98 protein-coding genes, 1 tRNA gene and 2 pseudogenes (2 of these 101 running past the window's edge) are annotated in these 115,343 nt (G+C 67.9%); 49 read left to right on the forward strand and 52 right to left on the reverse strand.

The window, feature by feature from the left end; translation table 11 throughout:
- Window positions 1–1,503: the 5' portion of a hypothetical protein gene (locus tag KA383_01135; GenBank protein ID MBP7744705.1), read on the reverse strand. 747 nt of this gene lie to the left of the window's left edge; 1,503 of the gene's 2,250 nt are visible here — the first part of the coding sequence; the start codon lies at window positions 1,501–1,503; its stop codon lies beyond the left edge, outside the window.
- A gap of 109 nt (window positions 1,504–1,612) precedes the next feature.
- Entirely contained in the window at window positions 1,613–3,889 is a 2,277-nt protein-coding gene (locus KA383_01140) for a response regulator (GenBank protein MBP7744706.1), read from the reverse strand.
- A gap of 328 nt (window positions 3,890–4,217) precedes the next feature.
- Between KA383_01140 and KA383_01145 the strand changes: the two genes are divergently transcribed.
- The 3 genes from KA383_01145 (at window position 4,218) to KA383_01155 (ending at window position 7,774) form a co-directional block, all read left to right on the forward strand.
- The gene (locus KA383_01145; GenBank protein ID MBP7744707.1) at window positions 4,218–5,387 is read left to right on the forward strand and encodes a response regulator; all 1,170 of its coding nucleotides are present in this window, start codon (window positions 4,218–4,220) and stop codon (window positions 5,385–5,387) included.
- Between the two features lie 459 nt (window positions 5,388–5,846).
- Window positions 5,847–6,395: a lipocalin family protein gene (locus KA383_01150; protein ID MBP7744708.1), complete on the forward strand. Its 549-nt coding sequence runs from the start codon at window positions 5,847–5,849 to the stop codon at window positions 6,393–6,395.
- Window positions 6,396–7,051: 656 nt separating this feature from the next.
- Window positions 7,052–7,774 carry a hypothetical protein gene (locus tag KA383_01155; protein ID MBP7744709.1) on the forward strand — a complete coding sequence of 241 codons (723 nt, stop codon included), beginning with the start codon at window positions 7,052–7,054 and terminating at the stop codon, window positions 7,772–7,774.
- 142 nt (window positions 7,775–7,916) lie between these two features.
- Here the strand turns inward: KA383_01155 and KA383_01160 are convergent, their stop codons facing one another.
- The 5 genes from KA383_01160 to KA383_01180 form a co-directional block, all read right to left on the reverse strand.
- Window positions 7,917–10,091 (reverse strand): hypothetical protein, encoded by a 2,175-nt coding sequence (locus KA383_01160; GenBank protein MBP7744710.1) that lies wholly within the window; start codon window positions 10,089–10,091, stop codon window positions 7,917–7,919.
- A gap of 343 nt (window positions 10,092–10,434) precedes the next feature.
- A complete protein-coding gene (locus KA383_01165) occupies window positions 10,435–10,812 on the reverse strand; it encodes a PilZ domain-containing protein (GenBank protein MBP7744711.1) in 378 nt (125 codons plus the stop codon).
- Window positions 10,813–11,140: 328 nt separating this feature from the next.
- Window positions 11,141–11,938 carry a 4-hydroxy-tetrahydrodipicolinate reductase gene (locus KA383_01170; protein ID MBP7744712.1) on the reverse strand — a complete coding sequence of 266 codons (798 nt, stop codon included), beginning with the start codon at window positions 11,936–11,938 and terminating at the stop codon, window positions 11,141–11,143.
- Entirely contained in the window at window positions 11,935–12,243 is a 309-nt protein-coding gene (locus KA383_01175) for a hypothetical protein (protein MBP7744713.1), read from the reverse strand. The genes KA383_01170 and KA383_01175 overlap by 4 nt, the downstream gene beginning before the upstream one ends.
- 45 nt (window positions 12,244–12,288) lie before the next feature.
- Window positions 12,289–13,095 carry a hypothetical protein gene (locus tag KA383_01180; protein ID MBP7744714.1) on the reverse strand — a complete coding sequence of 269 codons (807 nt, stop codon included), beginning with the start codon at window positions 13,093–13,095 and terminating at the stop codon, window positions 12,289–12,291.
- 211 nt (window positions 13,096–13,306) lie between these two features.
- On the opposite strand from KA383_01180, the gene KA383_01185 reads away from it, so the two are divergent.
- Window positions 13,307–14,764 (forward strand): fucose isomerase, encoded by a 1,458-nt coding sequence (locus KA383_01185; GenBank protein MBP7744715.1) that lies wholly within the window; start codon window positions 13,307–13,309, stop codon window positions 14,762–14,764.
- Between the two features lie 30 nt (window positions 14,765–14,794).
- Here the strand turns inward: KA383_01185 and argS are convergent, their stop codons facing one another.
- The 3 genes from argS to KA383_01200 form a co-directional block, all read right to left on the reverse strand.
- On the reverse strand, window positions 14,795–16,714 hold the full coding sequence (argS, locus tag KA383_01190; GenBank protein MBP7744716.1) for an arginine--tRNA ligase: 1,920 nt from the start codon (window positions 16,712–16,714) through the stop codon (window positions 14,795–14,797).
- Window positions 16,715–16,781: 67 nt separating this feature from the next.
- Entirely contained in the window at window positions 16,782–17,468 is a 687-nt protein-coding gene (locus KA383_01195; GenBank protein MBP7744717.1) for a hypothetical protein, read from the reverse strand.
- A 56-nt stretch (window positions 17,469–17,524) separates the two neighbouring features.
- Window positions 17,525–18,004, reverse strand: a complete 480-nt coding sequence (locus KA383_01200; protein MBP7744718.1) for a GNAT family N-acetyltransferase — start codon at window positions 18,002–18,004, stop codon at window positions 17,525–17,527.
- Between the two features lie 27 nt (window positions 18,005–18,031).
- Here KA383_01200 and murD point away from each other — a divergent pair, with 27 nt between their 5' ends.
- On the forward strand, window positions 18,032–19,441 hold the full coding sequence (murD, locus tag KA383_01205) for a UDP-N-acetylmuramoyl-L-alanine--D-glutamate ligase (protein MBP7744719.1): 1,410 nt from the start codon (window positions 18,032–18,034) through the stop codon (window positions 19,439–19,441).
- A 20-nt stretch (window positions 19,442–19,461) separates the two neighbouring features.
- The gene (mutY, locus tag KA383_01210) at window positions 19,462–20,523 is read left to right on the forward strand and encodes an A/G-specific adenine glycosylase (protein MBP7744720.1); all 1,062 of its coding nucleotides are present in this window, start codon (window positions 19,462–19,464) and stop codon (window positions 20,521–20,523) included.
- A gap of 9 nt (window positions 20,524–20,532) precedes the next feature.
- On the opposite strand, the gene KA383_01215 is transcribed toward mutY, so the two are convergent.
- Window positions 20,533–21,864 (reverse strand): redoxin domain-containing protein, encoded by a 1,332-nt coding sequence (locus KA383_01215; protein ID MBP7744721.1) that lies wholly within the window; start codon window positions 21,862–21,864, stop codon window positions 20,533–20,535.
- 199 nt (window positions 21,865–22,063) lie between these two features.
- Here KA383_01215 and KA383_01220 point away from each other — a divergent pair, with 199 nt between their 5' ends.
- Window positions 22,064–22,243 (forward strand): Rdx family protein, encoded by a 180-nt coding sequence (locus tag KA383_01220; protein MBP7744722.1) that lies wholly within the window; start codon window positions 22,064–22,066, stop codon window positions 22,241–22,243.
- 2 nt (window positions 22,244–22,245) lie between these two features.
- Here the strand turns inward: KA383_01220 and KA383_01225 are convergent, their stop codons facing one another.
- The gene (locus KA383_01225; GenBank protein MBP7744723.1) at window positions 22,246–23,385 is read right to left on the reverse strand and encodes a hypothetical protein; all 1,140 of its coding nucleotides are present in this window, start codon (window positions 23,383–23,385) and stop codon (window positions 22,246–22,248) included.
- Between the two features lie 161 nt (window positions 23,386–23,546).
- On the reverse strand, window positions 23,547–24,545 hold the full coding sequence (locus KA383_01230) for a zinc-dependent alcohol dehydrogenase family protein (protein ID MBP7744724.1): 999 nt from the start codon (window positions 24,543–24,545) through the stop codon (window positions 23,547–23,549).
- A 233-nt stretch (window positions 24,546–24,778) separates the two neighbouring features.
- Here KA383_01230 and KA383_01235 point away from each other — a divergent pair, with 233 nt between their 5' ends.
- The 3 genes from KA383_01235 (at window position 24,779) to KA383_01245 (ending at window position 26,779) form a co-directional block, all read left to right on the forward strand.
- On the forward strand, window positions 24,779–25,252 hold the full coding sequence (locus KA383_01235; GenBank protein ID MBP7744725.1) for a YbhB/YbcL family Raf kinase inhibitor-like protein: 474 nt from the start codon (window positions 24,779–24,781) through the stop codon (window positions 25,250–25,252).
- Window positions 25,253–25,288: 36 nt separating this feature from the next.
- Window positions 25,289–26,089 carry a bifunctional hydroxymethylpyrimidine kinase/phosphomethylpyrimidine kinase gene (gene thiD, locus KA383_01240; GenBank protein MBP7744726.1) on the forward strand — a complete coding sequence of 267 codons (801 nt, stop codon included), beginning with the start codon at window positions 25,289–25,291 and terminating at the stop codon, window positions 26,087–26,089.
- Between the two features lie 267 nt (window positions 26,090–26,356).
- Window positions 26,357–26,779: a hypothetical protein gene (locus KA383_01245; protein ID MBP7744727.1), complete on the forward strand. Its 423-nt coding sequence runs from the start codon at window positions 26,357–26,359 to the stop codon at window positions 26,777–26,779.
- A gap of 119 nt (window positions 26,780–26,898) precedes the next feature.
- Here the strand turns inward: KA383_01245 and KA383_01250 are convergent, their stop codons facing one another.
- The 6 genes and pseudogenes from KA383_01250 to KA383_01275 form a co-directional block, all read right to left on the reverse strand.
- Window positions 26,899–27,399, reverse strand: a complete 501-nt coding sequence (locus KA383_01250; GenBank protein MBP7744728.1) for a hypothetical protein — start codon at window positions 27,397–27,399, stop codon at window positions 26,899–26,901.
- Between the two features lie 234 nt (window positions 27,400–27,633).
- Window positions 27,634–29,841 (reverse strand): tetratricopeptide repeat protein, encoded by a 2,208-nt coding sequence (locus KA383_01255; protein MBP7744729.1) that lies wholly within the window; start codon window positions 29,839–29,841, stop codon window positions 27,634–27,636.
- 66 nt (window positions 29,842–29,907) lie between these two features.
- On the reverse strand, window positions 29,908–31,227 hold the full coding sequence (locus KA383_01260) for an MFS transporter (protein MBP7744730.1): 1,320 nt from the start codon (window positions 31,225–31,227) through the stop codon (window positions 29,908–29,910).
- Between the two features lie 237 nt (window positions 31,228–31,464).
- Window positions 31,465–33,069, reverse strand: coding sequence for an MFS transporter (locus KA383_01265; protein MBP7744731.1), 1,605 nt, complete (start codon window positions 33,067–33,069; stop codon window positions 31,465–31,467).
- A gap of 125 nt (window positions 33,070–33,194) precedes the next feature.
- Window positions 33,195–33,617: pseudogene (locus KA383_01270) on the reverse strand (L,D-transpeptidase).
- 68 nt (window positions 33,618–33,685) lie between these two features.
- Entirely contained in the window at window positions 33,686–35,209 is a 1,524-nt protein-coding gene (locus KA383_01275; protein MBP7744732.1) for an alpha/beta fold hydrolase, read from the reverse strand.
- A 123-nt stretch (window positions 35,210–35,332) separates the two neighbouring features.
- Between KA383_01275 and KA383_01280 the strand changes: the two genes are divergently transcribed.
- Together KA383_01280 and KA383_01285 are read left to right on the forward strand one after the other, a co-directional pair.
- Entirely contained in the window at window positions 35,333–35,914 is a 582-nt protein-coding gene (locus tag KA383_01280) for an RNA polymerase sigma factor (protein MBP7744733.1), read from the forward strand.
- Entirely contained in the window at window positions 35,911–37,137 is a 1,227-nt protein-coding gene (locus KA383_01285) for a DUF4349 domain-containing protein (GenBank protein ID MBP7744734.1), read from the forward strand. Before KA383_01280 ends, KA383_01285 begins: the two co-directional genes overlap by 4 nt.
- A gap of 5 nt (window positions 37,138–37,142) precedes the next feature.
- Here the strand turns inward: KA383_01285 and KA383_01290 are convergent, their stop codons facing one another.
- Together KA383_01290 and icd are read right to left on the reverse strand one after the other, a co-directional pair.
- Entirely contained in the window at window positions 37,143–38,651 is a 1,509-nt protein-coding gene (locus KA383_01290) for a sodium/proline symporter (protein MBP7744735.1), read from the reverse strand.
- Window positions 38,652–38,801: 150 nt separating this feature from the next.
- Window positions 38,802–40,079 carry an NADP-dependent isocitrate dehydrogenase gene (icd, locus tag KA383_01295; protein ID MBP7744736.1) on the reverse strand — a complete coding sequence of 426 codons (1,278 nt, stop codon included), beginning with the start codon at window positions 40,077–40,079 and terminating at the stop codon, window positions 38,802–38,804.
- A 352-nt stretch (window positions 40,080–40,431) separates the two neighbouring features.
- Between icd and rpoN the strand changes: the two genes are divergently transcribed.
- Window positions 40,432–41,916: an RNA polymerase factor sigma-54 gene (rpoN, locus tag KA383_01300; GenBank protein ID MBP7744737.1), complete on the forward strand. Its 1,485-nt coding sequence runs from the start codon at window positions 40,432–40,434 to the stop codon at window positions 41,914–41,916.
- A 15-nt stretch (window positions 41,917–41,931) separates the two neighbouring features.
- On the opposite strand, the gene KA383_01305 is transcribed toward rpoN, so the two are convergent.
- Window positions 41,932–43,509, reverse strand: coding sequence for a hypothetical protein (locus tag KA383_01305; GenBank protein ID MBP7744738.1), 1,578 nt, complete (start codon window positions 43,507–43,509; stop codon window positions 41,932–41,934).
- The gene (locus tag KA383_01310; GenBank protein MBP7744739.1) at window positions 43,499–45,418 is read right to left on the reverse strand and encodes an MFS transporter; all 1,920 of its coding nucleotides are present in this window, start codon (window positions 45,416–45,418) and stop codon (window positions 43,499–43,501) included. Before KA383_01310 ends, KA383_01305 begins: the two co-directional genes overlap by 11 nt.
- A gap of 152 nt (window positions 45,419–45,570) precedes the next feature.
- Here KA383_01310 and KA383_01315 point away from each other — a divergent pair, with 152 nt between their 5' ends.
- The 6 genes from KA383_01315 to KA383_01340 all read left to right on the forward strand — a co-directional run bounded on the left by KA383_01315 (window position 45,571) and on the right by KA383_01340 (window position 50,803).
- On the forward strand, window positions 45,571–46,104 hold the full coding sequence (locus KA383_01315) for a hypothetical protein (protein MBP7744740.1): 534 nt from the start codon (window positions 45,571–45,573) through the stop codon (window positions 46,102–46,104).
- Window positions 46,023–46,673: a TlyA family rRNA (cytidine-2'-O)-methyltransferase gene (locus KA383_01320; GenBank protein MBP7744741.1), complete on the forward strand. Its 651-nt coding sequence runs from the start codon at window positions 46,023–46,025 to the stop codon at window positions 46,671–46,673. The genes KA383_01315 and KA383_01320 overlap by 82 nt, the downstream gene beginning before the upstream one ends.
- Window positions 46,674–46,735: 62 nt before the next feature.
- Window positions 46,736–47,851 carry a lipopolysaccharide heptosyltransferase II gene (gene waaF, locus KA383_01325; protein MBP7744742.1) on the forward strand — a complete coding sequence of 372 codons (1,116 nt, stop codon included), beginning with the start codon at window positions 46,736–46,738 and terminating at the stop codon, window positions 47,849–47,851.
- Window positions 47,848–48,768, forward strand: coding sequence for a hypothetical protein (locus KA383_01330; protein MBP7744743.1), 921 nt, complete (start codon window positions 47,848–47,850; stop codon window positions 48,766–48,768). Before waaF ends, KA383_01330 begins: the two co-directional genes overlap by 4 nt.
- Entirely contained in the window at window positions 48,765–49,643 is an 879-nt protein-coding gene (locus tag KA383_01335) for a hypothetical protein (GenBank protein ID MBP7744744.1), read from the forward strand. Before KA383_01330 ends, KA383_01335 begins: the two co-directional genes overlap by 4 nt.
- Window positions 49,640–50,803 carry a glycosyltransferase family 4 protein gene (locus KA383_01340; protein ID MBP7744745.1) on the forward strand — a complete coding sequence of 388 codons (1,164 nt, stop codon included), beginning with the start codon at window positions 49,640–49,642 and terminating at the stop codon, window positions 50,801–50,803. The genes KA383_01335 and KA383_01340 overlap by 4 nt, the downstream gene beginning before the upstream one ends.
- Window positions 50,804–50,806: 3 nt before the next feature.
- Here KA383_01340 and KA383_01345 read toward each other — a convergent pair whose 3' ends face one another.
- The 4 genes from KA383_01345 to rnpA form a co-directional block, all read right to left on the reverse strand.
- Window positions 50,807–52,375, reverse strand: a complete 1,569-nt coding sequence (locus KA383_01345; GenBank protein MBP7744746.1) for a hypothetical protein — start codon at window positions 52,373–52,375, stop codon at window positions 50,807–50,809.
- Window positions 52,351–53,124 carry a glycosyltransferase family 2 protein gene (locus tag KA383_01350; GenBank protein MBP7744747.1) on the reverse strand — a complete coding sequence of 258 codons (774 nt, stop codon included), beginning with the start codon at window positions 53,122–53,124 and terminating at the stop codon, window positions 52,351–52,353. Before KA383_01350 ends, KA383_01345 begins: the two co-directional genes overlap by 25 nt.
- Window positions 53,125–53,202: 78 nt before the next feature.
- Window positions 53,203–54,348: a glycosyltransferase gene (locus tag KA383_01355; protein MBP7744748.1), complete on the reverse strand. Its 1,146-nt coding sequence runs from the start codon at window positions 54,346–54,348 to the stop codon at window positions 53,203–53,205.
- A gap of 31 nt (window positions 54,349–54,379) precedes the next feature.
- The gene (gene rnpA / locus KA383_01360) at window positions 54,380–54,769 is read right to left on the reverse strand and encodes a ribonuclease P protein component (GenBank protein MBP7744749.1); all 390 of its coding nucleotides are present in this window, start codon (window positions 54,767–54,769) and stop codon (window positions 54,380–54,382) included.
- 136 nt (window positions 54,770–54,905) lie between these two features.
- Here rnpA and KA383_01365 point away from each other — a divergent pair, with 136 nt between their 5' ends.
- The gene (locus KA383_01365) at window positions 54,906–55,175 is read left to right on the forward strand and encodes a hypothetical protein (protein MBP7744750.1); all 270 of its coding nucleotides are present in this window, start codon (window positions 54,906–54,908) and stop codon (window positions 55,173–55,175) included.
- Between the two features lie 29 nt (window positions 55,176–55,204).
- Here the strand turns inward: KA383_01365 and KA383_01370 are convergent, their stop codons facing one another.
- The 3 genes from KA383_01370 to KA383_01380 are packed head-to-tail and all read right to left on the reverse strand — an operon-like array spanning window position 55,205 to window position 59,158.
- Complete coding sequence (locus KA383_01370; GenBank protein MBP7744751.1) at window positions 55,205–55,954, reverse strand: ABC transporter ATP-binding protein; 750 nt, start codon at window positions 55,952–55,954, stop codon at window positions 55,205–55,207.
- On the reverse strand, window positions 55,947–57,596 hold the full coding sequence (locus KA383_01375; protein ID MBP7744752.1) for an ABC transporter permease: 1,650 nt from the start codon (window positions 57,594–57,596) through the stop codon (window positions 55,947–55,949). The genes KA383_01370 and KA383_01375 overlap by 8 nt, the downstream gene beginning before the upstream one ends.
- A gap of 50 nt (window positions 57,597–57,646) precedes the next feature.
- Complete coding sequence (locus KA383_01380; GenBank protein MBP7744753.1) at window positions 57,647–59,158, reverse strand: ATP-binding protein; 1,512 nt, start codon at window positions 59,156–59,158, stop codon at window positions 57,647–57,649.
- A 267-nt stretch (window positions 59,159–59,425) separates the two neighbouring features.
- Between KA383_01380 and KA383_01385 the strand changes: the two genes are divergently transcribed.
- The gene (locus KA383_01385) at window positions 59,426–59,647 is read left to right on the forward strand and encodes a type II toxin-antitoxin system HicB family antitoxin (protein MBP7744754.1); all 222 of its coding nucleotides are present in this window, start codon (window positions 59,426–59,428) and stop codon (window positions 59,645–59,647) included.
- Here KA383_01385 and KA383_01390 read toward each other — a convergent pair.
- A pseudogene (locus tag KA383_01390) lies at window positions 59,644–59,837 on the reverse strand (type II toxin-antitoxin system HicA family toxin). The gene KA383_01385 and the pseudogene KA383_01390 sit on opposite strands and share 4 nt — an antisense overlap.
- Before the next feature lie 76 nt (window positions 59,838–59,913).
- Entirely contained in the window at window positions 59,914–61,569 is a 1,656-nt protein-coding gene (lysS, locus tag KA383_01395) for a lysine--tRNA ligase (protein ID MBP7744755.1), read from the reverse strand.
- Between the two features lie 226 nt (window positions 61,570–61,795).
- Between lysS and KA383_01400 the strand changes: the two genes are divergently transcribed.
- Window positions 61,796–62,272, forward strand: a complete 477-nt coding sequence (locus KA383_01400) for a DUF1801 domain-containing protein (protein MBP7744756.1) — start codon at window positions 61,796–61,798, stop codon at window positions 62,270–62,272.
- A 239-nt stretch (window positions 62,273–62,511) separates the two neighbouring features.
- Here KA383_01400 and KA383_01405 read toward each other — a convergent pair whose 3' ends face one another.
- From KA383_01405 to KA383_01415, 3 genes are all read right to left on the reverse strand, one after another.
- Window positions 62,512–63,303 carry a hypothetical protein gene (locus KA383_01405; GenBank protein MBP7744757.1) on the reverse strand — a complete coding sequence of 264 codons (792 nt, stop codon included), beginning with the start codon at window positions 63,301–63,303 and terminating at the stop codon, window positions 62,512–62,514.
- 230 nt (window positions 63,304–63,533) lie between these two features.
- Window positions 63,534–63,746, reverse strand: a complete 213-nt coding sequence (locus tag KA383_01410; protein MBP7744758.1) for a hypothetical protein — start codon at window positions 63,744–63,746, stop codon at window positions 63,534–63,536.
- Window positions 63,747–63,816: 70 nt separating this feature from the next.
- The gene (locus tag KA383_01415; GenBank protein MBP7744759.1) at window positions 63,817–64,395 is read right to left on the reverse strand and encodes a hypothetical protein; all 579 of its coding nucleotides are present in this window, start codon (window positions 64,393–64,395) and stop codon (window positions 63,817–63,819) included.
- A 172-nt stretch (window positions 64,396–64,567) separates the two neighbouring features.
- On the opposite strand from KA383_01415, the gene KA383_01420 reads away from it, so the two are divergent.
- Together KA383_01420 and KA383_01425 are read left to right on the forward strand one after the other, a co-directional pair.
- A complete protein-coding gene (locus KA383_01420) occupies window positions 64,568–64,759 on the forward strand; it encodes a helix-turn-helix transcriptional regulator (GenBank protein ID MBP7744760.1) in 192 nt (63 codons plus the stop codon).
- Window positions 64,760–64,911: 152 nt separating this feature from the next.
- Window positions 64,912–65,394, forward strand: a complete 483-nt coding sequence (locus KA383_01425; protein MBP7744761.1) for a DUF1579 domain-containing protein — start codon at window positions 64,912–64,914, stop codon at window positions 65,392–65,394.
- Window positions 65,395–65,495: 101 nt separating this feature from the next.
- Here KA383_01425 and KA383_01430 read toward each other — a convergent pair whose 3' ends face one another.
- Window positions 65,496–65,879: a DUF1801 domain-containing protein gene (locus tag KA383_01430; GenBank protein MBP7744762.1), complete on the reverse strand. Its 384-nt coding sequence runs from the start codon at window positions 65,877–65,879 to the stop codon at window positions 65,496–65,498.
- Window positions 65,880–66,197: 318 nt separating this feature from the next.
- On the opposite strand from KA383_01430, the gene gcvT reads away from it, so the two are divergent.
- From gcvT to KA383_01510, 16 genes are all read left to right on the forward strand, one after another.
- Entirely contained in the window at window positions 66,198–67,286 is a 1,089-nt protein-coding gene (gene gcvT / locus KA383_01435) for a glycine cleavage system aminomethyltransferase GcvT (protein ID MBP7744763.1), read from the forward strand.
- 335 nt (window positions 67,287–67,621) lie between these two features.
- Window positions 67,622–68,620 (forward strand): UDP-N-acetylglucosamine 4,6-dehydratase (inverting), encoded by a 999-nt coding sequence (pseB, locus tag KA383_01440; GenBank protein MBP7744764.1) that lies wholly within the window; start codon window positions 67,622–67,624, stop codon window positions 68,618–68,620.
- Window positions 68,592–69,788: a UDP-4-amino-4,6-dideoxy-N-acetyl-beta-L-altrosamine transaminase gene (pseC, locus tag KA383_01445; GenBank protein MBP7744765.1), complete on the forward strand. Its 1,197-nt coding sequence runs from the start codon at window positions 68,592–68,594 to the stop codon at window positions 69,786–69,788. The genes pseB and pseC overlap by 29 nt, the downstream gene beginning before the upstream one ends.
- Window positions 69,778–70,461, forward strand: coding sequence for a class I SAM-dependent methyltransferase (locus tag KA383_01450; protein MBP7744766.1), 684 nt, complete (start codon window positions 69,778–69,780; stop codon window positions 70,459–70,461). Before pseC ends, KA383_01450 begins: the two co-directional genes overlap by 11 nt.
- Window positions 70,458–71,498: a Gfo/Idh/MocA family oxidoreductase gene (locus tag KA383_01455; GenBank protein MBP7744767.1), complete on the forward strand. Its 1,041-nt coding sequence runs from the start codon at window positions 70,458–70,460 to the stop codon at window positions 71,496–71,498. The genes KA383_01450 and KA383_01455 overlap by 4 nt, the downstream gene beginning before the upstream one ends.
- Complete coding sequence (locus KA383_01460) at window positions 71,495–72,265, forward strand: glycosyltransferase family protein (protein ID MBP7744768.1); 771 nt, start codon at window positions 71,495–71,497, stop codon at window positions 72,263–72,265. Before KA383_01455 ends, KA383_01460 begins: the two co-directional genes overlap by 4 nt.
- A complete protein-coding gene (locus KA383_01465; GenBank protein ID MBP7744769.1) occupies window positions 72,262–73,575 on the forward strand; it encodes an aminotransferase class III-fold pyridoxal phosphate-dependent enzyme in 1,314 nt (437 codons plus the stop codon). The genes KA383_01460 and KA383_01465 overlap by 4 nt, the downstream gene beginning before the upstream one ends.
- Before the next feature lie 22 nt (window positions 73,576–73,597).
- Window positions 73,598–74,785 carry a radical SAM protein gene (locus KA383_01470; GenBank protein ID MBP7744770.1) on the forward strand — a complete coding sequence of 396 codons (1,188 nt, stop codon included), beginning with the start codon at window positions 73,598–73,600 and terminating at the stop codon, window positions 74,783–74,785.
- Complete coding sequence (locus tag KA383_01475; GenBank protein MBP7744771.1) at window positions 74,782–75,744, forward strand: GNAT family N-acetyltransferase; 963 nt, start codon at window positions 74,782–74,784, stop codon at window positions 75,742–75,744. The genes KA383_01470 and KA383_01475 overlap by 4 nt, the downstream gene beginning before the upstream one ends.
- A 47-nt stretch (window positions 75,745–75,791) precedes the next feature.
- The gene (locus KA383_01480; GenBank protein MBP7744772.1) at window positions 75,792–76,454 is read left to right on the forward strand and encodes a class I SAM-dependent methyltransferase; all 663 of its coding nucleotides are present in this window, start codon (window positions 75,792–75,794) and stop codon (window positions 76,452–76,454) included.
- Window positions 76,451–77,509: a hypothetical protein gene (locus KA383_01485; GenBank protein ID MBP7744773.1), complete on the forward strand. Its 1,059-nt coding sequence runs from the start codon at window positions 76,451–76,453 to the stop codon at window positions 77,507–77,509. The genes KA383_01480 and KA383_01485 overlap by 4 nt, the downstream gene beginning before the upstream one ends.
- Window positions 77,506–78,387 carry an amidohydrolase gene (locus KA383_01490; protein ID MBP7744774.1) on the forward strand — a complete coding sequence of 294 codons (882 nt, stop codon included), beginning with the start codon at window positions 77,506–77,508 and terminating at the stop codon, window positions 78,385–78,387. The genes KA383_01485 and KA383_01490 overlap by 4 nt, the downstream gene beginning before the upstream one ends.
- Window positions 78,384–79,178 carry a WbqC family protein gene (locus KA383_01495; protein MBP7744775.1) on the forward strand — a complete coding sequence of 265 codons (795 nt, stop codon included), beginning with the start codon at window positions 78,384–78,386 and terminating at the stop codon, window positions 79,176–79,178. Before KA383_01490 ends, KA383_01495 begins: the two co-directional genes overlap by 4 nt.
- Window positions 79,175–80,227, forward strand: a complete 1,053-nt coding sequence (locus KA383_01500; protein ID MBP7744776.1) for an N-acetylneuraminate synthase family protein — start codon at window positions 79,175–79,177, stop codon at window positions 80,225–80,227. Before KA383_01495 ends, KA383_01500 begins: the two co-directional genes overlap by 4 nt.
- On the forward strand, window positions 80,224–80,916 hold the full coding sequence (locus KA383_01505) for a PIG-L family deacetylase (protein MBP7744777.1): 693 nt from the start codon (window positions 80,224–80,226) through the stop codon (window positions 80,914–80,916). Before KA383_01500 ends, KA383_01505 begins: the two co-directional genes overlap by 4 nt.
- A gap of 472 nt (window positions 80,917–81,388) precedes the next feature.
- Entirely contained in the window at window positions 81,389–81,880 is a 492-nt protein-coding gene (locus tag KA383_01510) for a hypothetical protein (protein ID MBP7744778.1), read from the forward strand.
- Between the two features lie 305 nt (window positions 81,881–82,185).
- On the opposite strand, the gene KA383_01515 is transcribed toward KA383_01510, so the two are convergent.
- From KA383_01515 to KA383_01540, 6 genes are all read right to left on the reverse strand, one after another.
- The gene (locus tag KA383_01515) at window positions 82,186–83,397 is read right to left on the reverse strand and encodes a sulfotransferase (protein ID MBP7744779.1); all 1,212 of its coding nucleotides are present in this window, start codon (window positions 83,395–83,397) and stop codon (window positions 82,186–82,188) included.
- Complete coding sequence (locus KA383_01520) at window positions 83,394–84,806, reverse strand: DUF4910 domain-containing protein (GenBank protein ID MBP7744780.1); 1,413 nt, start codon at window positions 84,804–84,806, stop codon at window positions 83,394–83,396. Before KA383_01520 ends, KA383_01515 begins: the two co-directional genes overlap by 4 nt.
- A gap of 113 nt (window positions 84,807–84,919) precedes the next feature.
- Window positions 84,920–86,539, reverse strand: coding sequence for a hypothetical protein (locus KA383_01525; GenBank protein MBP7744781.1), 1,620 nt, complete (start codon window positions 86,537–86,539; stop codon window positions 84,920–84,922).
- A 10-nt stretch (window positions 86,540–86,549) separates the two neighbouring features.
- Entirely contained in the window at window positions 86,550–87,581 is a 1,032-nt protein-coding gene (locus KA383_01530; GenBank protein MBP7744782.1) for a glycosyltransferase family 2 protein, read from the reverse strand.
- A 147-nt stretch (window positions 87,582–87,728) separates the two neighbouring features.
- Window positions 87,729–90,644, reverse strand: a complete 2,916-nt coding sequence (locus KA383_01535) for a right-handed parallel beta-helix repeat-containing protein (protein MBP7744783.1) — start codon at window positions 90,642–90,644, stop codon at window positions 87,729–87,731.
- A 442-nt stretch (window positions 90,645–91,086) separates the two neighbouring features.
- Window positions 91,087–92,133 (reverse strand): hypothetical protein, encoded by a 1,047-nt coding sequence (locus tag KA383_01540; protein MBP7744784.1) that lies wholly within the window; start codon window positions 92,131–92,133, stop codon window positions 91,087–91,089.
- A 331-nt stretch (window positions 92,134–92,464) separates the two neighbouring features.
- Here KA383_01540 and KA383_01545 point away from each other — a divergent pair, with 331 nt between their 5' ends.
- The 5 genes from KA383_01545 (at window position 92,465) to KA383_01565 (ending at window position 97,462) form a co-directional block, all read left to right on the forward strand.
- A complete protein-coding gene (locus KA383_01545; protein ID MBP7744785.1) occupies window positions 92,465–93,970 on the forward strand; it encodes an MFS transporter in 1,506 nt (501 codons plus the stop codon).
- 223 nt (window positions 93,971–94,193) lie between these two features.
- Window positions 94,194–94,264 (forward strand) — tRNA-Gln (locus KA383_01550).
- Between the two features lie 281 nt (window positions 94,265–94,545).
- Window positions 94,546–94,995 carry a hypothetical protein gene (locus tag KA383_01555; protein MBP7744786.1) on the forward strand — a complete coding sequence of 150 codons (450 nt, stop codon included), beginning with the start codon at window positions 94,546–94,548 and terminating at the stop codon, window positions 94,993–94,995.
- 314 nt (window positions 94,996–95,309) lie between these two features.
- The gene (locus KA383_01560; protein ID MBP7744787.1) at window positions 95,310–96,461 is read left to right on the forward strand and encodes a DNA topoisomerase IV subunit A; all 1,152 of its coding nucleotides are present in this window, start codon (window positions 95,310–95,312) and stop codon (window positions 96,459–96,461) included.
- Between the two features lie 356 nt (window positions 96,462–96,817).
- The gene (locus KA383_01565; GenBank protein MBP7744788.1) at window positions 96,818–97,462 is read left to right on the forward strand and encodes a fasciclin domain-containing protein; all 645 of its coding nucleotides are present in this window, start codon (window positions 96,818–96,820) and stop codon (window positions 97,460–97,462) included.
- A 208-nt stretch (window positions 97,463–97,670) separates the two neighbouring features.
- Here the strand turns inward: KA383_01565 and KA383_01570 are convergent, their stop codons facing one another.
- A complete protein-coding gene (locus KA383_01570) occupies window positions 97,671–98,375 on the reverse strand; it encodes an NAD(P)H-hydrate epimerase (protein MBP7744789.1) in 705 nt (234 codons plus the stop codon).
- 303 nt (window positions 98,376–98,678) lie between these two features.
- Window positions 98,679–99,608 carry a hypothetical protein gene (locus KA383_01575; GenBank protein MBP7744790.1) on the reverse strand — a complete coding sequence of 310 codons (930 nt, stop codon included), beginning with the start codon at window positions 99,606–99,608 and terminating at the stop codon, window positions 98,679–98,681.
- 75 nt (window positions 99,609–99,683) lie between these two features.
- Between KA383_01575 and KA383_01580 the strand changes: the two genes are divergently transcribed.
- On the forward strand, window positions 99,684–101,324 hold the full coding sequence (locus KA383_01580; GenBank protein MBP7744791.1) for a glycosyltransferase family 39 protein: 1,641 nt from the start codon (window positions 99,684–99,686) through the stop codon (window positions 101,322–101,324).
- On the opposite strand, the gene KA383_01585 is transcribed toward KA383_01580, so the two are convergent.
- Both KA383_01585 and KA383_01590 read right to left on the reverse strand, forming a co-directional pair.
- Window positions 101,297–101,890 carry a phosphatase PAP2 family protein gene (locus tag KA383_01585; GenBank protein ID MBP7744792.1) on the reverse strand — a complete coding sequence of 198 codons (594 nt, stop codon included), beginning with the start codon at window positions 101,888–101,890 and terminating at the stop codon, window positions 101,297–101,299. The genes KA383_01580 and KA383_01585 overlap by 28 nt on opposite strands.
- 76 nt (window positions 101,891–101,966) lie before the next feature.
- Window positions 101,967–102,623 carry a hypothetical protein gene (locus tag KA383_01590; GenBank protein MBP7744793.1) on the reverse strand — a complete coding sequence of 219 codons (657 nt, stop codon included), beginning with the start codon at window positions 102,621–102,623 and terminating at the stop codon, window positions 101,967–101,969.
- A gap of 51 nt (window positions 102,624–102,674) precedes the next feature.
- On the opposite strand from KA383_01590, the gene pruA reads away from it, so the two are divergent.
- Both pruA and KA383_01600 read left to right on the forward strand, forming a co-directional pair.
- Window positions 102,675–104,225 carry an L-glutamate gamma-semialdehyde dehydrogenase gene (pruA, locus tag KA383_01595; GenBank protein ID MBP7744794.1) on the forward strand — a complete coding sequence of 517 codons (1,551 nt, stop codon included), beginning with the start codon at window positions 102,675–102,677 and terminating at the stop codon, window positions 104,223–104,225.
- Between the two features lie 93 nt (window positions 104,226–104,318).
- Window positions 104,319–105,371 carry a DUF1570 domain-containing protein gene (locus KA383_01600; protein MBP7744795.1) on the forward strand — a complete coding sequence of 351 codons (1,053 nt, stop codon included), beginning with the start codon at window positions 104,319–104,321 and terminating at the stop codon, window positions 105,369–105,371.
- Between the two features lie 295 nt (window positions 105,372–105,666).
- Here KA383_01600 and tnpA read toward each other — a convergent pair whose 3' ends face one another.
- The 4 genes from tnpA to KA383_01620 form a co-directional block, all read right to left on the reverse strand.
- Window positions 105,667–106,119 (reverse strand): IS200/IS605 family transposase, encoded by a 453-nt coding sequence (gene tnpA, locus KA383_01605; GenBank protein ID MBP7744796.1) that lies wholly within the window; start codon window positions 106,117–106,119, stop codon window positions 105,667–105,669.
- Between the two features lie 121 nt (window positions 106,120–106,240).
- Window positions 106,241–106,786: a hypothetical protein gene (locus tag KA383_01610; protein MBP7744797.1), complete on the reverse strand. Its 546-nt coding sequence runs from the start codon at window positions 106,784–106,786 to the stop codon at window positions 106,241–106,243.
- 565 nt (window positions 106,787–107,351) lie between these two features.
- Entirely contained in the window at window positions 107,352–107,777 is a 426-nt protein-coding gene (locus tag KA383_01615; GenBank protein MBP7744798.1) for a hypothetical protein, read from the reverse strand.
- Window positions 107,777–108,835 (reverse strand): hypothetical protein, encoded by a 1,059-nt coding sequence (locus KA383_01620; protein ID MBP7744799.1) that lies wholly within the window; start codon window positions 108,833–108,835, stop codon window positions 107,777–107,779. Before KA383_01620 ends, KA383_01615 begins: the two co-directional genes overlap by 1 nt.
- Window positions 108,836–108,980: 145 nt before the next feature.
- Here KA383_01620 and KA383_01625 point away from each other — a divergent pair, with 145 nt between their 5' ends.
- Complete coding sequence (locus KA383_01625) at window positions 108,981–109,943, forward strand: dihydroorotate dehydrogenase (protein ID MBP7744800.1); 963 nt, start codon at window positions 108,981–108,983, stop codon at window positions 109,941–109,943.
- Here KA383_01625 and KA383_01630 read toward each other — a convergent pair.
- Together KA383_01630 and KA383_01635 are read right to left on the reverse strand one after the other, a co-directional pair.
- The gene (locus KA383_01630; protein ID MBP7744801.1) at window positions 109,940–111,211 is read right to left on the reverse strand and encodes a DUF819 family protein; all 1,272 of its coding nucleotides are present in this window, start codon (window positions 111,209–111,211) and stop codon (window positions 109,940–109,942) included. The two genes, KA383_01625 and KA383_01630, sit on opposite strands and share 4 nt — an antisense overlap.
- A 166-nt stretch (window positions 111,212–111,377) precedes the next feature.
- Window positions 111,378–115,343, reverse strand: partial view of a hypothetical protein gene (locus KA383_01635; protein ID MBP7744802.1) — the 3' portion only. It continues 480 nt past the right edge of the window; only the last 3,966 of its 4,446 coding nucleotides appear in the window; its start codon lies beyond the right edge, outside the window; it ends in the stop codon at window positions 111,378–111,380.

The raw sequence follows: 115,343 nt of genomic DNA on the forward strand, positions 1-115,343 counted from the left end.
GGCCGGGGCCAGCGTCACGCCGGCGTCGCCTACGACGCTGAAGTAGTACTCGGGGGTTGCGCCGCAATGGGTCCGCGGCAGCGCGCCGAGGAATGAGGCGCCGCCCAGATGCGTGAGCGGCACGACCGTGAAGGCCTCGTCCGCGTGATACCGGTAGTGCAAGAGGGCCGTGCCCACGTCCAGCACCTCGTCGGCCGAGGTGATCGTGACGGCGATCGGCGTGTCCGCGCCCACGACCAGTTGCGCGGGCAACCCATCCGGGAAGCGGAACTGCGTCGCGCGGACCATCGCCGAGTTCGTCAGGTGCAGCAGCGCCGGCAGCACCTCCTCGTTGTTCGGGATGATCTGGCTGGCCGGGAGGATGAAACCATACGTGCCCGTGTCGCGCAGCTCGAACGAAAACGAGAAGATGTCGCGCACCCCATACGTCCAGTCCGCGGAGCCGCCGCTCACCGGGTAAATCGTGCTATAGATCGGTCCGGCGGTGTAGGTGAGACCGTGCACGCTCTGAATGAGCTGCTGCATGGCGAGCCCGACGGCCTGGTACGCTGGCTGGTCCGGCGGCAACTCCGGCTTGTAGCCCCAAGGCCAGAGAATGAGCTGCGAGTAGCTGTGAATGTCGTTCATGGCGCGGACCTGCGGATGCGCGATGAAAAAGTCGCGCAGCGCCTGGGTTTCGGGCTCGGAGAACGGGGCTGGGCCACGATACGTTTGCGAGCTGGGCAAGCCACTGGAGCCGTTCAGCCCCCAGCCCATGCCGAAGTTGCGGTTGATGTCGACGCCGAAAACCCCGCCGCCGTTGTCGCGCCGGTTCTTCCGCCAGAGCCGGTCGTTTGTCCACGTGTAGACGTAGCCATCCGGGTTGCCCACCGGGATCAGGAACCACTCGACGTGGTCGACGACGTCGGTGATCGCCGGATCGAGGCCGTAATTCGCCAGCAGGTGCGTGGCCACGTACTGTGGCACAGTCGGCCCGATCCATTCGCGGGCGTGCAGGCCGGCGAAGTAGACGACGGCTGGGCTGGTCGGCGGCAGCGCTGGTCCCGCGATCCGCAGTCCCCAGATGGTCCGGCCCTCGAGGGACGTACCGACGTTGATCACCGCGGCGAGGTCTGGGTAGCTCGCCGCAAGCTGGTTCAGATACGTCACGATGTCGTCGTAGGCGTGGTAGGCGTCGAACCAGCCGCGTGGGGCCGCCGCCTGCTCGGTATCGATCAAGTGCTGCACGTCCTCGATCCAGACGTGGTACGGGACCCCAAGCCCCTCCAACTCCGCCAGCATCCCCGGCGGCAGCAGCACGTCGACGGGCCCGCGGCCCACGTGCTCGGTCCAGAGATCCGCCCCCCGCGCGAGCAGCGGCGCCAACGCCTGCTCATCCGTCCCCCAGACGCGCGCCACCTGGCAGCCGTCGTAGCGGCGCGGCGTCTCAGCGGCCGCGGCCAGGCCCCATGGCCACAACCAGATCGTCCCCACCATGAGTACAACTCGACTCGGGCTGCGCATGCTCTCGACCTCCAGAGGTGCAGGGGTCAGTCCGAGCCCCATTATAGCAGCCGGCCGCGCCGTCCCGGCGGCCTTCTGGCGGCAAAATCCCCGCGTCCCCCGCGTTCCGCTAATCGGCGGCTTCGCCTTCCATCGCCTGGCACACGCGCTTGAACTCGCACTCCAGCTCTTCCAGCAAGCGCCAGGATTCGTCAAGCACGCCCGCCCGGCCATGGTCTTCCAGGCGGGTACTCAACGCGACCATCTGCGCGGCGCCCAGGTTCTTCGCACAACCTTTCACCCCGTGCGCCGCGCGACACAGCCCGTCACCGTCCCGCTCGGCCGCCGCCACGCGCATCGCCGACAGCAAGGGCGGGATCTCCGCGCGAAACAGATCCAGCAGACTCTCGACCATCGCCCGGTAATCCGGCGTGTTTGGCGCGAACAGCTCGCGCCACGGCGCCCCCTCGAACAGGTCCGCCGAAGGCTCCGCCGACGCCGGCGGGGCCGACCGCCTCTCAGGAGACCGGCGTCGCAGCGCCTCCACGGCGCGGTGCAGGGCCTCGCGCAGGTCAGCCAGTGTCAGCGGCTTGGTCAGGTGATCGTCGAGCCCGGCCTCCGCGGACGCACGCCGATCCTCGGGCAGGGCACTCGCGGTGAGGGCAATCAGGTACGGCCGGTCTTCCGGAGCGTAGGTCGCGCAAATCTCCCGCGCCGCGGTGAGACCGTCCACCTGCGGCATTCGGATGTCCATCAGCACGACGTCGTAGGTGTGCCGCGCGAGGGCCGCCAGCACCTCGCGACCGTCCGTGGCGATGTCCGGGGAGTAGCCGAGCCGCGCGAGGATCGCGACCACGAGCTTGCGGCTCAGGGCGAAGTCCTCCGCGACCAGGATGCGCAACGGGTATTCGTCTGCCAGGCGGCGGCTGGCCGGCAATTCCCGCCGGCTCGATTGCAGCCGCACGGGAACGTTGGCGGCCGCAAGCCGCAGCGTGAAGTGAAACGTCGAGCCTTGGCCCACCACGCTCTCCGCGCCGATCGTGCCGCCCATCAGTTCGACGAGGCGCTTGCAGATCGCCAGCCCGAGGCCGGTGCCGCCGTACCGGCGGGCGGTGGATGGGTCGGCCTGCGCATAGGCAACGAACAGTGTCGCGAGCCGCTCCGGGGGGATGCCGATGCCGGTGTCGGTCACGGCGAAGCGCACGTCGTACGTGCCCTCGGCGCAGGGCTGCGCGGTGACCGAGACGACCACCCGCCCGCGCTCCGTGAACTTGACGGCGTTGCTGAGCAGATTGACCAGCACCTGGCGCAGGCGCAGCGCATCGCCTACCAGGGCCTGCGGGGTGCGCGGATCGATCTCACAGGTGAGCTCGAGCCCGGGCTGCGCCGCCCCTGGGAACAGGTCGAGGGCCGCGGCCAGACAGGCGCGCAAGTCGAACGGCGCGTGCTCCAGCTCGATGCGCCCGGCCTCGATCTTCGACAGGTCCAGCAGATCGTTGATGATCGACAGCAGCGCCTCACCACTGTCCCGGATGGTCGTGACAAAATCGCGCTGCTCGGACGTCAGCGGCGTGTCGAGCAGCAAGTCAGTCATGCCGATCACGCCGTTCATGGGCGTGCGGATCTCGTGGCTCATCGTCGCCAGGAACTCGCTCTTGGCCTGGTTGGCCGCCTTGGCCCGCGCGGAAGCCTCCGCGAGGGCCTGGTTGGCCGCGGTCAGCTCCGCCTGCTGCGCGCATAATTGCTCCTCGTGCGCGCGCAGCTCGAGGTTGGCGGCCCACAGCTCGTGGGCCTTGGTCTTGAGTTCCGCCTGGGCGCGCTCGCGCTCCGCGATCTCGCTGCGCAACGTCGCGTTCGTTTGTTCCAGGGCGCGGCGGGCCCGGCAGTTGACCAGCGCACCGGTGATCAGGCTGCCGATCAGGTCCAGCGTCAGCAAATCGATCACCGGGTCGGAGCCGCCTGGCGCGCCGGCCGCGAACAGCAACCCGCGCGACGCATCCGCCGCATCCGCGCAGCCAAGCGGAACCACCAGGAAAGGTTCGCTCAGGCCCAGGTCGCGGCGCGCCTGTGCCAGGCTCCAGCTGGGTGCATCGCGCGTCACGATCGTCGGCAGGTCGATGTCGCGCCACAGGTCCGCGAGGACGGGGTGCCCCACCGTCCACCGCGGCCGCGTGTCCGCCGTCAGCCCCAGCTCGGCCAGCAATCGTACCTGTCCCGCGCCGTCGTCGCCGAGCATGACCACCGTGCGGTAGTCCAGGATCGCTTCCACCAGCGTCACGCTGGACTGACACACCAACGGCAGCTCGCTGCCCGACAGCCGCGTGAAAGCGTCGCCACAGGACGCCGCCATCTCGAAAACGTGCAAGATGCGCGTCTGCCGCCCCAGGGATCTGCGCGTCTGTTTCACGTGTGGCACCTTCGTGGACTCCTCGCCCGACCGCGCGCCGTTCGGTCGCCCGATAACGGCATCGGGCGCGCGCCGTCCGGCCCGCGCATATCGTCGGCTGGATCGGCGGCGGGCAACGCTACCGCTGCGGTCGGCCGCGACTCGTCCGCTAAACCGGGTCGCTCGTCCCGCGGAAGTCGCCCCCACGCCCCGCCGCGTCGTCCGGCGCTGGATGCGCTCGCCCGAATACCCGATAGACACTGGCGGACGGACACCGGATACCGGGCCGGGCCGCGCCGCGCGGCTGCCATGGCCCAGGGCGCCGCCCCCACGGGACCCGCCAGATACGATGCGCAAGCTCAGACTCAACGACGCCGCGCTGCGAAAGCTGCTCGGAGAGCTGGATGCGCAGGACGCGCGGCCGGACGCTGGCCGCGACGCCGCCGGGGAGTTCCACTCGTACCGCATCCCGGGCCTGCGTGTCGACGTCGACCTGTCCCGCGACGAGTCCGACGCCCTTATCGTGCCCTCGCGCAAGCTCGGCTCCGCCGGCATCTACTTCCTGGCCAGCAACCTCCTGCACACCGACTGCGTCTGCCGCGTCCACCTCGTCACCGTCCGCAACAACTGGCAGACCGTCAGCGGCCGGGTGGCCGGCTGCCGGTACATCGCCGGCACCACGGGCGTGCACGAAATCTTCGTGCGGTTCGACCATCCGATTGACCCGGCGTCGTTCGCGCCCACGGCCACCCGCTCGCGGATTCTCGCGGTCGACGACAGCCGCGTCTCGCTCAAGCTCTACGAGCATCTCCTCCAGACCATGAACGTCGAGTTGACCTGCGCATGCAACGGCATCGAGGCGATCGAGAATGCACTGGCGAACACGTACGACCTGATCCTGATGGACCTGGAAATGCCCGAAATGGATGGCCTGTCCGCGGTCCAGACGCTGCGGAGCAGGGGCTACGTTCGCTCGATCGTCGCCGTATCCGCGATGTGCGAGCCGGAGGACCGGGCCCGGTGTCTCGCCGCCGGGTGCGACGACTTCCTGGCCAAACCGCTGACCCGCGAGACGCTATCCGCGGTGGTGGACCGCAATCGCGCTGAGCCGCTGGTCAGCGCCTTTCTCGATGATCCCGGCATGACCGACCTCATTGACGGCTTCGTGGCCGGGCTGGGCGAGACTGTCAACCGGCTGGAGGCCGCGTACGGCACGCAGAACTACAGCGAACTCGAACGCGAGGCCCGCCAGCTCAAGGGCGAGGCGGCCGGGATCGGCTTCGGTGCCATCACGGACGCCGCCATCGCGATCGAGCACGCGCTTAAACGCGGCGATGACGACACGGTCATTCGGGGCAAGCTCACCGAGCTGATCCGCCTGTGCATGTCGGCGCGGCCCGCGACAAGCCGCCGGGCGGAATCCCCGGCCGAGCAGCCGGCCGAGGCGGAGGCCGCGAAGCCCGAGCCACGTCCGACGACACGCGGTTCGAAGCGCGGCAGCCGCAGTAAGTCCACCTGACGGCACCCAGGGAGTCGGCCGTGGGGGATTTTCCGTCAGAAGCAGGCGCCAGGCGGACAGGACCTGGTGACGGCCCGCCGGTCTCACCTTGGCCAAACTGGAAAGGCCTGCGGGCGTCCGCCGGTCAGAGCGGGCTCGCCCCGCGCATCGTCCGGCGACTGGCCGGGCCCGGTGGAGCGCGCCGCCAGCCGCGGCCACCTCCGCCGTGGCCCCGGCCGGCTACATCGCTTCGTCGTCGCCTGCCCCCGGGGAAAGGCTCCAGGACCCGATTCCGCTCCGACTCCGTCCCGTTGGACCCTTTTTCGTCAGTACAGCGCGCGACTGGAAATGGCGGCGGATCACGCAATAATCCCTCGCACCGACGCCCGGCGTCGCAGCGCGGACGCAGCGGCGGCGACCAGTACTGGTATGGCGGCACCGGCACCGCACACCGGCCCGTCCGCTGATGGAGATGATGCGATGCGCAGCACCATGGCCCCCTTGATCCTCTGTGGTCTCGGACTCTGGCTCGGGGGATGTTCACTGGACTTCGCGGGGTTCTACCCGCCCCTGCCGACCGTGCCCGAGCTGGACCTCGCGCGCTACGCCGGCAAGTGGTACGAGATCGCCCGCTATCCGAACTGGTTCGAACGCGGCTGCGAGGGCGTGACCGCCGAGTACACGCCGCGCGACGACGGCTCGGTCGGCGTGCTCAACATCTGCCGCAACGCGGACGGCACCGAAGCCAGCCGGATCGAGGGCCGGGCGACGCGGCCGGACGCAGCGGAGCCGGGCAAGCTGAGCGTGTTCTTCGCCACCTCGCCGTTTGGCGCGCCGTACTGGGTGCTCGCGCTCGGCGACGACTACGAGTACGCCGTCGTGGGCGAGCCGAGCCGCGGCACGTTCTGGATTCTCAGCCGTACGCCGCAGATGGACCCGGCGGTCTACGCCGCACTGGTCGCGCAGATGCCTGACTGGGGGTACGACGCGGACCGGCTGGAGCTGGTCAATCAGCCCGAGGCGCCGTAAGCGCCGCGCGCGGATCGGCGTGCGGTTGAGCGCAGCTTGTGGCACTGCTCTCGAGCTGTGGCGTAGGCACAGCGGACGCACGTAGCTTTCGCCCGGAGTGCGCGCTGGTTGCCAGGGTCTTCGAGACCGTAGACGACGCGTCCATCCGTTCCCGGATTTCTACTTCCGCCGGTGCGGCACACGGCCCCGCTGTTCCGCCCAGAACCCCGCGCGGCAGCGACCGGGCCCCCGCAGCGTGCAAGACAACGCAATACGCTGCACAATCCCGTCAAGATTATAGGTGGCTGTCCCTCAATAAACCGTCAAGATTATAGGTGGCTGTCCCTCAATAAACAAGATTATCGGTGGCTGTCCCTAAATAAAAGTACCCGAACGCACGCACGCGTGGTTCAACCGTTTCCGGCGGCTCCTGATCGGCTGGGAGGGGAAGGTCGTCCACTGCGCCGCCCGGCTCTACTTGGCCTGCACGCATATCACCCCGCGGGCCGCACAGGTCATGGAATAAACCCCGAGAAAACCGTTTGGGGGACAGCCGGGGCGCGATAGAATGCCCCAGGATGGTCTGGCACGCTGCCGGGCCAAGTCAAATCGCCAATGTCGGTTGATGGGCTGAGGCGGCCCGTGGGCTGAGCCTCTGGAACCAATGGAGATATAAGATGCGAACATCAGCACTGCGGGGCGCAACCTTGGTGACGTGCCTGTCGTGGACAGCCTGGGCCTTCGCTGCGACAGTGACCGTTTACACGGACAAGGCCGAATGGTTGAACGCCTTGTCAGGGCAGTTCCTGACGGAGGACTTTTGTGACGACCAGCTCAACGACGGCGTCAGCTTCGTTTCCACCGAGTCCGGCCACATAAACCCCACGCAGGAGTGCTACCAGGATGTCTTGGCGTCCCAGAGCCAGAATGAACCCATGACCACCTGGTATTTCACCCCGGCAATCATCGCGTACGGTGGCAACTGGACGCTGGGCGGGCCGGGCGGCTCCGGGAACAGCTTGTTGGTCTATGTGGTCGATCCGCCTCTGTATCTGGGAGCCATCTCCAACAACTATGGCGGAGAATTCTGGGGGTTTGTCTGCGACACGCCCTTCACGGCGGTGCAGTTGGTCGGCGGCGGAGGCACGAATCAGCAGCACTACTGTCTGGACGACATGGTGTACTCCCTGTCCAGCCCGCCACTGCTGGTCGGCGATCTGAACTGCGATGGCGTGGTCAACTTCGGTGACATCAATCCGTTTGTCCTCGCTCTCGCCAGCCCGGACGCCTACGCGGCCACATACGCCGACTGCGAAATCCTCGCCGCCGACATCAACGGCGACGGCGTGGTCAACTTCGGCGATATCAACGCGTTTGTGCAACTGCTGACGGGCGCGTAGTCGCTGCGGGATCTCGTGTCGGCGGCCAGCCGGTCGGGTCGTGCGGCATCAACTTCCAGCCGCTATCCGGGGGAAAAGGGTCCAGCAACCTTTCTGTAAAGGTTGCTGGACCCTTCTTAGGGGTTGGACCCTTTTCCCGGGTCTACGGGCACACGATCGGCAGCGGCGCGGAGCTGAGCAGGGCCACGAACGGGTTGATGTCGTCGAAGCCGACTACGCCGTTGCCGTTGATGTCGGCGTTGTCCGGCGGGCAGTTCGGATACGCCGCCGCGTACGCCGCCGGACTGCTCAGCCGCAGCACGAACACGTTGATGTCGCGGAAGTCGATCAGCCCGTCGCAGTTCAGATCGCCGCGGCACACGACCGGCGGCGCGCTCGTGACGTACGGGCGCGGGAGCGCGGTGATCGCGTCGATGTCGTCCGGCAGCGGGTTGGCCGCCAGCTCAAAGCTGCTGCCGGTCAGGAACGAGCCATACAGCTTGTGCGGCGCGAGCCCGCCGGACTCGTCCACGCCGATCGTGAGGTAGTCATCCTCGGCGACGCTGAAGATGAGCGCCAGCGCGGGGCCGCACACGTCGCACGGCCGCAGCCAGACGAACTCGAACGCGTCGAGGTCCACGCCCGACGGCAACCCGAGGTGGACGCCCGGAATCACCACCGGGGACGGGAAGCCGCCGATGGAGGACGCCAGGTAAATCGTGCCCGGATCCAGCGGCCCGAAACCGACCCGGAGCCCCGTGGCCTCGTGATCGGCGGAGAAGTACCAGAGCGTGCCGTTGCCGGAGAGGTCAATGTCGAGCGCGTCCGTGTCGTCATCGCGGTCCTCGTCCGCGCCGGGATTCGGCGCCAGGCTCGGATGCAGCTCCGCCTCGTTGTACACCGGGTAGCTCACCGTCATACTCACCGGCGACCCCGGACCGCCACTGCCCAGCAGGACCACGCCGACGAGCTCATCGCGGCGGTTGGCGCGGCCCCACGTGTTCCCAGCCGGCGACGAGCGCGCCACGGGGATTTCACACAGCGCGCCCGCGTAGTGGCCGCTCCAGTCATCGTTGAACGACAACAGCAGGTACCGGCCGTCATGGATGGTGTCCGATGCAAACGCCGGAATCGGATCCGCGACCGGCACCAGCGGCGGAATGATGAACCGCAGATCGACGTCGAGCACATCCGTCCCGTCGAGGTCGAAGCGATCATCCAGCAGCGCCGGAATCTGCGCCGCCGGTACGCCCGCGCACGTCCACGCGCCCGTCGACGGCGGGACGGTGTCCGGGGTGGCCGGCCAGTAGTCGACACCGAAGATCAGCGCATCGTCGAACGGGCCGTCCGCGCCGCCCGCCGGCAGCGGCGGTCCCTGCACCGGGTACAGGTCGCCGGGATCGAAAACCTCGTTGCCTTCGGGGGTGTTATCACTGAGTTCCGCGTCCGAGCCGATGTCGAGCGAGAAGAGCGCCTGGGCGCCGGCCTGTTGCGCGGGGTTGGTCGTGCTCGGCGGCGGCGTGTTGATGCTGAGGTACAGCGTGCCCTGGAACGACGCCTCGGCCCAGTCAGACCAACCGTAGTTGTCCTCGACGCCGGGCCAGCCGGCGAATCCGCCCGCCTGGCCGCCGAGCGTGATGGTGAATATGTCGCCATCGAACGCCGTAATGACCAGCGGCGCGGCGCCGGGGGGCGGGTAATACGCCAGCGTCTTGATGCCGTTCGTGGTCAAGGACTGCCAACTCGGCGGCACGAGCTCCTGGCCATTGATCTGGAGCGAGAGTTGATCGACCCAGGCGATGTCCCCCGCGCCCTGCGCATCCATCAGCAGCATGCCCCACCAGTCCGCGGTGACGGTGACGGTCTGCCCCGCCGGGATCGTGTTGATCTTCAGATCGACGGTGGTGGCGACGTTGGCCGTCCCGTTCACAAAGTTGTGTGGGCCGCCGGAGCCGGGCGGGCACTCGCAGTGCATCTCGCCGCCGCCCATGAGCATCCAGTTGAGCTGCGCGGTCTGGGCCCCCACGCCGTCCAGCAGCGCCCAGACGAGCCCCTCGCCGTCGTGCGCGCAGTTGAGCAGTCGGCAATTCGTATAGAGGTAGCCGCCGAAATCGTTGCCCCAGAACCCGGGCCAGACCACGTTGCGCGTATCCTGCAGCGCACATGATGCGGGCGGCATGGTGCAGTACGGGACCGTGTCATAGCCGACGTTCGTGTTGGCGTTGAACGCCGGCGGCGGGCCGGCCAGGTCCCAGTACTCCTGCGCGCCGGCAGACAGCGCGAGTGGAAGCCAGGCGATGATGGTGACAAGCCGAGTGCGCTGCGTGCAGATCAACATGACGTGTCCTCCTGAGTGGGCACAGGTAACCGGCGGCCAGCCTCCGGGCCGGCGGCCGCGTGGGGCGCTTTCGCAGCCGCCGGCCCGTTGGCGCTGCGACCCTCACGGAAAGTGGCGGGCACTCCGGCCAGCTCGACGCCAGCCGATGCCGCAATGGGGGGGCGATCCGGAGTGGCAGCGCCACGCGAACCGGAAAGCCTCTGCCCCGCGCACCGTCGGCCCGATCCACGCTGCGCGGTTGACCGGGAGCACGGCGCGGTTGCCCGCACCACTCCCAATAGAGATCATAATAGTCCGATTTGACGCGAAATTGAAGATTTGTCGTTGGTGGCCGGGGGTTGAATCAGTTTGGCGCTGCTGACCGCAGGGCGGCGTGCCCCGTCGCCGACAGAGGCGGGGTGTCTGTGTCGAGATCCGGCGCTGTCGTGCGCTCGCAGGCGAACTCGACGCCGATCAGGCACATGCCGTCGTCATCGGGTGTCTGCCGCACCACGCGCGCGTCCCGCGCCACGTACCAGTGCTCGCCGGGGGCCAGCTCGACCTCGACGGTAATGCGCGGCCCGAGCCGGGTCGCCTTGCGCACGGGCATGCGCAACCCCACGCCACCCGGCGAGATGTCGCGCAGCTCGCAGTGTCCCGCTTGCGAGCCGGAGCAGAAGCGGGCTGGGCCGCACACCGGTACACGGATGAAGCGGCGACGTTCCCAGTAGCGCGTCAGCATCTGGCTCTCCGGCTTTCCCCAGCATTCCGAGAAGGCCGGCCCTGGCACGTCTGACGCCGTGCGCAGCGGCCGGCCCCATAAGTCCGTTACCGCGAGCGGGCTGCAGTTGCCCGCACCCTGTGCTGTGCCATTCGGCTGACGGCGCGGTCGCGCTCACTTGTGCCCGGTGCCGCCGGTCGCGTGCCGGGCTTATCAGCCAATCCGAAAACGACGCGCGCGGGGCGGCGCCCCGCCGCGCTATTTGCGGATGTAAGCCGGCTTACGGGACGTGCACATGCCACGTCCGAAGCTCACGTGGCCCATAAGTGCCCCCCGCCCAGAGATGACCTCAGGAAAACAGGACCGCCTGCATGTCGTACAAGCCCGGCGCGCGGCCCTGCACCCAGCGCGCCGCGCGCAGCGCGCCGGCCGCGAACGTGTCCCGCGCAAACGCGCGATGCCGGATGGTCAGCGCCTCGGCGTCACTCGTGAAATGCACCTCATGCTCACCCACGAGCGCGCCCATGCGGAGCGCGTGCACGCCGATCTGCCCCGGCGGCCGCGGACCGCAATCCCCCGCACGGCCATAGACCGCCACATCCGCGGAGCGCTGCCCGCGGCCGGCGGACAGCGCCTCCAGCAGCGCCCGGGCCGTGCCGCTGGGCGCGTCGATCTTGCGCCGATGATGCGCCTCCACGATCTCGATATCCCAGCTCGCATCGAGACGGCGCGCGAGGTCGCGGACGATCGCCAGCAGGACATTCACCCCCACACTCATGTTCGGGGCCCACACCAGCGGAATCCGCCGGCCGGCAGCTTGCAACCGCGCCTGCTGCGCGTCGTTCAACCCCGTCGTGCCGCTGACCAGCGGTACGCCGTGCTCCGCGCACCAGTCCGCCCAGGCCGCGCAGCCCAGCGGCGCCGTGAACTCGAGGACAACGTCGCATGGCAATGGCACTTGTGTGCCGATGGAAACGTGCAGCGGCTCCACTCCCACCGCCAGCCCGGCGTCCTGACCGATGCGCGGGTCCGTGGGCACGGACACCGCGCCGACGAGCTGGAGACCCGGGTCACTCGCGATCGCGCGCAACAGGGCGGCGCCCATCCGCCCGGTGCAACCGATGACCACCACGCGCAGCGCGCTCATCCGAGCGTCTCCAACAGTTCCTGCATCTTGCTGACGGCGTGCGTCTCACCCCGCGCGGCCGCCACCGCCACGCCGGCCTGCAGCACCGCCGCCGCCTCGTCCCGCCGGCCGAGCTTCAAGAGCGTGCGTGCCTTCTGCAGGTAGGCCGCCGAATACTGGGCGTCGATCACCAGCGTCCGATCGAAGGCCGCCAGCGCGTCCATCCACAGTTCCAACCCCATGCACTCGAGACCCACCCCGTAGTGCGTCAGCGGATCATCCGGCTGCGCTGCGGCGAGTTGCCGGAGTTTCTCGAGGCGTGACATGCGTCTGCACACCTGTGCTGCAGCGACTGCGACGTGCCCGCACGTCTAGAATTTGCGCGCCTTGGCCTGCGCGAAATCGTATCCGCCACCGCCGGCGCGGTACTCCTTCCCAAACTCCACGACCCGCCGGACGAGTTCCTGGGCGGCGCGCTCCGACGTGAAGGCCTCGGTCGCGACGAGCTCCAGGTCGCCGCCGCCCTTGCGCACCACGCACGCCACGCGCTTCGACATGAGGAACTGCTGTGCCGCCAGGGCCAGCTCCCGGTCCCGCGTGCGAAAATGCTGCACGACGACATAGTACGCGCCGGCGGTAAACGCGTAATCCTCCTGCGCCTCGGTCGGCTTCGGGGTGGGCGCGGGCCGGACCGGCGGCGGTGCCTTCGTGGCGTTTTCCTCCACCGACGGTCCGCTCGGCGTCGCGACTGGCCCGCTGGCGCGCCCCTGCCCTGGCGTCGGCGCCGCCATGGCTGTGCGCGCCGGTTCGACCGGGGGCGTCGGAACCGTCGCGGACGCCCCCATGATCTCGTCCAGCGCCGCCTGACCCTCGGCGGCGGGCCGGGCGCTGCGCCGGCCAGCCTGAAATACCGCCGCCAGCACGACCACCGCCCCCACCAGCACGACCGCCAGGTGTGGCCAGCCGAGCGTCAGCACCAGCCGGCCCCGTTCCGTCCGCGCGCGCTCGGACCGGGGCGCAGTCCCTCCAGACGGCTCGTTGCGCGGCGGCGCCGCAGCGCGCCCCGGCGCAGCCTCCGCCGGCGTGGCCGCGGGCCGCTGCGTCACACCGCGCCCGCGTGCCCGCTGTGAGCGCGAGAACACCTCAAACAGCACGGGCCGATTCTTGCGTGTCGCCACGACAGATCTCCGTTTCCGTCGCACGCCGGCCGGGTCCGCCGGCACGCGCTGATGTAATCACGATTGTAGGATACCACGTCCGGGGCACAATGGCTGTGCCCGGTGGAGTGGCCGCCCCCCGCTTGCGAATCGGCCGCCGACGGGCAACGATACGGCCGGCGCCCGGACTGCGGGCACGTTACACGGACACCAGCGGAACACGGAGCAGGCCATGAAAATCGGGATTGTCACGTTCACCGACGGCCGGGCGCGCGTCGCAAAGGCCACCGAGCGCGATTGCCGTACGTTTCAGGAGCGGCTGGTCACCCACTTCCGCCGCCGGCATGACGTCGTCGCGGCCAAGAAGATCGTCTGGAACTACGCCACCGCCCGCAGCGAGGCCCGCCGCATCGCCCTGACCTATCCCGATGTGGTCGTGTTCAACTTCTGCGTCTGGTCCTTCCCGGACCTGACCGCCCAGGTCGCAAACCTGATCCCCGAGGTGCCGATCCTGATGATCGGCAACATCCTGCCCTCGCACCCGGGCTGGGTCGCGTTTTTTGCTTCCGCCGGCACGCTCGACGAGATCGATCGCCCGTTCGGCCGCGTCCTCGGCGACATCCGCAGGCCCGACGTGCAGAAAGAAGTGGAACGGTTTCTGACCCTGCATGACCCCGACCAGCGTGCCCGCGGCGAGCGCGCTGCGGCCCTGCTCAACGGCCAGCGGTACGGCCAGTTCGACGGGCCGTCGATGGGCATGTACACGGGTCATGTCGATCCGTCGCAGTGGATGCAGCAGCTCGGCGTGCATGTCTATCACCGCGGCCAGCTTCATCTGTGGCAGATGGCACAGCGGATCGCGCCCGAGCGCGTCGAGGCGGGCCTGGCCTGGCTCGACAAATACTGCGGCGAGATTCACTGGGACAAGAAGAAACTCACGCCCGGCCTCGACGGCACGCTCGCCCGGCAGGTTCGCATGTACCTGGCCATGAAGGATTTCTGCAAGCAGGAAGGCATCGACTTCTGCGGACTCACCGGCCAGCTCGACCTGACCGAGTGGCCCGATCTGTGCATCGCCGACCTGCAGGAAGCCCTGCTCAACGACACCGCCGACTGGGAAGAGAGCAAGAAGCACCCGCTGATCTGCGCCACCGAGTGCGACAGCAATGGCGCGCTGACCATGCAGCTCATGCACCATCTGACTGGCACGCCGGCGCTGTTCGCCGACCTGCGCCACTACCACGCGCGCGAGGACCTCTACGACCTGGTCAACAGCGGCCAGCACGCCCCGTGGTTCGCGAAGCGCTCCGCGGATTTCCGCCGCAACTGGAACGAGGTGCACATTCGCCCGGCGTCGGAGTTCTACTTCCGCGGCGGCGGTGGCAGCGTGCAGTTCTACGCGGCGCCGGCGCCGCGAGTGACGTTCGGCCGGATCGTCCGTCGCAACGGGCGGTTCGTGATGCACATCTTCACCGGGTCCTTCGTGAAGGTGCCGCGTGCCAAGGAGGAGCGGCTCGCGAAGCAGACCACCTACGAATGGCCGCACGCGTTCGCGCGGTTTGACATGCCGCTGGCGCGTCTGCGGGACAATTACAGCAGCAATCACATTCACGCGGTCATGGGCGACCACGTCGCCGCCCTGGTCGCCGCGTGCGAGTTCCTGGGTATCGAGCCGATCGTCCTCTCCTGAAACTGGCGTCAGGAAGCGTTTCGGTCGGGATCACATCCGCTCGATGACCTCGATGCCCAGCAGGGCGAGGCCGAGCTTCAGCGTGCGCGCCGTGATATCGCAGAGCCGCATCCGGCTCAGTCGCGTGCTTTCGTCTTCCGCCGCCAGCACCGGGCACGATTCGTAAAACCGCATGAAATCCGCCGCCAGGTCGTACAAGTAAGTGCACAGCGTGTGTGGCGTCAGCTCGCTCGCTACGTTGTCGATCGCCTCGCGCAGCCGCGCCAGGCGCAGGGCCAGGGCGCGTTCGGCGGCGTGTGACACGATCAGCCGCACGCCGGCCGCATAGACATCCGCCGCCCCCAGCCGCTCGGCCGCCTTGCGGTAGATCGACCGAATCCGCGCGTACGCATACAGCATGTACGGTGCCGTGTTGCCCTGGAACGAGATCATCTTGTCCCAACTGAACACGTACGGCGAATTGCGATCATTGCGCAGATCGGCGTATTTGACCGACGCAATGCCGATGCGCCGCGCGATCTCCCGTTTCTCATCCTCGGTGAACGGCGCCGCCGGCGGCTCCTCCCCTCGATCCCTCGATCCCTCGCTCCCTTGGTCCCTTTCATCCAGCAGTGCGCGCGCCCGCCCCTCTGCCTCATCGAGCAGCTCGCTCAGCTTGATCGTCCCGCCGGTCCTTGTCTTCAGCGGCTTGCGGTCCTCGCCCAGCACGGACCCGAACGTGACGTGATCGACCTCCTGGTCCGTGATCCAGCCCGCGGCCCGCGCACACGCCAGGAACTGCTGGAAATGCAGCTTCTGGCGATCATCGGTGACGTAGATCACCCGCTGCGCCCCAACGCCCGACGGGAACCGCATCTCGGTCAGCCGGAAGCGGATCGCCGCCAGATCGGTCGTCGCGTAGAGAAACGCGCCGTCCGATTTCTGAATGATCATGCCGAGGGCGTCACCGTCCGCGTTTTTGAACAGAGGCGCGCCCTGCGCATCGTAGAGATACACGACGACGGCGCCGGCATCCTCGCGCACCACCGCACGCGATGCATTGCCGTCCCCCCTCCCAGGGGGGACCACAGGGGGGTTGTCGGGGAATCGCGCGCGCAACTCACCCACCAGCGGCGCAAGGCGCTCGTTGTAAAAGCTCTCGCCGCAGACATCTGCGGTCCGCAGCAGCACGCCGAGCCGGCCGTAGATGCCGTGCACCGCGTCCAGCGACACGTCGCGAATCTGCTCCCACACGTGCCGGGCCTGCGCATCGCCGGACTGCAATTCGCCGACCGCCCGCCGGGCTTCCGCGGCAAACGCCTCGTCGCGCTGAAACCGCTCGTTCGCGGCCTTGTAGTCCGCCTCGATCGCCTCCAGCACGTCTGTGTGCGTCTGCGGCGTCGGCAGCGCATGCTCGCGGTACCAGCGAATGAGCATGCCGAACTGCGTGCCCCAGTCGCCGATGTGGTTCTGCCGGATGACCTCGTGCCCTTCGAACGCGAGCACGCGGGCGAACACGTCGCCGATGATCGTGCTGCGGAGGTGCCCGACGTGCATCTGCTTGGCGATGTTCGGCTGCGAATACTCGACGACGACACGCTGGGGGCGCTCGACCGGCGCCAGGCCGACGCGGTCGGAGTCGGCCGGCGGCGGGATTTCGCCCAGGTACTCCGCGAGAAACGCATCCCGCAAGCGGATGTTGATGAACCCGGGGCCCGCGATTTCCAGTGGCTCCGCGATGTCGGCGAGCTGTGGCGTGACCGCGTCCACGATCCGCTGCGCCACGTCGCGCGGTTTGCTCCTGAGCGTCCGCGCGAGCGCCATCGCCGCATTGCATTGATAATCGCCGAACTTCGGATCGCCCGCCGGCCGCACGCCCGCATCGGTGGTTTCCGGCGACGTGCCGGCGACCTGCGCAATGGCAGCGGCGAACCGCGCGGTGAGTAGATTCTGAAGGCTGTCGTGTTTCATGGGGCTAAGCGTAGCGGGTCAAGGGTGGCGAGTGAAGCCGGCTATGCTGTGTCAGCCAGTCGCCCGGTCAACGGAACAGCCCACGACGCTCGCGGAGCAGGTCGCGCCGCACGCGATCCCGAGCGATGGTCACCGCGACTTCTCGCTGCAACGGGATGAGTCGCGCAGTGGCCAGGCGATACAGCCAGCGCACCCAGAAATAGACCGCCGGTCCGCCCAACATGAGCGCGACCAGGAGCCAGACCAGCTCGGACCCGGGGAAGGCCGAGATATACCGATCTCCCAACCGGATCAGTTGCACCACAAGTAACGGGACGCCACCGATCGTGCTCACCAGCACCGCGAGGCCGTAGACGTGGTACATCAGCAGCGCCGTGCCCCAGCCCGGCTTGCGCAGGCACGAATCGCGAAACCGGCGACAGCACTCGTACCAGACGGCTGTCGCCAAGAGCGTCGGCAACGCCTCGCACACGATGCCATTGAGCTCGAAATGTGTCGCCGTCCCCGCCCATACGAGCGACCAGAACACGACGTGCAACGGCACGCCGACGATCAACGCGGCCAGGCACGCCGCCGGGCTCGTCTCCATCCGGCGAAGCTGGGTCGCGATGATCGGGGCGGGAATCTCGACGTCGCCGATCGGGTTCAGATTGCCGCATTCCGGACAGCGCACCGGATCGCCGGTCAGTCCACGCAGGTTGTAGCCGCACGTCAGGCAGTACAGGTCGCGGTCCAGGCTCGGCGTGTCGGACATGCACTCACACCTGTGAATCTCGCGTGCCCGTTGGAGCGCCTCCCCGTCGAAGCGACTCAGCGGGGCTGCTCCCCGGCCCGGGTCCAATCGTTCTCGTACACGCAGTAGTCGGTCTGCCGCATCCCCAGGCTCTGGTACACCTGCTGCGCCGCCAGGTTGTGCCGGACGACGTACAGCCGCAGCCCGCAGACGTGCCCCGCCGCCCGCGCCGCCCGCTCGACGTGCTCGTGCAGCGCCCGGTATATCTGTCTCCGCCGGGCCGCCGGGTGCACGTAGACGCTCTGAATCCACCAGAACACGCCATCGCGCCAGTCGCTGTATTCCGTCGTGATCAGAAGTTGCCCCACGACACTCCCGTCGCGCTCGGCGAGGTAGTACACTCCCAGCGCCGGGTCGGCCAGCAGGCGACGGACGCCGCTGGCCACGATGGCCGGATCGAGACGCCGGCCCTCGGTCTCCTCCGCGAGCGCGCGGTTAAAGGCCGCGATGGTGTCGGCATCGGCGAGCTGTGCCCGGCGTACAATGATCGTGCTCATATAAGTAGAGTAGCTGCGAACTTCGACATGATCCAGAATTGGCAGAACAAACGTGTGACCGTCATGGGGCTCGGCGGGTTCGGCGGCGGTGTCGGCGTGACCCGCTGGCTGGCGGCCAATGGCGCCCGGATCACGCTCACTGACAAGTCGCCAGCGGAGAAGCTCCGGCCCGCCCTGGCGCAGCTCGCCGGCCTGGACCTCACGCTGCACCTCGGCGCGCACGATGTGCAGGATTTCAAGGCCACCGACCTCGTCGTCGTAAACCCCGCCGTGCCCGAGTCGTCCGAGTTTCTACACGCCGCCCGCGACGCCGGCGTGCCGATCACGACGGAGATCAACCTCTTCGTCGAACGCTGCCCGGCCCGCTGCGTCGGCATCACCGGGAGCGTGGGCAAGAGCACCGTGACCGCGATGATCGGGCATGTGCTCACGGAAGGCACGCAGGCACGCAGGCACGGAGGCACGCAGGGTAGGGTGTGGGTTGGTGGGAACATCGGGAAGTCACTGCTCGACGGGCTGGGGCAGATCAACGCCGATGATCTGGTCGTGCTGGAATTGTCCAGCTTCCAGCTTGAGCGCACGCCGCTGGTGCGCTGGAGCCCGCACGTGGCCGTCATCACGAACATCACGCCGAACCACCTGGATTGGCACGGCAGCTTCGCGGCGTACGTGGCGGCGAAGCTCAACCTTGTGCGCTTCCAAGACCCGCGACGCGACTTCGTCGTCATTCAGAACACGCCGGACCTGTGTAAGACATTTGACGAGCTTCATGGCGACTTGTCCGGGCTGTGGCGCTACGGGCTCGACGGCGACGTGCCGACGGCCGTACAGCAATCTACCCCTGCTGCCGATTGCGATGACCGTCGGCTCCGCTGGGACGGACTGCAGCTTGGCGTGCCGGGGCGGCACAACCGCGAGAACGCCGCGGCGGCGTTGACCGTTGCGCACGCACTTGGTGTGCCGGACGAAGTGGCTGTCGCGGCGCTGGCGACGTTCGAGGCCCTGCCGCACCGGCTGCAAAAGGTGGCCGAGCGCGACCGGGTCACGTACTACGACGATTCGAAGTCCACGACGCCGGAGGCTGCGCTCACCGCGCTGCGTGCGATTGAAGCACCATTGCTCGTGATCCTCGGCGGCTACGACAAGGGCAGCGATCTTACGCCGGTCGCGCGCGAGGCCGCCCGGCGCGCGAAGTTTGCCGCGTGCATCGGCAAGACCGGCCCCGGGCTGGTCGCCGCGATCCGCGCCGCCGGCGGACAGGCCGAGCTCTGCGCCGATCTGACCGCGGCGGTCGCGGCCTGCCGCCAGCGCGCCCAGGCCGGCGACGCCGTGCTGCTGTCGCCCGCCTGCGCATCGTGGGACCAGTTCGTCGACTACCGGGCGCGTGGGACGCAGTTTGCCGAGCTCGCCAGGGGGGCGGGCGGTCTCGCCAGATGAGCGCGCAGTCGGCGACCGCGATGGGCATCACCACGTCAGCGCGGGCCGCGGTCCGTCGAGCGCTGCTCGCGTGGTATCGCCGGACGGCCCGCGACCTGCCCTGGCGCCGCACGCGCGCCCCCTACTGCATCTGGCTCTCCGAAATCCTGCTACAACAGACGCGCGTCGAGACCGTCGAGCCGTATTACGAGCGCTTCATGGCTGCCTTGCCGACGGTCGCCGCGCTGGCCGCCGCGCCGCTCGAGCGTGTCCTGCGACTCTGGGCCGGCCTGGGCTACTACACGCGCGCCCGCAGCCTGCATCGCGCCGCACGGATCATCGTGGCCGAACACGGCGGCGCGTTCCCACGCACCGCCGCCGAGTGGCAGCGATTGCCCGGCATCGGACGCTACACCGCGGGCGCAGTCGCGAGCATCGCGTACGGCGAACCGGTCCCTGCCATCGACGGCAACGTGCGGCGCGTGCTCGCGCGCCTGTGCAACTACACGGCACCACTGAACACGCAAGCCGGCCAGGACGCGATCTGGGAGCGGGCGGAGTGGCTTCTACCCCGACAGGCCCCCGGCGATTTCAACCAAGCACTGATGGAGCTCGGGGCGCGCGTCTGCACACCGCGCCGGCCACGGTGTCCAGACTGCCCGGTGCAGCGCTGGTGCGCGGGCCTGTCCGCCGGTCAGCCGGAGCATCTTCCCGTCCGGCGAAACCGCCGGCGTGTGCCGGAGGTCGAGGCGGTCGCGGGTGTCCTGCGTCGGCGTGGCCAGATCCTGCTGGTGCGACGTCCGCCGGGGTTGTTGGGTGGCATGTGGACGTTGCCGACGGCGGAGCTGCGGGTTGGACAATCGCCGGTACGACGGTTGCGGGCGCTGTTGCATCCTGGGCTCATCGTCGGTGCACAGCGCGCGACCGTCGGGCATCAATTCACACACCGCCGGCTGCGCGTGCACGTCCACGCGTGCGAATGGCCGCGCGGCGTGGTGCATCCGCGCGGCAATCTCGATCGGCGCTGGGTACCCCCCGCCGAACTGGACGCTTACGTGCTGACCACGCTTGATCGCAAGCTGCTGCGGGCCGCGCTGGATTGAGGTCGCGGGCTACCCTTTGTCGCCGGCCGCCGCCTCGTCTTCCCCAGCGTCCTCGGCCGGCGGCGGCACCTCGTCCGGCTTCTCTTCAGGCAGTTTTTCCAGCCGCTCCTTGGCGAGTCGCGCGGCGGGGGCATCGCCGTGTGCATCCACGATGCGCTGGTAGAACTCCCGCGCCTTGCCGTACAGCTCGACCTTCGCAAACCGGTCGGCGATGTCCAGCCAGCGGTCTGCTTCCTGTTCGCTGCTGACTTTCTGGATGGTCTGCTGCACTTCCGCGTCGCCATCCAGACGCTCGAGGGCCGTGCTGGCCGCCCGCGCGGCCTCCGTGTCCGGGTACTCCTCGGTCACCGAACGGTACAGGCGCAGGGCCTCTAGGTAGCGCTTCGCGTTCTCATGCTCGGCGGCCTGGTCGTTCACCATTTCGCCCTTGGCGTTTTCCATCGCGGCGAGCACTTTCGGCTTGACTTTGCCGTCGCCCATCAGCCGCCCGCGCTCCTCATCCGCCTGGGAGCCCAGCTCGGTCCCGGCCATGCGCACACTCAGGTCCGCCAGAATCTTGCAGGCCTCGTCGAACTTATCCGCCCGGGCCGCGGCCCTCGCTTCCTCGAGCCATTGCCGCGCGGCCTCCTCGATCTTCTTCATCAGCTCGCCGGCGTCCTTCGCGGCGTTGCCCTCGGCCAGCTTGTTCACCCCCTGCGCCAGCGTATAGGCGCGGCCATACTGCTTCTCCTTCAGCGCCGCGCGCGCCCGCTCCAGCCGTTTCTTCAGGCTGGTGTTGTCGGCGCCGGCGGGGGGCGTCTTGCGCATCTGCGCTCGAATGTGCCCCTCCAGGTCGTCGTCCGGGTGGAAGCGGGTGGCCAGCCGCCCGGCCGTGTCGAGCAGGTACACCTTGGGGAACGAGGACACCTCGTACCGGTCCTCCGTATCCACGCCGTACCCGACCACGAACTTGATCTCCTTGCCCTTCACGACGTCCTCGGCCGCCTCCTTCTTCTGCGGCGTCATGCCAACCACCACCACGCCCAGCGGCTGGAACTTCTTGTGGATTTCGTTGACCTTGGCGATCGAGTCCGCGGATGAATCGTCCGTGCGGAAAAAGAACAGCACGACAATCCGGTCGCGGAAGCGGTCCAGCCGGGGCGTGCCCTCGATGTTGGTCCACCCGTCCGCGCTCAGCTCCGGCGCGCGCTCGCCGAGCGCAACGGTGACCGGACCCTCGGGGGCCTTCTCTTCTTCCTTGTCCTGCTCGCGGCGCTGCTCACCGCGCCGCCCCTGTGCCAGCGCCGCGCTGCTCACCAGCAACACCAGCATTAATCCGAATGCACGCCATGGACGTCGCATCGCCGCACTCCTTGGTCCCAGCCCAAGCGGTACCATGACCCTCCCGTAACAGTCTAGCGGCCCCCGCCCGCGCTGCCAACCGCGCCCGCCGGCGCGTTGCCCGGGCCGCCCCTCGCTCCTATGATCGAAAACCAACGGTGTCGCTTACCGGAGTCGCACGATGAAAATCAGCATCACCTACTGCTCGCAGTGAAACTACCTGCCCCGCGCCGCCGGTCTGGCGGCCGCCATCCAGCAAGCCCTTGGCATCGAGCCGCAGTTGATCGCGGGATCCGGCGGAATCTTTGACGTGAAGGTCGATGGCCGCCTCGTTTTCAGCAAGCATGAAACTGGACGTTTCCCGGACGACGCCGAAGTGCTCGCGGCCCTCGGCACCTGAGTCTATTCGTCCGCATTGCTGCCGTGCGCGAACGCCAGTCCGCTCGAGCCAACCTTGTACGCGGTACTCAAGGCCAACAGGATGAAAACGACATCCATGAAGCCGAAGAGCGCCCAGAACATCTCCCCCACGGCCTCCGCCGGGCCGTCGTCGGCGGCAATATCCTCACCGGCGGCGAGTTCGACGTCCGCGCGGTCCGGTGTCGGCTGCTCGGCTGCCGGTCCCTGGTCCCCGGCGGCCACCTGCGCGGCGGCTTCATCGTCGGCCCGGTAGCGCTCGATCGCGCGCTCCAGCTCGGCTTTCTTCATGGCCTCCACCCGCCGCTCGGCTGTCCGCCCGGCGCGCTCCCACTGCGCATCGGTGGCCTGCTCGGGGTCAACGCCCTGCTCCGTCAGCACCTCCGCTGCAACGTGGCGCATCACATACGCCTTCTTCAGTTCAGTGTTGCTGGTGTCCCCCGTGAGAATGGCAGCCAACACGACCACCGCGAGCAGTATCTTGGCGACGATGATCGCGAGCAGCGCCACCGTCGCCGCGACCACGCCCGGCAGCACACCACTCATGCGCGAGCCCAGCGCCATGCCAAACCCGGTGATCAGCCCGATGCCCCACGCAACGTAGCCCACTTCGTAGCCCGTCTTGTACGCGATGAAGCACCACAGCGCCGCCCCGATCGCGGCCCCCACCAGGCTCAGCACGCAGCCAAGCACGAACGTCCCCGCCCATTGGGCTGCCTTGCTTGCCACCGCGGCGGCGCCCGGGCCCAGCGCGGCCGCTTTCATGATGCGCCCCGTCTGGGCGTTGTACCCGCACGATGTACACAGCACGGCCCCGCCGACCAGCGTCGCGCCGCAATGTGGACACGGGCGCGGCATGCCGCCCCCCGCCGGCAGCCCCGCCGCCGGCCCGGTCGCGGCGGCCGCGTGCTCCTTCGCGGCCAGATCGTCCAGCCAGCCCGCGCTCTCATCCGTGGCGGGTGACGCCGTGGGCGCGCGGGCCGGCGCCGCCGCGGCGTGCGGCACGGTGAACTTCTGATGGCACTTCGGGCATTGGCCTGTGCGTCCCGCGGCCTGCGCCGCGACTTTCAGTTTCGCGCCGCACGCGCACCGCACGACGATTCGATCGACGCCCACATCCGCCATGACGCTCCTCCCGCATCACTGGCCGCTGATTCGTGTTTCACGCGCTACAACCCCTGGCAGCGGAACAAGAACGGATCCGCACCGCCATCATACCAGGCGGCATTCGCAGAAAAAAGTCGTTTTGTGTTTCACCGGGTGAAACATCCGGCACAGCGCCCGCGTCACATCACCAGCACGCCGGTGCCGTTGATCCGATCGGCCTTCAGGTCCTGCAACGCGCGGTTTGCGTCGTGGAGGTCATACCGCGTCACGTGCGGGCGAATGGGGATCTCGGCCGCTTCGGCCAGCAGCGCGCGGCCGTCCGCCCGCGTGTTCGCGGTGACCGAATGTACATTCCGCTCATAAAAGAGGTGCTTTTCGTAATCCAATTCGGGGATCGCCGACATGTGAATGCCAGCCAGCGCCAGCGTACCGCCCTTCTCCAGGTGCTCGAGCGCGGGCAGCACCAGCGCGCCGGCCGGGGCGAAGATGATCGCACTATCAACCCGCACGGGCATCTGGGTCGCATCGAGCCCGGCCCATTTCGCCCCGAGCGCTCGCGCCAGCTCCACGTGCCCCGCCGCCCGACTCACTACGTACACATCGCAGCCCCGCCGCCGCGCGATCTGCAGCACGACGTGTGCCGAGGAGCCAAACCCGTAGAGCGCCAGTGTCCCACCGGGCGGCACCTGGCTGCGCTCCAGTGCGCGGTACCCGATGATCCCGGCACACAGCAGCGGCGCCGCGTCAACGTCCGCAAACGCCGCCGGAATTTCGTACGCGAAGTCCTCCGGCACTACGGCGTACTCCGCGTATCCGCCGTCCGCGTGATAGCCCGTAAACGCCGACTGCTGACACAGGTTTTCGCGCCCCGCGCGGCAGAAGCGGCAACATCCGCACGTGCCGCGCAGCCACGCCACGCCGATCCGCTGGCCCACCCGCCACCGCGCGCAGCCGGGACCGAGCGCGTCCACCACGCCCACCACCTGGTGCCCGGGCACGATCGGCAGCGTGTGCCGCGGCAGATCGCCCTCGATCACGTGCAGGTCCGTCCGGCAAATCGCACAACAACGCACGCGCAGCCGGACTTCGCCGGCTCCCGGCGCCGGCACCGGTCGCTCGTCCGCCCGCAGCGGCGATGTCTCAATCGGACTGATTTCGTTTAGCACCATCGCCAGCATGACGTGCTCCGCGCAAACGGATTGCCGTGCCCCGCGCGCATAGAATACCATGCGCCGTGGCCGATCACACGGAGAACGGAGTCATGCCCAGGCACTCGCACGACCTACGCGGCGTTGGCCCGCAGATGCTCAGCGTGCTGGTCGTGGCCGGCACGTGGAGCGCATGCATCCGGTCGCCGGCGACGCCCACGGGCGCGCCCACCAGCGACCGCGAACAAACGGGAGCCGCCACCATGAAACTCATCATCGCCAGTACCGCCTTCGACGCCGGACAACGCATTCCCAAGCAATACACCGGCGAAGGACCGGATGTGTCGCCCGCGCTCACCTGGACCGGCGTGCCCCAGAACACCGCCGAACTCGCGCTGATCATGGATGACCCCGATGCGCCGACGCCGGAGCCATGGATCCACTGGGTGCTCGCCAAGATTCCGCCCACCGTGACCAGTCTGCGCGCGGGCATTCCGCGCGACGAGCAGCTCGACGACCCGGCGGGCGCGATTCAGGGTAAGAACTCGTGGAACACGGTCGGGTATCGCGGGCCGCTGCCGCCGCCCGGCCACGGCACGCACCACTACCATTTCAAGCTCTACGCGCTCGACCAGGCGTTGTCGCTTTCGCCCGGCCTGACGAAGAAGCAACTGCTCGACGCCATGCGCGGCCACATCGTGGCCGAGGGCGAGCTGATCGGCACGTACTCGCGCTAGTCGTCAACCGCCGGTCGAGGCCCTAAAGTACCCCGCATGATTTCCGTTGCCCTCACGATCGCCGGCTCCGACCCTTCCGGTGGCGCCGGCCTGCAGGCCGATCTCAAGACGTTTCATCAGCACGGCGTGTACGGCGAAAGCGTCGTCACGCTGCTGACCGTGCAGAACACGCGCGGCGTCAGCGAAGTGCAGACGCTCGAACCGCGCTTCGTGCTGGCGCAGCTCGACGCTGTCCTCAGCGACATTCCGCCCGTGGCCGCCAAGACCGGCGCGCTCGGCAGCGCCGCGCTGATCGAAGCCATCGGCGCCCGCGCCGCGGACTTCGGCTTTCCGCTCGTCGTTGATCCCGTGATGATCAGCAAGCACGGCGCGCCGCTGATGGAGCCCGAGGCCGCCGCCGTCCTCCGCCGCAAGCTGCTCCCGCACGCGCTGCTCGTGACGCCGAACATGCCCGAGGCCGCCGCCCTGGCGGAGATGGAAGTCGCCGACCTGCCGGCAATGGAGCGGGCCGCAGCGGCGATCGCCCTCTGCGGTGTCCCGAACGTGCTGGTCAAGGGCGGGCGACTGGAAGGGGTGACAGTGGACGTCTTATACGCAGAGGGTGACATCCACCGCTTCGCGGCGCCGCGCATCGACACATCGCACACGCACGGCACGGGCTGCGTATTCTCGGCGGCGATCACCGCCCGGCTGGCGCGCGGGGAGGACCTGCCGAGCGCGGTGCAGGCGGCGAAGGCGTTCGTGACGCACGCGATCCGCACCAGCCCAAAGCTCGGCGGCGGCCGCGGGCCGACGAATATGCTTGCGGAGGGAGCGGACGGAAGCCAGAAGGCCTGAGCCATGAGCCTTGAGCCATAGGCCATACGCCAAAGTTGCATGCAGGGCACCATGTGCCGGATTCGCAGCGCGGCACCGGACCACACCCATCTCCCTTCTAATCTCCACTTTTTACGCTCCACTCTCTCGACGCCCGGCCGGGCTTTAGCCGGCCAGTGTTTGCCACCGACTTCAGTCGGTGGGGTCAGTGGCACCCGCGACTCTCTCCCTTTATTCTTCAGGCGCATCAGCCGGGCTTCAGCGGGCTTTGCGCATGGAATGGCCCGCATGCCAACCCCCAAAAGCAAGCGCTGCCTCGGCTGCGGCTACATCCTCGATGGCCTACCTGAGCCGCGCTGCCCGGAGTGCGGGCGGTCCTTCGACCTCTCGGACGTTGCGACGTACTCGACTGTCGCGCCGCGTGCTGGACCGGGCTGGGCATGCTTTGTCGGGGCGCTGGTCGGCGTCACCCTCAACTGGACGCCGTTTCTTGGCACGATCGACCGCCGGGCGTTTCCTTTGCTAGGCCTGGCCGGGCTGGCGGTGCAGATTGCCGTTATTCTCACCTCCGTCGCCTTATTGCGAATCTGGACGCCAGCGCACGGGTCGCGTGCACCAGTAATCGCCGCGGCAGTCATGGCGACGCTAAGCCTCGTTGGCTGCTGCGGGATCACGACAGTGGCCATGCTCACATACCGATGGATTGACTGACGTCCAACGCAAGTAGCGCACAATCACGTCGCTGGCGTTCCGCGCGATTCGCGATCGCGGCCCCCAGCACCCGGCTTCAGCCAAGACCGGCTGCCATCCCCCCGGTTCGCCGGTTCCAGTCATCGGGGCCGACGCCACTCCAACTCCAGAGTTGCAGTCTGGCCCGCGACCAGATCCGCGTGTGACGCCGGGTACACGGTCTTGATTCTGGCCAGCGTGTACTGTCCGTTCTTGGACTTGACCCAAAACGCCAATCCCTCTTTGTCCTTGGTGAGCGGCAAGATTCCGCCCACGGATTCGCGATCTTCCGCGGGAGGCTTGAGCGTCATCAGCTCACTCCAGGACTTGTGACCGACCGGAAAGAGATAACCCGGACGATCATCATGACCGATGAGCGCACCTCGGGAGCAGTCGTTGCCGTCAAAATAATACACAAGGTCGACTGGGCCGGGATCTGCCAGCGGCGGCTTCAACTCGCCGGCTGCGAACGAGTAGAAGCCGAAGCATTTCTCCTCACGGGCCTGGCAGCGCAGCATCACGCGCTGGACGTCGGGCACCTCCGAACAGCCGACCCCCAGAAATACAGTGATGCCCGCAAGCGCCACGTACACATGCTTCATGGTCGTGCCCCTGGTGTTCGCCAGCCATCGTCGGCTTAGGATGTGCCAGGCATCGCCGCCCGACCAAACCCTCATACGAGACCCCGGCTGTGTGGTTCAACATGGCTCAGATGATTTTGCCTGGTCCCGCCACCGAGCCGCGACAACGCGGCCGTGCCACACTACTCGCGCTGCGCGGGCCCGGCACTGCCGCTTCGGGCTCTGACCGCCGTCGCGCTGACCGGCGGCCTGCCGCTATGGCGCCGAGGTCGGCTGCGTGTCGGCGGGCGGCGTGGCCCGCAGTTGTTGCACCTTGAGCAGCCCCCGCCGATTCGGATCGGACGCCGGATCGATCGCCAGTGCCTTCCGGAAAGTCTCCTCGGCCTCGTCGAGCCGCGCCTGCTTCACATACAAGACACCGAGGTCGTACAGCAGCTCGGGGCTTTGCGGTCGCAGCGCTACCGCGCGCTCCAAGCTCACACTCGCCGCCGACAGATCACCCAGTTGCGCCTGGATCACGCCCAGCCGGTGATGGACCTCCGGCTCCGATGGCAACGCCTGCGCCACCCGCAGGAACTCTTCCCGCGCCTCCGCCCAGCGCTGCATCTGCCCGAGCAGATCGGCGTACGCCATCCGCAGCCGCGCGTCGTCCGGCGCGAGCCACAGCGCCTTCTTAAACAACTCCAGCGCTTCCGCTGTCTGCCCAAGGCCCTGCTTCGCGTCGGCGAGCAGGCCCAGTAGCACGGGCTCCGCGGGGTGGCGCTGCAGTGCGCGGCTCAGCCGGCGTTCAGCTTCCGCCGGTTGCCGCTGCTGGAGCAGGAGCTTGCCGATGCGGCCGGGCAACGTGGCATCGTCGGGCAGCAGCGCCTCCGCAGCTTCGAACTCCACGCGGGCTTCGTCCAGCCGTTCCAGGCTCATCAGGAAATCGCCGAGCGTGACGTGCGCGGCCCCGTCGTGCGGCTTGGCTTTCAGGCCCAGCCGCCACATCTCGATGGCCTGCTCGTTCTGTCCCTGTTGCTGCAGCGCGCCGCCCGCGTTGAAGAACGCGCTCGACGGATCCTGCAGGTCGAAACCGATCCGCTGGTGAATCGGACCCGACGCGAAGCCGAGCACGAGCAGGACCGCGACTGCCAACGTCAGGTACGGCCGCCGCCGCCAGTCCGCCGCCTGCACCAGCGCCCACGCCGCCGCGACCACGATGACCGGCACGGCGGGAATCCGGAAGCGCGGCGAATACCAGAAGGCCGCCGTCACGATGAACGGCACGATGAACAGCAGCCACTCCGGGCCGTAGTGCATCGGTCGGCGCAACATGAGCAGCAGGCCGACCAGCGCCGCGCCCATGATCCAGGGCACGTGCACCGGCGCCAATCGCAGCCAGGGCGACAGCCCGTAGGTGATCTCGGAGTTCGGCTGGTAGATGTCGCCGTAGTTGCGACCGGCAAGGAAGTAGTACGCCTTGCGCGCCGCCAAGCCCACCGCATGCCACGGATCCGAGCGCCAGTACTCCAGTGTCTGCTCACGGAAGTAGCGGTCCACCGCAGCCCAGGTCGGGTCACGGCCGGTCGCCTCGCGGTACACGCGGGCGGCATCGGCGTGCATCTCGTCGCGGCGCGTGCTGATGCCCGGCAGCGGTGCGTACGTCCCATCGGCACCGGGGTGATTGCCCAGCCGCAGCGTGATCCCGCCCACCGCCTGCACCCAGAAGAGGTCGCGGCTGACCCACCAGTTGTGCAGTGTCGCAGGGGCGATGACAGCCACGCACGTTACTACGGCCAGCGCCGCGCGCCGCAGCCCGGCCAGGCGCTGCGGACTCTGCCAGATCAACCAGACGCCCGCGAGCGGCACCAGCAACGTGGCTGGCGCGTACGCGAGACACAGCAGTCCCAGGGCCGCGCCCGCGGCGACATGGCGTTGCCAGGTGGGCTTCGTCTGTACCGCCAGCAGCAACGCCCACGCGATCGTGACCAGTGCGAGTTGCAGCGAGCTCGCAAGCAGCCGCAGCGACAGCGACGCCGGGTCTTGCAGCAAAAGGAAAAACGCGGCCGCGAGCAAGCCCGCGCCGCTGCTGAACCGGCGACGGCCAATGCACGCCAGCAGGCAGGCGGTGCCGATGTCGGCGAGGATTTGCAGAATATACGCGGCGACCAGTGTGCCGCCGACCGCGCGCAACACTCCCAGCAGGTATGGATAAAGTGGCGCGGAGAAGAAGGGTTGCGTCTGCAGCCAGTGTCCGTTGGCTACGCGGGCCGCCCAGTCCCAGTAGACCGCTGCGTCGTTGAGCGGCGCGCCGGCCATCGGGTTATGCAGCATGTAGTCGGTGAGCATGATCCCCCGCGCGACGAGTGCCAGCACGCAAACGACAGTCAGGATCAGCCCGAAACGCCGGGCGGCCCAGGATGTCGGTGGCGCGGCACTGTCCGCCGGGCTGGGCGAGAGGCGCTGGCTGTCGTGCGCACGCATCGGCGGTTCTCGCTGACTGGCAAGCGCCGCGGGGCACGCAGACCCGTGGCGGCGCGCGGTCGCAGTCTAGCGGTCCGCCGGCGGAGCAGCAATCAACGTCGCGCCATGCGCGTCGGCGGGCGCGGCACCCGCGACGTCGGCGATCAGGCCTTTGCGCACATAGACCGGCCAGGCCAGCGCGCGCAGCGCCGGCAGTTGCAGGGCAGAGACGGCCGCCCCAACCATGCAGACGATGCCGCTAAGCAGCAGCGCAGGGGTGGTGCCGACCCAGTTCGCCAGCGCGCCGGCCAGCAGACTGCTCAGCGGCGCCATGCCCATGAAGGCCATCGTGTAGAAGCTCATCACGCGCCCGCGCATGTGGTCCTCGACGATCGTCTGCAACACCGTGTTGCTGGCCGCCAGTTGCAGCATCGCCGCAAACCCGATCACCACCATCAGCCCGAGCGCCAACCATTCCAGCCGCGCCCACGACAGCACCGCCAGCCCCGCCCCGAGCAGCAGCGTGGCGCGCGTGATCGTGTCACCGAGCCCGACCACGCTCTGCCGCCCGGCGAGATAGAACGCGCCGGCAACGGCCCCACCGCCGGCCGCGGCCATCAAGAACCCCAGCGTGTGGGGCCCGCCGTGCAGGACATCGGTCGCGAAGATCGGCATCAGCACGACGTAGGTCATGCCGACCAGGCTGACCAAGGCCAGCAGCAGCAGCACGCCGCGGATCGGCGCGAAACCGAACGCATAACGGAATCCCTGCGTCAGGTCGCGCAACACATGCGTCTGCGGCGGACGCGCGCGGCGGGCGGGCAACTGCATCGCCAGCAGCGCCGCCACGACGGCCACGTAGCTCAGCCCGTTCGCGAGGAAGCACACGCCCTCGCCGACCAGGCCGATGAGAATGCCGGCCAGCGACGGCCCGATCAGCCGGGCGGAATTCACCAGCAACGAGTTCAGGGCTATCGCATTCGGCACGTCTTCCACTTTTGGCACCATCTGCACGACGAAGGTCTGCCGCGCCGGGACATCGAAGCCGTTGATCGCCCCCAGGGCAATGCCCAGCGCGAAGACGTGCCAGACGGCTACCGTGTCGGTGAGCGTCAGGACCGCCAGGGCCAGCGCCTGGACCATCGCGAGCACCTGCGTCACGACCAGCACTTTTCGCAGGTTCCAGCGGTCGGACAACACGCCCGCCAGCGGCGCGAGCAGGAACGTCGGGACCTGGCTCGCGAATCCGACCGCCCCAAGCATCATCGCCGAACCGGTCAGGCGGTAGACCAGCCAGCTCAGCGCAATCCGCTGCATCCATGTGCCGATCAGCGAGATCCCCTGGCCGCCAAAGAACAGGCGGTAGTTGCGCGAGCGCAGCGCGCGCCAGAGCTGCGCCAGGTGCATTCGCCGCGAGCAATTCGGAATCGACGCCATCGACAGCTCTGCGAGCATACCCCGCCGGTCGCCGGCGGTACGGACGGCAAGACCACGATTTTAGTGCACCGGCGCGCAAAAGCCTGCCGGCCCCCGGGTGGGTCACAACGCCGGCCCCGGGGGCCGTCCGCCTGCAAGAAGGCAGACACGGGCAACCACGGTACGTTGGGATAAATGCGGGGGGGCGCGGACGCCAGCCGGCGACAATCAGGCGTTCATGTCGTGCCAGCGCTTAGCCATCTGGCCGAAGACCGCCAGCGCAATCGCCGCCACGACGCCAATCGCCGCAAACGGGATCCAGACATAAAACTGGGGCGAATAGGCGTTCCAGAGCAGCTCCGTCGCGGCGTGCGCGTCGAGGCCCGTGAGCACCTGCAACTTTGTGAAGGCCTCCGGCCGCGGAACGCCGACGCACTCGACCAGGCTCTCGATCTTCCCGTTCCACGGTGCCTGGAGCGCCTGCGGGAATCGGTCCGCGATGTAGCGCAGCGCCAGCGTCGCCTTTTCACCATAGCGGCCGTACACCTCGCCCGCGATCCACGAGCCGGCGAACACGCCGACGCCAACGGGGATGTTAACGTAACCGAGGTAGAGGCCCTTCTTGCCGGGCGGGGCGATGAGCCCGAGGTACTCGTTCTTTTTCGGGCCCGTCGTCATCTCGCCGAGCGAGAAGAACACGATGCCCAGGACGAGCATCCAGGGGCTCATGGTCAGGCCGGCCACCAGCACGCCCGCCGTGGCCAGGATCATGCCGCCACACATGGCCGTCAGCGTGCGCATGCGGCGCGTCAGCCAGGCCATCCCGACGACGCCGGCGATGATGAAGAGCGAGTTCAGGCTGAGCAGGACCTGCTGGGGGATTTGCGGGCCGCGCGGTGTCTCATCGGTGACGGCGGCGTAGAGCGGACCGGGGAGCCATTTCAGACCGTGGGCGAGCGGCGAGCTGTCGATCCAGTCGGAGATGAAGTTCGGTTGCAAGTCCCAGAGCTGGTACATCATCAGCCAGAAGCATGACATGATGATGAGCCAGGTAATCAGCCGCGGCTCCAGGATATTGACTACCGTGCGCCAGAGCACCGCGAGCGGCGAGCCGTGCTTCTCGGCCCCGCTCGGCACATCCTTGAACGTGAACAGCAGGATGAAATTGCACGACATGAAAACGGCGGAGAGCAGGAACAGATTGCGCCAGGCTTCCTTCGAGTGCTCGCCGGCCAGCGCAAAGACGACCGCTGGAATCCAGTGCCCGACGAACGCGCCGACGTTGACGACCCAGTAAAAGATCCCCCAGCCCACCGACGACCTGTCCTTGGTCAGGTTCTGGGCGAGTGAGCCCTGGATGCTCGGCTTGAAAAACGCGGTGCCGGTCGCCAGCACCATGATCGAAATGAACAGCGACCAGAAGTTGGAGCGGTCGAGCGCGGAGATTAGCTCCAGACCGTTGCCGTCCAGCTTCGCGGGCAGCCACACAATGTCGCGGAGCAGCGCCACGAGCACGTAGCCGACCGTCATCATCGAGATCGAGAAGGTCATCGTGGCCTTGTAGCCGTACCGGTCCGCGAACCCGCCGGTCGCCATCGGCAGAATGGACTGGAACACGGCCCACCACGCGTAGATGACGCCCTTGTTCTGGGCCGTCAGGTGCAGCCCGCCCGGGTCGTCGGCCTGCATGATGTAGATCGGCGCCATGACACGCAGCGTGTAGAACGCCAGGCGCTCAAACATCTCGATAGAATTAAGCATCCAGAACGCACGGCCAAAGCCGTGTGCCGGCGGCGCGGCGGTCTGGCCGGGGGCAGGCGGGTTGGTCGTCATGCGGGCTCCTTGCCGATTTCCAGGCGCCGCCCCGGCCGCGGCCCGGACTGGACGCGGCGGCATGGTAGCGTGCGAGCCGGGCTGTGGCGATCTGAGGGGTGGAAGTTGCGCCGCGGGTAGGACCGTCAGCCACCGGCACCCGTGAAGCGCACTGGTGTGCCCGCGCGCACCCGCCGGCCGAGCCGCTGCGCGTCCCAGTTCGTCAACCGGATGCAGCCGTGCGAGCTCGTCTTGCCGATCAGCTCGGGGTTCGGCGTGCCGTGGATGCCGTAGCCGGGTAACCCGAGGTCAATCCAACACCGGCCAACCGGGTTGCGCGGCCCGGGTGGAATCTAGAGTGGCTTACGCACGCCGTGATCTTGTAGGCGAATGTCGCAGGTACACTCTGCACGCCCAGGTCGGCGGGCCTGAATCACCGTGCGCAAAGGTGCAACACGGGATCCGAGCCCGAAGCGCAAGCGAGGGCCCCAGCGCGGCTGGGGCCACGGACGGAAGGCCCTCGCTTGCGCTTCGGGCTCTGTATCTGTCGCCGACTCGCGCACGGTCATTTAGAAGCTATCCCATGACCCCCTCCCTGGCAGGGCGGGGTGAGGGGAGGGTCGAAATCCCCGGCGCTTTACGGCGTGAGCTTGAACTGAGCGCGCAGCCACGTCGTGACTTCGTCCAGCGCCGCTTTGTCCAGCGTTTGTTCGATCGTGGCGTACTCGGCCACCTGCCCGGTGGTGGCCTCCTGGAACAGGTGGTTCAGCTTCGGCAGTTCCTTGACCGTCGCCGCCCCGTTGCCCGCTTTCTTCAAGGCCGCCTCCAGCTCCGGCAGGTTCGCAGCCGGGGGGACCTGCAGATCGAGCGACCCGATCAGTGCCAGCACGGGGCACGACACCTTTTCCAGCACCGGCCGCGGGTCGTGCTTCAGGAACCACACCATCCACGGCGCCTGCACCTGCGCGACAGCCGCATCGATCTGCGCTTTGAGCGTCTCGGCCGCGGGAGCGGACATGCCGTTCATTTCGAGTTGGATGCGCACCAGCGTCTCAGTCGCGGCCCGCACGTCGGCCTGGTCCGCGTCGCCGACGACCAGCTCCAGCAAATGACGCTGCGCCGCCGATTGGCGCTCCACGTCCGCGTCCTTCACGCCGGCCGCGCGCAGGATCGCCTCGAGCTGCAGGTTGAGCAGTTTCGCCCCCGGCAGCCCCGGCCCCGCCAGCAGCACGATGCAGGCCACGTCCTTCACGCGCGACGCCACGAGTGGCGCGATCAGCCCGCCCTCGCTGTGGCCGACCAGACCGATCCGCGCGCGGTCAATCTCCGGTTGCTTCTGCAGGAATTTCAGCCCGGCGATGACATCATTCGCAAAGTCCTTTGAGGTCGAGTCGGAGACGGAGCCCGACGAACCACCCACGCCGCGATCATCGACGCGCAACACGGCGATGCCATGCCGCGTCAGATGATCGGCCCAGACCAGGAAGGGCTTGTGTCCGAAGATCGTCTCGTCGCGGTCCTGTGTACCCGAGCCACTGATGAGAATGACGGCTGGGTGCGGCCCCGCCCCCTCCGGAATCGTCAGCGCGCCAGCGAGCTTCGTGTTGTCCATCGGGTTTTCGTAGGTCACCTCGCGAACGGCGTATGGGAACGGGGGCTTGGGCGTCTGCGGCCGCGCTGGACCAACGGCCTGCGCCCCGGCTTCGGTGGTGCGCTCCAGGTGCACCGGCATGGTGAGGCCCGACTGCTTCATGTCGCCCGTCGCCGTCTTGCCATCCGCCGACCGCTTCAACTCGAACACCGCGGCCCGGGCTGGCGGTGCGCCGGGTGGCGGCGGCAACGTGAATCGCAACGCGTCCGCCGTGATCTCGATCGCGGTCAGCGCCAGTCCGCGCGCGCCCTGTACGGGGATGTCGATCGTGCCGTGCCCCCCGGTGCCGCCGGCCTCGGGCACGAGCTTGACCGCGATGTCCAGGACCTGCCCCGGAGCTTCGATCGCGCCCTTCCACCATTCGGCTTCGGATGGCTGTCCGTCGGCGCGATGAGTGCTCCACAGCGCGACGGCTAACGCCCCGACGACCAGCAGCCCCGTGCGACCCGTCGTCAGCGTCCGCATGGTCCAGACCTCCAGCGCCCCCGGCGGCGTACATCGTAGCAGCACTCCCGGCCGCTCACCGCCCCCGCCCGACGAGAATCGACACCGGCGTGACGGCGGCGAATTTCCGGGACAGAATCCGGAACCGATTCGCCGCTGGCCCGGTCCAATGTGTGGATCGAGGTGCTTGTGACAACGCCCGGCACAGACGAGCAGCTTTTGGCGGACTTTCTTGGCGGCCGCCGCGCGGCCCTGGGCGAACTGGCCCGGCGCTATGAACGCCCGCTCTTGGGATTGGCGCTGGGACTGCTCGGCGGGCGGCGGGACCTGGCCTGCGACGCGGTCCAGGAAACCTGGCTGCGGGTGATCCGCTTCGGCCAACAGTTCTCCGGCCAAAGCCGCTTCAAGACGTGGCTCTACCGCATCGGCATCAACCAGTGCCGCAACTTGCAGTCGGCGACCGGACGCTCGGCCGCCGGCGACGGAGAGCCCGCGCTCGCCGGTAAGCCGGCACCCGACCCCGCGCCGGAGACGGTCGCCGCCCGCACGGATCAAAACGACGCGGTGCGGCACGCGGTTGCCCAGTTGGCGCCCGACCGGCGCGCGATCGTGCTGCTCTGTTATCACGGCGGCCTGACGCATGTGGAAGCCGCTGAAATCCTGGAATTGCCGCTGGGCACGCTCAAATCGCGCCTGCACGCCGCGCTCGAAGAGCTGCGCGGGATGCTGGGCGCAACGTGCCGCACGAGCGAAACGGAGGCTGGGCCATGAACGACGCTGCGGCCCTCAATCTTGAACAAGTTCTCGGCGAGTTGACGACGTGGAGCGGACCGGCGCCGGCACTCTGGCGCCGGGCGTTGGCCGCGGCCGGCGTGCCACGCGTCCGCCGGTGGCCGGCCTTCCTGCAGAGCCCGCTGACGAAGCGATTGGCGATCGGCGGGGTGGCCGCGGCGGTCTTGCTGACGATCGGCGTCGTGTCGCACGAGATGCTGGGCGCGCGGCGGAACCACTCCTGGGGTTATTTTGCGGCGCCGGCGGATGTCCCTAGGGCCGAACACTGGTTCGCCGGAGCCGAGGGGAGAGATGGATCGTTTGGCGTCAAATACGTCCAAGAGAATGTCGAGGGCGTCGGCGTGCAGGAAATGGCCGGACGCGCGATTCGCCGGGTCCAGGAGCGCGTGGGCGAAGTCCCCGGCAGCCCAGTCCGCGGCGGCGCCCGTGGGCGGTACTCACTGGGCGATGCCGTCGTCGAGCGGTACGCGGGCTACCCGGTCCAAGGCGTGTCGGAAACCGAGCCGACCGGTGAGCGACAGGTGGTCCGCAAGGCCACGATCGAGCTCGTCGCCACGGACGTTCGCACGGCGTTCTTCAAGGCTTCACACCTGGTCAGCGCCGCGCAGGGCGAATACGTCCAGGATTCCAGCCTCACCGGCACGGGCACGCAACTGCAGGGCACACTCACCTTGCGGGTCGCCGTCGCCCGGCTTTCGGACGTGCTCAACGAGTTGCGGACGCTGGGCGAGGTCCGCGTGGAGACCAACGGCGGCGAAGACGTGACGGCCCAGGTCGTCGACGTCGAGGCTCGCCTGCGCAACGAGCGGCGCGTCGAGCAGGAGCTGCTGGAGCTGCTCGACAAGCGCTCCGACGCCCCCTTGAAGGAGATCCTCGACCTGCGCACCTCGCTGGGCAACGTGCGCCAGAGTATCGAGCAACTGATCGCCCAGCGCGAGCAGCTCAGCCGGCTCGTCGCCCTCGCCACCGTCCTGGTGGTGATTCACCCAGCCGACGCCAAGCCGCTGCCGCCCGCGGGCCTGGCGGCGTATTTCCGCGACACGCTCCAGCGGGCCTGGCGCGGCGGCCTGACGTTCCTGGTGGACACGGTCGCGGGCCTGGTGGCCGTGGTGATCGGCGGGCTCATCTGGTGGGTTCTGCTGCTGGTGGTGGTGCTGAGCGTGCGCATCTATGTGCGCCGCCGGCGGGCCACCGCGGCCTGATCACGTCATGCGGTTGGAGCCTGTCGCCTGTCCGAACCCGGCACGAGCCGACTCACGACGATATTCACCAGCAGTGCCGCGACAAACGCGAGCGGCAGGTTGTAGACTTCGACGCCGGTCGCCGCGGGATTGTAGGTGAGCTGCCACACCAGCGCGACGACGAAGCCGGTGAGCATACCGGCCAGGCACCCGGCGTAGGACGCCCGCCGCCAGAGCAGAATCAGGATGGTCTGCGGGCCGAACGCGGCCCCGAGCAGCGCCCAGCCATACGTCAGCACATACTTGTAGATCTGCACCTGCTGGTCGTACACCAGCCACACGGCCAATAGCCCCAGGACCGCGACAACAATCCGATTCAGCCAGGGGTGCGCACCGGCCTGGTTCCTCGTGAACAGCCGTGCGTAAACGTCGTTGGCGGCCGAGCTGGCGGCGACGACGAGCTGGCTGTCCGCCGTGGAGCAGATCGCCGCCAGCACCGCCGCCAGCACCATGCCGGAGAGCACGCCGGGCAGCAGGTTGAGCGCCGCCACGACGAGGCTCAGTTCGCCGTCAAAGAGTTGCGCGGTCCACGCGTCGTGTTCCTCGGACATGGCGCGTGCGAACAGGCCGACCGTCACCGCGCCCCAGTAGACCAGCAAGCCCCACATGAATGAGACGATGCCGGCGACGCGCGCTTCGCGCCGGTTGCGCAGCGCCATGAACCGCACCAGCACGTGCGGCTGGCCGGGATAGCCGAAGTTGATGCCCAGCGCGCCGGCGCCGAGCAGGAATCCGATGAACGCGGGCCCGGCCAGGTCCGGCAGAAACCGCAGCAAGTCGCCGGCCTGCCCCTCGGGCGGCGTCACCGGCGCGAGCAGGTTCGTCACGAAGCCGTAGCCGCCGTGCGCCATCAGCAGGTACACGGGAAACAGCACGAGCGTGCCGACCATGAGCAGCGCCTGGAGAAAATCCGTCCAGCACACCGCGCGGAATCCGCCGCTGACGGTGTAGATGAGCACAATGGCGGCCCCGATCCACACGCCCTGCTGATAGGTGATATTGAACGTCTCCGCGGTGAACGTCGCGGCAAAGGCCTTGCCCGCCGCTGCGAATTGCGCCGCGACGTAGAGCACCATCGCCACCAGGATCACCACCACCGACAGGACGCGCAATAGCGGCCAGCGTTCGCGGAAATGAAAGGCAAAGAAGTCCGGCAAGGTCAGCGCGTTCAACGCCCGCGAGTGATCGCTCATCCGCCCCGCGAGGACGAACCAGTTGAACAGGTAGCCGAGCAGGCAGCCCGGAATGATCCAGTAGGCCTGCACGCCATTCGTGTACGCCCAGCCCACCAGCCCGAGCGTGACCCACCCCGACTCGCTGGAAGCCGACGCCGAGAGCGCGGCGACCCACGCCCCCAGCGAGCGCCCGGCCAGAAAGAAATCCTCGTTGCTGCGCCGGGCGTACCGCGCGGAATACAACCCCAGCAGGACGATGGCCAGCGTATACGCCGCGAACGAAAGGACAACAACCCACATCCCGTGCTCCCGCGCAGCCGGACCCGAATGCCAGCCCACATGTGTCGGGGGCAATTATCGCGGCCGCCCGCGCAGCCGGCAACTTTGCGCCGCCAGACCGCACGGCGCGGCAGGGGGTGTGTCATGTGTGTGCGGGCGAAACTCGGAGAATCAGCGCATGTGCTCGACGACTGCCTGCCCAAATTCCGAGCACTTCAGCAGCTTGGCCCCCTTCATCAGCCGCTCGAAATCGTACGTCACGGTCTTCGCGGCGATGGCGCCTTCCATGCCCTTGATGATCAGGTCCGCCGCCTCCGTCCAACCCATGTAGCGCAGCATCATCTCGCCGGACAGGATCACCGAGCCGGGGTTCACCTTGTCCTGGTTCGCATACTTGGGGGCCGTGCCGTGCGTCGCCTCGAAGATGGCGTGGCCTGTGTCGTAGTTGATGTTGCCGCCGGGGGCGATGCCAATGCCGCCGACACACGCCGCCAGCGCGTCCGAAATGTAGTCGCCGTTGAGGTTCATCGTGGCGATCACGTCGTACTCAGCCGGACGCGTCAGGATCTGCTGGAGGAACGCGTCGGCGATGACGTCCTTGATGATGATGTTATGGGCAACCGTCCCCGCCGGGCTCGCCGTGCCGGCCGTGATCACCTGCCACGGCCCGCCTTCGAACTCCACCGCACCGAACTCGCGTTGCGCCAGCGCGTAGCCCCAGTCGCGAAACGCCCCCTCCGTGAACTTCATGATGTTGCCCTTGTGCACCAGCGTGACGCTCTGGCGCCCGTTCTCGATCGCGTAGCGAATCGCCGCCCGCACCAGCCGGTCCGCACCCTGCTGACTCGACGGCTTGATTCCAAAACCCGCCGACTCGGGGAAACGCACCTTCTTGAACCGGTCGGGAAACGCCTCGGCCAGAAGCTGCTTGAACCGGTCGCAGTCCGGCGTGCCCTGCTGGAACTCGATGCCCGCGTAAATGTCCTCGGCGTTCTCACGGAAGATGACCATGTCCGTCAGCTCGGGCTGCTTCACCGGGCTCGGTACGCCGCGGAAATACCGCACCGGACGCAGACACACGTACAGGTCGAGCTGCTGCCGCAGGGCGACGTTCAGCGAGCGAATGCCCCCGCCGACGGGCGTGGTCAACGGCCCCTTGATCCCGACGAGAAACTCGCGAAACGCCTGGAGTGTCTCTTCCGGCAACCAGTCCTTGAACCGTTCGAAAGCGGTTTCGCCAGCGAAGACTTCCATCCAGGAGATCCGACGGCGATCACCGTAGGCCTTCGCAACGGCGGCGTCGAACACCATCTCGGACGCACGCCAGATGTCGGGGCCGGTGCCATCGCCGCGGATGAACGGCACGACGGGCCGATCGGGGACGCGCAGTTGCCCGCGCTGGACGGTGATTCTCTCGCCGGGGGGGACCTGCGTGGTCTTGTACGACATCGGGGACGCTCCTCTGGAGACGAAGTCGCGTTGCTGGTCGCCTATGTCCTCAATGATAGCCTTTCGCCGACAGCACAGCCGACTCCGGAACCGATAAGGGAGCTGGAGCATCGGCCGATTCCAGTCTGCTGGCGGTATCCGTAAGCGATAACGCTCGTTCCGAGCCGGCTTCCGCCCGCGGGTCGGTTTTGACACCCCGCCACTAGGCTTATATCCTCCTTGGTGGTGGAACGGATTTTGCTAGACACGGGCTTCGCGAATGCCCCGCAGTCGGTTAAGCTCATGCGGGCCGAGGCTTACGATGACCGCCGTTGAGTGGCGGCGGTGCCCTGACGGAAGACGGTAGCAGGCTGTGTCGCAGATCCTGTCACAAATCCCGCGCCAAGTCATGCAACTGCAGCAACGTCTCACGCCGCAGTTGATTCAGGCGATGGATATTCTCCAGCTTAACACGCTCGCGCTGGAGTCGCGCATCTCGCAGGAGCTGGACGGGAATCCGGCACTTGAAGTTATGCCGGGTGACGATGAACTTACGGTCGCCCCCGAACCGGCGTCGGCGGCCGACGAGGGGACCGACGGGGAACAGGCGCTAGTCGTCAACGAAGGGGGCGCCGCGGACTTCGAGCGGCTCGACAACCTGGTCCGCGAGTACGACTGGATCGATGACGACGGGGAGTACCACGGGACACGCTCGCGGGCGCGGACGCTCGAAGACGCGGACAACAAGCTCGACGCGATGGCCAACACGGCCGCGCGGCCGATCAGCCTGCAGGAACACATCCTGCAGCAATGGCACCTGGTGGAGGTGGACGAGCGGACCCGTTTGCTCGGCGCCCGGATCATCGATCACATCGACGACACGGGGCGCGTCACGACGCCCCTCGAGCAGATTGCCCGCGAGGCCGACCCGCCCGCAACGGTGGCGGAGATGAACGCGGCGCTGACCGCCCTGCAACAACTCGACCCGCCCGGTATCGCGGCGCGCTCGTTGCAGGAATGCCTGCTGCTGCAACTGGCGGCCCTGCCGGGGAACAACGAGCTCGAGCAGCGCATCGTCCGCGAGCACCTGGATGATTTGCAGAAAAATCGGCTGCCGGTGATGGCACGCGCGCTGGGCGTTGACCTCGACGAGGTGAAGGCCGCCATTCAGGTCATCAGCACGCTGTCGCTGCACCCGGGCACGGACGTGGTGGAGCGGCACCAGCCCCCGATCGTGCCGGACGTCATCGTCGAGTACAGCGAAAGGGACGACCAGTACGAGGTGCGGCTGGCGCGGGGCAACACGCGCGAGCTGCGCATTTCGCCGGAGTTCCGCGAGCTGCTGGAGCGGGCCCGCGGCGACCGCAACACGCGCGAGTTCATCCGGCAGAAGATCGAAGCGGCCAGCGCGATCATCGACGCGGTGCGCTACCGGCGCGAGCGCCTGCTGGACGTGGCCCGCGCGGTCGTGGAGGCGCAGCGCGAGTTTCTCGATCACGGCGAGCAGCACCTGAAGGTACTGCGGATGAGCGATCTGGCGGTGCGTTTCAACTGCGACCCGTCCACGATCAGCCGCACCGTCGACGAGAAGTACATGCAAACGCCGCGCGGCATCTATCCATTGCGGTACTTCTTCACCGGCGGCGCCGAGACGGAAAACGGCGACGCCCTGGGGTGGGCCAGCATCAAGGCAAAGGTGCAGGAAATCGTCGCCAGCGAGGACAAGCGCAACCCGCTGAGCGATGACGAGATCGTCACGCGCTTGAAAAACGAGGGCGTCGAGATCAAACGTCGCACCGTGGCGAAGTACCGCGCCCAGCTCGCGATTCCGCCCGCCCGCCAGCGGCGGCAGTACTAAAGCTGCGGGCAATCATCATTCCGGCACGGGGGCTGGCCGATCGAAGTAGCGCTGCTCCGCCAAGCGCGTTTCCGCTTCGCGCATGTCCATGAAGGACCAGTGCAGCGCCGCGACCGCCAGGTGCACGCCGACCAGCGTTCCCAGCAACAACGCCGCGCGCGGCCCCGGACGCCGCCAGTGGGCCACCTGCAGCGCGGCGCCCAGCACCAAGAGCGGCACGAACGGAATCCACAGACGCGGCGTCTCGATGTTCGTGAACCCCGCGGTCGCGAGTAACACCGCCACCGTGAGCCAAAACAGGTATCGGCCGAATCGCGCCCCCGTGTCCGCGGAGCGCGGCGCACCATCCGACGGCATAGCCCACCACAGCATGGCACACCACGACGCCGGCCCGACAAACAGCATGAAGAGCGGCACGCCCAGCAATTGCCAGACAAGCGGCATGGCCTGCGGACCGCGCGTGACCTCGCGCTGCGCCTGCGACACGGCCAGTACCGTGGCCGGCAGATTCAGATCGCAGATGGCATAGAGAACCAGCGTGGTGAGCAGCGCTGCGCCGCCCGCCGGCAACACGCCGTACAGCAGCGCGCGGCGCAGCGCCCCCGCTTCTGCACGGGCCGCCAGCAACGTGGCCAGCAACACGGTCCCCGCAATCCAAATGGGGACAAGACTCGCCAGGCACGCCAGCACGAACGCGCACCCCGCCAGACCGGCCGCCCAAGCGTGTGTGCGCCGGATCGCGAAGAGCCACAGCAGCAGCGGCAACGCCACCATCAGCAGCTGGGCCGGATCCTTGCCGGGCGTCAGCAACAGCGTCGCCGGCGTGAAGACGCTGACCAGGCTGAATGCCGTCGCACCCGCCGGCGGCAGGTACAGCCGACCGACCCCGTACAGCACGGGGACGGCCAGAACCCAGAGCAGCGTGCAGCCCCAGAACAGAAGCAGGCCAACGGCGGACGACCGGCGAAAGGCCTGGTATTCCGCGGTCGGCGGCAACGTCTGGGCCTTCGTGCCGAGCACCACGTCACGCAGCCCGGGATAGCGCTGCGTCAGCCGTTCCATCCCGACCGCCAGCAGCGTCGTGCCCGGCGGATTGCTGACCACGCGCGTGCCGCGCATCTCCGCCGGCGGCGTATGTGCCCGCGCAGGAAAATCGCGGAGGTACGCGCGCACATCGTCCATGCGCACGGCTTCACGCACAAACGCCCCATCCTGCGACGGCGAATGCGCGTTGAAGACATGCTGATTGAAGTAATGTGGTGGCGCGCAATACGACCAGATGCCCAGGGCTGCCGCGGTCACGGCAATCACAACCAACCCGATATACCGCCGCCCGGCCGTCGCGCCACCGGTCAACCACGTCCCGACGCCCAGCAACAAGGCGAGCGCCAGCGCAACCGGCACCGCCATCAAGCGCCACATGCTCACCGGCGAGTACAGATAGACGAAGCGCCCGGGACAACCCAGCGGCACTTCGGCCACGTGCAGCGCAACCGCAATCGCGAGCGGCACCATGCTGCCGACGGCGAGCAGGCGCCAGGCGCGCGCGGTGACGGCCGGCTGCGGTTCCACGCATGCCACGTCACGCGGCATGGTTGGGTCCGTCCGCACTGAGCGCGCGAATCTCCCGCATGATCAGGTCGGCAACGAGCTGGGGCGCGTCCGGATCGCGCTCGCGCCCGCGAAACGCGGTGAGATCCACGGGTCTGCCGTAGCGAATGCGCACGTTATGCCAGCGGAAGAGCGCGCGAAACGGGTGATAGTCATAGTGCGTGCCGGAGATGTGACACGGAATGACCGTCGCCCCGGTGCGCAGCGCCAGCAGGCCCACGCCGGACTTGGCCTCCGGCTCCGGCTCGTCCGGACCAACATAGGTGCCCTGCGGGAAGATGCCCAGGCAGCCGCCCTCCTTGAGCAGGCGCAGGCAGCCGGTCAGGAACGACTTGCCCGGGTTTTCGCGATCGACCGGAATGCAGCGCGCCAGCCGCATGAACGCGCCGAACAACGGCGCCTGGTAGTACTTCTGCTCGACGAGGAAGCTGACCACGCGGTGTGTGCACGTACCCAGGATCACGAGCGGGTCGATGCCCGCCGTGTGGTTCGCCGCCAGTATCACCGGCCCATCGCGCGGCACCGTGCACGGACCAACGCGGCGGGTGCGGCACCAGAAGGCGGTATGGAAGCGGATCACGCGCCAGATCAGCCAGACGCGCGCCGGGAACGGATCACCACGCCGATAGGCGCGCCAGGCAAAGACGGCCGCGACCAGCAGCCCCGCCGCCGTCGCACCCAGCAGCCAGGGGATGTACCGATCGAGGTGCGCGATGTGCGGCAGGCCCAGCAGCCCCGCGGTCGCAACAATCGCGGCCATCGTGCACATGTCGGATACCCCGAACACGCGGCCACGGCGCGCGTCAGGCACAAACCGTTGAATGACAACCATCGCGGTGACCAGGATGCCCGCGCCATGCACGCCGACCATGAACAGGCACAGGCCGCTGAACAGGCGCCCCAACTTGAACAGCAGCGCCGCATCGAGCGCCAGCACCCAAATGCCGCCCCCGAGCAACGCCACCAGGACCGCCAGCGGCACCGGCAGGGCGCGGCCGATGAGCGTCAGAATCGCCGCCCCGCCCGCCAGCCCGGCCGCGATCAGTCCGCGATACATGCCGGCGTCCGAATACTGCCCGCCGAATATGTCGCGCACGATGGCCGGCACGACCGAAATGATGATGCCGGCCCCGGCCCAGAATACCGTCGCCAGCAGGATGATCTGCAGCACGCGGCGGTGCTGGCGCACGTACCGGAAACCCTGTGCCACCGGCGTCCACACGCCCGCCGGGATCGCGTGTGGCACGGCCCGCGAGCGCGACATCGCGATGCCCACCAGCAGCAGCGCGCTGGCGATGAACGTGAGCGCGTCGAGATAGTAGTTCCAGTGCAGATGCAGGTGCCCGGCCGTGCTCAGGTCGACCAGGTGGCCGCCGATGACGGCGCTCAGGATCGCACCGATCGTGCCCAGCGCGCTGATCATCGCGTTCGCGCGGACAAGCTGGTCGTCGCGGATCAGCGTCGGCACCATCGCCTGGCGGGCCGGCGAGAAGAACGCGGCAAACGCGCCGGCCAGCGCCAACGGCAGCGTGATCGCAAAGTCGCCCAGCCCCAGCCCCAACAGGTATGGCAGCGTGAAAGGCAACGTGCCCATGATCACGGCGCGAACGAGGTCCGCCGCGATCATCGTCCACTTGCGGCTGAAACGGTCCGCCCACCACCCGGCCAGCGGGCCGAACACGACGAAGGGCGCGAAAAAGCAAAACGTCATCAGCGCCTGCACGCGCGTGATGTCATCGCGTTCGAATCCGCCGGACTCGGACAGCAGCGCCATCTCGCTCAGATGGTCGCCGAGCGCGCTGATCCCGTACGCCGCCCACAACAGGACGAAGTTGGGGTTCTGGACCAGCCAGTCCGGCAAACGCCGCTCGGGTCGCGACGGGGTCGACATAGGCACTCGCGTCGGGCAGGAGTCAGTGCACAGCGCCGGGAAAAACTGTATGCAGTCCCGGCGCGGACGTAAAGCGCGCGCTGCCGCCACGGAGCCGCGGTGCGGTACAATGGATGCGGCCACAACTTCGGACAGCCACAGGAGGACCGCACATGCCGTGTCACACACCGGGTCGGTCGGGTTTGGTGCTGTGCCTGCTGGCGGCCATCCTCGCCGGCTGCGACAGCGCCCCGCCGCCGGCCGGCCGCGTACCGCAAAGCAGCCCGGCCACCGAACCCGGCCGCCCCGCCGTCCCGGAGAAACCCGCGGCCAGCGTCCCGGTCACGACGCCTCCCGCGGCCAGCGTCCCGGCGACGACCCAGCCACCCGCCAGCGTGCCCGCCGCGACACAGCCCGTCGCACCGGAACCGGAGCTGCCGGACTACGTGGAAATCCTGGAGCGCTTCGACCCGCAACGGCCGGCCAGCGTCACCGTCCACGCGGAGGCCAGCAACCGGCTGGTCGTCCTGACGCGCAACGTCCGGCGCATGCGGATCGACCGCGAGCGCGTGCCCCTCGATCGCCGGCGGAGCATTTCCCTGCAACTCGACGGGCAAGGCATGGAATGGCTCGCCCGCTCGCCCGTGGACGAGTTCATCCGCTCCGTCAACGGCCCCTGGGATGTGGCCAAACCGGACAAACGCTGAGCATGTCGGACGCGGCGGCGCAGTATGTCTCGCGGGCGGGGCTCAAGCTCGCGGCGGCCCTGCAGGCGTTCAAGCTGGACGTGCGTGACTGGGTCTGCACGGACTTCGGCAGCCATGTCGGCGGCTTCGTCGATTGCCTGCTGCAGCACGGCGCAGCGAAGGTGTACGCCGTCGAGCCGGGCTATGGGGTCCTCGATTATCGCCTGCGCCGCGACCCGCGCGTCGTGACGTGTGAGCGCACGAACGCCCTGCACTACGTCTGCCCAGAGCCCTGCGCGCTGGTGACGATCGACGTGGGCTGGACGCCGCAGCGGCTGATCCTGCCCGCGGCGCGCCGCTGCCTGCAGCCCGGCACCGGCTGCGTCGTCACGTTGATCAAGCCGCAGTACGAGGCCCCGTCCGAATGGCTGTACGCTGGCGTGCTGCCGCCGGAGCGTCAGGATGACACGTTGGCGACCTGCCGGGCGGACATTCGGGGCTTGGGGTGGGAGATCGCAGGCGAGCTCGAGAGCCCGCTCCGGGGGCAGGGCGGGAACACCGAGTATCTGTGGTGGTTGCGGGGTGCATGACGGGCCGCAATCCGCCGCGGCACCGCTGGCGCCCCGCCGGCGTTCGGTTACACTCTGTCGTCATGTCGTCGACCGCGACCGCGGATTCGTTCCGTCGCCTGCTGGTGGTGATCCCGAACTGGGTGGGCGACGTCGTGCTGGCCACGCCGGTGCTGGCGGCGTTGCGCGCCCGGTACACCCATGCCCGCATCACGTACCTGATGCGGCGTTACGTGGCGGAGATCGTGGACGGCGGCGGCTGGCACGATGCGGCCGTGCACTGGCCCGAAGGACGTGGGCTCACGCGCGAAGTACGAACACTGCGGTTGGCGGGCCGGCTGAACCGCGAGCGGTTCGAGGTCGCGTTGCTGCTCACGAACTCCTTCCGCTCGGCGCTGGTCGCGTGCCAGGCCCGCATCCCGCGCCGCGTCGGCTACGCCCGCGACGGACGCGGCTGGCTGCTCACGGACCGCTTGCGGCCCGTGCGGCGGGACGGGGATTTCGTGCCGAGTCCCGTGCTGCCGTACTACATCGCGCTGGCCGAGCGTATCGGCTGCCCGGTCGGCGACCGGCACCTGCGCCTGGGGATCACCCCCGCGCAGGAGCGCGCCGGGCAGGAGCTGTTGCAGCATTACGGACTGGACGACGGCCGGCCATACGCGCTGGTGAACCCGGGGGCGGCGTTTGGCGCCGCGAAATGCTGGCTACCGGAGCGTTTCGCCGAAGTGTGCGATCGGCTGGCCGAGCAGCACGGGCTGCGGGCAGTCCTTGTGGGGGCACCCGGTGAGGCAGCGTTGATGCGCACCATCGCCGGCCAAGCGCACACGCCGGTGATCTGCTGTGACCAGCCGGGCACGACCCTCGGCACGCTGAAGGTGCTGGCCCGCGGCGCGGCATTGTTGGTGTGCAACGACACCGGGCCGCGCCACTACGGCAGTGCGTTCGACGTGCCGACCGTGACGATCTTCGGCCCGACGCACCAGGAATGGACCGACACGGACTATGCGGGCGAGATCAAGCTCCAGGTGCCCGTGGAATGCGGCCCCTGTCAGCTCCGGGTGTGCCCACTGGACCTGCGTTGCATGACCGGGCTGACCACGGATATGGTGATGCACGCGGTGGCGGCGGTGCTGGCGCGGCGCCGCGGACCGCGCGACCAGACGACGACGGTGCCCGTGAACGTGAGGAGCGGGGCATGATGGGCACGGAAACCATGCGGAGCGACCCGGCGTACCGCGAGCGGCTGCGCGCCTGCGGCTTGGACTCGGTCGCCCGCATCCTCAGCCGCGTGGACGGGCGGGTCTCGGCTTGGAGCCGCACGACGGACACGCTGTACGTACCGGGTACGCAGGGCACGCCGGGCTTTTACGTGAAGCGCTACTTCTTCCCCACGTGGGTCAAGCGGCTGCGCGGCACGCTGCGCGGCACGTTTTTCGGCATGCACCGTGGCCAGGCCGAATACCGCGCGTTGAACGCCATGCGGGCGGTGGGCGTGCCCGCGGTGCGGCCGGTGGCTTACGGCGCCCGGCGCGTGGGCCACTTCCTGACCGCGTGCTTTCTGATCACCGAGGAAGTGCCCGAAGCACCGAACCTGACGGCGTTCGCGCTCGACGTGGCGGCCGGCCGGCGCGTGCTGTCGGCTGCCGGGCGCGCGGTCCTGCTCAGCACGCTCGCCGAGCAGCTCGCTGCCATGCACGCCGCCGGCTGCTCGCATGGCAACTTGTACTGGCGCAACGTGCTCGTCCGGTACGGCCCCGACGGCCGCCCGGAATTCTTCTTCCTGGACGCCCAGCCGCTGCGCGCGTGGCAGCGCCTCAGCCCGGGCGGCAACTGGTGGCTGCGCGAGCTGGCGCAGGTCACGGTGTCGGCCATGCCGTTCACGACGCGCACCGAACGGTTGCGTTTCATGCGGCACTACCTGGGGCCGACGCACCCGCCGGCGGACCTGAAGGCCCGGCTCCGGCAGATCGAACGCCTGGCCGGCACCTGGCACAAGCACGAGCTGCGTCGCATCCGCATGACGGACCTGTTCGAGGCCTGGAACCACCAGTTGGCCGACGAGGTCCGCCGATCCGCGGACAGCACCGCGCTGGGCGTGGCGGAGCCGGCGCGGTGACGCGCCGCGTCGCGGTCGCAGCGCACTGGGCGGAGCGCCTCGCGCACGCCGGGCTGCCGGATGTGACCGACCTGCTGGTGCGCTCGCCGGCCGCGCGGGGCGGGCTGGGGCGCTGGGAGGCACTAACCAAGCCAGGCCTCGGCGGCCGTGAACGTTGGCGCTGGGAGCTGAACGCCGCGGACGGGGCCGTCCTCTATGTCAAACGCTACACGCACACGCCGCTGAAAGAGCAGCTCGATCGTCTGCGGCGCCAGACCTGCCGCCACAGCCGGGCCTGGTGGGAGTACCAGCAGTCGGCCCGGCTCACGCGCCAGTATGTTCCCGTGGTGCAGGCCATCGCCGTGGCGGAAGACATGGATTTCGCACTCGAGCGGCGCAGCGTCGTGCTGTTCGAAGCTGTGCCCGGCGACGCCCTCGACCGCGTCTGGCGGCGCCTGACGGCGGCCGGCGCAGCGCTGACACGGGGGCCGGCGCGGCACGACCTGACGCGCCGCCTCGCGCGCTTCGTCTCGGCCTTTCACCAGTCCGGCGTATGTCACCGCGACCTGTACCTCTGTCACATCTTTGCGGATCTCGATCCCGCCGCCGGTCGGCCGCCGCGTTTTACGCTGATCGACCTGGCCCGCACGCACTGTCCGCGCCTGCGCCGCACGCGCTGGCTGCTCAAGGATCTGGCCCAACTCGATGCCTCCGCCCGCGCGGTCGCCGCCACGCGCACCGACCGCTTGCGCTTCCTGTGCACCTACCTGGGCCTGGCGGCCGGTGCCCCGCGCGTGCGCTGGTACGCCCGCCGGATCGCCCGCTGGAGCAACCGCATCCTGCGCCGGATCGCCCGCCAGGCACAGCGGGCCGCCGCGAGAGGACCCGCCGCATGAAGGTGGCCATCGTTCAGCAGCAAGTGGACGTACGTCGCGGCGGCGCCGAGACGTCCACGGTGGAAATGGCCCGCCAGCTCGCCGCGCTGGGGCTGGATGTGACCGTGGTCTGCGCGGGGCAGACGGCGCGCCCCTTCGTGGAGCACAACGTCACGTTTCTGCCCGTGGTGTGCGCCGGCCTGACGCGCGCGCTGCGGACGTATCGCTTCGTGCAGGCTGCCCGGGCGCTGTGCCATGCCGAGCATTTCGACATCGTGCACGCGATCACGCCCTGCCTCGCGGCCAACGTGTACCAGCCGCGCGGCGGGACGTACGCCGAGACCATGGCCCGCAGCCTGGCGCCGGTCCGCTGGCCGGTCTGGCGCCAGCTCAAGCAACTGGGCCGGCGCTTCAATGTCAGTCAGCGGTTTCTCGCACGAGTTGAGCGGCTGCTGCTCGGCAAGTATCAGCAGCGCGTTCACGTGGCCGCCATCTCGGACTACGTGCGGCGGCAGGTTGAAGTCGGCCACGGCTTCCCGGCTGCGCGCGTCCGGGTCGTGTTCAACGGGGTGGAGGTGGTCCCGCTCAGTCCGCCGGAGCGGGCCGCGGAGCGCGCCCGCCGCCGCGCGGAGCTGGGCCTGGTGCACGATGCCCCGCTGGTGCTGTTCGCGGCCCACAATTTCCGGCTCAAGGGCCTGGCCGAGCTGGTGCGCGCCATGGCCGCGGCCCAGCCCGGACGCTGGACGCTGGCCGTGCTCGGGCGCGACGATCCGCACTACTACCGCGGACTGGCCCGCCGGCTGGGCATCGCGACGCGCGTGCGCTTCATCGGCGCCCAGGCCGCGATCCGCAGTTGGTACGCGGCAGCGGACGCGCTGGCGCACCCGACCTGGTATGACCCGTGCAGCCGCGTGGCGCTCGAAGCCCTGGCCCTGGGGCTGCCGGTGGTCACGACGCGCTACAACGGGGCGGCAGAGATCATGCAGCCAGGGCGACACGGGCTGGTCGTGGACGAGCCGGACAATATCTCTGCGCTGGCCGCGGCACTGGAGGACGTGCTGCGCCCCGAGTTGCGCGCCGCCTGCCGCGCCGATGCGCCACGCCTGCACGCCCAGCTCTCGATGGCCCGCCACGCGCGCGAGTTGCGCGCCTTCTACGAGCATGTGCTGGCTACGCGGTGAAGCCTACTCGGCCAGTGCCTGGCGCAGGGCCGTGATTAGCGCGACCAGCGATTCGCGGGGGTGCAGCGCGTAGAAGTACTCACGGTCGAGTGCGATCCGGTCCAGCCGCCACTGGCTCTCCAGCGTCTGGACGCGCTGGTCGTATTCCGCGACGCGCCATGGATCGGTCTCCAGCATTTGCTCATTGACGCGGCGCAGCTCGCGAAACAGCACGCGCCGGCCGGCCCGGTCGCGCGGCTGGCGGGCGCGCCGCTCCGCGGACAGACGCACCAGCTCGCTCCGTTGGTCCAGCAGTTCGACCGGTACCGCGCGGAGGTGACGCTGCGGGTTGTAGCGGAGGTCGCGGCTCCGCTGGCGCGCGGCAGCCAAATCGGCGGCCCGGATACCGTGCCGGGGCAACGGCAGGTGCAGGGTGGCACTGACACAACACGCGGGGCCCGCAGCGACGCCCAGCCAGGCGCCGACGAAATCCTCCATGATTTCGTCGTACTTCGCGCCGCCAATGCCGTGGATGAACAGGTCGCCGAGGAACAGCCGGGCGAACGCGGAGAGCGCCAGGGCCCGCGGCCGAATGCGCCAGCCCGCGCGCTCAAGCGGCCAGGCCTCCGCGTGGGTCGCAAACCGCGCCAGCGCTTCGCACGCCAAGGTGTCAACGACCTCCTGGTCGGCACGCAGCGTCAGCCGCGCGCCCTGCCTGTGGACAAACATCCGGCGGCGCGGCTCACCGGCCCGCCCCAGCCAGAACGGCAACTCCACTGCCTCGTCGTGCACCACCAGCGGCGGCACCGGCCGGCCGCGCGCGCGGACCTTGTGGCGCGCACGGTACGCCGCCTGCGCCGCGTTGTAGTGCTCGATCACACGGTGCGCGTCCAGCAACAGGCTCGCCACGAACGCCCGGAAGGCCGGCGTCGCGCACAGGTGCGACATGCGCAACTCGCGGACCCCGTCCAGGCCCAGCGCCGCCTCCGCCGCCGCGTGCCCACGCGCCAGCGCGTCACAGTACAGCGGGTGCGCGTCCGGCGTCGTCAGCCACGCCCGGGCGAACGTCGGCAACAGCGAGTGCTGCCCGAACTCGTGCAGCGAGGTGACGCCGGCGAAGAACTGCAGCCAGTCCGCGCGCGAGACCCGCGGCTGCGACTCGAAATCCCGCTGCGGGTCACAGCCGGGGATTGACACGTCGACCCGCCGCAGGCCTCGGGACGTCGTCTGCGGCAACGCCAGTTGCGCGGTCTTCGGCACATCCGAATCAACCGTGAGAAACGCGGCCTGCCCGCCCAGGCGCGCCGCCAGCGCGTGCGCCGCGATCGTCTTTGCCAGCACGCCGGCGTGAAAGAACTCCGCCTGGTGCCCCGTCAGGATCAGCGGGCCGGACAGCCCCAGCTCCGCCCGCAACGCGGCGCGACCGGCCCCCAGCGTCGTGTCCAGCAGCGGCACCGCCGCGAGCCGCGCGGCCGGCGGCTCCGCCAGCAGCGCGTGCAACTGCGCCGCCGGCGGCTCCACCAGCACCGCCAAGTGTTCCGGCGGCGTCTGCAAACGGTCGTAACGAATCAGTCGTGTTGCGGCAAACGACATACGGCCAACGTGTCTGCGTGCCACGGCAACCCGATCCGGCAGGGGCACTGCGCCCCCGCCCGCCCGAGTTCGCGGACGAAGACCGTCAGGTAGTGCTGCAAGCGGGCAGCCGGGTCGTCCAGGGTCCCGCCGAACTCGCGGCTCTGGTCGCGATAAATCCGCCGGACCGGCAGCTCGCGGATGCGCAGCCCGGCACGCGCACACTGTACCCAGAATTGCAGCGGAAAGGCATAGCCCGGCTCATCGAGCCGCAGACGCCGCAGCGCCGCCACCCGGTGGGCCTTGAACCCGCAGAACGAGTCCGTCAGCGCCAGCCCCAGCACCTGGCGCAGGACGCGGTTGATCGTGAAATTGATCTGCTGCCGGTCCGGCGGGGCCGCGTCGTCATCCGGCCGCGCCTGCAGGTAGCGCGAGCCGCTGATGATGTCCGCGCCGCCCGCCCCGGCCTGGGCGATGAACTCGGGAATCTGCGCCGGCTCGTGCTGCTCGTCGCAGTCGATAGTGATGACCCAGTCGTACCGGTGCCGGTCCGCGAACGCAAATGCGTCGATCAAGCTCCGGCCGTACCCGCGATTCTCGCGGTGCGTGATGACGCGCACGCCCGGCTCCAGCCGCAGCAGCGCCGGCGTCGCGTCGGTCGAGCCGTCATCCACGACCAGGATATCGGAGGTGTACCGGCGGACCGCCGTCAGCACGCCCGGCAGGTAACGCTCCTCGTTGTACACCGGGATGGCTACGAGAAATCTCATCCACCGCACTCCACAAGCCGGCCCGCGGCCGCAACGCCCTGCGACCCACAGTGGATTGTTGCCGGCCGCTGGCCATTGTCAAACGGCGTGTGGAACGGGGAGCAGACGCAGGGCGTCGGCGACGATGTCGCGCGCCGCGTGCGGGCGGGCGATCGCCCGGGCCGCGTGCTGCAGGCCCCGCAGGCGGGCGGTGTCCGCCAGCAGCTTGCCTACCCGGTAACCGAGCAGGCGGGGATTGTTGACCTTGATCGCAGCGCCGTGCTCGAGCAGGTAGTCGCTGTTCCGCGTCTCCTGGCCAGGGATCGGGTTGACGATGACCAGCGGCAGCCCGCACGCGAGCGCTTCGGCCACGGTCAGCCCCCCAGGCTTCGTCACCACGACATCGGCCGCCTGCATCCACTCGTGCATCTTGTCGGTGAAGCCGACCACGCGCACGCGGGGTGGCCCCGCCTGAGCCTGTTCGGCGAGCCGCGCGCGGAGCGCCTCGTTGCGGCCAGCGATCACCACCACCTGCGCATCCGTGGGCATGTGCATCAGCTCGTGCAGCAATTCGCCGATCGGCCCAACGCCGAACCCGCCGCACAGGAGCAACACGACCGGTCGGCCGGCGTCGAGCCCGCAGCGCTGCCGCGCCGCGTTCACGCCCAGCTCCGCATCGAAACCGGGGCGCACCGGAATGCCGGTCACCAGGACCTGCTCCGGCCGCACGCCGGCGGTGACCAGGTACGCCTTGCCATCCTCGGTCGCGGTGTAGTAGCGCTCCGTCGGCGACTGCACCCAGATACGGTGCGTCTCGTAGTCGGTCGTGATCGTGACCTGCGGGCACTCGAATTGACCCGCGCGGCGCATCTGGCCGACGATTTCCGCCGGCAGGTAGTGCGTGTTCAGGATCAGCCGCGGCCGCCGCTGCAGCACGAATCGCACCGTCGGCAGCTTGTTGAAGTTCTGGATCCAGATACGGACCGAGTTCTGGATGTAGCCGTTGGGCCGATCCATCGCATCGTAGAGCCAGCCCATCGCCGCTGGGGCGTGCCGCACCAACCCGAGGTAGCCCCCGGCGTACAGCCGGCGAAATACCACATTCGAGATCGAGAGCACGTCGAGCACTTCGACCGCGACGCCCGGCGCCTGCGCGCGCAGCTCGTGGGCGAGGGCCTCCGCGGCAATCAGGTGCCCGGCGCCGGCGGATGCGGTGAGAACCAGGATGGGACCCTGTGTGGCCAACGCCCTCTGCTCCGTTGCCGGCGGCGCGGCGCTACGTCTCGGAGAACCGCCGTGCCAGCCGTTCTGCTAACCGAACCAGCGCCTCCGTGCAAGCCGCTAGGTCCGCCGTCCCGCCCGCGCGCGGTGCGCACACGATGTCAAAACCCGCCGGCAGATCGTATTGCGACAGCCGGAACGCCGTCCGCAGGACGCGTTTCCAGCGATTGCGCTGCACGGCGCAGCCGCACTTGCGCCCCACGACCAAGCCCAGCCGGGGATGCGGCCGGTCATTCGGCAACACCCACATCGTGAGCACCCGGTCGGTCCCCCGTCGCCCCGCGCGCATGACGCGCTCGAACTCGCTGTGCCTTGTGATGCGCAGGTGGCGCTGGAAGCGGTAGCACCGTGGGCGGGCGGGCGTGGGGTGGGGCTCGGGCGTCATGGGGTCGATCCGGGGCGCTCTGACCGAGACGTAGCCCGCATTCTATGAGCGGGGCCCGCGCAGCGGCAACGCGACGGCGACTGTGCTACAATGCCGCCGCCACCGCGTCGGTGGCGCACCTGAACGGACGACACACGTGACCGGTCGACTCCTTTACGCAGCGGCCCATCTTGTGGCAGCGCTCTGCCTGCTCCTGCTCCTGGGGGCGGCGCTGGGAGTCGTGGCTCTGGGCATCTTCCGACCGCCGCCGTACGTCGAGTGGGCCGGGCTGGGCTGGTGGGGGCTGCCAGCGGACATCGTACTCGCGGTGGGTACGGTGTTGTGGGGCGTGCTGGCGGTCAGCTCCGTCGTGTGGCTGGTCCGGTGTTTCGGGCGCATCGCGCACGCCCTGGCGGGCCCGGAATAGCATCTCGCGGTCGCCGCGGGGCGGTTCCTTCAGGGCTGGACCTGCCGGAGCACGCCGTCTTCGAGTCGCAGGATGCGATCCGCCTGGGCGGCGATTCCCGCATCGTGCGTCACCATCACGATCGTCTGACCCTCGCCGTGCAGCCCCTTCAGCAGCGCCATCAGCTCGGCGCCGGCGGCCGCGTCGAGATTACCGGTCGGTTCATCCGCGAACAGGATCTTTGGCCCGTGCACGAGCGCCCGGGCGATGGCCACGCGCTGCCGTTCGCCACCCGAGAGCTCGGCTGGCCGGTGGCGCAGCCGCTCCTGCAGGCCAACGCGCTGCAGGACCGCGAGCGCCGCGCGCCGCGCCGCGGCCCGCTTGCGAAACCACTCGAACAGGCTGGTTCCCACCATCCGCGTGAGCAGGACGTTCTCCAGCACGTCCAGCTCGGGCAGCAGGTGGTAGAACTGGAACACGAAGCCGAACGCGTGCCGCCGGAACGCGATCCGGCGGCGCTCGTAGGACGAGAGCACGTCAAGCGCCGTGGCGTAGAACCAGCGCTCGCGCGGCGGCGCGAAGACCGGCATGTTCTGAAAGAGCACTTCGCCGTGCTGCGGGACGTCGAGCGCGCCAAGGATGTGGAGCAGCGTGCTCTTGCCGCTGCCGGACTTGCCCATGATGGCGACGAACTCGCCGGCCGCGACGCGGAGGTTGCAGCCACGGAGGACCTGCAGGCGTACCCGCCCCATGGTGTAGGTCTTGTGGATGCCCTCGGCGCTGAGCAGCGGGCTACTCATAGCGCATCGCCTCCACCGGCTGCATGCCGCCCGCCCGCCACGCCGCCGCCAGCGAGCCGAGCGTCGACGTCAGGACCGCCACCGCGACGACGGTGACCAGGTCTTCGACGCGCACCGTGCTGGGGATCATGTCGAAGGTGTACACGGAGCGGTCCCAGACCTGCCAGCGCGGGTCCAGCGCGATCAGGGCGTCCTGCACCGTGTTGATGTAGCGGACGAAGTAGTAACCCATTACCGAGCCGAGCGTGCTGCCGACCAGCCCCACCGCCGCCCCGTAGATCACGAAGATCAGCGCCACGCCGCCCGACGAGCCGCCGATGGCCTTCACGATGCCGATGTCGCGCGTTTTCTGCAGCACGATCATGTAGAGGATGCACAGCACCAGTACGGCGGCGACGAGCGAGATGATGGCGAACAGGATCGTCACCAGCTTCCGCTCCTTCTCGATCGGGGCGATCATGTGGGCCTGCGACTGCTCCCAGGTCATCCCCTCGATGTAGCCGATGAGCTGCATGTCGCTGAGGCTGAGCCGCTCCTGAAAGCGCGCATCGGAGACGAAGCCGTGGTAGTGCTGCTGCAGCCGATAGGCCAGGGCAGAGGCGTCCACGCCGGGCTTGATCTTGATCTGGATCTGTGAGCAGCGGGCCGGCACCGTGCCGAGCACGCGGCCCGTGTCAGGGTCCACGCGCTCCGCCGCGCCCATTTGCAGCAGCCGCTGGAGCAGATCGAAGTCACAGTACACGTGCTGCGAGTCGATGTCGTAAATGCCGGTGCGCGAATCGTCCGCGTAGCGGAACAGCGGCTTCACGGGCGTGTCGATGCTGCCGGTCTCCGACGCCGGCAGCAGCGTCACGGACACGACGCAGCCGCGCGGGTAGTGCCAGTAGCGCTGGTAGCGGCCGTCCGGCAGCCGCTTCGCGAGGATGTCGCGGCCGATGATCAAGCCGGGCAGCGGGTCGCCGGCGAGTTCCGGCGGCCCGGCGCCCGGGACCACCTCATACCGGCCAACGATCAACGGCAGGTTCGCCGCCCGGCAGGTCGCGGTCCAGTCGGTCGCCGGCGACTCGTCGTCCACGACGCCCGCGGCGCTGCTGCGGACCAGGGCCTGCTGGTAGTCCGGCGGCAGGAGCGGGCGCGGCCCCTGGCCGAGCACGCGGTCCTCCTCGTCGCGCCACTCGATCAGGGGCGCGCTCGTGTCGAATCCCAGCAGCGGCTGCTGCTGCTCCGCCAGCATGGTTGTGCCGGGGTAGTGGCGCTCGTAGTACAGCCCGCTCTTGAAGGCGTTGATCTCGTAGACCTCGGCCAGCCGCAGGCCGACGACCCGGACGGTGTTGGTTTGCGGTGTGCCGTGAAAACGGAGCAGGCCGTATGAGTACAGGACGGGAGTCGCCTTCTCGATCTCGGGCCAGGCGGAGATGTCCCTGATGAACTCCTCGTACAGCGGGAAGCCGCTGTACGAGCGGTTGTCGATGATGATGTCGCCGAGCAACCCGCGGGCCTTGAGCTTGAGCTGGTCCAGGAAGCCGCCCATGACCGACATGACGATCAGCACCATGGCGGTGCACAGCGTCACCGCTGCGATCGCGAAATACGCGATGCGGCGTTTGCGGAGGTAGCGGAGGGTGAGGAAGAGCTTATACACGGGGGGATGTTATACGGCGGGGCCGGGCGGGGGTCCAACGGGGCTAGCGGCTAGCGCAACAGCAAGAGCGACGACAGCGGCACGGACACGATGCGGGGGTCGTCGGTGGCCGGCTCGTCCAGTAGCGTGACGATCACGCCAAACGGCGCGTTGTAGTGGGCCCGCTCGATGAATGACCGAAGGCCGCGGGTGTCGTCGTGGTCAATGCGGCGGCGGTATTTCACCTCCACCGGGATGCGCTGTTCACCGACCGTCAACACGAAATCGACCTCCGGTTCAGGCCCGCGCTCGGGGAAGTGCGCCACATCGAGACCGATGATAGACCGGAAGAAATATCCGACCGTGCTCTCTGCGAGTCGGCCGGCCAGATCAGCCAAATGTGGGTGCTGCTCGAGCGTCGCAGGCGCCAGCGGCACAACCTCCTGAAGCCAGGCAGCGCGCAAAGCATGGTCGCACAAGCAGAGCTTGGACGGCCCGCGTTTGCGCTTCAGCCGTAGCTCCAATGGTTCAATCAGGCGTACCAGCAGGGTGCCGTCCAGAAAGCGCAGGTAGGCCAGCACGCGTTGCCAGCCGATGTTGGCGTGCAGCGCCTGCCGCAACTCCTCCAGGTAGAGGGCCTGCTTGGGGGACTGACCGGCATAACGGCACGCGAGCCGGAAGACTTCCGCGAGCAGGGTTTCGTCGCGCTTCTGGCCGCGCGGTCCCATGCGCAGATCGTGTTGGATGGCGCGCCGGATGACGGTCTCGTTGAGGAAATCAGCGACGCGTTCCCAGGGCATGTCCGCGCGGGCCTGGGCCACCGGATAGGTGCCGCGGGCGGAGAACGCTTCGAAGGCCTGCATTCGGAGGTCGCGCTGCTGCTGCCCGAAATCACGCAGGCCGGTCCAGAACGTCTTGTCGCGCAACGGTGAGAGCCCGTTTTCGGGCAGGAACGCCGGGAGGTGCCCGAACGACCGAATCTGCGCGACTTCCCGGAGCAAGAGCGGCCCCATCTCGATCGACGTCACGCGGCCAGCCAGACTGTCACGGCCGGCCTCGATCCGGAGCGCCGAGCTTCCGGTCACCAGCACCCGCAGCGGATTCAGGTCAACCAGGCTCTTGAGTTGCGGAGCCCAGTCGCGGAGGTTCTGCACTTCATCCAGGAAGATGAACGCCTTTTGGCCCGTCCGCGCCGCCTGATGCAGGGACATGCCGAGCACGCTTTCGGCGTACCATCCGCACATTTCGATGATGGGCATCGACAGGCGCCGCAGGTCGGGCAAGTCGTCGAACTGCACGCGGAAAATCCGGGTCGGATCGATGCCGTCGTCCAGCAGCGCATGAATCACTTGGTTCAGCAGAGTGGTCTTACCCACCTGCCGCGGACCGCGCAGCACTACGGCCGGCGTCAGACCTTTCGTGAGACCACTCAAAACCGAACCGAACGCCCAGCGCCGGACTGGCGGCAGATCGACGATTCGTTCACCCTGCCACCAAGGGTTCGCGGCGCGCACGGTGGCTTCCAGTCCCCGTGAGACCAGCAGATCCCGAAAGGTCATCTGTCGCGGTCGCTTCCCGGGCACGCGCGACTCCTCCACCCTTCGGCCGCTACCGCAGGGCCTTCGAAGCTCCAGAAACGGCTCGTACTCGGCGGCATGTTATACGGCGGGGCGGGGCGGGGGTCCAACGACGGCCGTAACCGGTGAACGGTCACCCGGCGGCGCGTACGGGTGAGTGCACAACGAGGTGCACGGCAACCGGGCGGACTCATTATCGGGCGCCGACGTCCCGAGCCGCGTGACGGCTGTTCCTGCGCACGCGGTCTGTCGTATAATGGACTAGGAGCAACGATGCCGACAGAGCTGACCATCATCTTCGAGCGTGGCGAGCAAGGCTGGTGGATCGCCAGCATCCCAGAGGTTCCTGGCGCCTTCTCCCAGGGACAAACCAAAGAAGAAGCACGCGCGAACGTCATCGATGCGCTGGCTGAACTGATGGCGGCCCGGCGCGAGTCGGCGCTGCGTGACCGGACCGCATCCTCCGAAGTCGAAAGCGTTCCGCTCGCGAGCTAGCGCTCGGCGGGCGGCTCAATCCCTAGTTCTTTGCAGATCATTCGAACAAGCCGCGAGTCAATGTCTGGATGTCGCGGTACCGGCGCGGTCTGATGGTTGCCAGGTTGAGGTAGATCGAGTGTCTCTTGCCCTCGCGCAGCAGTTCGCAGGCATTGGCCGTCAGGTGTTGGATCAGCTTCTGCCGCTTCACGCCGGCGACCTCACCGTCGCGTCATATCCCGCGGGAGCATCACGACCAACAGAATTGCACGCGTCTGACTAACTCCTCACGCCTGCGGCCGTTGCAGCGGGAACAGGATCACGTCCCGAATGCTGGGGCTGCTGGTCAGCAACATCACCAGGCGGTCGATGCCGATACCCAGTCCGCCCGCCGGCGGCATACCGCACTCCAGCGCCTCGACGTAGTCCTCATCCATGACCGCCATCGTCTCCCCCTCTTCGCCGCGGAGTTGCCGGCTGAACGTGGCCCGCTGCACGTCCGGGTCATTCAGCTCGCTGTACGCGTTGCCCAGCTCCATCCGGTTCACGAAGACCTCGAACCGCAGCGCCACGTTTGGGTCGCCGGGGTCGCGCTTCGTGAGCGGGCACAGCGGCGCCGGGTAGTCCAGCACGAACGTCGGGTTCACCAGGTGCGCCTCGACGTAATGCTCGAACAGCGCATTGATCACGATGGCGTCGTCCGCCTTGCGCTCGTCCAGCGTAAGCTGTTTCGTCGCGAACAGCTCGCGCGCCCGCTGCCGCACCGCCGCCACGTCCGTCAACGGAAAGCCGACGTACTCCGCAAACAGGTCGGCGTATTTCCGCCGCGGCCACGGCGGCGTGAAGTCGATGACCGGCTCGGCGGGAGCCTCGCCCTCCCGAGTGGCCTCGCCGCTCGGCTCAGCAGCAGCTTCGCCCGTCCGTGCCGCACCCGCCCCCTCCGTGGCTTCGTGGCTGCGTGGCTTCGTGGCTATCCGGTACGTCCCCGCCACCAGCTTCGCCGCCCCCGCGAAGATCTCCTCGGTGATGTCCATCATGTCGTGGTAATCGCCGTACGCCTGGTACAGCTCCAGCATGGTGAACTCGGGGTTGTGCCGCGGACTGATGCCCTCGTTGCGGAAGCAGCGCGCGAACTCGTACACCCGCTCCAGCCCGCCAACCAGGCAGCGCTTCAAATACAGCTCCGGCGAAATCCTCAAGTACAGATCCATGTCCAGCGTGTTGTGGTGCGTCATGAACGGCCGTGCCGCCGCCCCGCCGTAGATCGGCTGCAGCACCGGCGTATCGACTTCGATGAACCCGCGCCGCGCCAGCACCGCGCGGGCATGGTCCATGATCCGCGCCCGCAACAGGAACACGCGCTGCGAATCTGGGTTGCTCAGCAAATCCACATATCGCCGGCGATAGCGGGCTTCGACATCGGTCAACCCGTGCCACTTCTCCGGCGGCGGCCGCAGGGCCTTGCTCAGCAGCGTGAGCGAACGCGCCCACAGCGTCAGCTCCCCGGTCTTGGTCCGCCCGAGCTGTCCCTCAACGCCAACGACATCGCCAAGATCCAGCAGCTTGGCCACTTTCCACTGCACGTCGCCCGCAGCGGGCGCAGGCCCCCCTCCGTCGCTCCCCTGCGTAGCTTCGTGGCTACGTGGCTGCGTGGCTTCCAAGAGCATCTTCTTACTCAGCCCGAACTGCAGCTCGCCCGTCCGGTCGCGCACGGTCATGAAGATCAGGCTGCCGATGTCGCGGTACAGCACCACGCGGCCGGCGGCGCGAAAATGTGCATCCGCCTCCGCGCGAATCTGCCCGGCCTCCAGCGGTAACTTCTCCGCCGCCGCCCGGATGACGGCGTTCGGCGTGATATCGACGAACCGTGCCCCGTACGGGTCCACGCCCAGGGCCCGAATCTTCTCCAGCTTGGCTCGGCGGTCGGTAATCTGGTCACTCATAAGGCCCGGCACTATATCGCATTCCCGCTGCCAGCGGGAGCATTTGTCCTTCTGCCAAACCAGTGTGCCGTCACTCTGACGCGGCGCCGCGCGGCGGCCGACCGGTGCCACCGCCCTCGAGCGGTGCCGCTAAGCCGGCCGGCCGCGCTATAGTCCCGTAGTCCGTTGCGGGCCGTTCAGGTAATCCGCCCGGCATCCGATGGCAGCCAGGCTCCAGGAGCCGTCAATGCACAGCAAAACTCAGACCGTGGCAGCGTACCTCGCCGAGTTGCCTGCCGACCGCCGGGCCGCGCTCGAGGCGGTCCGCGACGTGATTCGAGCGAACCTCGGCGACGGCTACGAAGAGGGCATGCAGTACGGCATGATCGGCTACTACGTCCCGCACCGCGTCTATCCGCCCGGGTACCACTGCGACCCGAAACAGCCCCTGCCCTTCGCTGGCCTCGCGTCGCAGAAGAACCACATGTCGGTCCACCTCATGTGCGTGTACGGCCACCCCGAGCATGAGGCTTGGTTCCGGGCAGCGTGGGCCAAGACCGGCAAGAAGCTCGACATGGGTAAATCGTGCGTGCGGTTCAAGAAGCTCGACGATCTGCCGCTCGAAGTGATCGGCGCGGCCGTAGCCCGCGTCCCGGTCGAGAAGTTCATCGCCTACTATGAGTCGGCCATCAAGGGCGGCGGAGCCAAACGCGGAAAGTCGTAGCGGGCGCATGCCCTGCCGACGATCGACGTCCTCCCGAGAGCGGCGCGACAAACGGATTGATGTCGCCGCACGAGGGATATGCGCCGTTGCCTCCGCCGTCGCCCTTGGTAACCGGGCAGTCGGGGCGGGTCGCAAGGTCGCGAGATTCAAGCCCCACCCCGCGAGTTAAATGTGAAGGTAGTCTGATACCAGCGCCCGGCAGGCACAGACCCTCGGTCACGGCCACCGGCATTGAGGACTTACGCGCCCGGGGAAAGCCCGGCGGCCAGGCGCTTGGCGTGGCGGGCGACGGGGGCGCGCGGATTGGCCTGTTGACGGCGGATGAACGCAGCCACATCTGGGCGATTGCACACGGCGGGGCCGAGGTCCGCGACGACTCTCAGCACGTGGCCGAGAGCGACGTTTCGACATTCATCCGTCTCGTACGTGGCGCGCTCGGTCGCGAGGAGCGCGGGGATGATGCGGTCGAGCAGGTCAGGCCGGCAGGCGGCGATGCGGCCCGCGCCGCCGATCGCGTTGGCGGCGCTGATCAGGTTTCCGCCGGCGATGAACGCGAGGTAGGTGTCGAGCAGCGCGTCGATTTTCCGGGCGCTATCCGCGGGGGTCAGCGCGGCGATGATCTGGAGAGCGTTCCAGCGGACGACTTTACTGTCGCTGTTGAGCAGCGCCGCGAAGGCGTCGAAGTGGGGATAGACGTGCGCGGGGTCTTTCGCGGCGGTGACGCACAGCACCTTGCCGGCACCGAACCGGGCGGTGCCCGACGGAGCGGACATGGTCGCGACGGCCGCAGCGACGCGTGCCGGCGGCAGCGCGCGCGGCGCAGGGCGCTTGCCGGCTTTCGGCCAAGACGACTTCGACCGCTTGACCGAACCCGCCGCACCGGTGGCGGGCCGAGCGGCCCCGCGCTGGCGTGCGGGGTTCTGATTGGCACGCTTGGTGCGAGACGTCTTCGAAGCCGGCCGTTTGGAACGCGAACGCGATGTAGCCATGGGGGCTCCTTTGTGCGGGAAGTGCCGAAGCACAATGAACATGGTTACCCCATGCGAGCGCAACGTCAACGCGGACGCGTCGCATCCCTCCCGCCACTTACTCGGCGCGCGCTTGGCGGCAAATGCGGCTCGTGCAATTTGAACATTCGATGTTCAATTTGCGGGGGCGGTTCCTGCCGAAACCCAAGCCGGCTTCGGATCGAGCGTGAGTCCGCCGGACGGTCGCCAGTGACTTCTGCGCGGCGCCCGATTATTGGCGAGGATACCTCGTATCAGCGGCGCGGCGTGTCGGTAATGTTCTGGATGGAATGGGCGTAAGCCGACGCGCTGCGTTTCGCGGGCGCGCGGGCGGGCAACTCGGCGACCGCCTTGCGCGGCTTGACCGCGTGCGCAGCGAACCGCTTGGCGGCGGCCTTGTCGCCGCCCGCCACGGCGGGCGAACGCTGACCGACCTTCGCCGCCTTCTGAGATGTCCTTCTGGCCATGACGTTCACTCCAGGACCTCGGTGACTTCGACCTCGAAGGGCATGTTGTCACTCGCCAACCCAAAACCGTTCAGTGGCCGGAATCCTTCACGTAAATGAAGTCGAGCGAACGTGGAACGACAAAGTTCTCATAGCACTTGCGGCAAACCCAGTGGTCCGGCTCCGAGAACATCGCGATCGGATCGGTCTGTGGGGAGATCGTTTCCCAGCAAATACTGCAGTGCTCATGGTCCCAGCCGCCTTTGATGACCCTGCCGCCCTCGGGCAGGTTCTGATTCGTCACCTTGCCGACTAACGTGACGCTACGGCGCTTGAACGTCACTGCGTCGACAGGTTCAAACACCCGCTGGCTCCAACGTCGCTGACGGTCAAGAACCAGGGCGGCACGCTCCCCCCAGTAGCCATCAAAACGGGAATACGTCATACCAGGCAGCAATTTACTGATGTCCTCGGCTGCCGTCGGGACAAAAGCAGCGGAGTGGGACTGCAGATCGACATTCACGAACCGGCCGCTGACGAATTGTTCATCCGGCAACAGCAAGTCCCCCAAGTGCCGCTCACCGATCCAGAGCGGCTTGTCGAACGTGCCGATTGCTCGGCCGTGCTCTAGTCGGTTAATCGTAAAAGTGGGGAGTTGATCGATTGTCATGCCGCGGTCGCCGGGCGAGGAATGACTTACGGCCAATCAGCGACCTTTGCCGACTTCTGAGATGTCCTTCTGGCCATGCGGTTCACTCCAACTGAAGGAATGATATGGCTCCTGGACGCGCGCGTGTCAAACCGCGCGGTGTTCCACCATCCGAGCCGCGACGACTGCCGACGTGCGCAACGCCATCGCCGAATTCCGGCGGCGCGTGATCATCGGGCGCCTCGCCGGTGGGCTGGCATACACGGTCGGGACGCTCGAGCGGACGCTGCGTTCTCCGCAGCCCGCCGTGTCGAATCACCTCGGCGTGCTACGGCAGGTTGCCCGGGCAACAACGCAGAAGCAGGGCCAACAATGCTTGTATTGACTCAATCCCCGGAAATTGGCGCCGGTGCGCAGCTGGGTGCGGAAATTCGAGCGCTGCCGGAGAAACGAGCACCATAGAATCAGACCGCGGGCCGAGGATCAGGTGACCGACAGGATCGAACATCCGATCCGCTGTTCGGGAGGAAGCGACCAATGCAAGCAGAACCGCGCAAGGAACACCACTGGCTGCAGAAGCTGGTCGGCAAATGGACCTACGAAAGCGAATGCACCATGGGGCCGGACCAGCCGCCGATGAAGAGCACCGGCTCTGAAAGCGTGCGCTCGCTTGGCGACCTCTGGGTACTGTGCGATGGCACGGGCGAGATGCCCGGCGACGGCACCGCGACGATGCTGATGACACTCGGCTACGACCCGCGGACGCGGCGCTTCGTGGGCACTTGGATCGGCTCGATGATGACGTACCTGTGGGTGTACGACGGCGAGCTGGACGCGACAGAGAAGATTCTCACACTCAGTGCCGAAGGCCCCAACATGGCCGCCGAGGGCAAGCTGGCAAAGTACAAGGACGTGATCGAATTCAAGAGCGACGATCACCGCACGCTGACCTCGCACATCTTCGGCGAGGACGGCCAGTGGCAGCGTTTCATGACTGCGCATTACCGGCGGAAGAAGTAATCGGACGCCACAAGCGCGGCGAATGTCGTTGGAGTCGGCCACGGGCGAGGGTTGGCGCAAAAGGGGTTGACCGCTGCCGAGAGGCGCAGCTGTGTATCGCGCTATGTTGAAGCTCCGCGCCGCGCCGCATTCTCCGCCAGGCGTGCCTCGACCAGCTTCCGCACCAGGGCGGCCGGGAGCGGCTTGTCCGGCGGAAAGCGGATCGTGCATTTGCCGACGTCGTAGTCCCGCAGCTCGTCCCTGAAACGATCCAGCGTGGTCGCGCTCACCAGATAGAACGCGCAGTGGCGGTCGGTCGCCCCCATCGCCACCAGCATGCCGTTCCGCCGGAACGCCGCGAGCTGGTAGCTGATGCACTCCTCCGCCCGTGGCGCCGCAGCCCGGATCGTCCTGCGCAGCTTCGTCAGCGCGGCACGCTGCTCCGGCCCCAACGCGGCGAGGTACTCGTCAATGGTCTTGGCTCGGGTCTTCGCTTGGGCGGCCATGGCTTGAACTCCTGCGTATGCAGGCGGCTGTGCGCTGGCATCGCCGCCAACGGCCCGTCCAAGCGATCGTAGCCCGCCGCCGGGCCGGGTTCCACTCCGGATGTCACCGGCGTGGCGCGGGGCATCCTGACTTCTTACTTCTGACTTCACCACCGTGATTCCGGCCATCGGTCGCCCGCCTGCACTGCGGCCGTTTCCGCCTGCGGGCGGTTGTGGTATCCTATTCGCTCGGGCGGGCACGCGCTGGGCTGGTCGCACGGTCGCGATCGGACGCCCGCCGCGGCGGCCCCGACCCGCGGAACCTGGGAAAACACAGACATGCTGCAAACGCCGCTCAACACTTATCACCGCGACTGTCACGCCCGCCTCGTGGATTTCGCCGGCTGGGAAATGCCCGTCATCTACACGAGCATCATCGAAGAGCACAACTACTGCCGCCAGCACTGCGCCCTGTTCGACGTCTCGCACATGGGCCGCGTCGAGTTCCGCGGGCCCGACGCCGAGAAGCTCCTGGAGCGGCTCAACACGCGCAACATCGCCGCCGCGACCCCCGGCATGTGCCGTTACAGCCACATGTGCAAAGACGACGGTGGCATTCTGGACGACGTGATCGTCTCGAAGTTCGAGGACCACTTCCTCGTCGTCTGCAACGCGTCCAACCGCGAGAAGCTGCTCGGCTGGTGGGAGCGGCAGCGGCAGGGCTTCAACGTCGAGATCGTCGACCGCACGTTCGAGACCGCGATGGTCGCGCTGCAGGGCCCCGAAGCGCTGGAGACGATGGGCCAGCTCCTGCCGTTCCCGCTCGATGACCTGAAGCGCTACCGCTTCAAGACCGGCAACGTCATGGGCGTGGAGTACTTCGTCGCCCGCAGCGGCTACACCGGCGAGGACGGCGTCGAGATCATCATCCCCGGCAACCTGGCCCTGATGGCGGTGCGCATGCTGATCGAGCGCGCGGAGCAGCTCGGCCGGCCGATCAAGCCCGCCGGCCTGGGCGCCCGCGACACGCTGCGGCTCGAAGCCGGCATGCCGCTCTACGGCCACGAGCTGACCGAGGACTGGGACTCGCTCACCGCCGGCCAGGAATGGGCCGTGGACCTGACCAAGGACTTCATCGGCGCCACCGTGCTGAAGCGCATCAAGGCCGAAGGCCCGCGCCGCAAGATCACCGGCTTCGAGCTCGACGGCAAGCGCATCGCCCGCCAGGGCGCGCCAATCCTCCAGGCCGGCCAGGAAGTTGGCGTCGTCACCAGCGGCACGCAAAGCCCGACGCTGGACAAGAACATCGCCATGGGCCTGCTGCGGGCCGACCTGGCGGTACCCGGCACGCGGCTGGAGATCGACATCCGCGGCAACCGCAGCCCGGCCAAGGTGACCCCGCTCCCGTTCTACAAGCTGAAGAAGTAGCGCCCGCCCCGCAATACGGTACGCGTGTTTCCAGTAGGACAGGCCGCCGTGCTTGCCTGCGGGCTTCGCGCTTGCCGCACGGGCACGGACGCCCGCCCCATTCTTCGAGAAGCCTGGCGCAGCTCTTGCGCCGCCATTCTGCGCCGCCCATTACGCGGACGGCGCGAGCCGCTCGGCCCCCGCGCGCCGCTTCAGACCCCGCGCGCCCGGTTCCGATAGAACTCGCACGAAGACCCCTGCGCGGACGATCCGGACGCGGGAAAGCGGGCGCGCGGCTCTCCGGCCGCCGCTCACGCTCCACCCGCCGATCGCCCGCGGTATGTGAGGTAGGGCGCGTGTTCGACTGGCACACCGCAACCGTCCTGGTCACCGGCGGCACCGGCTCGTTCGGCCAGAAATTCGTCGAGATCATGCTCGCCGAGTACCATCCGCGCAAGCTGATCGTCTACAGCCGCGACGAGTGGAAACAGCATGTCATGCGCACCAGCGGCTTCGACGACCCGAGCATGCGCTACTTCCTCGGCGACGTGCGCGACCGCGACCGGCTGCGCCGGGCGATGCAGGACGTCGATGTCGTCGTGCACGCCGCGGCGTTGAAGCAGGTGCCCGCCTGCGAATACAACCCGATCGAGGCGGTCGCGACGAACATCAACGGCTCGGCCAACGTGATCGAGGCGGCCCTCGACAACCACGTCCAGCGCGTGATCGCACTCTCGACCGACAAGGCCACCGCCCCGCTCAACATCTACGGCGCCACGAAGCTGGTTGCCGAGAAGCTGTTCGTCCACGCGAACCACTACAACCGCGCGCCCGCCACGCGCTTTTCGTGCGTGCGCTACGGCAACGTGGTCGGCAGTCGCGGCAGCGTCGTCCCGCTCTTCGCCGAGCAGCGCGTCAACGGCCGCATCAGCGTCACCGACCCACGCATGACCCGCTTCTGGATGACACTCGATCAGGGCGTCCGTTTCGTCGTCTCGTGCCTCGAATGCATGGTCGGCGGCGAGGTCTTCATCCCCAAGCTGCCCAGCATGAAAGTCGTCGACCTGGCCCAGGCCGTCGCCCCCGAGGCCGAGATCGAGTGCATCGGCATCCGCCCCGGCGAAAAGCTGCACGAGTCGCTCGTCTCCGAGGATGAGGCGCGCGTCACCCGCGACGTCGGCGACCGCTACGTGATCCTCCCGTCCGATCAACCCTGGCTCGCGCGTCCCTGGCAACAGCAGGGCCGCGCACTGCCCGACGGCTTCGCTTATTGCAGCGGCACGAACCAGCGCTGGCTGACGTCGGCGGAAATCCTGGAGATGATCGATGGCGTCGCCGAACCTTGCCCCGCCTGAGCGCCGCGCCGCCCGCCGCACGCTGCTGCCCTACGGCCGGCAGCACATCGACGACGACGACATCGCCGCCGTCGCCGCCGCGCTGCGCGACCCGCTGATTACCACCGGGCCGCGCGTCGCCGCGTTCGAGCGAGCCATCGCCGAGCGCGTCGGGGCCGCGCACGCCGTCGCGGTCAGCAGCGGCACCGCCGCTTTGCACGCCGCGATGTACGCGCTCGGAATCGGGCCGGGCGACGAGGTGATCGTCCCCACGCTGACCTTCGCCGCGACCGCCAACGCCGTCGTCTTCCAGGGCGGCACGCCGGTGTTCGCGGACGTGGACCCCGACACGCTGCTGCTCGGCCCGGACCAGGCCGCCGAGCGGCTGACCACGCGCACGCGGGCAATTGTGGCCGTCGATTATGCCGGCCAGCCGTGCGACTACGAAGGGCTGCGTGCGCTGGCGCAGCGCTGCCGTCTGCCATTGGTCGCCGACGCGTGCCACGCCCTGGGCGGCTTGTATCGCGGCCGGCCCGTCGGCAGCCTGGGCGATCTCACGACCTTCAGCTTCCATCCGGTCAAGCACATCACGACCGGCGAAGGCGGCTTGATCACGACGGACGACGCGGACCTCGCTGGCCGCATGCGCCGCTTTCGCAATCACGGCATCACGACCGACCATCACGACCGCAGTGCGCAGGGCGACTGGTTCTACGAGATGGTCGATCTGGGTTACAACTACCGGATCACCGACATCCAGTGCGCGCTCGGGCTGCAACAACTGACGCACCTGGATGCCTGGATCGCCCGCCGCCAGGCCATCGCACAGCAATACGCTGACGCGTTCGCCGACTCGGACGCCGTGCGGCCGCTGACCGTGCGGCCCGACGTGTCGCACGCGTATCACCTGTACGTCGTCCGGCTGGACCCGCACGCCTGCCCGGTGCCGCGCGCCGCTGCCTTCAAGGCGCTGCGGGCCGCGGGCATCGGCGTCAACGTTCATTACATCCCAGTCCATCTACATCCGTTTTACCGGGAGCGTTTCGGCTGGCGCCCCGGCACCTGCCCGGTCGCCGAGGCCGCGTACGAGCAACTGCTGAGCCTGCCGATCTTCCCGGCCATGAGTGACGCGGACGTCGCCGACGTGATTGCGGCCTTCCGCGCGGTGGTGAGTGGCGATGCCAGTTGACCAGGTCGCGATCTTCGCCCAGACCGAGGGGGATCGCTGGTTCGAACGCAACCGCGCGAGCCTGACGCGCTGCGACGTCGCGCACGATTTCCCGCTCCGGCTCATCGAGCTGTACAACCTGCAGCCGCGCTCCGTGCTCGAAATAGGTGCGAGCAACGGCTTCCGCGTGGCGGCCCTGGCGGCGCGCGGCGTGCGGGACGCCGTCGCGGTCGAAGCCTCTGCCGCCGCGATTCGGGATGGCGAGGCCCGCTTCCCCGACGTGCAGTTCATCCGTGCGACGGCGGATGCGATCCCACTGCACCGCACGTTCGAGCTGGTGATCGTCAACTTCGTGCTGCACTGGGTGGATCGCACGCGGCTGCTCACATCGGTGGGCGAGATCGACCGGCTGGTCGCCGACGGCGGCTACCTGCTGCTCGGGGATTTCCATCCCGCCCGGCCAACGCGCGTGCCGTATCACCATCTGCCAGACCAGGCGGTGTACACGTACAAGCAGGCCTACGGGATTGTGTTTCGGGCGTCGGGGTTGTACCAGCCGGTCGCGATGCTGAGTGGCGACCACGCCGATCATGACCTGCGGGCGGATGTCCCCGAGGATGACCGCGTCGCGACCTGGCTGCTGCGGAAGTCGCTGCAGGGCAACTACGCGGAACGGCGGCGGGAGCAGCCATGAGCAAGGCGTGCGAAGCACGGCTGGATGCGAAACCCTCCGCCTGCCCCCGTCCTGCGAAGGAGCGGGGGGTCGCCCGCGTGCTCGTGCTCGGCTGCGGCTCGATTGGCCGCCGGCATATCGCGAACCTGGGCGCGCTCGAAGTCGGCGATGTCCGCGTGTTCGACGTGGACCGCGCCCGCGCGCGGGCTGCCGGCATGACCGTCGTGGATGATCTCGACGCGGCGTGGGCCTGGCCGCCGCAGGCGGTCATCATCGCCACGCCGACCGCGTCACACGTGGAGCTGGCGCTCGCGGCGGTCGAACACGGCTGCCACGTCTTCATCGAAAAGCCGCTGTCGCACCAGCTCGCTGGCGTCCGCGAACTGGAGCATGCCGCGGCGCGGCGCGGGGTCACCACGCTCGTCGGCTGCAACATGCGTTTTCACTTCGGGCCGGCGACGATGAAACGGTTACTGGATGCCGGCGCGATCGGCGACGTGCTCGCCGCCCGCCTGCAAACCGGCTCATACCTGCCCAATTGGCACCCCGCCACGAACTATCACCGCGGGTACAGCGCCGACCCGGACAGCGGCGGCGCCGTGCTGGACTGCATCCACGAGCTCGACCTCGCCCTCTGGTATCTCGGTCCGGCGACGCTGGCCGGCGCATGCGCCGCACCCGCACGCTCGCTCGGCCTCGAGACCGACGGCGTATGCGAGCTGGTGCTGCGCCACGAGTGCGGCGCCATCAGCGGCGTGCACCTGAATTTCATCCAACGCGACTATCGCCGGACGTGCCAGCTCATCGGCACGGAAGGCACGCTCTACTGGGACGAGGAGGATGGCCGCGTGCTGCGCTACGGACCCGCTGGGCAACTGGCCGAACAATTCGCGCCTCCGCACGACTGGGGGCTTAATCAGATGTATATCATCGAGCTCGCGCACTTCCTCCGCGCGGCGGGCGGCGTGGAGCCTTCGTGCAATCCGATCACCGCCGCCATCGCTCCGCTGGAAATCGCCCTGGCGGCGCGGCGCAGCGGCTGGAGGGCTTCCGCATGAGAACCGTGGCGATCATCCAGGCCCGCATGCTCTCGACCCGCTTGCCGCAGAAAGTGCTGGCCGACATCGCCGGACAGCCGCTGCTGGCGCACGTGATCGCCCGCGCCCGGCGCACCCAGACGCTGACCGAAACCGTGATTGCGACCACGCTGAATCCAGCGGACAACGAGCTAGCGGCTCTGTGCGACCGTCTGGGCGTGCCCTATTTCCGCGGCAGCGAGGATGACGTGCTGGATCGCTACTGGCGCGCCGCCGAGCGCTTCAGCGCCGATGTGATCGTCCGGTTGACCGCGGACTGCCCGCTGCTCGATCCAAGGGTGATTGACCGTGTCGTGCGCGTGTTCCACGGGGGCGAATGCGACTATGTGTCTAACACGCTCGAATGCACGTATCCCGACGGGCTCGACACCGAGGTCTTCAGCCGCGCCGCGCTGGAGCGCGCCTGGCGCGAGGCCGAGTGGCAATCGCAGCGCGAGCACGTCACGTCGTACATCACCGATCACCCGGAGCTGTTCCGCCTGAGCAATGTCCGGCACACGCACGATCGCTCGGCCTGGCGCTGGACGGTCGACGAGCCGGAAGACCTCGCGTTCGTGCGGGCGGTCTATGAGCACTGCGGCCCGGGTCCGTTCGGCCTGGCGGCGGTCGAGAAGCTGCTCGCCGCGCACCCAGAACTCGCGCAGATCAACCAGGGCTTCACGCGGAACGAAGGCTACGCCAAGTCACTGCGCGAGGACCGCAGGATCGAACGGAGCACCACCCCATGAGCGGTGCCGGGCAACAGCTTTACATCCGCGCGAAGGCGCGCATCCCGGGCGGCACACAACTGCTCTCCAAGCGCCCGGAACTCATGCTGCCTGGGCAGTGGCCGGCGTACTACAGCCGGGCGCGCGGCGTGGAGGTCTGGGACCTCGACGGCCGCCACTACATCGACATGGGCACCAACGGCATCGGTGCCTGCGTGCTGGGCGCCGCCGATCCCGACGTCGACGCGGCGGTGCGTGGCGCCATCGACGCCGGCACGATGTCCACGCTGAACTGCCCCGAGGAGGTGGAGCTCGCCGACCTGCTCTGCGAGCTGCACCCATGGGCGGACAAAGTGCGGTTTGCCCGCGGTGGCGGCGAAGCGATGGTCATGGCCGTGCGGATCGCGCGGGCGGGGACCGGGCGCGACCACGTCGCCTTCTGCGGCTATCACGGCTGGCACGACTGGTATCTGTCGGCCAATCTCGCCTGCGACCGCACGCTTGACGGCCACCTGCTGCCGGGTCTCGCACCCGCCGGCGTCCCGCGCGGACTCACCGGCACCACGCACGCGTTCGAGTACAACCACGGCGAACAACTCGCGGCGATTGTGGCCGAGCACGGGCCGCAGCTCGCCGCGATCGTCATGGAGCCGCAGCGCGGCCACGCGCCCGAGCCGGGATTTCTGGAGCAGGTGCGGCAACTGGCGACCGCCTGCGGCGCGGTCCTCATCTTCGACGAGATCACCGCGGGCTGGCGCGTGAACACCGGCGGAATCCACCTGCAATCCGCCGTCCGCCCCGACATCGCGGTTTTCGCCAAGGCGATGAGCAACGGCTATCCGATGGCGGCAGTGATTGGCACAGCCGCGGCCATGGACGCCGCGCAGGACACGTTCATCAGCAGCACGTACTGGACCGAGCGCATCGGCCCGGTCGCCGCCCTGGCCACGATTCGCAAGCACCGGCGCTGCGATGTCGGCCGTCACCTGGTGCGCATCGGCCAGCGCGTGCAGACGGGCTGGCGCGCCGTGGCAGACGAAGCCGGCCTGGCAATCCGCGTCGGTGGCCTGCCACCGCTCGCGCACCTGTCGTTCGAGCACGAGCAGAGCGCCGGCCTGAGCACGCTGTTCACGCAGGAGCTGCTGGCGCGCGGCTATCTCGCCGGCGACAGCTTCTACGCCACGTATGCGCACCAGACCGAGCATGTGGACGCCTATCTCGCCACCGTGCACGAGGTGTTCGGCGTGCTGGTGCAGGCGATCGAGCGCAACCGCATTACGCAGATGTTGAAGGGACCGGTGGCCCAATCCGGCTTCCGGCGCTTGACCTGACCCGGAGGAACGCAGCCCCGTGATGTTGGAACAGTCCGCAGAGCCGTCCGCGCCGCACTGCGCCGCCGCCGATCCGGCCCGCGAGTTCAAGCGCGTCGTCCGATATGCGCTGGACCAGGTGCTCTACCTGCGCGATATCCGCGACGAATGCCCGCTCTTCCCGCAGCTCGTGCAGATCGAGCCGACCAACGCCTGCAACCTGCGCTGCGTCCACTGCCACCATCACCGGCCGGCGGACGGCCAGCGCGTCTATACGCGCCGCATGGGCATCATGGCCATGCCGCTCTACCACCAGATCATCGACGAGCTCGCCCCGTCACGGACCGCCATCAGCCTGAACGTGCAGGGCGAGCCTACGCTCCATCCGCAGTTTCTGGACATGGTCGCCTACGCCAAGCGCCAGGGCCTGCACACGTCGGTACTCACCAACGGCACGCGCCTGACGCCCGAGCTGACGGCAGCCCTGCTCCGGCTCGGCCTGGACCGGATCGTGTTCTCGTTCGACGCGGTCGACCGGGCGATCTACGAGAGCATCCGCATCAAGTCGCAGTTCGAGCCGACGCTGCGGAACATCCTGCACTTCATCCGCGTCAACCACGAGCACGGCCACCCCACGCATGTGTGCCTCTCCATGGTCGAGCAACAGCGCAACCGGGCCCACGCTGCCGCGTACGAACGCTACTTCGCCCGGCTGCCCGTGGACAAGGTCTTCCGCAACCCGCTGCTGAATCTCTCCGGCGCTGCCGGCACGCGCGGCGAAATCGATCTGGCCGCCCTGCAGCGCGGCCCGCGCGCGCACTGGCCGATCTGCCGCATCGCGTGGGAGTACCTCACGGTGAACTGGGACGGCGAAGCATCGCCGTGCCCCGTGGACGTCAACGTGGTCTATTCGCTCGGCAACGTCCGCGGGAGCTCACTGCACGAAATCTGGAACAACGACCGCATGCGCGCGTTCCGCCGGGCCCACCTGACGCGCGACTACACCGCGATCGAGCGCAACGGCCCGTTGTGCGGAAGCTGCAACTGCCTGTGGGACCCCACGTACGACCTGCGCGCCGTCGAAGAACACGTCGTGGAATCCATCTACCGCACGGCCGTGCAGCACGCGCATACCCTCATGCCGCGCGTCCCGCTGGACCAGGATGAGCGCTATCACGACCTGCTCGGCGAGATCGAAAAGCTCGAACCCGCCTGCGAGGGCGTGCGATGACCGGTGCTTGTGCGACCGCCGATCCACAAGCGCTTGAGTGGGTGGCCCGCCGCCCGGCCAGCGATTACCAGGAGTACCTCGCGGAATACGTCGCCGACTTCACGCCCCACCGGCTGGCAACCTGGCGCGACGGCCCCGGCCGGCTTGTCCGCCTCGGCTCACAGCAACACCCCCAGGCCCTTGCCCGCGTCGTCGAGCAGCCCTGGGACACCGCGTGCCTGGGCGTCGGCGTCGCGCAGATCGCGCTGCTCGCCGGCGCAGATACAACCGTGAAGCACAAGCTCATTGAGGAAATCAAGCGTCAGGCCCGCGCCCACGCTACACACCTGCTGACCTGTCGTGTCGGCTATCACGACCTGTCGTCGCTGCACGCCTTGGAGACGGCCGGCTTCCGCACCATGGACGCCATGAGCATCTTCCTCGCCGACCAGGCCCGGCTCGCTGGCGGTCTCGAATCCCCCAGCTACTCCGGCCTCGGCGACAGCGAGATCCGCCTGCTTGAAGACACCGACGTCGACACGCGCCGCACGCTGCGCGCTTTGGCCGCCAGCGCCTTCCGCCACGGACGCGTTGCCAACGATCCGGCGTTTTCGCCGCAGCAGGTGGCGGCGTTCTACGGCGGCCTGTTCGAGAGCGACCTGGAGGCCGATGGCAGCGTGCTGCTGGCGGCGCGCCGGGCCGGCCGGATCGTCGGCTTCGTGCTTGGCGGCGAGGACTTCGCGCTGCGCCGTCACCTGGATCTTGCCCTCGGGTACCTGAACCTGATCGCCGTAGACCCCGCGCTGGCGGGCCAGGGGCTCGGCCGGGCGCTCATGCGGGCGTTCCTGACCGAGATGCACAGGCGTGTCCGGCTCGTGGAGGTCGGCACGCAGATCAATAACTACCCCGCGCTGAACCTGTACTATGGCGCCGGGCTGAAATGCGTGTCCGCGCTCGTCACGTTGCATCTGTGGTTGTGAGTCGGCTTGCGCAAGAATGGAGTCTTGCGGGCGTGCAGTATCGACACGTGTCCAAAGCGGCCATCGTTGCGGAGTACGCCGCCGCCAGCCGGCGACGGACCGACTTCGAACGCGCCAAGTGGGGCACGCCGGAAGGCATGCTCAACCGCTTCCGGCTCGGACTCGCGCTGGTCGCCTGGGCCGACGTACGACGGTGGCTCGACATTGGCTGCGGCACCGGCGCGTTCTTCTCGCTGGCCGAGGCGGCGGGGCACCGCTTTGACGAGCTGGTCGGCGTGGACATTACTCCCGAGATCATCGCCGCCGCGCGCTCCACGCCGCACGCCAGCCCGGCGCGCTTCGTGAACGCCGATCTGACCGCACTGCCCGCCGACCTGACGGACTTCGATCTCGTCACGCTGGTGGGCGTGCTGCAACAGTGCGGCGCGCCACCGGAAGCAGCCTTACCGCCGTGTGTGGCGTGTCTGCGTCCGGGCGGACAATTTCTGCTCACCACGAAAAACCTCGGTTGGCAGGCATTCACCAGTGGCACGCTCAGACCCGAGCAGAGTCACTCGTGGTTCTTGTTTGACGAAATCGCCGCCGTGCTGGCCCGTTGCGACATCGAAATCCTCCGCTCCGGCGGCCTGCTCCCGCGGACCGGGCGTGTCGTGCCGCTGGCAGAATCGCACAGCATGTACATCTGGGGCCGCAAGCGAGGTGTGGCATGAGTGCGCCGGCCCGCGAAATGCACCTGGCCGTTCGCGCCGATGCCAGCCACGACATCGGCTACGGGCACATCCGGCGCACGCTGGCGGTCGTGGACCGGCTGCGCGCCCACACGAACCTGCGCGTGAAGTACCTCATGCATCCCGCGAGCGACGGCGCACCGGCGAGCGCAGCCGGTTGCGAGGTTGCGCGTTTGCCGGACGGCCGCGCGGAGACGCTCGCCGCCGCGGTGCACGCGCTCGGCGGCCCGCTGCTCATCGACACGTACCGCCTGACGACGGAACAACTGGATCAGCTCCACGCGTCCAACTTGTGTTTGTGTGTCTTTGACGATGGTTGTCGGTTGGCCCGTTACGCGGCACACCTGGTCATTGACGTCGGCCCCGGCGCCGAAGCGGCCCCGTACTACGGTCTGCCCGACACGCGGTTCTGCCTCGGCGTGGCCTACTATCCGCTCCGCCCGGAATTCCAGTCCACGCCCCCGCGCGCGGCGCCGGGCGGGGCGGTGCGCCGGCTCGTCGTCACCTTCGGCGGCAGCGATCCGGACGATCAGACCGCGCGCGTTCTGGAGCTGCTGGCGCAACATCGCTGCCCCTGGGACGTGATTGCCATCCTCGGCCCCGGCTACACCGGCCGCGCCGCGGATGTCGCCGGCCGCACCCCGGCCATCACGCTCCGCCGCGACGTCACCGACATGGCCGCGTTGTTCGCGACGGCCGACCTCGCAATCTCCAGCGCCAGCGGCACGGCATTGGAGCTTGCGTATCTTGGCATTCCTGCGCTGCATCTGGCGATCTCGCCCGACCAGCGCTGCCGCGCCACCGCCCTCGCGGCCGCCGGTGCTGGCGTAAATCTCGGCTGGCATGCCGACGTGTGCGACGAGGACATCTGGCTGGCCCTCCAAGCCCTGTCATCCGACTTCGACCGGCGGGCTGCACAGAGCCGCGCCGGCCGCGCCCTGATCGACGGTCGCGGCGCGGACCGCGTCGCCCAGTGCATCCTCGCAGCCTGGCAGGCACACGCAAAGTCGATGAGCGCGGGAGCCGCCCAGCCATGACGACGCCGACCAACTCAGCGCGCGCGATGCTCTGGGTGGACAGCGAAGTCCACCTTTTGCCGCCCGAGTGGTGTAGTCCGAACTACCAGCCGCCGGCGGAAGAGACCGTCCTGCACCGCGTGATCTACGACCATCCCGAACGCGACGCCGCCCTCGCGCGTGCCACACTCGACGGCCTGCTCAGCGAGATGGAAGCGGCGCGAATCGATCGCGCCGTCATCACCGCGCTGCCCTGGCACAGCCCCGTCGCGTGCTGGCGCAACACGGCCTACATCAGCGAGCTCGTACGTCACCACCCGCAGCGGCTCACCGGCCTGGGCGTCCTGCCGCCGCCGGGCCACGAGAACCTGCGCGACGCCGTCCGGCGGATTCGCGAGGAATACGGCCTGTCCGGCGTAAAGGTGATCCCGTCGTGGCAGGGTTACCGGCTGGATGATGAAGTGTTCGAGCCGGCGCTCGCGCAGATGGAAACCGACGGCCTCGTGCTGATGCCGCACACGGACCACTTGTATCGTCCGCCGGCACAATCCGACACGGCGGCGGCGCTGTACGAGATCTGCCGGCGACATCCCGGCCTGAGGGTCCTGGCGCCGCACCTGGGCGGTTTGCTCTGCCTGTACGGCCTGTATCCCGCGGTGCGCAGCGTGCTCGAAAATGTGCTTTTCGTCGGGAGCGTGCCGCTCACCATGCCGATGGTCACGATGGCCGTGCAGGCGATCGGTGCGGACCGCGTGGCCTTCGGTACGGACTTCCCATTCAACCCATCCCATGACCAGCGCCAGGTGCTGGCCGCGTTCGAGGCGCTGCCGCTGTCCGCGGACGAGCAGCGTCTGATCGCCGGCGCCAACGTGCTGCGCTTTCTGGGGGTGCCGGCATGAAGATCATCACCGGACACCAGCCGGTCTACCTGCCGTGGCTTGGTCTCTTCCACAAGATCGCCCTCGCCGACGCGTTCGTCTTCATGGACGATGTGCAGTACCTGGAGCAAGACTGGAACAATCGTAATCGGATCAAGGGGCCGCAGGGACCGTTCTGGCTGACCGTGCCGGTGAGGCTGCGCGCGTCGGCGAGCCGACAGCTCAAGGACGTCGCGCTCGCCGCCGACGGCTGGGGTTCGCAGGGCCACTGGCAGGCCGCGCACTGGCGCAGCCTGCAAAGCTGCTACGGCAAAGCGCACTATTGGGACCTGTACGCACCGTTCTTCGAGCAGCTCTACACGGCCCGGCCGTGGCATTGGCTGGCCGAGCTGAACGAGGTCATCCTACATTACTGCCTGGACACGCTAAGCATTCGAACCGAGTTCATCCGCGCGAGCGCGGCCGGCTTCACCGGGCACAAGTCCGACCTCGTGCTCGATCACTGCCGCCGGCTCGGCGCGGACGTCTGCGTACTCGGCACCCTGGGGCGCGACTACATCTGCACCGAGGACTTTCACGCCGCGGGCGTCGCGCTCTACTTCCAGGACTATCAACACCCGACGTATCCGCAGCGCTTCGGCGCGTTCTGCCCACGGCTCTCCGTCGTCGACCTGCTGTTCAACTGCGGGCCGCGCAGCCGCGACATCTTGCTTGGCGGCAATGTCACTCGTGAGGACATCACCGCTGCCGCGCAGCGCGCCGGGCAACCCACCGTACTGCAACCCGAACTGCCCGCGGAGGTGACGCCATGACCACCGCGTTCATGATCGGCCGGCGCCGCCTCAGCCCGGACGATCCGCCTTACATCGTGGCCGAGATCGGCGTGAACCACGACGGCCGGCTCGACCAGGCCCGCGCGATGATTTCCGCCGCCGCCCAGGCCGGTGCGGACGCCGCCAAGTTCCAGACCTTCCAGGCCGCCGAGTTCATGGCCGACCGCGATCTGACCTACGAGTACGAAGCCGGCGGGCAGCGCGTCCGCGAGTCCATGTACGCGATGTTCAAGCGGCTTGAGCTGCCCCGCGCGTGGCACACCGAGCTGCAGACGCACGCCCGCACGTGCGGCCTCGACTTCCTCTCGTCCGCGGCCGACCCGCTGTCCGCCGACCTGCTCGCCGAGCTCGGCGTCCCCGCGCTGAAGCTCGCATCGGAAGACCTCATCAACCTGCCGCTGCTGCGTCATGTCGCCGGCCTGCATTTGCCCGTCATCCTCTCCACCGGCATGGCGGACGAAGCCGAGATCGAGCGCGCCCTCACGACGCTCCGCGCCGGCGGCTGCGACGCCGTGTTGCTGCTGCACTGCGTCTCGCTCTATCCCACGCCGGACGACGAAGCCAACCTGCTGCGCATGGTCGGCCTGCGCGAGCGTTTCGGCCTGCCGGTTGGATACTCAGACCACACGCGCGGCAGCGTGGCGTCTATCGCGGCGGCGGCGCTCGGCGCCGTGCTGATCGAGAAGCACTTCACGCTCGACCACGCGCTGCCCGGGCCGGACCATGCGTTCTCCGCCGATCCGCAGGAACTGGCCGCCCTGGTGCGCGACGTGCGCCGCGCGGCCCAGCAGCGCGGCACGCCGGACCTCGAACCCTCGCCCGGTGAACGCCTCGCCCGGCAGCAGTTCCGGCGCAGCGTGGTCGCCGCTTGCGACCTGGCCCCCGGCACGTGCCTGGCCGCGGAGATGCTCTGCCTGAAGCGGCCGGGCACCGGCATCGCGCCGCACCGGCTGGGCGAACTTGTCGGCAAACGCACGCGCCGCCATTTCGCCGCGGATGAACCCCTGTGCTGGGAGGACGTCGAGTGAGTGACCACGAGACCACGCTCGTCATTGCGGCTCACCCCGACGATGAAGTCCTCGGCTGCGGCGGCACGATCGCCCGGCTGACGCGCGCGGGCACACCCGTCGCCATCGCGATCCTCGGCGAAGGGCTGACCAGCCGCTACTCCGACCGCACGCAGGCTGATCCCGCCGAGCTGGCCGCCCTGGCGGAATGCAGCCGGCGAGCCGCGGCGCAGCTCGGCGTCCGCGACGTCTCGCACTTCAAGCTGCCCGACAACCGCTTTGACACGGTCCCGCTGCTGGAAGTCGTGCGGCTCGTCGAGCAGGTCATCGCACAGGTCCATCCGACTGTCATCTACACACACCACGGCGGCGACCTGAATGTCGATCATGCCATCGTGCATCGCGCCGTGCTCACCGCGACGCGCCCGACGGGCGACTGCCCGGTGCGCGAGCTGCTGGCGTTCGAGGTGCCGTCGTCCACCGAGTGGGCATTCGGCCAGTTCGCGCCGGCGTTTCGCCCGAATGTCTTCGTCGATGTCGCCGCGACGCTCGAAACGAAGCTGGCGGCGATGCGGACGTATGACAGCGAAGCTCGGCCGTTCCCGCACCCGCGGTCGTCGGAGGCCTTGCAGGCGCTTGCCCGCCGGTGGGGCAGCGCCGCGGGTTGCGAGGCCGCCGAGGCGTTCGAGCTGGTGCGGGGCCTGCGGTAGGCACGGCAGGGAAGCCACGGAGCCACGGAGCCACGGAGCCACGCAGGAGGAGCAACGAAGCCAGAACCCCGAGCGGCAGCGAGCGGGCCCGCGCAGCGCGCCACAATCCGAGCCCGAAGCGCGAGCGAGGGCCCGCGCAGCGCGTGTGGCACTGCTCTTGAGCAGTGGCAGGGAACAGCGGACCGCGAATGGCGAAACTGCAATAACCCGATGGGGCTTTGAATTCCGTGCCCGCCTTCGTGTCTTGGCGCCTTGGTGTTTTTGCTTGCCATCGGCTCGATCCGTGCTTGTCCGTGTTGATCCGTGGCTGAGATTCCGGTCGGAACAGGAGCGCTGCGGCCTTGGCGCCTGCGGCTGGGGCGATGAGACTCATGGAGGATCATTGGCGGTCAAGAACCGTCGACTGTTCCGCGGGTTGTGCTGGTCCCGTAGACCGACCGGCCCTAACGCGATTCGACGAGGAATTCCGTCCATGGGATGCGAAGCGACTGAGTTGCGCTTTCCGAGCGACGACCTTGGGCACGGTTTCTGTCTTCGTCCAGCAACATCCAGTCAATGGAAAGTGCTGGCGGAGATTGCAGTCGCGTTTCCAGCCCTGAACGTCACGATCGAAGCCTGCTGGTTCAGCGGCTTCCATCTCGTGGCGTTCGCGGAGCAACTCAAGCGCTGCCAAGACACACTGGCCGATGCGGCCGAGGTGGCCACACTTGACGAATCTGTTGTGTTGACCATCACGCCCGCGCCCAACCGCGCCGGCTGGTTCAGCCTGGCGCTCAAGACGCGGCGTGACTTGTCGGAGGATGTCGAGCGCGATGCGCCGGCAGCAACATTATTGATCGATGGGATCGCATTCGATCAGTCCTATCTGGCTGTGCAGCGCTCGGCGATCCTGGAGTTCTTGCGCCTCAACGCCGTAGACACGCGTGACCCGTGGAGCATCCCCGACGGTCGTTCTGAGCTTTAGAACGCGTGAGGAAATGCGCGACTTATAGTACTTACCCGTAAACCTCTGGCTCCGCTTCGCGTCTTGGCGTCTTCGTCGCGATAATTGGGGACAGGCACCTATTATTCTGACATGATGAGGGGACATTCTGCCTGCTTCTGCGCGCTCCGCGGGCCCGCTCGCTGCCGCTCGGGGTTCTGGAGGCGGCAGCCCGGACGTCAGTCACCCCTTCCGGGGCTCATGGGAAAAGCGGGAGGAGGGAGGCGCGGCCCGTCTCCACGGCCTCGCGGCCGAGGCTACTCACAAACGCCCGCTGCGCGGGCTCCCTACACCGTCGCGCCTTCCGTCGTACGCACGAAGTCGCGGCAGGCTTCGTACAGCGGCCGGCCGAGGAATAACGCTTCCACCACGTCGTCCGGCACGTCCGGCGTCGCGTGCAGCAACTGCAGCCGCAGCCCCTCTTCGGCCATCTGCACCACCGTCGAGACGGGATCGACCCGCACGTGCGTGCGGATCCACGGCGTGAGTTGTTCCGTCGTGACCTGCGGCGGGCAAAAGCGCAGCCCCGCGTTGAGCTTCGTGGTCGGCGTCGTCAGCGGCTGATAGCCGAACATCTGCATGACCGGATACGTCAACTGCTCGATCAGCTCGATTTCGCGCGGCGACAGCACCCGCCGCCAGCGATCCGCCCCCTTGCTGCTGATGCTGCGCTCCGTCGCGAGATCGCCATACGAGGAATTTCGCTGCCACGGCGTATCGGCCCCGTCTTTCAGGCTCTGCGCGTCGGCCATCGCCGGGGCGAATTCCAGCCCGAGAAACGCACAGATGCGGCGACTGGCGCCCGGAGGGTCCGCGACGAGGTCTTCGTACCGCAGCAGCAGGCAATCTTCGCGCGCCGCGCTGGCGTACGCCGCCAGCCACGCGAGCCCGGTCAGCTTGCGCCATTGGCGGATGAGGAACAGCCACGGGTACTTGTCGTCCGCGACGTTCTTCGAGGCACACACGGCCCGCGGGTCACGAATGACGTGGATCGATTTCAGGTGCGGCAGCGCGCGGTGCAACGCCGGCCCGAACTCGTCGGCCCAGGCTTCCTTGTGGCCGACGTACTGCTCGCGGCCAGTGCCGTACACGTCCTGCGTCAGGCGCAGCATGTCAACGTACAACTCGCGCAGCGTTGTCCCGCGGACCTCGTCCAGCCGCTCGGCCAGCTTCGGCGAAAACGGCTTGGCGAACGATTGCAGCGCGGGCCAGAGCATGGCGCGGTCGGTTTCCGACAGCGGCCAATCGAGATTCGCGGTTTGGACCGCGCGCAGCAGGCGCAGGCCATCGTAGTCGGCGAAGTAATCGCCGAGCGGATCGAGCGGCGCCGGCGCCGCTGGCCCGAGCACGTCGCGCGCGACGACCGTCCGCAGGTATTTCAAGAACGGCAGGAACGGATCGGACGCGAGCGCGATGTCCGGATGCGCGTTCAGCATCCGGGCGAGTAGCGTCGTGCCCGAACGGAACATGCCGGTAACGAGGAGCGGTCGGAAGTTCATGGTTCAGCCCGGAAGCGCGTCGGTCCCGGCGGGCGCGCGAGGCCGCCGCCGGCGATGTCGATCAACTCACGTTCCGCCAGGGCCAGTGCGAAGTCGCGCACGCGCTCGAAGTCGGCCCCCAGCTCGTGGGCGATGTCGAAGCACGAGCGCCGCCCGTCCATGAGCACCTGGGCACGTTCCTGCAGCTCGTACATCGCCCAGTTCTGCTTGGGGGAGATGTACAGCCCGAACCGCGAGAGGTACAGCGGCCCCTGGTAGCGGCGGACCGGCACAAAGTCGGTCTCGAAGACATCGATCACGCGTTCGAGCAACTCGAGTGCGTGCAGCAACTGCCCGGTATCGAGCAGCGCGGGGTTGTCCGCGTTCGAGTGATACTCCGGGTGGCGCAGGCTGCCGAGGTGGACCGTCGGGATCTGGAAGCCCGGCCCGTCGTAGAACATCTCGTCGTTGCACGACAGCTTGCGATGTCCCGCCTCGTGGTGCCCGCCGGCGTGATGGCGCATCACGTTGGCGAGCACATGATCGAGCCGGCTGTGGCCAGTGTAGGACCACGCGACGCCGAACGTCTGCCGGTTCCCGATCATGTCGAGATACAGGCCGCCGAGCAGTTGGGCGCGTTCGGCCGCGGGCATCACCGACAGCAGCGCCGCCGCCGCGAAGTACTCCGGCCCGAGCACCAGGCGGTAGCTGTAACGCCGCTGTGGTCGCCGGGCGAGCCGGTCGAAGAGTTCGACCAGCAGGGCCACGTTCGAGAGGCCGTCCGTGATCATGCCGGGGTGGCAGGTGTGGGCGGCGAAGAAGAGCGTCTCCGGCCAGGCGCCGCGCAGGTGATGGTCCACCACCTTCATGGTGCCGTCGAGGTCGAGGTCGGCGTCGATGCAGACCTCGTAGCGGTCGTCGGTAAGTTGCGCGTGCTGCTCGGTGGAGAGGCAGAAACCCCATTCGCTCGGCGACTCGTTGTAGCGGTAACCGTTGACGAAGTGATACGGCACCTGCGCCGGGTGCTGCGGGTCATGGTACAGGTGTGGTTCCAACTCCGCCCGACTCACCACGCCGCGATACGGGATCGAGTGCGTCCACACGTGCAGCGGGCAGTCGGCGTAATCCACGACGCGCGTGCCGTCCAGGCGTGCGATCCAGGCGGCGCGCACCTGCCAGTGCCGCGGCACGACCCACGTCAGGATGTTCTGCCCGGCGGGGAACTCGCGCACCCGGCATTCGAGCCGGCGTTGGATCGCGGCGACCAGCTTGTCCGTGTCAGGATTTACCGCGGTGCGGTTCAGGTTCCAGTGCGCGTGGATGAGCGCCAGCATGCGGGCCAGCGTTGCCTCGCGGTCGTCGCTGGGCGGCGTCACCGGCACGCTTTCCGTAGCCTGTGATGCCGGCAGCGTAGCCAACCCAGCATGCATCGCGTGCTCGCTCCTGGTCCGCCGGATACGACGCCGGCCAGCGCGGGCCGCGCGCGGGCGCAGCCCTGTATACCGTATCGGCCCCCCCGACTCTCAGACCCGAGCCCCGCCGGTCAGGCCGGATCCTGCAGCATGAATGGCTCGTCGAGCAGGATTCCGCGGCAGATCACGTCCATGGCGGCGTCCCGGCCCGGGGCCAGCTCCTCCAGGCCGTTGAGGTGCAGCGCCGTGATGTTCGGGTACATCGCGCTGTAGTGCCGGATCGGCAGCGCCCCGCGGAAGAAGACGGCGTAGGCGTAGCGCCGGGCCAGCTCGCGTGAAACCGCCGGGACCGCCCCCGCGCAAATCTTGCCGAGCAGGTCAAAGTACTGGGCGGGCGTGGTCACATCGATGCTGATGCCGCGTTCGGCGTGCCAGCCGCCGCCGACATTCACCACCGGCTTGCCGAGATACCCCGCCTCAATGCCGACGGTGGACGTGTACACCAGCACGACATCGGCGGCCTCGATCACGTCGTGGGCCGTCAGGTTCGTGTGCGGGGCGAGGATGTGCACGTTCGGCGGGCAGGTTCTGAATTCAGCTGCGAGCGCATCGCCCGTCGAATCCTGCGCCGCCCGCAGCGCCTCGGCCGGGTGCAGCTTGATGACGAGGTGCTGCTCCGGCCGCCGCGCGAAGTAGCGCACGGTCGCGACAACCCACTCGGCGCCGGTCGCGTACGTCGGCTCGTCGGTCGTCACCGCCGCGTCGTAACCGAGGTTCGGGAACATCGCGAAGACCAGGCCGGATGGGGTCGCCGGCAGGCCGATGCGCCGGCGCACTTCGTTGCGGTCCGTACCGCGCGTCAACTCCGTCCAGGCGCGGTCGCCATACGGGCGCGTGGCCCGGCCGGCGAAGTACGCGTCAAGCTCGGCCTCCTGGTCCGGCGTCAGGGGCACATCACGCCACTGCGGCCACCAAGGCAACGGGTCCGACCACTTCGTGCTCTGGTCGTGCTCGACGAGGCGGCAGCCGCCGCGACACGTGCCGAGCGTCAGATCGACCGGTACGCCGCGAGCGCGGGCGACCGAGCGGATCACGCCCCAGTCGATCTTCTGCCCGTCGTCCATGAAGACCTTGTCGATGCGCAGCTCTTCGAACACGCGCTCGCCGATCCGCACGAGGTACATGCCCGCCGCCAGAAGCTGCCGGGCTTTCGCGACCATGTCCGGCCGATCGAGCTCGAACGCGCCGACCTTGAAGTGGCTCTGCACCGAGCGATCGACGTGCACGCCCAGCGCAATACCGCGCCACTCGAAGCGCTTCAGCTCCGCCACCGGCACGCGGGCCGCGAGCCGGTCGCACTCGGTGCGCTCGTCCGGCGTGATGAACTCGCTGTACCAGCGGTGCGGAAGCTGCGCGGCCCGCACGAATGGGCCGGAGTTGCGATAGCACCACCGGTCGCACGCCAGCTCGTGGTGGTCGCTCTTCTGCATCGTGCAGGCCGGCAGCAGGCGGTCGCAGAGCAGCCCGGTGACTTCCGCGCCGCGCAGCCGGAGCGCGTGGGCGATGAAGCTGAGCAGTGCGAACTGGACCTCGCCGCCGACCATGCCGGGCATGAGAATCCGCCGGTACTTCAAGCCCGGCAGAGGCTGAGGCGCGGGCAGCACGCGGCAGATTTCCGCCACGCGCGCCGCGAACGCCGGGCCTTTCAGGATGCCGGGCGGCGACACGCTGACACTCGTGCGCGACGTCATGCGCTGGCCTTCAACACGGCAAGTCCTTCGCTTTGCACCCGATGGCCGCGGGCAGCGCCTCCTCCGCCCGCGTGCCGTCGTCGAACGCCCGCCCGGTGAACCCCTGGCAGAAGACCAGCCGCTTGAGCGGCAAGTGCGCCAGGTAGACCGCCCGCAACTCGTCGTCGGTCGGCTGTCGGTTCGACGGCGTCGCCCAACGATCGAGCAGCGCGCGCACCTCGCGGCCCGGGCCTGCGAACAGCCCGCTCAGGGCCGCATACATGCCCTCGCCGTCGCCCCACCGCCCCCACACGGCGTTGAAGAACTCCGAGTTGAGCGTGCGGGCACGGCGCGCGGCCTCTCCCGCCCGGTGTTCACGCACAAAGTAGTCGCGCGGGGTGATGGCATGATCATGCCAGGCCCGGATCGACGGCACCGGCTGGACCCGCAGGCCGAAGCGGCGCTCCAGTCGCCAGCCGAGCTCGATGTCCTCGTGCAGCGCGTATGGCAGACCAGCGTTGAACCCGCCCACCGCGCGCACAAGTTCGGTCCGCACGCTGAGGTTGTTGGTCCAGAAGTGACGGAAGCCGTACGTGCGCTCGGCCTGCATCTGGTCCCAGAAGAAGACCATCGACGTCTGCGCGAGCAATCGCCGCCATGGCGATTCGAGCAGCCGCTCCGGCCAGTCGAACCGGCCGAGATACGCGACGGCGGCCGTGGGGTTCGGTCGGATGCAGCGCAGATGGCCCGCGACCGTGTCAGCGTCCACCAGCGCGTCGTCGTTCAGGATCAGCAGCCAGCGCCCCTGAGCCTGCGCGATGGCACGATTACGCGCCGCGGCCGGACCGGCGTGCGGCTGGGCCAGGCCGACAAAACGCACGGCGCGCGGCAGCACCTCCGCGGCGCCGAGCGGCGTCTCGTCTTCCGCATCGACGACGACGAGCACTTCGTAGCACGCGGGATCGACGGTGCTGGACGCGATGCCGGTCAGTAGCGCGCGCAACTTCGCCCCGCGGTCCGCGCAGGTGGGAATAATGAGGCTCAGCTCGACCGAACCGCTCACACGTCGCTCCGCAGCGCGCACGGCTCCCGAGCGCTGTCAGAACGTATTATCGGAAGCGGACGGCCCGCCAATTGAGCCCGGGCCCGCGCCACCGCCCGCGGCTTGGCCGGGGCGGTCGCCCCAGCCACGCCGGCTCGATCCTTGGCGCTAGGGATTTCGCGGAAACAGCGCCACGAACGGGTTGATGTCGCCGAAGTTGATCTGGTTGTCGCCGTTCACGTCGGCGTTGTGGATGTTGCAGGCCCCGGGCATCTCCCAGTAGTGCGCCGGCCAAGTCAGGGCTGCCACGAACCGGTTGATGTCCTGACGGTCGATCACGCCATCGCAGTTCAGGTCGCCCGGCGACTGGACGAACTCGTCGGCGCCGATGTCCGGCCGGCAGATGCCATCGCCGTCACCATCCCAGCAGCGCACCTCGCCATCCAGGTCGTGCGGAATCGCCAGACGGGTCACGGGAGCGCCCGCGTCCACGCAGGGTGACGTGGGAGCGAGATGGCCATTTCCCGCGGCCGCGAATTGCGGATCGACGGCGATGTTCCCGCCCGCCCAGTTCAGCGCCGCGCCGCCCAGCACCTTCACGCCCGCCTGGCCGCCCTGCACGTCGCTGTGGCTCACGTCCAGGGTCAGATCCCGGATCGCGTTGATCGCAATCTGCGCGTCTTCATAGCCCGTGTTGCCCCAGACGATGCAGTTCTCGACCCGCGCCGCAATCATGTCGATGTACCCGTTGATGATCAGGCCGCCGCCGTACTCGAAGGACGTGTTCGCGGCCAGCGTGCAGTTGCGCACACTGGTCTGCGCATTGTAGGTCCGCACGCCGCCGCCGAGATTGCCGGTGACGAAGCAGCTCGTCATGACCAGCTCGCCGCGGCTGACGTCCACGCCCAGGCCGCCGTGGCCGGCGATCGTGCTGCCGCGCAGGGCCACACGCGCGGTATCGGCATAGATGCCGGCCACCATGTTGTTCTGCACGCGGCAGCCGCGGAGCGTTGGATGGTACGAGTACGCCGTCACGCCCAACTGGTTATCCTCGAGCGTACAGCCGGCCAGCACGGGCGCTGCCCCCGGCTCGCCATACAGCGCGTTGGCGTGCCCGGACAGCACGCAATCCCGGAGCGTGCTCGCGTAGCCGCCGCAATAAACGCCGGCGAACGGCGCGTTCGCGATGGTCAAGCCCTGCAGGATCGGTTCATCGGCCCCGTCACCACCGATCAGGAAGGCCGTCCCCCAGCCCGAGTAATCACCCTGCACATCGATGACGCAGTGCTCCGGGCCGTGCTCGCTGCGCACGACGAAGTTCCGATAGCCGCCGTAGTCCCAGTTGTAGAAATCCACGTCCAGGTTGCCGAACCCCGTGTACGTGCCGTCGCGCACGATGATCTCGACCAGCTCCGTGTTGCCGTTCAGCTCGCCGAGGCTGTTGAGGGCTTCCTGCAGCGCGTCGAAGGGATGAGCCGCGCTGCCGTCCTCCGCCGGATCGCTCACGAGCGGGTCGCCGGGGCCCGGGTCGTCGGTCGCGGTGTCGTCCACGTACCGCACGTAGCGGGTCTCGCATTCGTCCGGCACCCAGTTCTCGTTGACGTCGAGGCTGGTGCCGCTTTCGATGTCCTGCACGTCGGCGAGGCCGTTGCCGTTGCAGTCGGCCAGCGCGATCGCTTTCATGCAGAAGCTCGTGGTGCCGGTGCAGTCAAAGGGCCAGTTGGGATCGGTGAAGTAGTACAGGTCCTGCCAGGCACTACCGTCCCAGTAGTAGCTTTCGCCCGGCTGGGACGAGGAATTCACGATGGCGCGGGCCGGCCCGCCGCCGGGCATGGCCTGCTGCGTGGAATCGAAGGAGCGATCGTAGGGCTGCCCACCGGCCGACAACTCCAGGTACACGTAGAAGTCGTTGCCGTCCGCGACGGGCACCGGAGCGGCCAGATCGACGGTGTGGAAGCCGCGATACTCGATCGTGCCGGCCACTTCGGCGAGCTGGCCCGACAACTGCCCGCCCGCGAAGGTGTCGTAGATGCGGGCGGTGTACGTCACGCCGTCCGCGGCCGTGTAGAAGCTGACCCCCGTCAGCAGATCGTTGCCCTGGGCGACGAACGCGTTGAACGCGCGGCTGGCGTCCGTCTTGGTGTCGACCCAGCCGTGGTAGTCGTGATAGTAGAAGTGCTCGGCGGTCAGCTTCACCACGTTGTGGATGTTGATCGTGCCGCCGTCGAATGTCGGATAGCGTGTCGCAAACTTGTCGTAGTACGAGATCCAGAAGAAGCCACCCTCGGGGGTGTTCCACCCGGTGCCCCAGCTGTTCTTGATCAGCCACGCCCCCGGCCCCCCCGGCGCGTGCGTGACCATGTTGTCGTCCCAGCCGATGATCGCAACCTCGTGATTGATGAAATGCGTGTCGCTCGGCGGCTGGTAATGCACCTTGTGCCCGTTGAGGTCGCGGAAGAACTGCGATTCCGTGCACATGCAGGTCGAGACGGCCCCTTTCGCCATCACGTTCTGCTTCACCACGTCGATGTTGCTCAGGTCCGCCGCCACGATGTACATGTCGATGTCGCGCGCGTAGTAGCGGTGAAAGCGGCGGTGGCGGTGCGGCGGCGCGAAATCGATGTCCACGTACGCGGCATCCAGCTCGCGGACCATGCCCTCGCCGCGCGACATGTAGGCGGCGAGGTAGACCGAGTTGCCGCCGCCGTGAATGTCGGTCCCATCACCCGTCGGAGGATCCAGGTCCGCGTTGTGGTGCTTGTTGAAGCCGCTCCACCAGTCCAGGTGGCGCTCGCTGAGGTTGGGCTCGTCGTACTCAATGCCGTTGGGGCCCCAATTCCCGGTCATGAGCAGGTTGCTCTCGGGCGAGGCCAGCAGCCCGAACGTCCAGCACGTGCCGTACGGCCCCTGGTCGCGGATCGCGGTCACGTAGTTGTGGCCATCGACGTTCCGCAGATCGAAGGTGGCCGGCAAGCCCGCCGCCGCCGCCGCGCCGCCCGCCAACAGCCACGGCACCAGCAGCCAGCCGGCCGGTACCAGCAGGCCTTCGTCGCGGGAACGGGCCGGTCGTGGGATGGACGTCATCTTTCGCACCTCCAGGTCGTCTTGTGCCGTGTGTTCGAAATGGGCGCGCCGGGCGCACTCCGCTTTCAGGTCGCCTTTTGCCTGGTCTGGTGTTCACCCTGCCAGCGAGCACGGCGCCAGACGCCGTGCCCCTCGATCGACGACCGATAACTGGCCGGGTGCTCTAGAAACCAACGACAAGCGAATTGCGCACCATCTTCACCGCACGGGTCAGGCAGCGCGAGAGCAGAACGACACAATCTCGCCGGCCGCGGACCCTCGGGCTCGGCAGCACCAACTCGCCAGGCCACCGCCACTCGAAGTCGCGGCCAGCCAGGCTCCATTTCCCCAGCGTAGCGAGTCCGCCGCCCCCATACAAGCATTTCTGCCCAGCAGCGCACACGCTCCCCGGGCGCGTCCGCACCGTGGTTTTCTTCGGGCGCGCGGCGCAGGCCGCCAGTGTCTACTTGCCGCTCAACAGCATGACGAACGGGTTGATGTCGCGGAAATCGAAAGTCTCGTCGCCGTTGATGTCACGGTTGGCGAGTGGGCAGTCGGGGTACGCGAGCGCGTATTCCGCCGGGTTGCTCAGTGCCAGGACGAACGGATTGATGTCACCGAAGCCCACGACCCCGTCGCAATTCACGTCGCCGACCAGCGGCGCGTCCGGCCCCGGCCAACCGGCGAGCCGGGCGAGCATCCACCAGACCGCGCGGCCCTTGCGGTCGCAGTTCAGCGACTGCGAGTGGGCGCAACTGCAGGTCGAGCACTCGCCGGGGTGCGCAACGCACCACTCCGTCGCCCAGTTGTGCTGGACGCCACTCAGCCAGTAATCGCAATTGTCGTTCGCGTACAGCGGCAGCACCCACAGCCCGTCCGGGTCGTAGCTTTCCAGGTCGGCAAAATCGAACAGGACGCCGCCGGACGCCTGCACTGCGGCGCGGATCTGGTCGTTGCGCTGGTTGAGGTTGCCCTCGACGCCGCTCCCCACCAGGTGGCCGGTCATGTAGACGAAGGTCACATTCGGATAGTCCAGCCGCAGTTGCTGCATGAGATCCAGGTAGATCTGGATGTTCGCTGGCGTCGTGTCGGCCTGTCCGCACCACGACCAGAGCACGAGGTTGCGATCGGCGCCCGAGCCGTTCAACATCGTGCGGGTGCGGGCGGCCCAGGTCACGTAATCCGGGTTGCCCAGATCGCCCGACGGCGTGTAGTCCCACAGCGACAGACCGCCGGCGGTCCCGTTGTGATCCCACCAGTACAGCGAGCCCGCCGAGCCTTTGATCACGTCCATCCCGCTGATGAGCTGGCTGCCGTGCGACGTGTGGCCGTAGGACGCCCGGAACATGCTCTTGGCCTGGGTAATGTAGCTCTCGGGCACGAGGCTGAGATCCGTGCAGTTGTGATCGATGATGATCGCACTCTGACCGGCCGCCTGAGGCGCGGCCGTGAGCAACAGGACGGTCGACACAAGCCACATACCCAACGGAAGCGGAATGCGTAACGGCATGATTCTCTCCTCCGGTAAGCACCTGGGGACGCACGGCCTCTCCTGACCGCGTGGGTCGCCATGCGTGTAACATGGAGTTTCCGGTCGCATTATACCGTGTTTGGCGACTCGTTCCAAAGTGTCCGGCGCACCGCCGGCCGCACGCCGGACGGCGCGGCGTTACATAACGCTGCCAGAAGTTGAGTCCCGAAAGCAGCTTGGCCATCGGCGTGCCTTTCCCAGCCGGACAACTTCCGGATAAATTGGCGTGCGCGGGGAAACGTATTGGAGCGGAGACGACCGGATGGCGGACAAGTCGCAGGCGGATCAGGGCAGCCAAGCCGCCACGCCCATGCCCGCACGGACCGAAGTGGTCTACGCACCCGGGCGAGAGCCGACGGGCTTGCTGGGTCGTTTCACCGTGCTGCGCGGCGCAATGCCCGAGTTGTGGGTCACGTTCGCGGTCAAGTTCCTGGCGGTGGCGGCCTACGCGGTGATGAACTCGACGCTGGTGCTGTGGCTCTCGTCGGACCTGGGCTACGGCGACAAGCAGGCTGCGTGGCTCGTCAGCGCCTGGGCTGTGCTGATGACCGTGTTCACCATTTTGGTGGGCTCGCTGACCGATGCGCTGGGGCTGCGCAGGACATTTCTCCTCGGCGTGGCGATCTGCGTGATCGCACGCGTCGCCATGACGTTTTCGACCGTGAAGTGGCTGGCGTTGGGCGTCGGGCTGTTTCCGTTGGCGCTGGGTGAGGCGCTGGGCACGCCGGTGCTGGTGGCAGCCACCCGGCGCTATTCCACCACGGCGCAGCGCTCGATCTCCTTCTCCATGTTCTACGTGATGATGAACCTCGGATTCCTGGTTAATGGCTTCATCTTCGACGGCCTGCGTCAGAAGCTGGGCGAGTATGGGCACTACACCGTGCCGATCCTGGGCTACACCCTGAGCACCTATCAGACGCTGCTGCTGGTAAGTCTGCTACTGGAGTTGGTGCTGGCGCCGCTCTTCTACTTCGGCATTCGCGAAGGCGCGGAAGCCACCGATCAGGGTGTCCGGATCACGCCGGCCCGACGCGCAACCGACCGCGCTGACGGCCTCGGCCACACGCTGGCCACAACCGTGCGCACCACGTTGCGCGACACCGGTCGGAACATGGCCGCCCTGATCCGGCAACCCGGCTTTTACCGGCTGCTCAGCTTCCTGATGCTCATCGCGGGGGTGAAGTTCGTCTACATGATCATGTGCTACGCCTATCCGAAGTTCGGCATCCGCGAGCTCGGCGCAGGCGCGCCGCTCGGCACACTCTGGAACGTGACCAACTCGGCGCTGATCATCGTGCTCGTGCCGCTCGTCGGGGCGCTCACGCAAAAGGTTTCCGCCTACCGCATGGTGACTTTCGGCTGTTTCGTCGTGGCGGCTTCCGTGTTTGTGCTGGCGCTGCCCACGGCGTGGTTCCAGGAGCTGGCCGATGGACCGGTCGGCTGGGCCATCGGCACCTTGTACCTGGGCCTGAAGGGCAGCGTAAACCCGTGGTATCTGATGCTCTTCCTCTTCATCGTGCTCTACTCGTTTGGGGAGGCCTTCTACTCGCCGCGCGTTTACGAGTATGCGGCCGCCATCGCTCCGTCCGGACAGGAAGCTTCGTACGGCGCGCTGTCGTATGTGCCGATGTTCCTGGCCAAGCTGTTCGTGGGCACGTTCTCGGGCGGGCTGCTCGAAAGCTACTGCCCGGAGAGCGGACCGCGTGACCCGCAGACCATGTGGTTGATTGTCGCGCTCATGGCGCTGGTCGCCCCGGTGGGCCTGCTGGTGCTGCGCCGCGTGATTCGCGTGCGCGAAGCCGGCCGGGCGGATTGACGCCGATCAGCCGCCGCGCGGTGCCGAAGCGGAACGATGTTTCATTTCTGGCAACCCGGCTGTCCCGCCGGCAGTTTTGGGGGATTGACCCTCACGGGCACCGGCGGCGGCGCCGGCGGCGGGCGTGCGCGCTTAACTGTCGGTTGCGCACATGCTTACCAGAAGTGTGCGCGAGGCATTGATTTCCGCGGCGGGACGGCGTAAGCTAGGCCCCGCTGTGGATTGGGGATTAGTGTAACGGTAGCACGACTGACTCTGGATCAGTTAGTCCAGGTTCGAATCCTGGATCCCCAGTTGACCGGGGCGGCGCGAGCGTTTACACTTTATACGGAACGCTCACGGCCGTTGATGGTCGCTGTCGGTTCCGCTCTCGGACTTGCGGAGCAGCTCAACGGCCGGTAGAATACGTTCGTAGTTTTTGCCGAGCCCCAAACCCCGGGCCGGACTGCGTCGGCGTACGTGTCCCCCCCCGCACGTCCCGACCGCCGGCCCACTTTATTGCGCCGGCTATCCTATCTGTTTCGCTGTCGCCTCCCGCCCGCCACTGACAGCGCCTTCGATCGTAGAATGCCGCCATGCCGGACCCCGAACCCAAGCGCTGTCTCGGCTGCGGCTATATCCTCGAAAACCTGCCCGCGCCGCGCTGCCCGGAGTGCGGGCGAAAGTTTGACCCCGCGAACAGCAGCACCTACTGCATGGAGTTGAAATCCGGACGCAAGTATTGGCTCGCTGCGATGATCGGCTTGCTCCTCGTCGCACTACCCGCGTTGGGGCTCGTTGCGGGACAGAGCCTGCCCGGGGTGTTCGGCGGCGGGGACATGCTCATGGCCTGCGCATTCGTCCCGCTCGCCCCGCTGGGATGCATGACCGAAATCGTCGTCTTGCTCGTGAGTGTGGACGCACTCACTGACCCGTCGCATTGCCTGCGCCATCGCTGGGGGGCGCTTGCAGCACTTATTCTTAGCTCCGGATTCATCGTGAGTGCGCTTTGCTTGCTGGGCTACGTCGTGTTCTCCGGTCTTTAAGATGCTGTGACGCCGGCGCCGCCCGGCCGGGCTTCAGCCGGCTTGCAGAATCACGGCCGTGTGCCGCACTGCTCGACAAATCAGCTTCACGTCGCGAGAATCACCAACAGATGGCTGCAGGCTGAAAGCCGCAAGGCAGCCAGCCGGAGGATGGCACCCTTGGTCGCGTGTTGAATCATGGTCCCGCGGCTTCGCGATCGCTGGCGGCGTCGGAAGCTGAATGGTGGGCAGTGCCCACCCTACTGCTGACGGCTGACAACCGAAGACTGATGACTGACGACTGATAACTGACAACTCGCTTTCGGAGTTACATCTTGGCCAAATCTGTCAGGCCCCAGCGCAAGCCGGCCAGTCGCGACCGGGCCGCCGCCGGCGAGCGGATCAACAAGCTCGCCCGGGGCGTCGTCGGCCTGGTCCACGAGCGCGAGGACCCCTACGTCGACATCCCGTCGCGCACGCTCAGCAACGTCCGGTTCAACGAGACCAAGCGCATCATCGAGCTGCTCGACGGCAAGCAGCGCCGCTCGTTCTTCAGCCTGCTCGGCCGCCGCAAAGGCGAAGGCAGCCAGGCGAAGAAATTCATGCAGACGCTCAAGGTCGCGGAGGTCTGCCGGCACCTGATCGCAACAAGCGACGCCACCAGCCTGCGTGACCTGTTCTACATGCTCAAGCGTCCCGTGCAGGGGACGAAGGAGCTGATCTTCTACGATCAGGACGAGTCCGACTCCATCATCGAGGATGTCGAGGTCACCGTCAGTGCTCTGCGCGAAGAGCTGGGCGTCCACGCCAAGGCCGCCGGCGCCATGGTCGCCCCCATGACGATCAACGACAGCGGCGACACGATCAACCTCGCGACCATGGGCTCGGGCGGATGGAGTGTGCCGAGCATCGTCGAGCCCGACGTCATCCAGTTTGTCAAGAACCAGGCCAAGTACATCCTGCTCATCGAAAAAGACGCGATGTGGCAGCGCTTCAACAAGGATCGGTTCTGGGAACAGCACTCGTGCGTGCTGATCCACGGCGGCGGACAGCCACCACGCGGGGTGCGTCGTCTCATCTACCGCATGCATCACGAACTGAAGCTGCCGGTCTACGTGCTCGTCGATAATGACCCCTGGGGCTACTACATCTACAGCGTCGTGAAACAGGGCTCGATCAACCTGGCGTTCGAAAGCCAGCGCATGGCGGTGCCGGCGGCGCGTTTCGTCGGCATGAGCAGTTTCGACGCCGAGCGCTTCGACATCCCCGCGCACGTCCCGATGCCACTGACGGACGAGGATCGGCGGCGCGCGAAGGAAATCCGCGAGTACCCGTGGTTCCAGAGCAAGGCCTGGCAGCGCGAAATCAAACACATGGAAGCGCTGGGCGTGAAGCTGGAGCTCGAAGCGCTGACCAGCAAGGGGCTTAGTTTCAGTACGCAAGAGTATCTGCCCCAAAAGCTCGCGGACAAACGATGGCTGGATTGATGCCGAGCCGCTCCGCCGGCGGCGCTGCAGCGTAGCGACTCGTGTAACACATTGTGCCAATTGACTTTGCTTCCGGTATGCCCAATCGCCCTGCCGGTGGTCGTGGGGTGCCAAGTCCGACTGGGATCGCGCCTGATTCCGTAGCACGCTAATTACCGTGCGCGCGTCGCGTGGCCTGCGCGCTGGGTGGTGACGTTGCGCGCCGCCCGGTTCTATTGCGACACGCCCGGCGCCTGATAGAATTTGCGGCTTCGTTTATGAGGCGAGCGGTGCGGTCGGTGTAGACAGCCCGGGCGTGTGGTCGCCTCAGAACGAATGTTGGAAGGAGTTTGCAGATGTTCGGACGTATCTCTCGTATGGTGTGTGTGACAGTCGTGGCTGTCGCGTTCAGCGGCATCGCCGCCGCGCAGCAGCCGGCCGCGAAGCCCGAGGCCAAGCCCGAGGCGAAGCCGGAAGTGAAGAAGGAAGAGGGCAAGGACCTCGTCGCCGTCGCCGGTGAGGCGAAGTGCAAGACGCTGTGCGAACTCGTCAAGCTCGCCGGCCTCGAAGACGCCCTCAAGGGCCCCGTTCCGATGACCCTCTTCGCCCCCACCGACGAAGCCTTTGCCAAGCTCGGCAAGGACCTCGACGAGCTTAAGAAGCCCGAGAACAAGGCCAAGCTCGCCGACATCCTCAAGTACCACGTCGTCAAGGGCAAGATGATGGCCGAGCAGGTCGGCAAGGAAAAGGCCCTCAAGACCCTGCTGCCCAGCGCCGAGCTCGAAGTCGCCATGAAGGACGGCAAGTGCATGCTCAACGGCAAGGCCGCCGTCACCAAGGCCGACATGGCCGCCAGCAATGGCGTCGTCCACCTCATCGACACCGTCTTGACGCCGCCGGAGAAGAAGGCGGAGCCGAAGATGGAAGTCAAGCCGGCCGAGAAGAAGCCGGAAGCCAAGCCGGAAGCCAAGCCGGCCGAGAAGAAGCCCGAAGAGAAGAAGCCCGCGGAGAAGAAGGGCTAATTCGCGCCCCCAACCGCTAGCCGACACGGCAAACACAAAACCGCCGTGCGGCACACAAGCTTCGTAGCACAGGAAAGGCGAACCATTGCGGTTCGCCTTTTCTTTGCGCCCCACAAATCCCCTCCCTCCCAGGGAGGGGCCGGGGGAGGGTAAAGAGCCAAGCCGGCCGCGTGAGCACCGCCCACCGGTCAGGCTCCGCCCCGCTCCTCTACGCCGGCCGCCGTCCCGGGATCAACCCGCGCGGCGCCCCGATGTCCACCACGACCACCCGCCCCACCACCGCCTGTGCCGCGGGCGTCTCGAAGCCTACCTTCGGCGCAACCATCGTCACTGTCGCATCCGCGCGAAAGCACGGCGTTTGCACAGCGCCACGGTCCGCATCCAGCCCGGACGGAATGTCGATAGCAATCCGCCGGGCGTGCGGCGCCGCGTTGGCCAACTCGATCAGCGTGGCCATCACCGCGCGCGGCGCGCCCGTCGAGCCCGTCCCCAGCAAGGCATCGACGATCAAGTCCGCGCGCGCCACGGCATTCTGCGCCGCGTCGCGGCCACGTTCCTCGAATGCCCGGATCAGCTCGAGCCCCATGCGCTCCAGAATCCGCAAATTCACGCCGGCATCACCCGTGGATTTCTCCGGCGGCGCCGCCAGCACCACGTCGATCGCGACGCCCGCGTTGCTCAGGTGGCGTGCAATGACGAAGCCGTCGCCGCCGTTGTTCCCCGGCCCGCAGAGGATCGCGACGCGCGCGGCGCGCGGATTCACCAACGCGCCATAGACAAACTCCGCCGCCGCGCGACCGGCGTTCTCCATCAGCACCAGCCCCGGCACGCCGGCGTGCTCGATCGCCAGCACGTCCAGATCGCGAATCTGCTGACAGGTCAGCGCCTCGCCAGGTGGATACGGTATGCCCATCGCCCTGCTCCCATCGCGCGCCCGCCGCCGCCCGTTGGCCGCGGTGCGCCAGCGTGAATCACACTATCCGGCGGAATCGCGAATGCAAGGCGTCGCGGAGAGGTACGGAGGCACGGAGGCACGCAGAGGAAGCCACGCAGCCACGCAGCCACGAAGGGTGCGATGGAGCCAGAACGCCGACGGCAGCGCACGGGGTTCTGACTGCGTTGCAGCGTCGCCTCGCCTGTGTGGCTGCGTGGCTCCGTGGCTGGTTTGGATCGCTGCGATGCAAACCATGGAACATGGCCCGGCGGCGCGCGACGTTCAGCGCTCTTCGTACCGCGGCACCGTCTGCAGCAGCATCACCTTCCCCTCGATCGCGTCCTTCAGGCGCTCGGCGTCCAGTAGCACGTCGCGGTTTGCCTCAAAGAAGCGCCCCAGCGCCTTCCAATCCTTGAACACCAGCGCGTGCCGCCCGAAATCCCGCCCCGGCTCTTTCGACAAGATCAGCGTGAGCATCTCACTCGCGCCGTACGCCTCCGCGTCCGACACCGTGTTGCCGATCCCGATCAGCAGCCGCGGCCAGGCCTTCCGCAGGCTGCGCAGCTTCTGCTGCTTGAACGCCCCCGGCCGCAGCATCTGGCGCACGCTTTCCGCGGTAATCACCGGGCCGGCGGGAAACTCGCGCTCGCGCAGCCACGCGCGGGTCTTGTCGAGCAGTGACCGCGGCCGCCCCGTCAGATACAGGATCTGAAAATCCGCCGCCAGCCGGCGGAGCGTGCTCACGGAGCGCTTCAGCGGATCGCTGCCCTCCTCCTGGTCGTTGTCCAGCAGGTCCTCATACTCGGTCTGCGCGATCGTATGGTCGATGTCCACCGCAATGCTCACCCGCTGCCGGTCCCACGCAAACACGCGACCCGCCGCGCGCAGCTCCCGCCCATCGACGACGGCCCGCGCCTCGAACTGCCCCACCTCGGCATCCAGCGCACGCTCGATGTCCGCCACGCCCTCGTCATCGGACTTGGTATCGCCGACCTCGCGCTCACTCACGAAGAAGCGCACCCGCACGTGCTCGAGATCCTTGCCCATCGCGAGCACCGGCTCGCGCTCGACGCCCGCCACGAGCCGCGTCTTGCCGTTTGGCCCCCGGATAGCGTCGTCCACGATCAGCGTCGGTGCCCGACAGCCCGCCCCGAGGACCAGCGCCAGCCCCAGAAGCCGCAACCCGCTCAACCAACCCCGCAAAGCCCACATGCCGCGCACCTCCCTGTTCCCTGTTCCCTGTTCCCACGTGCGCTCGTAGTATACGCCAAACAAGGGAGCGTGGCCGTGTCCAGCACGCGACAGCCCGCAGCCGACGCCGGGTCATTCACCCGCGGCGATCGCGTGTTGCTCACGCTCTTCGCGTTGGCGGTCCTACTCCCCGGCACGTTCGGCGTCAGCCTGACCGATCGCGACGAAGGCTGGTACGCCCAGGTCAGCCGCGAGATGCTGCAAGGCGGCGACTGGCTGATCCCGCACTATCTCGGTCAGCCCTGGATCGCCAAGCCGCCGCTGCTTTACTGGTGCGTGGCGGCGTCATTCGCCGTGTTCGGCCTCCACGTCTGGGCCGCACGGCTCATCTCCGTCCTCGCCATGGTCGGCGTGGTACACCTGCTCGGCACACTCGCCGGCGGTCTGTACAACCGGCGCGTCGCGCTCATTGCCTGCTATTCCTTCATCACGGCCGGCCTGCCACTGGTCATCGGCAAGATGCTCCTCACCGACAATGTGCTCCTGCTCTGCATGCTGGCCGCGATGGTCCTGCTCTGGCAGTTCGCGACGCAGCGCCCGACGCCCGGGCGTGCGGCGGCGTTCTGGCTGTGTGTCGGCCTCGCCGTCCTCGCCAAGGGTCCGGCCGTCATCGTCTTCGGCGGCGCGTTCGCCCTCGGCTTGTTGTTGCAGCCCAGCGCACGCCGGCGCATCTTCAGCGCCCGCCTCTGGCTGCTCAGCCCGCTGTTCCTGCTCGTCGCGGGCCCGTGGTATCTGTATGCCGCGCTGCACGCCGGCGGCACGCTCGGCCAGCAATTCCTCGGCTACGAGGTCGTGTCGCGCATCCTCGGTACGCCGCATGGACAGGGCGGTCCACCCGGCTACTACCTCCTCCTCAGTGTCGCCGGCTGGCTGCCGTGGACGGCGCTGGTGCCCGGGGCCGTGTTCGAGCTCTGGCAGGCCCGTCGCCGCGACCGCGCCGCGTGGCTGCTGCTGATCTGGTTCGGGCTGCCCTGGATATTTCTGGAGCTGATTCACAGCAAGCTGCCGCACTACATCCTGCCGTGCTACGTGCCGCTCGCGATCATGTTCGGCCGCATGTGGGACGTCGGCCTCGCACACGTCCCGACGACGGCGCAGCGCATCGTCCTCTGGATCTGGGCGATCGTCCCGCTGCTGCTGGGCGCCGCACTCGTCGCGGCGGCGACCCTGGGACGGGCATACGCGTGGTCGCTGGCCACAGGCGTCGCCGGCGGGGCTTTGCTGCTGGGTTTTGTGGTTGTTGCGCGGCGGATGCAACGCGGCCGGCTCTGGTCCGCGTGGCGTTGCGCCGTCGGCTGGACCGCGCTATTTCACATCCTGCTCGGGCTGTGGGTGTTACCGGGCTTCGAGCCGTACCGGCTCAGCCGGACGCTCGCGGATCAGACGAACGCGCTGAGCGGCCCCGCCGCCACTGTCGCGGCCTGCGGCTATGACGAGCCCAGCATGTTCTTCTATCTGCGCCGCCCCGGCTGCGTCATCTCAACGACACAACTCGCCGATACGTTGCGCGAATCCACTGCCCCGGTCGTCGTGATCGCCCGCGACGCGGAGTTGCGGGCCGCGGGCCTCACGCCGGACGAGCGCCCCGGCTGGCACCGCATCGTCGGCTTCAATTACGTGAAGGGCCGCGAGGAGACCGTGTGGGTGATTCAGTCCAACCGCGCCGAACCGCGTTGATAGAACGTCGGCCCCAGCCCCCACACGCAGGCGAACACGACTGCCGCTGCCAGCGTGTACCCGGCGATCACATCCGACAGAAAGTGCCACTGGGACGCGACGCGCTCCAGGCCGGCGGCCAGCGCGATGACGTAGAACACCCAGCGCGTCCGCGGGAAGTAGATGCCGAGCAGCAATGCGAGCGTGGCGGCGGACATGGCGTGTCCCGAGGGGAATGAGTCGAAGTCACCGCTCGCGCTGAACGGCTCGAAGTGAAACGCCCCCAGTCCCGCCCGCGGCCGCGCTCGCCCGATCGCCCACTTCGACAAGTGCAGCAGTGCCGTCCCGATCAGGATCGGCGTCAGGAACCCGATGCACAGCCGCCCGCCATTCGGAAACGACAGCAGGATCGCCAGCAGCACGATCACCGGCCCGGCGCCCAGCAGCACGCCGACGACGTTCTCGACGCCCGGCTGCCAGAGGGCGCGCAGGACCCGGTCAGTCAGCAGCGCATCCACCGACAGCGCCGCGCCGGCCAGCAGCGCGCCGCCGACGATCGCCTGCCACGGAAACCTGGAGTGTTTCATAGGGCCCGAATCGTAGCCGGAGAACACCGCCGCCGGAACACGCGCGTCCGACATTCAAATCACGAGCTGTCGCGGGTCATTCGTCGCCGGCCGCCGCGCGCAGCTCCTCGATCGTGAACGGCCGCCGGCACTTCGGGCACGTCGGCCCCTTGACGCCAAGCAGGAAATGCCCGCACGCGGGGCAACAGTACGGCTGGTGCCGCGGTTGGCGGCGTTCAAAGCACCCCAACAGATATCCCATCAGCGCCGCGAAGCACGCAAGGACGAAGGCGGCGACATACTCCACAGTCAGAAGCACGACCGTAATTGGACGTTCGTCGGGGCTGACAAACGCTCCCCACTCCATGTGTGACGCCAGGCCGACGATGACTCCCAAGGCGGTGGTGGCAGCGCAGAGCGCTACACCTCTCCAGCTGTTTTCGTAACGGGCGAAGAAGAACGCCGCGGGCAATACGCACAACGGTGAATAGAACATAAGCGCAATGCCCGATTGCGGATCGTTGGGCAGGATCACGCGGCTGAAGACGTATACGAGCGCAACACCGCAAAGGAAGCCCAGTAGCCGCCTCGGCCAACATCGCTCGCGCTGGGACGCGCCCGCGCGCTGCATCACCGGGGGCTGAGCAGTCTCAGCATCCAAAGCCTCGTCGCGCCGCTCCTCAACCACGCCACACCTCCCGAAGCGCCGCCTCGCCCCGGCGTCCGCACACAAGACGCCGCCGTCGGCCTGCATTATAATCCAGTTTCGCAACGAGCCCCTGGATCGACTACGGAGTACGACATCATGCTGACCCCCTACCGCCCCGAACCGTACGTCAATTTCGCCGAGGCCGCCCCGCGCGAAAAGATGCTCGCCGCCCTCCAGGAGGTCCGCGGCCAGCTTGGCCACATGTACCCGCTCCGCATCGGCGGCCAGACGTGCGACACCAGCCAGAAGATCAAGTCGGTCATGCCGGCCCACTCGGAAACCGTCGTCGGCTTCGTCAGCAAAGCCTCACGTGAGCAGGCCGAGCTCGCCATGCAGGCCGCGCTCACCACGTTCAAGACCTGGAGCCGTGTCGAGCCCGAGACCCGCGCCCGCATCCTCTTCAAGGCCGCCGCCATCATGCGCCGCCGCATCTACGAGCTGTCCGCCTGGATGTGCTTCGAGGAATCCAAGAGCTGGATCGAGGCCTACGCGGACGCGTGTGAAGCCATCGACTTCCTCGACTTCTACGGCCGCGAGATGATCCGCCTCGGCGGCCCGCAGCCCGTCACACCGTTTGCCGGCGAGGACAACGAGCTGCGCTACATGCCGCTCGGCGTCGGCGTCGTCATCCCGCCGTGGAACTTCCCGCTGGCGATCTGCACCGGGATGACCAGCGCCGCGCTCGTGACCGGCAACACGGTCGTGCTCAAGCCGGCCAGCACGTCGCCGGTCATCGCCGCGAAGATGGTCGAGATCCTGATCGAGGCGGGCCTGCCGCCGGGCGTTGTGAACTACTGCCCCGGCTCGGGCGCCGAGATCGGCGACTACCTCGTCGAGCATCCGAAGACGCGTTTCGTGTCGTTCACCGGCTCGATGGACGTCGGCCTGGGCATCTTCCAGAAGTGCGGGAAGGTCGCGCCGGGCCAGATCTGGCTCAAACGCTCCATCCTCGAGATGGGCGGCAAGGACTGCATCGTGGTCGATGAGACCGCCGACATCGACGCGGCCGCCGAGGGTATCGTCACCGCCGCGTTCGGGTTCCAGGGGCAGAAGTGCTCGGCGTGCTCACGGGCGATTTTGCATCGCGACATCTACGACGCCGTCGTGCAGCGCGTCGTGGACCGCGCCAGGAAGCTCACGGTCGGCGACACGACCAGCGCCGAGAACTACTACATGGGCGCCGTGATCGACGAGGCCTCGCACCGCAAGATCAACGAGTACATCGCGCTGGGCAAGAAGGAAGGCCGCGCGGTCCTCGCGGACACGAAGGTGCCGGCGGGCGGCTACTTCGTCCCGCCGACGATCATCGCCGACGTCGACCGCAATGCGCGCCTGGCGCAGGAAGAGGTCTTCGGCCCGGTGCTCGCGGTCATCAAGGCCAAGGACTTTGACGATGCGCTCGACATCGCCAACGGCACGCAGTACGGCCTGACCGGCGCGCTGTACTCGAATGACCGTTTCCGCCTGGAGCGGGCGCGGCACGAGTTCCATGTCGGCAACCTGTATTTCAACCGCAAGTGCACTGGTGCGCTCGTGGACGTGCAGCCGTTCGGCGGCTTCAACATGTCCGGCACGGACAGCAAGGCCGGCGGCCGCGACTACCTGCTGCTGTTCATGCAGGGCAAGGCCATCGCCGAGCGGCTGTGAGGAAGTGGTCAGTTGTCAGAAGTAGGGTGGCATCGCCCTCCAATGTGGTATTGGCGTCGCGCCGGTGATCTGGGTTGGCTGAAGATGCACTCGATGTCGTCTCGCGCCCGTTCGCTGATCTGCCGTATAGCGCTCGCAACGGTCCTGGCGTGCGGTCTCGCCGACGCGGCCCGCGCCCAGGACCTGTCGAAGAAGCTCGACACGCTCAACATCCGCCTGGCCACAGAGCACTATGCGCTCGCCGGCACCGTCAGCGACCGCACGCTCCGTGCGTATGGCGATTTGCTCGAGTTCATCCACCGCGAATACGCCGTCGGGTTCGCCAGTCTGCTCCAGGAGGACGCCGGCGCCAACAAGGCGCAGCCCGGCCGGCCGGCCAAGGCCAAGGTGGCCAAGACCAAGGCGGCCGGGAAGGCCAAACGCGCCGGCCGCGACCAGCCGAGCGCGCCGTCGGAGGCGGCCACCACCCAGCCGGCGGCCGATCCCAACGCGGGGGACGGCCGGTTCCGCGTGCTGGTGTTTGCCACGGAGAGCGACTACCAGGAGTTCGGGCGGGCGCACCTCGGCGGCGGCACGGCGTTCACCGGCGGCATGTTTCTGCCCGGCGCCGACGCGCTGCTGATTCTCGATCGCGGCAACCCGGACGACACGATGCAGACGCTCTTTCACGAGGCGTTCCACCAGTTCATGCACCGCTACGTGAAGAACCCGCCGATGTGGCTGAACGAGGGTTTGGCGACTTATTACGGCGACATGCGGGTGGAGCGTGGCCGGCTGGTGTTCCGGCCCGATGCGGACCGCTGGAAGCTGGTGCGCAAACTGATCGAGAAGGAGCAGGCGATTCCGCTGAGCGAGGTGGTTGCGGCGAGCCGGGCGGAATTCTACGACGACACGCCGATCAAGGTGCGCGGGTTCGAGAACGTGCGGCGCAAGAGCGCGTTTTATGCGGAGGCGTATACGCTAATTCACCTGCTGCTGGCGGATGCCACGGCCCGCCCGCGCTTGCAGGACTACATCCGGGCGCTGGCGCAGGACGACGGCAAGCACGTGCAGAAGATCACGGATGAATTCTTCGGCCCGGACGTGTGCGCCCACATGCAGGGCTTCTGGGTCAATCACGTCAACAGCCGTCCGGAGCAGAACTGACCGCTGTTCCACGCGCGCCCGGCAATCCGGCGGCTACTCGACCCGAGCCCCTGGCGCCAGCAGGGACCAGCCCAGCCCGCGCAGCGGGCGATTGTGAGTAGCCTCGGGCGCCAACCCGTGGAACGGGCGCCAGCCCGTGGGATGGGGGCGCATGCCGAGCATTACGATGGTCGTCTCTTTCTCCCAGCCCGCGCAGCGGGCGTCTGGGAGTAGCCTCGGGCGCAAGCCCGTGGAAAGGGCACGCCCGACCGTTTGCTCTCCCTCCTGGGAGTCCCCGCAGGGGACGATTGTGGCGTCAATCCAACAAATGAGCCCGATCGTATGGTACACCATTGCGGTCCAGAAACGCCCGCAACTCCTCGTCAAAGGACACTCGTCGATGATGCTCCGCCTGCCCCGCGATGTACTCCCGAACGGCGTTGACGGCGGATTGACTCACGCTGAATGCCGCATAGCCCGCCTGCCACGCGAACGCATGCCGCGTCGCAAACGTCTGATGCACCCAGCCGCTGGACAGGCTCTTCCATTTCCGCAGCGCATCGGCCGGCGCGACGTTGCCGCGGAGCGACAGCAGAGCGTGCACGTGATCTTCGGTCCCGCCGATCTCCAGGGCTCGGCCGAATTCGTGCCTGGCCACGCCGGCCATGTATTCGTAGAGGCGCCGTTGGAGTTCGGCGTTGATCAGGCGGGCGCGGGCCTTTGTGCTGAAGACGACGTGGACGAGGAGATTTGTGTAGGTGTGCCCCATCTGGTACCCCTCAATCGCCCCCTGCGGGGGCTCAATGGATGGGGAGGATATCGTGGGAAGGGGGCACGATCCACTCCACGGGCTCGTGCCCGAGGCTACTCACAACCGCCCGCTGCGCGGGCTACTTGTCGCCCGGCTTCGGCTCCCCGCCGCTGGACGCTTCCTGAACGCGCTTCGCGTGCCGATACTGCTCGACAATGCTGCGAGCATCGGCTGTGTGCCCGCATTCCGGACAGCGGACCCGGCCCATGACCACCCGCAAGCCGCGCAGCGCATACCCACACTGTTCGCAGTGCGGCGACGCGATTTCCATCCAGCGTAGAAACTGACGCCGCTTCGGATAGTACAACACATTCGGTATCAGTATGCCCACCAGGAATCCGAAGACTAGTGAGGCCCCCATCCGGTTGTCACTTCCGAGCAGGAGCACCGGGCACGCCACGTCCGCCAGCGGTGCCGCGCGCCACATGATGATCGCCCCACCGACGGCGGCCGCGCCGAGGCACAGGAACATCAGCGCAGCCCCGAGCACCCCGTACGAATATCTGCTGAAGCCCACGCGAAAGCCAAACAATTCGTTGAAGCAAGCGTTCCACAGCGCCCAGTGCGGGACGATCAGCGCCAACCCCAAGGCGATCAGCAGTACTTCCCGTGCGATCGCGGTCATCGCCGCCTCCTGGTCTGAGCTGCCTGGGCGCTGTGCCGCGATGGCAGTGGGCGTCGACCACCGCAGTGGCAACCCGCAATCACCGGCCCGCCGGCGCTACCGCCACGCCACGCCCGGGAGTTCCGACCGCGCAACTCCCTCGGTGCCGCAGCTTGGAACGCAGCTCGGCTCGCGCGAATACGCGTCGCCATTCTCGCGTGAACCCCGCCCGACCACAATGCGCTCGACGGCGTCCGAGGCTGCAGGGCCGGCCAGGTCGAGCATCGCCGGCGCATCTCGTTGAAGCAGGAGCTGCGCATGTTCCCCGATCGTAATGGCGTGTATTATGATCCGGCCTATTTGTTGGATTGACGCTTCAATCGTCCCCGGCGGGGACTCCCTGGAGGGGGAATGAAATGGTCGGGCGTGCCTCTTTCCACGGGCTCGCGCCCGAGGCTACTCACAACCGCCCGCTGCGCGGGCTATTCGCCGCGCGCTGCCGCGCAGGAATCCTACCCTCATGGCCATTTGTTCCCTGCTGCCTGTTCCCCGTTCCCTGTTCCCCGTTCCCTGTTCCCTCGCCTCCCTACGGCAGGTGTGTCCCAAACAGCCGCACCGACAAGGCGTCCAGCCGCGCGCGACGCCCAGCGTCACGATCGACGGCCGCCGCCTGGATCGCATACGCCAGATTCGCCGGCGACAGCAGCACGACCGCCGCCTGCGACAAGCCCGCCTGCGCCGCGATTGCCCGCACGTCCGCCAGTTCCGCCACGCTCAGCCCCAGCACCCGCGCGATCTCGCCGACATAGTCCGGCGGCGGCACCTCGCCACGCTTGTGTCGCTCGATTCGCCGCGCGACCAGCAGCGCCGCGCACAAAGCCGCGATGCCGATCACCACCGCGGTTCCGTGCGTCTCCGCGCACTCGTCGAGGAACCCCTGCCGAATTCCGCGCAGCCGGTCAGCCAGGTAAGTCGATGCGAGCAGCCCGGACATCAACGCCGGCGTGACCATCAGGTCACCTCCACCGCCGCGCGCCGCCCACGCACCGGCGACCCCAGCCCTGCCAGCGCCTGCTCCGCCGCGCGGCGCACGTCCGGCAACGGCGACTGCTGCCACCGCCGGAGCCAGCGCACGCACTCTGCCGGCGTAAAGCCGAGATGGGCGATCCACTGCGGGACCTTCACGCGGGCCTGGGGCGGCAGGTCCCCGAGATTCGGCCCGGCCGCGACGAACCACGCCGGCCGTTCAATCAGGCGCAGCGCCTGGCGCACCGCGGCATCGGCGAGCAGGTCCGTGTGCTGGAGCAGCGCCAGCAGATCGGCGCGCGTCCGCCATGTGCGGAGCAACTCCAACGCGGTCTGCCGCCAGCCGGGCTGGGCCAGTGCCAGCAGCAGGAAGCCCGCCAGGCGCGGCCCGTTCCAGGTTTGCAGTCGGCGGGCGACCACGGGGTTCCAGCGATTATTCGTCGGAGCGAGGAAGGTCCACAACGCTGGGCCGATGTCGCGCGCCAGCCAGAGGCACACTTTGAGCACGTCCATCTGCGCGTGCAGGTCGAACGTGCGCAGGCCCTCGCGGAGCGCGGACACCAGCGCGGTGCGGTCTGCCGCGGCCTGCGGCGCCAGGACATCGGTCCGTTGCGCGCCCTCCGCGTGGCCGAGCACGCGCTCCGCCGCCAGGCACAATACACGGGCCGCCGCGGCACGGACCTCGGCGACCGGGTCGCGCAGTGCATCGGCCACCATGAACAACAGCGGCGTCGAGGGCTGCTCGGTCAGCAGCGTCAGCGCATTCAAGCGGGCGCGCGGCGCGCGGCTCTGGAGCGCGCCAGCGATTCCGGTGCGCAGCAGCGGCGGCCGCGTGCGCAGTTGACGGCGAGTCGCGTGATCGAGGCGGTCATAGTGGAAAACGAGGCCGATCCAGGCCGTCTCGGTCGCGCGGGCCAGAAGCGTGGCAATGATGCGGCTCGCGTAGGCGGGTTCGGCCCGTTCCAGGGCGGCGACCAGCGTCTCGTCGGCCTCGGGCCGGGGGTCCGCGGCCAGCCATGCGTAGAGGGTGTCCATCTGGCTCATGTGCCGGTCCTGTTGCAGCGATGCCAGGCGCGGCGGCTGAAGCGCTGCGCCATCCCTGATTTCATCGGTCCGTTGTCACCGGCCCGTTATTGGGCCGGGCATTGCCGCGATTGACAGTGCCACAGGCCGGCGCGATGCTGCTGGCATGGCCACCACGCCCGATATGGCGACCGACCCGTGCCTGGCGACGAACCTGGCCGGGCTGAACCTGCGCAACCCGCTTCTGACGGCGTCGGGGACCTGCGGTTACGGGCCGGAATACGCGGAGTTGCTGGATTATCGGCGGCTCGGCGGCTTCACGACCAAGAGCGTCACGCTGCACGAGCGGCCGGGCAACGAGCCACAGCGCGTGGTCGAGGTGCAGGCCGGACTGCTGAACGCGATCGGGCTCGCCAATGTCGGCCTGCAGCGCTTCATCGTGGAGAAGATTCCGTTCCTGCGCATGATGCCGACGACGGTGCTGGTCAACGTCGCCGGGCACAGCATCGACGATTACGTGAAGGTGGCCGCGGCGCTGGACGCACACGAGTGCATTGCCGGGATCGAGCTGAACGTCTCGTGCCCGAACGTCGCGGACGGGCTGACGTTCGGCACGGATCCGCCGCGGCTGCGCGCAGTGACGGCGGCGGTGCGCGCGGTGCTGACACGGGCGCGCCTGATCGTGAAGCTCTCGCCGAACGTGACGAACATCGCGGAGTGTGCGCGGGCGGCGATCGACGGGGGGGCGCAGGTGCTGAGCTTGATCAACACGTATGTCGGCCTGAGCATCGACCCGCGGACGTGGCAGCCGCGGCTGGGCAACGTCACGGGCGGACTCAGCGGGCCGGCGATCAAGCCGCTGGCGCTGTACAACATTCACCGCGTGTATCGCGAAGTCGCGCGGGCGGCCGGCGTGCCGCTCATCGGCATGGGCGGCATCCAGTCCACGACGGATGCGATCGAGTTCTTTCTGGCGGGGGCGTCGGCGGTCGCGGTGGGCACGGCGCTGTTCGTCGATCCGGGGCTGCCGACGAAGATCGCCGCCGGTCTGGCTGAGTATGTGCGCGCGCGCAAGCTGCCGAACGTGGCCGCGCTGACCGGGCAGATGCAGTTGCCGGCACCGCGTTAAGCGCCGGCGATGGCCGCGCAGATCTTCCCGACGATCAGCAGCGCGACGGGGGTCCCGAGCAGGCTGCCCAGGATCGCCATCAGCAGGCCCACCGGCGCGAGGCTGGGATGGTAGGCCGCCGCCACGACCGGGGCCGACGCCGTCCCGCCGATGTTGGCCATCGAGGCCGTCGCGGCCAGGAACAGCGGCGCGCGGAGCAGGCGCAGGCCGGCGAGGAGGATCACCGCGTGTGTGGCGATCCAGAGTACGCCGAGCACAAACAGCCATGCGTCTTCGGCGTGGATGTTGCGCAGATCGGCGCGGGCGCCGAACGTGGTGAGCAGCAGGTACAGGCCGAAGTAGCCGATGGGCGTGGCGCCGGCCGCGTCGATGTCGCGGACGCGCGTGAACGACAACAGCACGCTGATGGCGGTAATGAGCAGGATGCCCCAGCCGAATCCGGTGAGCACCTGGCTGAGGTGGATCCGCGCCCAGAGGCCGCCAAGCGCCTCGCGGTGCACGACCCAGGCGTTGATGTGATCGCCGACCCAGAGCGACGCCTGGCTGATGGCGAGGCCCAGGGCGATCATGATGGCCAGGTCAAACATCTCGAGCGGGCGGGCCCGCGCGGCCTGCTGCTGCTTCAGGCGCGCGGCCAGGGCATGGATGCCGCGGCTGTCGGCGCCGGTGAAGCGGTCGATCTGCGCCTGGAAGTTGCTGAGCGCGACCAGCACGCCGAGCCAACTGTACGCGCAGACCGTGTCGACGACGATCAGCTTGCCGATGAGCGTGCGGTCCGCGTCGAGGCTTCCGGCGACAGCGGTCAGGTTGGGGCTGCCGCCGATCCAGGAGCCGGACATGGCCGCGACGCCGCGCCAGGTTTCGGCCGGCAGCAGCGTGTGCAGCAGTCCGAAGCTCAGGCCGGCCCCGACGACGATGCCGCAGGTTCCGATCAGCATCATGGCCAGCGCGCGCGGGCCGAGCTGGGCGATGGCGGCGGTATCCGAGGGCACGATGAGCAGGACCAGGATCAGCGGCAGGAGGATGTCGGTCATGAAACCGTGGTAGAGCGCGGAATCGCTGGGGATGATGCCGAGCGTGGAGCAGAGCATCGGGACGAAATAAGTCCAGATGAGCGGCGGGAAGTACTTGAAGAACGGGGTCAGCGGGCGCCAGCGGGCGAGGGCAAAGATCGCCAGCACGAGTACCGCCAGGAACGCGAGCAGCGCTGCGGGCTGGACGAAGAGGGGTTCTCGCAGCGGAAAGACCATCGGCGGCGGATCTCCCATGCGCCCCGGTCCGCCGGGCGGGCGGGGTGGCGTGGCGGCAGCTTATCGGCAAGCGCCCGCAAATGCAGCCCGACGGGGCACCCAAAAGCGGCAGGCCGGTGGAGTGGTCCACCGGCCTGCCGGAATCAATTCCTCGGCGTTACGCACGCCGCCATTGGGCCCGCACTTACGGGCAGATGATCGGCAGCGAGCTGGTGCTCAGCAACGTGACGAACGCGTTGATGTCACTGAACGCCGGATAGTTGCCGTCGCCGTTAATGTCACCGTTCTCCGGGTTGCAGCCCGCGTACGTGGTCTGCCAGACCGCATAGTTTGACAGGTAGAGCACGAACGGGTTGATGTCTCCGAAGCTCACCTGGCCGTCGCAGTTGAGGTCGCCCGGGCAGGACTGCGGCGCCGTCCCGGTCGAGAGCAGCAGGTGCACGCGGATGGGCTTGGTGAGATCGATGATCGGCCGCGACACGTTGGCCGCGCCCGACGTAGTGAGCCGCAGCCAGCGGGTGGCGGTGGTATCGCGGAAGAACCACTCCAGCAGCGCCGAGTTGGCCCCGGCCTGGGCTTCCGCGCTGGAGACTTCGCTCGTGTTCGGCGGCGTCAGGATGTTGTTCACCGTCGTGCCGGAGTAGGTCGGCTCCTGGAAGAGCGCTTCCACACCCGGCGTGAACGCTTCGAAGTCGGTGATCACGAAGTCCGCGCCACCCGGACCGGCGCCCACGTTGACGACGTTGTCGACGTAGAGCGCGTACGGGCCGGAGCTGCGGTTGGCGGAGTCGGACTTCACCGTGACCGCGAGGTGCTCGAGCACGCCGCGGGTCGCGGTGATCGCGCCGTCGCCGCTGCCCGGGAAGGCATACAGCGGGCCGACGAGCGGGTCGAAGACAAATGTCTGCCAGCTATCCGCGACGAGCAGGGCCTGGCCGAGTGGGGCCGTGCCGGACACGCCGGTCGCGCCGATCCACTCGATCTGGCCGGTGGTGCCGCCGGTCGTCCCGAGGGCACCGGTGTCGTTGGTTTCGCGGATGCCGATGCACACGAGCAGGTCGCCGTTGCCCTTGCCGACCTCGACCGGGACGGACTTCGCGCTCTGGCCGACCACGGAGGTCTGCGTAAGCGTGATCTGATTGCCGGCCACGAGGGCGGTCACCGGCACGGTGGCCGTGTCGGTCGCGTTGGGCGGCGTCAGCGTGACGTACCCGATCTCGACACCGTTGGCGAAGACGGTCACGCGGTTGGCGTCTGCCGACACGCCGAAGACGTCCACGGTCGTGTCGCCTTCGACGAGCGGGGCAACGACCTTCGGCGGCACGAGGCCGAACCGCACCGGACCGGTTTCGACCCGGTAGTCGTCATAGTACGCACCGGCCGTAGACGTGTAACCGGGGCCGATCCGGGCCATGTCGTACGTCGTTTCCGCCGTCAGCGTGATGTTCTTCTTCGAGAGCAGCCCGTCGACGTACACGTCGATGAGGAGTCCCTTGTGCACCACCGTGAAGTTGTGCCAGCCGACGCTGCGCAGCGGCGCATCGAAGTCTGTCAGGTCGACCCAGTTCGGACCGCCGTTGCTGTTGGCCCGGTACTGGTAGTAGTTGGTGTTCTGTGGTGACCAGGACAGCATGCCCACGTGCTGGTAGTAGAAGTCAGCCACCTGTCCGTTGAGCTGCGCAAACTGGACGTGTGCGCCGCCCTGACCGTAATCGTCGTAAATGTTCACGTTCCAGACGACCGGGTTGGTCGCGGTCGGAATCAGGTTCGCGAGCGCGTGCTGCACGCGGCCGCTGCCCGTGCTGCCGGCCGTACCGGGCTGGACATACACCGACTTGGCACCGGCGGGTGTCGCGTTCTGGGCGGTCGACAGGCCGGGACGCGGCGCCATGGAGTCTGCCCAGGTCGTCAGGTAAACCGCGTCGCTGTACTCGAAGTTATCCGCGAAGATGGTCGTCACCGCGGCCGTGGTGACCGTTTCCGCGACCGTCGGGACGCTGTCCACGCCACCGACCAATTGCTTGGCCACGAGCGTGTCGCCCATCACCAGGCCGCTGACCGGGACATCGACGTATTTCTGACCCACGGCGTGCGGGGCGGTGAAGGTGGTCGTGTTGTTGACCACGACCGACACCTGCGACGCGTTCGTCGCAATATTCATGACGCGCACGCTCGTGTCACCCTGCGCGGGCGCCTTGTAGATGGTCGGGGCCGGTACCAGCACCGTGACCGGCGCCGACAAAGCGCTGGTCTCGCCGTTGACGGTCTGCGTGGCCGTCACTACCTGGAACGGCTGCAACGCGGCCACCGTGACGTTCACCGTCGCGGTCCCGCCCACCGCCGTGCCGGCTTGCGCGCCATTGACATAGACGGTCACTGACGAAGCCGTGGCATAGGGTGCGGTCAGCACGTTCGTGAGCACCACGGTCGTGGCGCCCGGCAGGAGGGGCGCCTGCACCTTGGGCGGCAGCGGCTCCGCACACACTCCACGCGGATAGGCCAGGTCACTGGTCCCGGCCGGGAGGGTCTGCGTGGCGGAGATCGATTGCCCCGGCGTCAACGACAGTCCGGCGAAATCGACGAAAGTCCCGCCGGCAGGATTGACCGGCGCGCCCACCGGCAGCCCATCGATGTACAACTGGACGGCCGTGGCACTCGCGTCGTTAGTGATCCGGACCGTATTCTGCGTCCCCACGATGATCGGGCTGGTCACGGTGGGCAGGGCGATGTCGGGCGCCGTGCGCGGGCCGCGACTCAACATGTGGAAGCGGATGGTCGCCGCGGTGTGCGTGAAAGTCGGCGAAGTGTTGCACTGGTACCCGATGTTGTGATACATGCCCAGGGCTTCGTTGGCGTTGGTCGTGGGGTACGTCCAGACCAGCCGGTGGCTCGTCACGCCGTCGTAGCTCGCCAGCGTCGACAGCACCGAGCTGGTCGGGGCCGTCGAGCTCTGGCCGCGCTGGTACTGCAGGTAGTTGACGCCGGTTTCCATCGTGTGCAGCGTCTGGATCAGGCCGCCGAATTCGTCGAGCACCTCCACGGCATCGATAAAGATCTCGTGCGGGCCGGCCGACGTCGCGCCGTCGGCGATCGTGAACCACATGCTGTCGATGCTGTAGATGCCGGTGGTCGAGTCGTCGAGCGAGCCGTTGCCGTAGCCGCCCCAGGGCAGAACCAAGGCATCGTCGGTGAGTGGGACGTCGATGGTCTGCCAGAGGCCGTCGTTGTTGAACAGGTCGGCGCCGTGCGGGGCCGGGCCGGACGCGTTCGACCCGACGGAGGTGACCGGGACGAATTCCCAGGGGCCCGCCGAGCAGTTGTTGCCGTCCTCGTCGATCACGACCGAGAACGAGTACGGCGACGGGGCCGGCAGAACGGTAACCGGCAGCGACTCGTCACTGTAGAGGCCGGTGATGCCGTCGCGCTGCTTGGCCGTATAGACCTCGCCGGTCTGCGCGGGCTGTGGCAGCGTGAACGTGTAGTCATCGTTGCTCGCCACATTCTGCGTCAGGATCACGGAGTGATCGCGGAGCAATTGGATCTGGTTCACCGAGAGCATCAGGTCGGTGACCGTTACCGTGGTGTCATCCTTGATAATCGGGGCCTTGACGGTCGGCGGCAGCACAGGGTCCGGCACCGGGGCCTCGAACTGCAACTGGTCGATCGCGACCTCGATCAGCGTCGCGCCGTCGGTCGGATCGTTGATGAAGGCGATGTGCTCAAGGGCGCCGCGGTTGTTGGGCGCGTCCAAGATGCCGTTGCCGGTGAAGCCGGCGATGCCGCCGCCCTGCGGAACGCCATCCACCGACACCGTGCCGGTGAGCAGGTTGAACTCAATCTGCGACGCGAACGGCAGCACGTCCAGGTAGAACGCCGGGATCGGTCGGCGCGCGCCGTACGTGTCGATGTCGTAGCCGCGGCGGAGCTGATCATCGCCGGCCGGCGTGGTGTTCATCACACCGTTGGGTCCGGGGGTGATCACGGCCGTGCCGGTGGGCAGGGGATTGTTGGGGTCGGCGTTGAGGTCGAAGCCGACAGGGTAGACCTGCACGTCGTCGCCGGCGGCGGTGGTGTTGACGATGTGGTCGGCGCCGGCCACGATGCCGTTGGGTGTCGTGCTGACGCCCACCCACTCGATGTCGCCGGCGGT

This window comes from Phycisphaerae bacterium (genome assembly GCA_017999985.1).
Classification (GTDB): Bacteria; Planctomycetota; Phycisphaerae; order UBA1845; family Fen-1342; genus JAGNKU01.

Bases quoted from the DNA above. Each gene is read 5' to 3' on its own strand.
- KA383_01520 (MBP7744780.1), bottom strand. From the start codon at position 84,806: ATGCATGCTGGGTTGGCTACGCTGCCGGCATCACAGGCTACGGAAAGC.
- KA383_01330 (MBP7744743.1), top strand. From the start codon at position 47,848: ATGATGGGCACGGAAACCATGCGGAGCGACCCGGCGTACCGCGAGCGG.
- KA383_01150 (MBP7744708.1), top strand. From the start codon at position 5,847: ATGCGCAGCACCATGGCCCCCTTGATCCTCTGTGGTCTCGGACTCTGG.
- KA383_01585 (MBP7744792.1), bottom strand. From the start codon at position 101,890: ATGAAACACTCCAGGTTTCCGTGGCAGGCGATCGTCGGCGGCGCGCTG.
- gcvT (MBP7744763.1), top strand. From the start codon at position 66,198: ATGCTGCAAACGCCGCTCAACACTTATCACCGCGACTGTCACGCCCGC.
- pseC (MBP7744765.1), top strand. From the start codon at position 68,592: ATGGCGTCGCCGAACCTTGCCCCGCCTGAGCGCCGCGCCGCCCGCCGC.
- KA383_01225 (MBP7744723.1), bottom strand. From the start codon at position 23,385: ATGGCGGATGTGGGCGTCGATCGAATCGTCGTGCGGTGCGCGTGCGGC.
- KA383_01565 (MBP7744788.1), top strand. From the start codon at position 96,818: ATGGTGTGTGTGACAGTCGTGGCTGTCGCGTTCAGCGGCATCGCCGCC.
- KA383_01410 (MBP7744758.1), bottom strand. From the start codon at position 63,746: ATGGCCAGAAGGACATCTCAGAAGGCGGCGAAGGTCGGTCAGCGTTCG.
- KA383_01255 (MBP7744729.1), bottom strand. From the start codon at position 29,841: ATGCGTGCGCACGACAGCCAGCGCCTCTCGCCCAGCCCGGCGGACAGT.
- icd (MBP7744736.1), bottom strand. From the start codon at position 40,079: ATGTCGTACAAGACCACGCAGGTCCCCCCCGGCGAGAGAATCACCGTC.
- KA383_01165 (MBP7744711.1), bottom strand. From the start codon at position 10,812: ATGCTGACGCGCTACTGGGAACGTCGCCGCTTCATCCGTGTACCGGTG.
- KA383_01475 (MBP7744771.1), top strand. From the start codon at position 74,782: ATGACCGGTGCTTGTGCGACCGCCGATCCACAAGCGCTTGAGTGGGTG.
- KA383_01455 (MBP7744767.1), top strand. From the start codon at position 70,458: ATGAGCAAGGCGTGCGAAGCACGGCTGGATGCGAAACCCTCCGCCTGC.
- KA383_01260 (MBP7744730.1), bottom strand. From the start codon at position 31,227: ATGCACCTGGCGCAGCTCTGGCGCGCGCTGCGCTCGCGCAACTACCGC.
- KA383_01470 (MBP7744770.1), top strand. From the start codon at position 73,598: ATGTTGGAACAGTCCGCAGAGCCGTCCGCGCCGCACTGCGCCGCCGCC.
- KA383_01145 (MBP7744707.1), top strand. From the start codon at position 4,218: ATGCGCAAGCTCAGACTCAACGACGCCGCGCTGCGAAAGCTGCTCGGA.
- thiD (MBP7744726.1), top strand. From the start codon at position 25,289: ATGATTTCCGTTGCCCTCACGATCGCCGGCTCCGACCCTTCCGGTGGC.
- KA383_01265 (MBP7744731.1), bottom strand. From the start codon at position 33,069: ATGACGACCAACCCGCCTGCCCCCGGCCAGACCGCCGCGCCGCCGGCA.
- KA383_01485 (MBP7744773.1), top strand. From the start codon at position 76,451: ATGAGTGCGCCGGCCCGCGAAATGCACCTGGCCGTTCGCGCCGATGCC.
- KA383_01235 (MBP7744725.1), top strand. From the start codon at position 24,779: ATGAAACTCATCATCGCCAGTACCGCCTTCGACGCCGGACAACGCATT.
- KA383_01155 (MBP7744709.1), top strand. From the start codon at position 7,052: ATGCGAACATCAGCACTGCGGGGCGCAACCTTGGTGACGTGCCTGTCG.
- KA383_01610 (MBP7744797.1), bottom strand. From the start codon at position 106,786: ATGACCGCGATCGCACGGGAAGTACTGCTGATCGCCTTGGGGTTGGCG.
- KA383_01525 (MBP7744781.1), bottom strand. From the start codon at position 86,539: ATGACGTCGCGCACGAGTGTCAGCGTGTCGCCGCCCGGCATCCTGAAA.
- KA383_01540 (MBP7744784.1), bottom strand. From the start codon at position 92,133: ATGCCGTTACGCATTCCGCTTCCGTTGGGTATGTGGCTTGTGTCGACC.
- KA383_01345 (MBP7744746.1), bottom strand. From the start codon at position 52,375: ATGTCGTTTGCCGCAACACGACTGATTCGTTACGACCGTTTGCAGACG.
- KA383_01315 (MBP7744740.1), top strand. From the start codon at position 45,571: ATGCCGTGTCACACACCGGGTCGGTCGGGTTTGGTGCTGTGCCTGCTG.
- KA383_01500 (MBP7744776.1), top strand. From the start codon at position 79,175: ATGACCACCGCGTTCATGATCGGCCGGCGCCGCCTCAGCCCGGACGAT.
- KA383_01175 (MBP7744713.1), bottom strand. From the start codon at position 12,243: ATGTCACGCCTCGAGAAACTCCGGCAACTCGCCGCAGCGCAGCCGGAT.
- waaF (MBP7744742.1), top strand. From the start codon at position 46,736: ATGTCGTCGACCGCGACCGCGGATTCGTTCCGTCGCCTGCTGGTGGTG.
- KA383_01510 (MBP7744778.1), top strand. From the start codon at position 81,389: ATGGGATGCGAAGCGACTGAGTTGCGCTTTCCGAGCGACGACCTTGGG.
- rnpA (MBP7744749.1), bottom strand. From the start codon at position 54,769: ATGACGCCCGAGCCCCACCCCACGCCCGCCCGCCCACGGTGCTACCGC.
- KA383_01170 (MBP7744712.1), bottom strand. From the start codon at position 11,938: ATGAGCGCGCTGCGCGTGGTGGTCATCGGTTGCACCGGGCGGATGGGC.
- KA383_01515 (MBP7744779.1), bottom strand. From the start codon at position 83,397: ATGAACTTCCGACCGCTCCTCGTTACCGGCATGTTCCGTTCGGGCACG.
- KA383_01385 (MBP7744754.1), top strand. From the start codon at position 59,426: ATGCCGACAGAGCTGACCATCATCTTCGAGCGTGGCGAGCAAGGCTGG.
- KA383_01340 (MBP7744745.1), top strand. From the start codon at position 49,640: ATGAAGGTGGCCATCGTTCAGCAGCAAGTGGACGTACGTCGCGGCGGC.
- KA383_01415 (MBP7744759.1), bottom strand. From the start codon at position 64,395: ATGACAATCGATCAACTCCCCACTTTTACGATTAACCGACTAGAGCAC.
- KA383_01370 (MBP7744751.1), bottom strand. From the start codon at position 55,954: ATGAGTAGCCCGCTGCTCAGCGCCGAGGGCATCCACAAGACCTACACC.
- KA383_01555 (MBP7744786.1), top strand. From the start codon at position 94,546: ATGCCGGACCCCGAACCCAAGCGCTGTCTCGGCTGCGGCTATATCCTC.
- KA383_01535 (MBP7744783.1), bottom strand. From the start codon at position 90,644: ATGACGTCCATCCCACGACCGGCCCGTTCCCGCGACGAAGGCCTGCTG.
- KA383_01195 (MBP7744717.1), bottom strand. From the start codon at position 17,468: ATGTCCGACACGCCGAGCCTGGACCGCGACCTGTACTGCCTGACGTGC.
- KA383_01575 (MBP7744790.1), bottom strand. From the start codon at position 99,608: ATGTGGGCTTTGCGGGGTTGGTTGAGCGGGTTGCGGCTTCTGGGGCTG.
- KA383_01545 (MBP7744785.1), top strand. From the start codon at position 92,465: ATGCCCGCACGGACCGAAGTGGTCTACGCACCCGGGCGAGAGCCGACG.
- pruA (MBP7744794.1), top strand. From the start codon at position 102,675: ATGCTGACCCCCTACCGCCCCGAACCGTACGTCAATTTCGCCGAGGCC.
- tnpA (MBP7744796.1), bottom strand. From the start codon at position 106,119: ATGGGGCACACCTACACAAATCTCCTCGTCCACGTCGTCTTCAGCACA.
- KA383_01405 (MBP7744757.1), bottom strand. From the start codon at position 63,303: ATGTTCATTGTGCTTCGGCACTTCCCGCACAAAGGAGCCCCCATGGCT.
- KA383_01230 (MBP7744724.1), bottom strand. From the start codon at position 24,545: ATGCTGGCGATGGTGCTAAACGAAATCAGTCCGATTGAGACATCGCCG.
- murD (MBP7744719.1), top strand. From the start codon at position 18,032: ATGATCCAGAATTGGCAGAACAAACGTGTGACCGTCATGGGGCTCGGC.
- KA383_01625 (MBP7744800.1), top strand. From the start codon at position 108,981: ATGGCCACCACGCCCGATATGGCGACCGACCCGTGCCTGGCGACGAAC.
- KA383_01490 (MBP7744774.1), top strand. From the start codon at position 77,506: ATGACGACGCCGACCAACTCAGCGCGCGCGATGCTCTGGGTGGACAGC.
- KA383_01450 (MBP7744766.1), top strand. From the start codon at position 69,778: ATGCCAGTTGACCAGGTCGCGATCTTCGCCCAGACCGAGGGGGATCGC.
- KA383_01250 (MBP7744728.1), bottom strand. From the start codon at position 27,399: ATGAAGCATGTGTACGTGGCGCTTGCGGGCATCACTGTATTTCTGGGG.
- KA383_01350 (MBP7744747.1), bottom strand. From the start codon at position 53,124: ATGAGATTTCTCGTAGCCATCCCGGTGTACAACGAGGAGCGTTACCTG.
- KA383_01615 (MBP7744798.1), bottom strand. From the start codon at position 107,777: ATGGTCACGCCGGCGTTGATGTCCGGGCTGCTCGCATCGACTTACCTG.
- KA383_01400 (MBP7744756.1), top strand. From the start codon at position 61,796: ATGCACAGCAAAACTCAGACCGTGGCAGCGTACCTCGCCGAGTTGCCT.
- KA383_01200 (MBP7744718.1), bottom strand. From the start codon at position 18,004: ATGAGCACGATCATTGTACGCCGGGCACAGCTCGCCGATGCCGACACC.
- KA383_01160 (MBP7744710.1), bottom strand. From the start codon at position 10,091: ATGTTGATCTGCACGCAGCGCACTCGGCTTGTCACCATCATCGCCTGG.
- KA383_01630 (MBP7744801.1), bottom strand. From the start codon at position 111,211: ATGGGAGATCCGCCGCCGATGGTCTTTCCGCTGCGAGAACCCCTCTTC.
- KA383_01290 (MBP7744735.1), bottom strand. From the start codon at position 38,651: ATGTGGGTTGTTGTCCTTTCGTTCGCGGCGTATACGCTGGCCATCGTC.
- KA383_01495 (MBP7744775.1), top strand. From the start codon at position 78,384: ATGAAGATCATCACCGGACACCAGCCGGTCTACCTGCCGTGGCTTGGT.
- lysS (MBP7744755.1), bottom strand. From the start codon at position 61,569: ATGAGTGACCAGATTACCGACCGCCGAGCCAAGCTGGAGAAGATTCGG.
- KA383_01320 (MBP7744741.1), top strand. From the start codon at position 46,023: ATGGCTCGCCCGCTCGCCCGTGGACGAGTTCATCCGCTCCGTCAACGG.
- mutY (MBP7744720.1), top strand. From the start codon at position 19,462: ATGGGCATCACCACGTCAGCGCGGGCCGCGGTCCGTCGAGCGCTGCTC.
- KA383_01305 (MBP7744738.1), bottom strand. From the start codon at position 43,509: ATGCCGCGTGACGTGGCATGCGTGGAACCGCAGCCGGCCGTCACCGCG.
- KA383_01185 (MBP7744715.1), top strand. From the start codon at position 13,307: ATGAAAATCGGGATTGTCACGTTCACCGACGGCCGGGCGCGCGTCGCA.
- KA383_01590 (MBP7744793.1), bottom strand. From the start codon at position 102,623: ATGCAGGCCGACGGCGGCGTCTTGTGTGCGGACGCCGGGGCGAGGCGG.
- argS (MBP7744716.1), bottom strand. From the start codon at position 16,714: ATGAAACACGACAGCCTTCAGAATCTACTCACCGCGCGGTTCGCCGCT.
- KA383_01600 (MBP7744795.1), top strand. From the start codon at position 104,319: ATGTCGTCTCGCGCCCGTTCGCTGATCTGCCGTATAGCGCTCGCAACG.
- KA383_01430 (MBP7744762.1), bottom strand. From the start codon at position 65,879: ATGGCCGCCCAAGCGAAGACCCGAGCCAAGACCATTGACGAGTACCTC.
- KA383_01245 (MBP7744727.1), top strand. From the start codon at position 26,357: ATGCCAACCCCCAAAAGCAAGCGCTGCCTCGGCTGCGGCTACATCCTC.
- KA383_01620 (MBP7744799.1), bottom strand. From the start codon at position 108,835: ATGAGCCAGATGGACACCCTCTACGCATGGCTGGCCGCGGACCCCCGG.
- KA383_01425 (MBP7744761.1), top strand. From the start codon at position 64,912: ATGCAAGCAGAACCGCGCAAGGAACACCACTGGCTGCAGAAGCTGGTC.
- KA383_01460 (MBP7744768.1), top strand. From the start codon at position 71,495: ATGAGAACCGTGGCGATCATCCAGGCCCGCATGCTCTCGACCCGCTTG.
- KA383_01465 (MBP7744769.1), top strand. From the start codon at position 72,262: ATGAGCGGTGCCGGGCAACAGCTTTACATCCGCGCGAAGGCGCGCATC.
- KA383_01215 (MBP7744721.1), bottom strand. From the start codon at position 21,864: ATGCGACGTCCATGGCGTGCATTCGGATTAATGCTGGTGTTGCTGGTG.
- KA383_01285 (MBP7744734.1), top strand. From the start codon at position 35,911: ATGAACGACGCTGCGGCCCTCAATCTTGAACAAGTTCTCGGCGAGTTG.
- KA383_01570 (MBP7744789.1), bottom strand. From the start codon at position 98,375: ATGGGCATACCGTATCCACCTGGCGAGGCGCTGACCTGTCAGCAGATT.
- KA383_01310 (MBP7744739.1), bottom strand. From the start codon at position 45,418: ATGTCGACCCCGTCGCGACCCGAGCGGCGTTTGCCGGACTGGCTGGTC.